Source organism: Aestuariivita boseongensis, from assembly GCF_001262635.1.
GTDB lineage: Bacteria > Pseudomonadota > Alphaproteobacteria > Rhodobacterales > Rhodobacteraceae > Aestuariivita > Aestuariivita boseongensis.
Map to the genome: position 1 here is coordinate 1 of NZ_JXYH01000001.1, position 115343 is coordinate 115343.

Sequence of the window (115343 nt, forward strand, 5' to 3'; positions counted from 1 at the left end):
GAAATTGGCCGCATCCAGCGCCATGACCGTGTCGGCACCCGATTGGATGCGCGACAGATGCAGGGCCGTCGCGGGCAATTGGCGCGCCATGTAATAACGCCCGGTTGCCAGTTTGGTTTCATAGAACGCGGCGTCCGATGTACCTGCGGCCAGCGCCTCTCTCGCGGCTTTGCCCATCTTCGCCCACATCAGGCCCAGGCAGACATGGCCGAACATATGCATGAAATCATACGAGCCCGCCAGCGCGTGGTTGGGGTTCTTCATGCCGCTTTGCATGAAGAACATGCCCGCCGCCTGCAGATCCTTGGATGCTGCTTTCAGCGGCTCGAGGAACTCCTTGTCATAGGCATCATCCTGACCGGCATTGTCCTTGATGAAGTTTTTCACCAATTCGAAGAAGGCCATCACATGCTTGCCGCCATCCTGAGCCAGTTTCCGGCCCACAAGGTCCAGCGCCTGCACACCATTGGCCCCTTCATAGATCATGGCAATCCGGGCATCGCGGGTGAATTGGGACATGCCCCATTCCTCGATATAGCCGTGGCCACCATAGACCTGCTGCGCCTTGACGGTGTTTTCATAACCCACATCGGTCAGGAAACCCTTGATGATCGGGGTCAGCAGCGAAACCAGCCCGTCTGCATCCGCATCACCCTTGCGGTGTGCCGCGTCGATCATCGTGGCACCCCACAGGATGAACGCACGTGCGCCTTCGGCAAAGGATTTCTGATCCATCAGCGACCGGCGGATATCGGGATGCACGATCAGCGGATCGGCCGGGCCATCGGGGTTCTTGTCGCCGGTAACGTCACGGCCTTGGAGGCGGTCCTTGGCGTATTCCAGCGCGTTCTGATAGGCGACCTCGGCCTGGGACAGACCTTGCATGCCAACGCCCAGACGCGCTTCGTTCATCATGGTGAACATGGCGCGCATGCCTTTGTGCTCTTCCCCGATCAGGTAACCGGTGGCTTCGTCGTAGTTCATGACGCAGGTGGAGTTGCCGTGGATGCCCATCTTTTCTTCGATATTGCCCACCGACACGCCGTTGCGCGCGCCAAGGGAGCCATCTTCGTTTACCAGGAATTTCGGCACGATGAACAGGGACACGCCCTTGATGCCTTCGGGGCCGCCGACGATCTTGGCCAGCACCAGGTGAATGATGTTGTCGGCCATGTCGTGTTCACCGGCAGAGATGAAGATCTTCTGGCCGGAAATCTTGTAGGTGCCGTCGCCCTGCGGTTCGGCCTTGGTGCGCATCAAGCCCAGGTCGGTGCCGCAATGGGGTTCGGTCAGGTTCATGGTGCCTGTCCATTCGCAGCTGACCATTTTCGGCAGATAGGTTTCTTTCTGCTCCTGTGTGCCATGGGCCAGAATGGCCGAGGCCGCGCCGTGCGTCAGACCCTGATACATGGTAAACGCCATGTTCGAGGACGAGAACATTTCGCCCACGGCCGAACCCATCACGACAGGCATGTTCTGGCCGCCGAATTCCTCGGGCATGTCCAGGCCGGTCCAGCCACCTTCTTTGACCTGTTCGAACGCTTCCTTGAAGCCCTTCGGCGTATAGACCACGCCGTTTTCCAGCCGGCAGCCTTCCTTGTCGCCAACCGCATTCAGCGGGGCGAGAACTTCGGAAGTCAGTTTACCTGCCTCTTCCAGAATGGCCGAGGTGAAATCGGCTTCCAGCTCGTCATAGCCGGGAATGTCGGATTCGCTGACTTTCAGAACGTCATGCAGAACAAATTGCAGGTCTTTGGTCGGTGGGGTGTAACTTGGCATGTCTCTCTCCCTGGAACTCAGTATCAGGATTGCAGTACCGCGCAGTTATTCGGCGGCTTTTTTCGGTTGTTTGAGCGAGGCGATCATTCTTTCCCCCCACTTCAGCTGTTCTTTTAGATCGTCGATGGCCTCATTCAGCTCATCGCGCTGCGAAACCATGTCGGCCAGACGGTTGCGGGCCACGTCATAGGTGCGGCTCAGCTGGGTCAGTTGCTGGTCGCCCATGTGGTACAGGTCCAGCAGCTGGCGAATCTCTTCCAGCGAGAAGCCAAAGCGCTTGCCGCGCAGGATCAGCTTCAGGCGTGCGCGGTCCCGTTTGGTGAACAAACGCTTCTGACCTTCGCGGATGGGAAACAGAAGCTCCTTGGCTTCATAGAACCGCAGCGTGCGCGGCGTCACCTCATAGGCGTCGCACATCTCGCGGATTGTCATCACATCTTCACTCATCGTTTCAACTCCGTCATCTCGGGAATGACGCCTAGGTGCTGCTGTTCGTGACACTTTACAACATGCACATGACGTTGACGTAAGTTAGACGTCACGTCACTTGCGGGTTGACGTAACTTCCGCCAACGTCACCCTGCGTCACGCGACATTTTCTTGTCCGGCTAAAAGGTGTTTGGCCTGACCAAGGGTAAGGAATTCCCGACCTGCCGACCTGCCGCTGCGACACCCATGGTGCGTGATGCCCCGTGGTTTCAGGCCTGCAACCCGGCCCGTTGCATGGATATCGGCCCTGTTTATAGTCATCCTGACACCAGATACGGCGCGGATGAAGGATATGACCCGGACCACCCCATCGCTTGCCGATATGCGCAGGCAGTGTCGCAAGACCCTGCCCGGAATTGCCTGGGCCGCGGAAAGCTGGACGTCTTTGGGCTGGCTGGGCACCCGGCGCTTGACCCGCGCCCTGCGGCGGGAGATGCCGCCCGGCCACCGGCTGGCCGGTCTTGACCCGCAAGCCATCGCCGCCGAGCTGTCGCAGGATAGTGTGCTTTACGCCCTCAGTGACGGGCGCGTCGCGCTGGTGCATCTGACCTGGGCCAGGCCAACGGACAACCCCAACTGGCCATCGACCAGTCTTTATCCGTCGCTTGACGATTTCCTTGGCGGTCTTGCGGTGGAATATGCCGGAGAGGCCGCCTTCGCCCGCACCTTCGAGATTGGCGGGGACCTGGGCGATGTCTATTGCGCGGAATGCCAGTCAAACTGGAGCGACGGCAAAACAGGTGAGGGCTGCGTAACCTGTGGGGACTGGCCGTTGGCGCGGCCTTGCCCGGTTTGTTCCGGGGCCTGCGGGGAAGTCTGGGATCGCGCGATTCAGGACAGCCAGGACAGCGGCGAGGCCCATTGGATCGGGACGTGCCGCCGGCAGACCTGAGCCGCGTTGGCGTTACGCTTCAGGCCGGTTTTTCCAACCCTGCGGCGGTCTGGTCGCGCAGCTCAACAAGGGAATCTATTGCCTCCTGCAGCTGGCGCTTTTGTTCTTCAAGCTCTCTCACCTGGCGACTGGCCATTTCCACGAAAAGCCGCATCTGCGGTTCGGTGCCTTCGTTTTCGTAAATCAGCAGCCACTGCCTGATGTCTTCCAGTTGAAAACCGAATTTACGGCCGCGCAGGATCAGCACCATCCGGGCCTGTTCGCGCGGCCCGTAAAAGCGCGACCTGCCTTCACGGTCAGGCTGCAAAAGCTCGATATATTCATAGTAACGCAAGGTGCGCGGCGTCACGTCGAACTTCGCGCACATTTCCTTGAACGTCAGACGGTTGTCAGACATGCCACCTCTCCTCGCGTCAATCGTAGGCTGCAGCGCGGAGGAGTTCAACAGGCGGGCTTGCTCTTTGGTTGCGGTCGGGAACATAAAGGTCAGGAAAGACCCGTCCGAGGATATTCGCCCATGGTTGATAAAGCCAAATTCGCCCGCCAGTTCATCGAGGCGATCCCTCATTCGCGTGCTTTGGGCATGCGGCTGACGGATATCGGCAACGGATCTGCGGAAATCACGATGGAGTATGACGAACGCTTCGTGGGCGACCCAAAAACGGGGGTGATCCACGGCGGCGCGGTTTCGGCGTTGATGGATACCTGTTGCGGTGCCGCGGTGATGAGCCATCCCGACGCACCGGCAGGTACCGCCACGATTGATCTGCGCATTGATTACATGCGCGCGGCAACACCGGGGCAGGCGATCACCACACGTGCCACCTGTTATCATATCACCCGCTCGGTCGCGTTTGTCCGGGCCACCGCAACCGATGAGAACAGCGACACGCCGGTGGCGACGGCCTCGGGCGCGTTCACGGTAGAGGGGCGATAAGATGACCCGTCCGCAACCTGAACCGGTTCAAGTGGTCAAACAGCGCCGCGATGCGGCGCTGAAGGCGTTGGTCGATGCCGTGCCTTACATCAATTACCTTGGGGTGCAGTTTGACCGTCGTGGCGATGAACTGACGGCGGTTCTGCCTTTTGACGAAAAGCTGATCGGCAATCCGCTGTTGCCCGCGATCCATGGCGGCGTGACGGCAGCCTTCCTGGAAATCACCTCTGTCATCACGCTGAGCTGGGCCTATCTTTGGGAAGATATCGAAAGCGGAGCCATCGACCCCGACGCAATGGCGGCGGGCAACCTGCCGCGCCTGCCCAAGACGATTGATTTCACCGTGGATTATCTGCGTTCGGGCCTGCCGCGTGATGCGTATGCGCGCGCGGTCGTGTCCCGGTCGGGGCGGCGTTATGCGTCTGTGCATGTGGAGGCCTGGCAGGATCACGTTTCCAAACGGTTTGCGCAGGCCACAGGGCATTTCCTGATGCCGCGGGACAAAGCCTGAGATGACCGCCGCTGCCCCGGCGCGCGGGCCTCTGACTCATGGCCGGGTTCTAAAAATCGCCATTCCCATCGTGATCTCGAATGCGACTGTGCCCATTCTAGGTGCCGTCGATACCGGCGTCGTGGGCCAGTTGGGAGAGGCCGCGCCCATCGGTGCGGTGGGGCTGGGCGCGATCATCCTGACCTCGATCTATTGGATGTTCGGTTTTCTGCGCATGGGCACGGTTGGCATGACCTCGCAGGCGCTGGGTGCCAGCGATGAGGGGGAGGTCGCGGCGCTTCTGACCCGTGTGCTGATGGCTGGGCTGGGCTTTGGTGCGCTGCTGATCCTGCTGCAACTGCCGATCTTCGCGCTGGCGCTGTGGATCGCGCCGGGCAGTGCCGAAGTGGAAAGCCTTGCGCGTGATTACATGGTGATCCGTATCTGGTCGGCCCCGGCGGCCATTGCGATCTATGGCATCACCGGCTGGCTGATCGCGCAGGAGCGCACGCGGGCGGTGTTGTTCATTCAGGTCTGGATGAACGGGCTGAACATCCTGTTGGATCTGTGGTTCGTGCTGGGCCTTGACTGGGGGGTCGAAGGCGTTGCGATCGCCACATTCCTGGCCGAATGGTCCGGCGCGGCGCTGGGCCTGTGGCTCTGCCGGGAGGCGTTCGATCACCCCCGCTGGCGCGATTGGGCGCGGGTGTTCGATGTGGTGCGGCTGAAGAACATGGTGTCGGTCAACACTGATATTCTGATCCGGTCGCTGATGCTGCAGATCATCTTCACGTCCTTCCTGTTTCTGGGGGCGGATTTCGGCGATGTCACGCTGGCGGCGAACCAGGTCCTGCTGCAATTTCTGTATATCACGGCCTATGCTCTGGATGGGTTCGCCTTTGCCGCCGAAGCGCTTGTCGGCCAGGCGCTGGGCGCGCGCAACGCCAAGGCGTTGCGCCGGGGGGCGGTTCTGACCACGGGCTGGGGCGTCGTGATCGTCCTGGGGCTGATGGTGGCCTTTGCCTTTGGCGGCGGCTGGCTGATCGACACGATGGCCAAAGCGCCCGAGGTGCAGGCCGAGGCGCGGGTCTACCTGATCTGGATGGTGATTGCGCCCATTCTGGGCGTCTGGTCATGGATGTTCGATGGCATTTTCATAGGAGCCACGCAGACCCGCGACATGCGCAACATGATGGCGATCAGTTTCGTGATCTATTGGGCGGCGGTGCTGACGCTGATCCCGGCCTTTGGCAATCACGGGCTGTGGATGGCGCTGATCATTTCCTTCGTCGCACGCGGCATCACGCTGGGCCTGCGCTATCCCCGGATCGAGGCGCGGGCGCGGGGCGAAGTTTAGCGTTCCGGCGTGACACTCAGGCCAGTTTCAGCACGTTTTCCGGCGGTCGGCCCAGAATGGCCTGATCGCCTGAGATGGCCACGGGGCGTTCGATCAGTTTGGGATGCGCGGCCATGGCCTTCAGAAGCGTGCCGTTGTCGTCGGTTTTCGACAGGCCCGCCGCTTTGAATTCCGGCTCTTGCGGGCGCATCATCTTGATCACGGGCGGATGGCCAAGGGCGGCGTGCAGGGCCTGAAGTTCGGCCAGAGACGGCGCGTCTTCAAGGTATTTGCGCACCGTGACCTTCACGCCCCTGTCTTCCAGAAGGGCCAGCGCCTGGCGCGATTTCGAACAGCGCGGGTTGTGCCAAAGGGTGATCATAGCCAATCCTTTCGTCCTGTGCCCACGGCCTCGACCACAGTGGCAAATCCGTCGCGGGCGAGCAATGCGTCAAGGCCGCGCGCGATCTGCCCGACCAGTGACAGTCCGCCATAGACCAGCGCGGTGTAAAGCTGCACGGCAGAGGCGCCGGCTCGGATCTTGGCATAGGCCTGTTCGGCCGATCCGACACCGCCCACGCCGATCAGCGGGATATCGGTGAGCGTCGAAAGATGCGCCAGCACGCGGGTGGATTTCTCGAACAGAGGCTGGCCGGAAAGGCCGCCCATCTCGCCCTTGAAGGGGCTTTTCAGGCCCTCGCGATCCAGGGTGGTGTTTGTCGCGATGATGGCATCGACGCCGGTGTCGCCCGCAACGGCGGCAATGTCGGCCAGTTCCTCGGGCGTGAGGTCGGGGGCGATCTTCAGAAAGACCGGGATCGGGGTGGAGAGCCTGTCGCGCGTGTCGATGACGCCCGCCAGCAGGGCCGCCAGCGCGTCGCGGCCCTGCAGATCGCGCAGTTTCTCGGTGTTGGGGGAGGAGACATTGACCGTCGCGAAATCAACCAGCGGTCCGCAGCGGGCCAGCACCTGTGCAAAATCCCCTGCGCGGTCGGCACTGTCCTTGTTGGCACCCAGGTTCAACCCGATGACCGCGTTGCGCGGGCGTCTGGCCAGGCGGGCGGCGATCACCTCCATCCCGTCATTGTTGAAGCCAAAGCGATTGATGGCGGCGCGGTCTTCGCTCAGACGAAAGAGGCGCGGGCGCGGATTTCCGGGTTGGGGCCGGGGGGTGGCGGCACCCACTTCGATAAAGCCGAACCCGCCTTGGGAAAGCGGATGCAGCGCCTGGGCGTTCTTGTCATATCCGGCAGCCAGCCCGATGGGGTTGGGCAGGTCCAGACCCGCAACCCGTGTTGCCAGACGCAGGGAGGTGATGGGGCCGGGGGCAGGGGCCAGGCCGCTTTGCAGGGCGCGGATCGACATGGCATGGGCCGCTTCCGGGTCCATGTTGTGCAGAAGCGCCAGACCCGCCTTTTCCAGAAGCGCTTTCATCCGAAGCTGGCCCCGTTATCCGATGGCGCGCAGCGGATCAGCCGCGAGGTCAGAACGCCCGCCTGCCTGTGTACCACGGCCTTCCGGTAATCGGGATCCGTGACCATCTGCAGGAACGCATGGGCCGTGGGATACCGGGCGATGAAGACGGCATCCCAGGCTTCGTCCTGCGGTCCGATCAGCATGGTCTGGAACCCGCCACGCCACAGGATCGACCCGCCGACCTTCTTCAGGATGGGTGCGGTGTCCTTGCCGTAATTGGCATAGGCCTGCGCGCCGGTCAGGTCCTGATCCGCAAGCGCATGCCCATCGGGGTATTCGGCCCGGTCGCGGAATCGCACAAGGTTCAGCATCTCGATCGGGTGGTCGCGGTCGAGGGATTTGAACGCTTCGAACTGCGCGCGGGTGGGGTCGATATGGCTGGTCATGCCATCTCCTCGGGGAACCGATGCTGGCCGTTTTCAAGGGGCAGCGGTTTGGCCCAAAGCACCTCGTCCATGCGCATGGGGCGGTAGAGATGGGGGAACAGCGCCCCGCCGCGCGAGGGCTCCCAGATCAGTTTCTCGCCCAGGTCATCGGCCTCAAGCGCCAGAAGCATCAGCCCGTCTTCGCCCGCGAAATGCTTGGCGGCGGTTTCCGCCGCTTGTTCGGCGGTGGAGAAGTGGATGAACCCGTCGTTCAGATCGACCGGCGCGCCCAGCGTTTCGCCTGCGGCCTGAAACGCGGTCCATTCATCGGCACGGAAAATTTTGTAGATCAGCATGGCAGCGTGATGCCTTGGCCCATGCGCGGGGTCAAGCCGGGTCTTGCGCCGGGCCTTTGGTCGGGTGAATTCCGGACGGAAATGTCCGGGCAGCCCGGTTGACGCGCGGACACCTGACGGGAAGCTTTGACAGGGGGCTGACAAAGGCGCAGCATGAAGGCCTAGCTTTGGAGACCCCCATGTTCAAATCCCTTATGATCTCCGCCTCGGCCCTGATGCTGAGCGCGGCGGCGGCGCAGGCCGATTTTACCCTGACCATCCTGCATACCAATGATTTCCACGCCCGGTTCGAGCCGATCAACCGCTTCGACAGCGGCTGCAAGCCCGAAGACAACACCGAAGGCAAATGCTTTGGCGGATCTGCCCGTCTGATTACCGCGATCCGCGACGCGCGGACGCGCTCGAACAATTCGATCCTTGTGGATGGGGGCGATCAGTTTCAGGGGTCGCTGTTTTACACCTATTACAAGGGTCAGGTCGCGGCCGAGATGATGAACCTGATGGGCTATGACGCGATGACCGTGGGCAACCATGAATTCGACGACGGCCCCGAGGTGCTGCGTGGTTTCATGGATGCGGTGCAGTTTCCGGTGCTGATGTCGAATGCGGACGTCACCCGCGAAGAGCTTCTGGCGGACACGCTGAAGAAATCCGCCGTGATCGAACGGGGCGGGGAACGCATCGGGCTGATCGGCCTGACGCCTGAAGATACGGATGAGCTGGCCTCTCCCGGGCCCAATATCACCTTCACCGACCCGGTCGCGGCTGTTCAGGCAGAGGTCGACAAGCTGACCGCCGAGGGCGTGAACAAGATCATCGTGCTGAGCCATTCGGGTTATGGCGTGGATCAACGGGTGGCGGCGGAAACCACCGGGGTGGATGTGATCGTGGGCGGGCATTCCAACACGCTTTTGTCCAACACCCGCGACGACGCGCGCGGGCCCTATCCGACCATGGTGAATGGCGTGGCGATCGTGCAGGCCTATGCCTATGGCAAGTTCCTGGGCGAGTTGAACGTGACCTTTGATGACGCGGGCAACGTTGTGGAAGCGGTGGGTGAGCCGCTGATCATGGATGCTGCCGTCAACGAGGATGAGGCCGTTGTCGCCCGTCTGGGCGAACTGGCGCAGCCGCTGGACGAGATCCGCAATCAGGTCGTGGCGCAGACCGATGTGCCCATCGGTGGCGACCGGGACGTGTGCCGGTCGCAGGAATGTTCGATGGGGACGCTGATTGCCGATGCCATGCTTGAACGGGTGAGGGATCAGGGCATTCAGATCGCCTTTCAGAACGGCGGGGGCATTCGCGCCTCAATCGACGCCGGAGAGATCACCAAGGGCGAGGTGCTGACCGTGCTGCCATTCCAGAACACGTTGTCGACCTTTCAGGTCAGCGGCGCGGTGATCCTTGAAGCGCTGGAAAACGGTGTTAGCCAGGTGGAAGAGGGCGCGGGCCGCTTCCCGCAGGTGGCAGGCATGCGCTTCACCTGGGATCCGGCAGCGGCCCCCGGCAGCCGGATCGTGTCGGTCGAAGTGGCGGAAGGCGATGGGTTCGTGCCGCTTGACGCGGGCAAGACCTATGGCGTTGTGACCAACAATTACGTGCGCAATGGCGGGGACGGGTATGCGATGTTCTCGGGCGATGACAAGAACGCCTATGACTATGGCCCCGATCTTGCGGATGTGACGGCAGAGTATCTTGCGGCGAATGCGCCCTATCAGCCCTATACCGACGGGCGCATTACGCGGAAGTGATCAGCGGCTCAGATCGGGCCAGAGGGCAGGGTCCAGCCTTTCGAGGAAGGGGCGCATGTCTTCGGCCTGATCGGCCCATCCGCCGATGGATCCGGTATGCACCGGCTGGCGCACCTGGTTGGCGCTGGCGGTGCGCACCGCCTGGGCACTGCGTTCCGGTGCGGCCATTTCAGGCAGCCAGTCCACTCCGCAAAGCTGGGCAAGCCTGCGGCTTTCCCCGTCGACGTCGCGCACCAGCGCCTCGTAGGACACGTCATGCACCCGGTCGGGCGCGAGCGCCTTCCAGTGGGCCATGTAACGGGCATAGATATTCGCCTCTTCCGCCATGGCGGCCATGTCGAAGACATAGTTCAGGGCTGCATTCGGGAACCAGTTGCGCCACATCGACCACGCCACGTCGCGCGGATCGCGGAGTGTGCTGAGCACTACGGCATCAGGAAAGGCCGACAGGATGAAGCCGATATACTGGTAATTGGCCGGCATCTTGTCGATGATCGCGGCATAGGGACCGTCCTTCCCCGGCAGGCTGGTGCGATAGTCTTCGGCAAGGGCTTTGGCATCGGCTTCGGTAAAGGTCTTACCGGTTGTGAAGGGATGCACCAGCCGGCCCATGATGGCCTGTTCACCCGCCGTGGCGATATCGGGATGGGCGGCCAGCATTACCTCGATCAGCGTGGTGCCTGACCGGGGCTGGCCCAGAACGAATATCGGGCGTGGTCCGTCTGTCCTGTCCGCCTGGGGCAGGGGACGATCAAGCGGGAATTGCGCCAGGATCGTGTCCTGGCGCGCCTGGGACGCTTGCAGGTCATGGGGGCGCTGGGCGCGGGCTGCCTCATTGGCCTGACGATAGCTTTCGGTGGCGTCCTGGCCAGTCTTCTCAAGGCAATGCGCCAGCGCGAAAGACATTTGAGCGGCGTCCAGACTATTCTTGCGCACCTTTTTCAAGGCGGCCTCGATCTGCGGGATCAGCGCCTGGGCACCATCGCGCGTTTCCATGCGCGACAGGCTGCGCAGAAAATCCGCGTTCAGCGGATCCAGCTCAAGCGCCATGCGCATGGCATCAGCGGCTTCTGCCCTGCGGCCGTTCTCGTTCAGTTGAATGGCATAGCGCTGCAGCGCCAGAATATGGCGGGGATGGATCGACAGGGCCTTTTCTAGAGCGGCCAGCGCCGCGTCCGGTTGCATCCGCATCGAAAGTTGTAATGCGATATTGGACAGGGTGTCCGGGCTGTTTGGATTCAGATCAAGCGAGGCGCGGTAATCGTCGAATGCGCCATCCTCATCACCGGCGCGTTCACGGATCACCGCCCTGAGATTGTGGCCGCGCGCCGCCTTGACCCTGAGATCTTGTGACGGTGTGCCTGCTGCCTCCAGAGCCGCGCGATCGGCGGCGATGACCTTGTCGGCGGCCTCTTGTGCCTTTGTCATGTGGTCGCGCTGCATCTCCAGCAGGGCGATCTGGTAGTGGAGTTCGCCGTCCTCGGGCCGGCGTTCCAGAAGTTGGGCCGCCAGCGCATCGGCCTGTTTGAACTGGCCCGCCTGGATATAGGCCCGCAGCAGGTTGTCCTGGCAATCGGCATTGCCGGGCGCGCGTTTCACCGCTTTGACGAAAAACGGGATCGCCTCTTTCGGTTTGCCGGACTGGCTGAGCGCGATGCCTGCGAAATTAGCAAAGCCTGCCTCTTTCGGATAGCGTCGCAGCCCGTCCTTGCAGGCTTTGAGTGCGGATTTGAACTGGCCCGCCTGAAGAAGCGCGCGGATCTGCGCAAGATCGGTCTGAGAGGTCATGTGCCCGTTCCTAAGCCGTGACGCCGCCTTGTGGAAGATGCATTCTGCGCTTAGTCAGGTGGCCATGTGCGGACGATTTGCGATCACCCTGCCGAATGACGCCATGGCGCAGCTGTTTCAGGCGCAACCGGCCAATGATTTACCCGTCGTTCCGAATTTCAACGTTTGCCCCACAAACCCGGTGCATGTGATCACGGCGTCCGACGGGGCGCGGCGCTTGCAGGCGATGCGCTGGGGGTTTCTGCCGCATTGGTACAAGACCCCCACCGATGGGCCGCTTCTGATCAATGCACGGTCCGAGACGATCGCAGAAAAGCCCGCGTTTCGCAGCGCGGCCCGCGAACGGCGGTGCCTTGTCGTGGCGACGGGCTTTTTCGAATGGACAAAGACGGAGGAGGGCGCGCGCCTGCCCTGGTATATTACACGTGCGGATGAGGCGCCGATTGCCTTTGCCGGTGTCTGGCAGATCTGGGGCAAGGAGGATGCGCGCCAGACCACCTGCGCCATCGTCACGACGCCCGCCAATCAGCACATGGCGCAGATCCACCACCGGATGCCGCTGATCCTTGACCCCAAGGACTGGCCGCTTTGGCTGGGTGAGGCGGGCAAGGGCGCGGCCTTGCTGATGAAACCGGGGCCTGAGGGGCGGCTGTCATATCACCGTGTGGACCCTGCCGTGAATTCCAACAGGGCGTCCGGGCCACAGCTGATCGAACCGATCGAGCCTTAGGAGCCCAGCGTCTTCAAAGGTGCGCGGCTGAGTGCGTTGCCGGCCATGGTCACTTTTTCCATCAGGGCCATGAAGGTCTCTTTTTCCTCATCAGATAGCCCGGCCAGGATATCGGGCTGCAGCGCCACAACCAGGGGCCGGGCCTGGGCCAGCAGCAATTGTCCGGCATCCGTCAGCTCAAGCGATTTCGCGCGTCGGTCCTTGGGCGAGGTGGTGCGCCGCATCAGGCCGCGATCTTCCAGCTTGTCGATCACCTTGCCCAGAGTGGCGCGGTCATAGGCGACAAGCCCTGCAACCGTCGCCTGATCTGTGCCGGGATGTTTTTCTACTGCCGACAGGGCCGCGAACTGCACCGGTGTCAGGTTCAATCCGGCGCGCGTCATCTGTTCGGAAAACAAAGCGACCGATATCTGGTTCAAGCGCCGGATCTGATGCCCGGGCATGCTGTGAATGTCCATTCGCGCCTCTGGATACGTATCAGCTGATGCGAGTGTTCAGAATTCGCCGCGATTTGGCAAGTATGCTTATTAACGCGGTTTCTATTATTGCACTTTCCGCCAATCAGGCGGCGGTTCCTGCGGCGATGCCCGTCAGAATGCGCCCGTAGTTTTCGACCCCCTGCGCCCCGGTCACGCCATAGCGTCCGGCAAAGATCATGGCGGGTACGCCCTGAACGCCCTTGCTTGTCCAGAAAGCTTGTTTGCCGCGCACCTCATCCGCGTAGGTGGCGTTTTCCAGCACCACGCGCGCGGTGTCCGCATCCAGGCCAACGCTCGCGGCAATTGCGCACAAGGTGTCGATATCGGACACGTTTCTGCGGTCGGTGAAATGCGCCTTCAGCAGCGCAAGTTTCAGATCATGTGCCTTGCCCTGATGTTCGGCCCAGTCGATCAGCTGGTGCGCCCGGAACGTGTTCCACATGAACATGTCGTCGCTGAAGCGAAACTCAAAGCCCAGATCCTGCCCCAGTTGAGTAATCTGCGCGCGCGTCTGCGCAGACTGCTGGGCCGTGATCCCGTATTTGGCTGACAGGTGATTGAACAGGTTCTCGCCTTCCTCGGCCATGTGGGGGTTCAACTCGAACGGATGCCAGTGAATGTCGAGCGTGATGCTCTGTTCCCGAGCGGCTTTCGCCAATTGCAGATAGCCGATGGCGCACCATGGACAGACCACATCCGACACGATGTCGACCCGGATCGGGGCAGGGGAGGGGGCTGTCATGGCTAGTCCTTTCGCGCGGGGTTCGTGGGTCAGCATGTACGTGCGCCATGGCCGATTGCAACCAACGCGGTGCTTCACATTGGCGGGAGGGCGCTTGCGTAAACGCGCTCCGGCCCTCTATGTGGCGGGCGACCCGGAAGAACAGGAGCCTTTATGGAACTGAACGCCAATTTCGATGAACGTGTCCTTGTGCATTCGGCCCAGCTGGACTGGATCCCGTCCCCGATGCCGGGGGTGGATCGCAGGATGCTGGACCGGATCGGCGATGAAGTGGCGCGGGCGACGTCGATTGTGCGTTATGCTCCGAATTCATCCTTTTCGGCGCATACCCATACCGGTGGGGAGGAATTCATCGTGCTGGAAGGCGTCTTTCAGGACGAACACGGTGATTATCCGGCGGGAACCTATGTGCGTAACCCGCCCACCAGCGCGCATACGCCGGGATCAAAAGACGGCTGCGTGATCTTTGTGAAGCTGTGGCAGTTCGATCCAAACGACCGCCATCAGATGCGCGTAGATATGTTCGAGGCTGTGTCGAACGGCTCAGCCGTGCTTTACGAGGATGCGCGGGAACGCGTCAGCGTGCACCGGCTGGATGCGGGAGAGGTGCTGAAGGATGACCTGAAGGGCGGTGGGGAGCTTCTGGTGCTGTCAGGTGCGGTGACCGAAGCAGGCGATGAGCTGGTCACAGGCAGTTGGCTGCGCCTGCCCGATGGTGCGGCGCTGGAGGCGACGGCGGGGCCTGAAGGCGCGATGGTCTGGATGAAAACGGGCCATTTGCCGTTTGCGCAGGCGCCCGCGCTCTGATCCGCTCATCCCTGTCCGGCGGGGTCAGAGTTTGATCCAGGCGGTTTTCAGGTCGACGAATTTCTCGATCGCGTGCAGCGATTTGTCATGGCCGTTGCCCGATTGCTTGACCCCGCCCAGCGGCACCGTGATGTCCGATCCGCCATAGGTGTTCACATGTACCACACCCGTGCGCATGGCCCGGATCAGCCTGTGCGCACGGCTCAGATCTGACGTCCAGATGCCGCCGGCCAGCCCATAATCCGTGCTGTTGGCAAGCTGCATCGCCTGATCTTCGTCATCGAAGGCGGTAACGGCCAGAACCGGGCCAAACACCTCTTTCTGCGCGATGGTGTGCGTTTCGGCCACGCCGGTGATGATCGTGGGCTCCATGAAATACCCGCCTGTGTCGCCATGCAGACGCGCGCCGCCCTGAAAAAGTGTGCCGCCCTCGGCTTGCGCGGTTTCCACGAAGGCAAGGTTCTGCTTCAGCTGCCCCTCGTTGTTGACCGCGCCCGCATTCGTGGTGACATCCAGCGGATCGCCGACCTTCATGGCTGCTGCCGCCTTGGCAAGTTCGGCGACAAACTCATCATGGACCGACCGTTCGACCAGCAGGCGCGAGCCGGCGACGCAGACCTGGCCGGAATTGCGGAAGATGCCTGCGGCACTGACCTTGGCGGCCTCTGCCAGATCGGGCGCGTCGGCAAAGACCACATTGGCCGATTTTCCGCCCAGTTCCAGATAGCACCGCTTGAGGTTCGACCGCGCGGATGCCTCGAGCAGCTTGCGTCCCGTCGCCCCGGACCCGGTGAAGGTGATGACATCGACATCCATCGAATGCGACAACGTCTCGCCCACGACTTGCCCGGTGCCGGTGACGATGTTCAGAACCCCCGGCGGCAGGCCCGCCTGCAATGCCAGCTCGCCCAGCCGCAGCAGCGAGAGCGACGCCATTTCCGAGGGTTTTAGAACGACGGAATTCCCGGCCGCAAGCGCGGGGCCCAGTTTCCACGCACCGATCATCAGCGGGAAATTCCACGGGATCACGGCGGCCACCACGCCCACCGGTTCGTGATGCACAAGGCCCAACAGGTCAGGCGTGGTCGGGGCGATCTGGCCGTAGAGCTTGTCAATCGCCTCGGCATAATAGCGGATCGTGCCTGCGGCCGATCCGGGTTCGGCATTCAGGGCCATGCCGATTTCCGTGCCGTTGTCGCGCACGCCCAGCACCGCGAGTTCCAACGCTTCGGCTTCGATCAGATCTGCCCATTTCAGCATGATCTGCTTGCGCATGGCGGGTGCCATTTTGCGCCACCGCCCGTCCTCGAAGGCTGCGCGTGCCGACTGAATGGCGCGGTCGGTGTCCGATTTGCTTGCTGCGGCGATGGATGTCAGGACCTCTCCGTTCAAGGGCGAAATCACGTCCATCACCGCGCCCGCCTCGGCCTCTGTGAAGGACCCATCAATCAGAAGGCCTTGCGAGGGGATCTTGATATTGCGCAGGCTGTCGATTCTGGTTTGATCAAGCATGAGGTCACCTGTCTCGGAAGAGGATCGGTTCAATATGTGAACCATCGTTTCAAAAATGTTGATTGATAAACCCTTTCCTGTCAAGAAAAGCCTGAGTGAAGGAGGATCCGAAGCCCATGACCGATAAAACCATCCTGATCGTCGGAACCTACGACACCAAGAACGATGAGCTGGATTACATGGCAGACCGCGTGACCGCTTTGGGTGGTGGTGTGATGACCATGGATATTTCGGTTTTGGGCGATCCGGCGCAGCCGACCGATATCTCGAAACATCAGGTGGCCGAGGCGGCGGGCAGTTCCATTCAGGCAGCCATAGACAGTCAGGATGAAAACACCGCCATGCAGATCATGGCGCGCGGGGCCAGCCGACTGGCGGAAGAAATGCACGCGGCAGGCAAGTTTGACGGTGTGGTTATTCTGGGCGGGACCATGGGCACGGATGCAGCGCTGGATATCTGTCAGGCGCTGCCATTGGGCGTGCCGAAATATGTGGTGTCGACCGTGTCCTTCTCGCCCCTGATCGAACCGTCGCGGTTGTCGGCGGATATTCAGATGATCCTGTGGGCCGGGGGGCTTTATGGGTTGAACTCGGTCTGCAAATCTTCGCTCAGCCAAGCGGCGGGCGCGGTTCTGGGGGCTGCCCGTTCGGTCGAGCCGCCCAAGGGCGACAAACCCATGGTCGGGATGACGTCACTGGGGTCGTCCTGTCTGAAATACATGAAGCTTCTGAAGCCTGCGCTGGAGAAGCGTGGGTTTGAAGTGGCGATTTTCCACGCCACGGGCATGGGTGGCATGGCCTATGAAAGCATCGCCGCCGAGGGTGGTTTTGCCTGCGTCATGGATTTCGCGCTGCCCGAACTGGGTAACCTGATGGCGGGATCGGCGGTGAATGCCGGGGCGGACCGAATGCTGAATGCAGGCCGCGCCGGGATCCCTCAGATCGTGGCGCCGGGCTGTCTGGACCTGATCGACTTCGCTGGTTGGCAGGAGATCCCCGCGCAATATCAGGATCGGCCCTTCCACGCGCACAACCGTCTAATCAAGTCATCCGGCCTGAATGGCGCGGAGCGGCGCGAGACGGCGCGTGAGATCGCCAAACGGCTGAAAGCGTCCGACACGATCGCCCATGTGATCCTGCCCAATCAGGGGATCGAGGAATGGGACAAACCCGGCGACGCGGCCCATGACCCGGAGGCCTTTGCCGAATTCTGCGACGAGATGCGCAGGGTGATGACCGATCCGATCCGGTTTTCGGAAATCGACGCTCACATCAACGATCAGGCTTTCGTTGACAAGGCGTTGGAGATTTTCGATGCATGGGTGGCCGACGGCACCATCCGAACCTGAAGCCCTCGCAACGGTGATTCCCTGTTGCCGAAACTGCGGCGACAGCGCAGATTTGTGCCCTTTTTAACGCATAACAGGCCCGGAAACCGTGCTTTGGGGTATTTTACGCACCGTCACAGCCTAAAGGTGCATCTGATATTCGACAAAACAACCGAATGCCTCTAAGGCACGCTCAGTCAACCTTTTGGGAGGGAAGAGATGACTGTGGCAGACAGGCCCTGGACGGCCTTTTACGGGCCTGATGTGCGCCCGGATATTCCTTCGGCGTCCTATCGGACAATCGGTGATCTGATCCGGTCTGTGGCGGATACGCATGGCAAGGCCCCGGCCTTTACCGCCTGTATGCCCAACGGCATGAATGGCACGCTGAGCTTTACCCAGGTTGACGAAATGTCGGACGCCTTCGCCGTTTATCTGCGCGAAGTTGCCGGGCTTAACCAAGGCGACCGCGTTGCGCTTCAGATGCCCAACTGCCTGAGCTTTCCTGTGGCGGCTTTCGGTATCCTGAAAGCGGGCTGCGTTCTGGTGAACGTCAACCCGATGTACACCGCCGAAGAAATGGCCAAGCAGTTTACGGACGCGGAACCCCATGCGCTGGTTATCGTCGATCTGTTCGCTGACAAGATCCCGGAAGCCACGCGCGGCCATCCCATTCCCAACATCGTTGTGACTCGGGTGGCGGAGTTCCTGCCCGCGATGCCGCGCGGCATTATCGGATTGGTGCAGAAATACTGGGACCGCAGCCTGCCCGAAATCGAGGTGGCCCATATCCGTCTGCCCGATGCGCTGGATGCAGGCCGGGCCCACCAGCAGGCCGAAAAGATCGAGGTGGACGCCTATCACCAGCAGGTCGCACCCGATGATATCGCCTGCCTGCAATACACCGGCGGCACCACAGGCGTGGCCAAGGGCGCGATGCTGACCCATGCCAACCTGATCATGAACATGGAACAGACCATGGAGATGATCACCGGTCTGGAGAAGGGCAAGGAAATCGCCCTGACCGCGCTGCCGATGTATCACATCTTTGCCTTCACGGTGAACTTGCTGGGGTTTTACTGGCTGGGCTCGCGCAATGTGCTGATCCCCAGCCCGCGGCCTCTCTCGAACCTCAAACGCGCGTTCGAGAACTACAAGATCACCTGGATGAGTGGTGTGAACACGCTGTTCAACGGTCTGACCAACGAAATCTGGTTTACCGACAGCCCGCCGAAGCATCTGAAATTCGCCTCGGCCGGTGGGATGGCGCTGCAAGCCTCGGTAGCGAAAAAATGGGAGGAGATTACCGGCAAGCCTGTAATCCAGGGGTATGGTCTGACCGAAACCTCCCCCGCGCTGACGTTCGAGCCGCTGGGCAAGACCCGCGAAGGCACGATTGGCGTGCCGCTGCCCAGCACGATGGTCACTTTGCTGGACGATGACGGCAACCCGGTGCCGCAGGGCGAACGGGGCGAGATTGCCGCCAAGGGCCCGCAGGTGATGAAAGGCTATTGGAACAAGCCAGATGAGACCGCCAAGGTCATGCATGATGGCTGGTTCCTGACCGGCGATATCGGCGTGATGGATGAAGACGGATACTTCCGTATCGTCGACCGCAAGAAGGATATGGTCGTTGTATCGGGCTTCAACGTCTATCCCAACGAGATCGAGGATGTGCTGGCTGCCCATCCCGGCGTGTTGGAATGCGCCGTGATCGGAGTGCCTGATGCGTCGACTGGTGAGGCGGTGAAGGCCTTTATCGTCAAGCGCGACGCCACGCTGACCGACGCGGATATCCGCGCGCATTGCAAGGCGCATCTGACGGCCTACAAGGTGCCGAAACGGGTCGAGTTCCGCGAGGAACTGCCCAAATCCAACGTCGGAAAAATCCTTAGAAAAGACCTGCGCGCGGAAGAGATGGCGCAGATCGCAGCGGAGTAAGCGCCATGGTCGGAGCATTTGAACAGGCGCTGCTGGCGCTAATGATTTTCGTGATCATGCTGGGTATGGGCGCCTCGCTGACCCCGCGCGATTTCTATCTGGCGCTGAAGCGGCCCTATGGCTTGGCCATCGGTGTCATTTCTCAATACGGGTTCATGCCGTTCATCGGCTTTCTGCTGATCACCGTCCTGCCGTTGCCCTCGGCCATTGCCATTGGTGTGCTGATCATGGCCTGCATGCCCGGGGGCACGACGTCGAACATCTTTACCTATTTCTCCAAGGGGAACCTGGCGCTGTCGGTTCTGATGACGGTGACGTCTACGGTGTTCGGGGTGATCCTGATCCCGATCATCCTGGTGATTTACGCCAATGCGCTTGATCTGGAGATCCCGCGCGAAAACATCATCGCAACGCTGGTTCTTTTGCTGGTGCCGGTGGCGATCGGAATGGCGATGCGCAAGATCAATGCCAATGTAGGCGCTGTGACCGAATTCCTTGGCTCGGCACTGGCGCTCTTCTTCATCCTGTTCCTTCTGATCAGCTGGGTGCCGCGCAACTGGCAATTCCTCGTGACCACCACCCCTGCCACCTATATCGCGGCGATCGGGCTTGGCCTGTTCGGGATCACGATCGGGTATTTCTTTGCCCGTGCGCTGAAGCTGCATCCGCGCAATGCGCGCACCGTGGCGATGGAGACGGGTATTCAGAACGGACCGCTGGCCATCGCGATCATCGCCTTCACCTTCACCGGGTCGGAGGCGCAAAGCTATATGGCGGTGCCGGCGCTCTATTCGCTGTTCATCGTGATCGTGTCGACGCTGGTGACGCTGGTGTTCCGCCGCGCCAACACGGCGGCAGAACAGAAGCTGCCCGACAGCCTGCTTTGAGGGAAAGCCGTCCGTTTCGGGCGGCTTGACCAATTTGATGCGTTGGACCTGCCGGCAAAACTGGTGAAGGACATGTGGTGATGCCATAGGATGACCCGCAGCGGATAGCGGTTGCAATCTGTCCCGTGTTAAGAAAAAACCCGTCCAAAGCTGCGCGGCAGGCCCGCCAAAGCACAGTCACGGAAGGTTCCATGGAAAAGCCCTGCATCATTTGTGTCGCAATCACCGGATCGGTGCCCCGCAAGGAAGACAATCCTGCTGTGCCGATCTCGATCTCGGAGCAGGTGGAGAGCACGCACGCGGCTTTCGAGGCTGGGGCGAGCATCGCCCATTGTCACGTGCGGATGGAGGACCAGACGCCCACGTCCGACCCCGAGCGGTTCGCCCGGCTGAAAGAAGGCATCGAGGCGTATTGCCCCGGCATGATCGTGCAACTGTCAACGGGCGGTCGGTCCGGTGCGGGCAAGGAGCGCGGGGGCATGTTGCCGCTGGCGCCGGATATGGCCTCGCTGACGGTGGGGTCGAACAATTTCCCGACACGGGTTTACGAGAACCCGCCGGATCTGGTGGATTGGCTTGCCGCCGAAATGAAGACCTATGACGTCAAGCCCGAGATCGAGGCGTTTGACCTGTCGCATATCTTCCAGGCCGTGAAGATGGCGAAGGACGGACGGCTTGCCAGCCCGCTTTATGTGCAGTTCGTGATGAACGTCAAAAACGCGATGCCGGCCGACAAGCCGTCGTTCGATTTCTTTGTCGAGACGCTGAAGCGGCTGGCGCCGGATGCCGAATGGTGCGCGGCGGGTATCGGACCGGCGCAGATCGAGGTCAATGAATGGTGCATTGCTGCCGGCGGGCACTGCCGGACAGGGCTTGAAGACAACATCCGTCTGGACCGCAACACGCTGGCCCCGTCCAATGCGGCACTGGTCCAGCGGACGGTCGACCTGTGCCAGCAGTATGCGCGCCCCATCGCCACCCCCGCCCAGGCGCGAGAGATCCTGGGCCTGCGCCCCGTCGCATGACGGATGGCACGCACGCCTGATTTTTGTTGAGGCCCTTGGCGCAGTCGCGGTAGGGCTGGGGCATGACGCGTGTTCTTATCACCGGCACGGCCGGTTTCATCGGATATCATCTGGCCAAGCTGTTGCTGAGCGAGGGGATGACCGTTCACGGCTATGACGCCCTGACCGATTACTACGACGTCATGCTCAAGCGCCGTCGCCATCAGATGCTGATGCAGACGCCCGGATTTTCCGCGACGGAAGACTGGCTGGAGGACGCCGAGCGCGTCCAATCGGTCGCGCGTGACTTTCGCCCCGATGTGATCGTCCATCTGGCAGGGCAAGCGGGGGTCCGGTATTCGCTGGAAAACCCGCGTGCCTATCTGGACAGCAACCTTGTCGGGACTTTCAATGTGATGGAAGCCGCGCGCGAGCTGGGGGTGGATCATCTGTTGATGGCCTCGACCTCGTCTGTCTATGGCGCGAACGAAGAGATGCCGTTTCGCGAAATCCACAAAGCCGACACGCCGCTGACTTTCTATGCGGCGACAAAGAAGGCGACGGAAAGCATGGCGCATTCCTATGCCCATCTGTGGAACCTGCCCACGACCATGTTCCGGTTCTTCACGGTTTACGGCCCCTGGGGGCGGCCGGACATGGCGCATTTCAAATTCTGCAAGGGCATTCTGGATGGCACGCCCATCGACATCTACAACAACGGCGAGATGTGGCGCGACTTCACCTATGTGGACGATTTGGTGCGCGCGATCCGGTTGCTGATGGATGCGGTGCCCGAACGCCCCGAAAGCGCGGCAGATATTGCCGAAGGTGACAGCCTGTCGCCGGTTGCGCCCTATCGCATCGTTAATATCGGCAATTCCGAGAAGGTCCGTCTTCTGGATTTCGTCGATGCGATCGAGGCGGCCATCGGCATTCCCGCCAAGCGCAACTTCATGGGGATGCAGAAGGGGGATGTGTCCGCGACCTGGGCGGATGCAAGCCTGTTGCACGATCTGACCGGGTATCGCCCCCAGACCGACTTCCGCGAAGGCGTAGCGGCCTTCGTTGCTTGGTATCGTGAGTATTACAACGTGTGAGAATGCGTGGGCATTATGGCAAAGGCTGCGCTCCATCTGAGGTTTGCCAGGCAAAACGCAGAGTTGCTTGCAACAGCAGAGCAACTGGCGCAGGCGCTGTCACTGACATTCGAGTTGCGCGACAGTAGTTATTGGGGTGGAGAGTATTATCTGGCCCGCGACGCGACGCCATTTGCCCGAACCCTGCGCTTGCATCGCAATACGGATATCGTCGACGGCACTGCAATCTTTAAAGACTGCGATTCTTCTGATGTGATCCTGCACGCGGACGACGTCGCGTTTGAACAAGGCTTAAGCGACGCGTTGCGCGCCGCAGGTCTTCACGCAGTGTATCGCAGTCCACGGTGAGCGTCGCACCCGTGAAACTGCGATTTTTGTACGCCAATTGCCTGAAGGAAATGGATTTTTCTTCAGGCAGCCCATCCGGGATCGCCAGAAAAACCCTGCGGCGCCGGTGTGATCGTTTCAACCATCTGTGGTCCCGCCTCAACGGATTTCGCAAAATCGCCGAGGTTTGCTAACGTTTTCGCACCGGCCTCCACACCGGTAGGCCGGTTTGATGTGGAGAGAACTGATTTGCGAGCTTGGGTAAGACGGCTGCGCGCCGCCGTGTTGATTTGGTTTGTGTCCGTCGGTCTTGGATTTGCGCAGCAGATTTCGATCCCCGCCCAGGTTGTCAATGTCGGGCAGGATTTTCCCATCCAGTATGACATTCCCGAAACGCAGCCTCAGCGCAGCTACAAGCTGGCCATTATTCCCGAAGGTGCACGGACCATTCCAAACGGGTATTCGCTCTATAGCCCGGGACCGGGTGTCTGGCGGGCGCGCGCTCCGCTGGAGCCGGGTGACTATCGGGCTGTGATCGCGCTGCAAGATGGCGACACGCCCTTTCAGACCATCCCGTTCAAGGTTGTTTTCCAGCCAATACCTGGTGCGATCCGGGTCAGCCGTACCGAAGTGCTGAGCGGCGAGAGCGTGTCAGTCAACGTCTCTGTCCCGAAAAATCGTCACTACCCGGATCTGTGGGTGGGCCTGTTCGAATTGGGCCGCAACATGGAAGAGGGCGGCGCAAGCGTGGGCGACGAACGCCGCAAGTATAACCGTGTGGGTACCGATGGACGCGTGGGCGATCTGGTGATGCCGCGGCCAGCCGGTGAATATGAACTGCGCCTGTTTGATCGCAGCGACGGGCCCTATGTGCTGGACCGGGTGCGCATCACCGTCAAACTGCCGCCGCAACCCGGCGTGATCTCACTGAACAAAGACACGTTCGAGGTTGGGGAAACCGTGCGCGTCACGGTGTCTTCCGAGGCGTCGCTGAACTTCTCGCCCTGGGTTGGGGTGTTTTGGCCCGGCGATGCTGAACAGAAACGGCCTGAGGTCATGCGCGAATGGGACTGGCTGGATAAAGAGGCGCGGACATGGGAATTTCGCGCGCCTCAATGGGAAGGCACCTATGAGGTGCGACTTTTCGAGGAGAACCGTTTCGACCACCGGTATGAGACGGACCGGATCGTTTTTACTGTGGTCGCGTCGCCGCAGCCCAACGCGATCCGGTTGGAAAAGAGGACCTTTGCGCCCGGTGAAGACGTCCGTGTGCCAGTACGGTATGACACCAGTCGCGGACAGTACTCATCCTGGGTGGGGCTGTTTTCCATTCCAAGGGATCAGGGGGAGGGCAACGCGCCCCAAACCGTACACCGCATCGACTGGGATTGGGTCAAGAACGGAGAGGCCGCAACCCTGCGCGCGCCTGTGTGGCCGGGGGAGTATGAAATTCGTCTCTATGATCGGGACGGGCGGCGATACCTTCTTGACCGGCAGACGATCAAGGTTGTCGTGGAACCGGTGCCCGAGGCGCTGGAGCTGTCATCGCGATCCCTTGATCTGGGCCAGCCCTTTACCGTCACCGCGCGGTTGCCAGAGGGGCGCGCCTATCCTTCGCCAGTGGTGCGGGTGTTCCGGAAGGATACCGATACCGCGGAGGGCGGCGCAGGCATCACGCCGGAAGTCGTGCAGTGGAACTGGGTGCGTGGGGCGGATCCTGTCGGCTTCAACGGGATAACCCGGCACGGCACATATATTGTGCGGCTTTATGATCGCGGGGATTACGGTTTCCTTCTGGACGAAGAGGAGTTCGAGGTCGCACCGCGCATGCCGGAAAATGCGGTGAGCACGAACAAGACTGTTTATCGCACCGGTGAAAAGATCGCCATCACGGTGGCCTTGCCGGCCAACCGGGTAACCAGCAATACGATGGTCGGTCTTTTCGTCGAGCCTGAAAACCGCGAAGGACATGCATCTGCGCAAAGGCACCGGATTGACTATGCTTGGATCAGGCCGGATCAGACCCGATACGAACTGGCAGCGCCGTCCATCGTGGGCTCCTATCATGTGCTGGTGCTGGATCGCGATAATTATGGCTATGAACTGGGCCGGGTGGCGGTTCAGGTGATCTCGGACGGGGTGGATGTGATGCGCATTTCCAAGCGCAGCTTTGCCCCGGGTGAAGTGATCCGCATTCAGACCCGCATTCCACCGGATCGGCGGCTTTATTCGCCGCAGGTGCGCCTGATGCGATCCAGTTTTCAGATGGAAGGTGGCGTGATCGGTGTTGAGGTGCCCGTACGCTCGCGCGCGGTTTCCGCAAGTGAGGGGGAAACGTTCGAGCTGACCGCCCCGAATGCTCCGGGGAAATATGAGCTACGCTATTATGATCGGAACGCGCCGTGGTTCATTCTGGATATCGAGGAGTTCATGGTTCAGGGCGATCCGGGGGCGTCGGCGCCTAGGGAATATGTCCGGCTGACGCCCATGCCGGGAGAGGGGCGCGTCACCCCCGCCGCCCTGCCACGTCCGGCCACACCGGGGCCCGTGAACGCGGGCGAAGGCGGCGATACCCCGACATCGGGCGACGAGGCAGAGGCCCCGAATGCGCCTTCCGAGGGCGCGGATGACACGGGCGCGACGCCCAGCGAAAATGCAGATGCCGAAGGCGACACATCCGGTGCGCCCGCAGCAGAAGACGCCGCAACGCCGCCGCGCCTGATTGTGGAGGCGCTGACACCGGCCGGCATGCAGCCGGTGACCGAAATCCGCCCCGGCGACAGTTTCCGCGTCCGTGTCGAATATGCGAAGGCACCGGACAGCGCTCCGCCATCGGTGTCGGTTTCAGCCGCGGGCGGTGCCGCGATGGAGCTTGCCCTGCGGCCTTCCGATCAGGCCGGGAGATTTGTGACAGATGTGGCCCGCATCCCGCTTGCGACAGGAGAGTGACATGACCTTCAGCTTTTCTCGCATCGTCGCGACTGCTGCCGTACTTGTCTTGTTTGGCGCTGCCAGCCTTTCGGCCCAGCCCGCGCCCACCGACAATCGCGAACAGGTGTTGGACCGTGTGCGCGAGGCGATCAACAAGGATCAGCGCAACCTGCGCTTCAATCTTGAACGCGAACAGATCAAGCGCGCGCAGGCGCCGTCGGGGTTCACCAATTTCTTTCTTGGGGACAGCAGCCAGGATCTGTGGCGCTTCAACAAGGAAATGCAGATGTATTCCGGCAATACGGCGCGGGCTGAAAGCGCCTATCGCCAGTCGCTCACGGCCGAGATCATCGCCGACACCAAGGGCATGAGCCAGCGCGAGGTCGAGGCTTATCTGAGCGCGCGGGCTAATGACACCTTCCTTGCCAAGCAGCGCACGCTGACCAACGCGGATGCCAACCTGTTGCGCCGTCTGCAGACCGCACGGTCGGACGAGGATCGGATCAAAGCGCGGGCGGCCATCGAAGCCAATCTGCGCATGCGTCAGCTGGAAGAAGAGGTTTATCAGGCGGCGCTGCGGCGCCATAACGGGGTCGATGATGCGGTTCGCATGCAGCAGCTTTTGCGGGATCTTTCGCGGCGCAATACGACGTTGCGGTCCACCGATATCGCAGACCCCGAGGAACGCGCCCGTGAACAGGCCCGGCGGCAATTGCAGACCGAAATGGAAATCGCAGAGTATCGCCGTCTGGCGCGCAGCGGGATTTTGCGGAATCCGCAGACCGGGCGTCCGGAATATGGTGAGGCCCGACTTGCGATGGCCCGCGATGCGGAAAATGTTCTGGCTCAAACCCTGGAAGAGCGCGCGCTGAAACCCAACCGCTATGACATCCTGTCGTGGATGCTTTCCCCGGATGAGCGCCAGATCCGTGCCAACACGCTGAAGAAGGAAATCGCAAGCGCGCCGGAATACATGGCGCTGGACATGTTGTCTGGATCGGATTTCGGCAATCAGGGCATGCGGTTTCTGGCTCTGTCGCAGGCGCTGAAGAAACAACAGCAAGGCGTGGCTGATTGGCGGGCGGACTTCGTGAAAGGGACCGATACCGGCATCGGGGCCATCGACAACATGGCCAGTGTCCTGCGCACGGGTGCGGCGGACTATTCGCGCATCTGGGACAATGCCGGGCGGATGTCACTGTCTCAGGTGGATGCGCGGATCGGGCGATATAACGAGCATGTCGACAAGCTGTCGGCAGCCCTGGCCGAGGCCGGGCAGTTGCAGATGCGCGCGCGCAAGGATGGGGTGGCTGTGGACCTGTCGCAGCTGAGCCCTCGGGCGCGGCGCATTCTGACCGATACGAAATTCCTGGTGGGCAAACCCGGATCCGAGCGGTTCACCATCAACGAACAAAGCCGCACGATGTCGGGTCTGAAAGACGGGCTGGATCTTCCGGGCGATCACCCGCTGAACCAGATCAACGGCGTGAACATGCTTGAGATGGCGGCGACCACGGCCATTCCGGCGGCGGCTTCGGCGCGGGTGTCGAAACTGTTGCAAGGCCTGAACGTGTCCAAAGCCGGTGTGGCGGCAGCGGCCTTTGGAACGGATCTGGCAACAGGCATGGCTTTGACCGGGCTGACCGATTACGCCAAGACGGGCAAGGTCGACCCGGCCCGGATCGCCATTGAATCGACACTGCTGCAGACGACTTTGGGCGGAACGGGGCGGCTGACCAACGCGGTCGGACGCGAATTCGCTGAACAGATCGCCAGGAACCCCAAAACGCGGCAGGCGGCCGAGTTTGCTTTGCGCAACACGCTTGGTCTGGGCTCGGAGGCGGCGCTGCAAAGCTATTACCAGTCGGCGCTGCAGGGTTCGGACATGTCATACGAGGCATTTCTGGCCAATCTGATGAACGGTGCCTTGTCGCGCGGCATTGCACGCACGACGGAAACAGGGCTTGCCAAGCCGCTGAAGGATTTCATGACTACCCTGCCGCCGGATGTGCAGACGCGCAGCCTGAAGGCTCATCAGGTGACGGAGCGGGCCAAGAACCGGGCAGAGGCACGGCTGCGCGATGTGCTGGGCACCGATATCCAGCGGGTGCAGACCGAAGCAGGCTGGGATTTCAAGCTGAGCGACCGGGCCATGGGGGAGCAACTGGCCGCGCGTATGGACCGGGCGCTGTCTTCGGGAGAGATCTCCTGGGCCGAACTGAAGATGCTTTATGCCGACAATCCCGGTATGAAACCCATCCTGCAGGCTGTTGTGGGTGAGCGGGCGGCTTACTTCGAAAGCATCGTGGATGTGGCGCAGCAACGGGCGCGCGACGAACTGGACGTGGAATTCGACCGCCGGATTGCGCAGGCGCGGGAAACCCATGCCGAAGGAAGCCCCGAACTGACCCGCGCCTTGCAACGCCTGCGTCAGGAGAAGGTCGAAGAAGAAAGGCTGATCGCCACCACGCCCAAGGCGCCCGGGTCAAGCAACCTGACCAGCGATGTGGACCGCTCCATCGCGTCGGAGCGGGTTCGCCGGCACCTGAAAGACCTTTATCGGGGCGACCGCGAAGGGCAGTATCGCACGCCTGCGACCTCGGCCAAATCTTACGATGTGAATGAGTATATCGACGTCTTCCCGGTGATCGACAAGATCCAACCCCGCGCCCCGGAATTGGCAGGCATTGATGTCACCGAAGGCGATTTCAGCGGGCTGAAACATGGGCAAGCAATTGAAGCGCAGGGCATGGCCACCGCCATGTTGCACATGAATGACGCCCAGCGGGCGCAGTTTTCTGAAAACGTACTGAATGACGCGGGCGACAAGGCGCTTGCGCAGCGACAGCTGGAGGCCGCGCAGAAGTCGCTGTCCAGCGCGGATGCAGAGCTGCGCGCCGAGATGGACCGCATCGCCGCCCAAAACCCGAACTTGCAGGCCGATCCCAAGGATCTGGCGCTTCGCGCGAGGGACAACCTTTATGGCAAGAAGACAGAGGCGATCAGAAAAACCTCGAATGAATTGCTGCATGTGGAAAACGAAATCCAAGCGCTGCGCGACCAGAATGTGCCGGACAGCGATCCCAGGATGCAGAAGCTGAAGGCCGAACGGAATGGGCTGCAGGCCCAGATGCACCGCGACTGGGGCATTGCCCTGCGCGAGGGGATCGAGACCTATGCCAGCTTCACCGGGCTGGATGCGATTGTGAAGGATGGGCAGATCGAGGGCAATTCGATCCGCGATCTGATCAATGATCAGGCCGTTGTGCGGGATGCGAACAACAAGATCACCGGCAAGACCGACCGCCCTTACGTGCGCGTCAAGCCCGGTGAAAAGCGAACCGACCTGCCGGAGGGTGCCGTGCAGAAAGAACTGTCAGACGCACAAGTCGACAGTTTCATGCGCGATCAGATCATGATGATGACGCATCACGTCAACGATTTGCACAAGGGGAATGAGGATACGGTCGGCGCGGCCTCGGCCCTTGGGAAATATGGGGAACGTGCGGTGCTGGCGTTGAAGTTTCAGGGCAAGGATCTGAACACGCCGCCCTATAAATCCTTCAATGAATGGTCCGAAGAACTGGTGGCGAACCGCAAGGATCCCGAAGCGCTGAAGAAGGTCCTGCGCGAGATTTCCGAGGCCACGGGCGGGGCAGGAGACGCGGATCACGGTCTGCGCGAATACATAAAGCTTGCCGGTCAGGCGCTGCCCGGCGCGCAAGGCATCTGGGATGCGCGCAAAATGGGGCTGACGCCCTCGGCCACGCAGCAACGTCCCGACATCCGGCCTGGCGTGCGCGAGTTGCGCAGTACCCTCGCCAATCGCCGCCGTATGATGGAGGAGGAAGAGGACGTCTTGCGCAAGTTCGGCCCGACGACCGCGGCAGAGTTGAACGCGCACAAGCAGGACGTCCTAAAGGCGGAACTTGCGGGCCTTGAGGCGACCAAGGCGCGGCGGGCTGCTTTGGGCAAGGACTTCCTGCCTGAAGACTGGGACAAGGCCGAAGCGTTGCAGGGCAAGGCCGATGAGTTGCGGCGGCGGATGGAGTTTCAAAAAACATTGAAGAACACTCCGGATGCTCTGGGTGACCCGGAGTTGTCGAAGGAACTGACATCTGTTCTGGGCCAGCTGGATAGTTTACGCGCTCGCAAGACGGCTGCAGGGAGCACCGGAGCGGAACCCTCGGAAGATGAGATGCGCCTTGAAGCCCGTATTGCTGCGATCAAGGACGAGTTGGGCGTCCGTGAGGAGGCGGCAGAACGGTTTCAGACCCTGCAGAAGGAGCGGGATGATCGAACGGCGTCGGCAGCTCCGTTGCCCGAAGCGCTGCAGGGTGAGGTTCCCACGCTCCCTGCGCCCACGGTGCCCACGTCCGGGGCGGCGACACTGACCGTGCGGTTGGGAGATCAATCGCTGACCATTCCGGTGCGCGTTGCGAACACCGAATAGGCGGAATGTGAAGGGAGTGACGGAAGCGCGCCTGGACGACAGGCTTCCTTGCGCGCCCATCTTTTGAGCATCTGCCAAAAAAAGAGTCAAAGACTTGGGCAGCGGGGCAGGTCCAGGGGCGGATTATCGCAAAAATCTGGATCGCGGATCGGCGCAGCTTACAAATCGGGATGCCCGCCTCGGGTTTAGAACGTCCCGCAAAGGATCATCCTGGCAGATAGCTTCCCTTGCGAGACGACAACACAATTGCTGTAGGTCTCAAATACGCCTTTTGAGCCGGCTTTCAAAGTGCGTCTGCTGCATTTTTGGAAGGACAGCGCAGATTTGGGATAGATCTCTCATGGCTAAACTTTTTCCCCTAACTTCCCTCGTGACAGCTGGCCTGCTGGCTTCGACCAGTGCTTTCGCCTGTGATGAGCCTGTGAAGGTCGGTGTGCTTCATTCGTTGTCGGGTACGATGGCGATTTCCGAAACCACGCTGAAAGACACGATGCTGCTGCTGATCGAAGAACAGAACGCCAAGGGCGGTGTTCTGGGCTGCGAAATTGAAGCGGTTGTTGTGGACCCAGCTTCGGATTGGCCGCTTTTTGCTGAAAAAGCGCGTGAGCTGCTGACTGTGCACGAAGTTGACGTGATCTTCGGCAACTGGACGTCGGTGTCGCGTAAATCCGTGCTGCCCGTGATCGAAGAGCTGAACGGCCTTCTGTTCTACCCGGTGCAGTATGAAGGTGAAGAAAGCTCGAAAAACGTGTTCTACACCGGTGCCGCGCCCAACCAGCAGGCGATCCCGGCGACGGATTACTTCCTGGAAGAACTTGGCGTTGAGAAATTCGCGCTTCTGGGCACTGACTATGTCTATCCGCGGACCACGAACAACATTCTGGAAAGCTACCTGAAGTCGAAAGGCATTGCCGAAGAAGACATCTTCGTGAACTACACGCCCTTCGGCCATTCCGACTGGGCCACCATCGTGGCGGACGTTGTGGCGCTGGGCGCGGATGGCAAGCAGGTCGGCGTGATCTCGACCATCAACGGTGACGCAAATATCGGCTTCTACAAGGAGTTGGCGGCTGCCGGCATTTCGGCCGATGACATTCCCGTCGTTGCCTTCTCGGTCGGGGAAGAAGAGCTTTCGGGCCTCGATACCTCGAACCTAGTGGGTCACCTGGCTGCGTGGAACTATTTCCAGTCGGCAGAATCCGAGGCCAACACCGAATGGGTCGCCAAGTGGAAAGCCAAGATGGGTGAAGACCGTGTGACCAATGACCCGATGGAAGCCCATTACATCGGCTTCAACATGTGGGTGAACGCGGTCACCGAAGCAGGCACCACCGATGTGGATGCGGTGCGTACGGCCATGTATGGTCAGGAATTCCCGAACCTGACAGGTGGCACGGCTGTGATGCTGCCAAACCACCATCTGGCCAAGCCCGTGCTGATCGGTGAGATTACCGCTGATGGTCAGTTCGACATCATCAGCCAGACCGAAGAAGTGCCGGGCGACGCCTGGACCGACTATCTGCCGGAATCGGCGGTTCTGAAGTCCGATTGGCAGACTCTGGGCTGCGGTATGTACAACACCGAGACCGAGACCTGCGTTCAGCTGACCTCGAACTACTGATCACATTCTTGGCGCGCGCTTGCCGGTGCGCGCCATCCCAAATACCGGATCGGCCATTACCCACATGTTGCGCCTGTTATTACTGGCGGTTGCGTTTTGCCTGACGCTGCCCGGCATATCGCACGCCCAATCCCTTCAGGATCTGTTGCAAACCCATTCCGAAGAGGTGCTCAAGCCCGGGCGTCGGTCGGTGGGTGTTGTACTGGATGATCTGGTTGCCAGCGGCCTGCCTCAGGTGGTGCCTTTTCTGGAAGCCTGGCGCGACCGCGAAGTCGTGCAGCGGGGCAGCGATGGGCTGTTTTTCCGCGTAGAGGGCGACACACTATACGATCTGGATAGCGGAGAGGCCGTCGGACCCGCAGAAAGTGCCGGTCTGACGGACTCTCGCCCCAATGGCGGCGTGCGCCGTGCGATTGGTGACGCGCTGGTTCAGTTTCAACTGTCTGACCCGGACATCATGAAACGGCAGGCTGCCGTCGATGCCATTGCGCGCAGCATGGATGTCAGCCAGCTTGCCCCCCTGGAAAACTCCATAGAAGGGGAGCGGGACGCTGCGCTGAAAGCCACGAAAGAACGCCTTGCGCGCATGCTGACGGCGCTTTTCGCTGAAACGGTTGATGACCGGATTGCGGCGATTGAAGGGTTGGCCGGGGATCTGTCCGTCGATGTGCGGGCTGTTCTGAATACCGTTCTTTCCACCAGCACGGGCGTTGCGCCTGCTTTGCCAGAGGATGCGAATATCGCCCGCCTACTGGAACCTGGTCAGGACCTCAGCGAGGCTGATGCCTATGCCCAACTGGTTGCCGCGGACCTTGCGCCGCCCTTGGTGAGCGCATCCCAGATCCGGGAGGCGCTTGTGGCCAATATCGCTGATGGTGCTGTTGCAGGTTTTCCCGTTCACCAGCTGGGAAGCGACGACAGCCGTCGCGCCGCCTATCAGGTGCTGGCAAAGGCGGGGCAGGTTCCACCGCTGGTTACCCAGGCCGAGCAAGCCGCAGCGCTGGATTCGCATGTCTTCTTCGAAGCCTATGACGAACCAAGCGCAGCCATAACCGATGCCGCGCGCGCGACCTTGGACAAGATCGAAACGCAAGTGGCGCTGTCGCAATTCGCCGACTTGGCGCTGGACGGGCTGTCGCTGGCGTCGATCTATTTTCTTGCCGCTATCGGGCTGGCCATCACCTTTGGCGTGATGGGCGTGATCAACATGGCCCATGGCGAGTTCATCATGATGGGCGCCTATACCGGTTTTGTCGTCCAGCTGTTCGTGCCGGATTACACCCTGTCGATCCTGATTGCCTTGCCGCTGGCCTTTGCAGTCACCTTTGGTGCCGGTGTCGCGATGGAGCGGCTGGTGATCCGCCACCTCTATCACCGCCCGCTTGAGACGCTTCTTGCCACCTTCGGGATCTCTATCGCGCTGCAGCAGCTGGCCAAGAACATCTTCGGCACGCAGGCGCGGCCTTTGACTTCACCCGATTGGCTGGATGGGGCGCTGGTTTTCAACGATGTGATTGCGATCAGCTATATCCGGATCGCGATTTTCGTCATGGCGCTGATCTTCCTTGCGCTGATTGTCTATGTGCTCAAACGCACGCGGCTGGGGCTTGAGGTGCGCGCGGTCACGCAAAACCCGGGCATGGCGGCGTCCATGGGGATCAACCCCGACCGGATCAACATGCTGACCTTCGGCCTTGGATCGGGCATTGCGGGGATCGCGGGTGTGGCGATCGGGCTTTACGCCAAGGTGACCTCGGAAATGGGTGCCGATTACATCGTGCAAAGCTTCATGACCGTGGTCGTGGGCGGCGTCGGCAATGTCTGGGGCACATTGGCGGGTGCGTCGCTCATCGGGTTCCTGCAGAAGGGGATCGAGTGGCTGAACCCGTCGAATACGCTGGCGGCGCAGACCTACATGATCCTTTTCATCATCCTGTTCATTCAATTCCGACCCAAGGGCATAGTCGCCCTCAAAGGTCGGGCAGCGGCGGATTGATCCATGAGACGTTCCTTCATTGGTGAGAACCCGTCGGTCCTGTGGTTCCTTCTGGCCTTGTCGCTGTTCACCCTTGGCGTCACCGTCTTGTCCGAGGTCACGGGTGTCGCGCTGATCTCGACCAGCTTCGTGAAAACGCTGGGCAAGACGCTGTGCCTGTGCCTGATCGCTGTCGCAATGGATGTGGTCTGGGGCTATTGCGGGATCCTGAGCCTTGGGCATTTCGCCTTTTTCGGGCTGGGCGGATACGCCATCGGTATGTGGCTGATGTATGCCCGGACCGAAGCGATCGTGCTGGAGTCGCTGGCCGGTCAGCCCCTGCCGCCCACACCGCAAGAGGTGTCGGATGCCATCGGAAACCAGATCTTCGGCGTCGTAGGCAGTTCGGAGTTTCCGCTGATCTGGGCCTTTGCCGACAATCTCTATCTGCAATTGCTGATGGTGGTTCTGATCCCGGGCCTTCTGGCATTGGTCTTTGGCTGGCTGGCGTTCCGGTCGCGGGTGACGGGTGTTTACCTGTCGATCCTGACCCAGGCGATGACGCTGGCGCTGTCGCTTTATCTGTTCCAGAACGATAGCGGGTTGCGTGGCAATAACGGGCTGTCGGGTTTGCAAAACATCCCCGGGTATGAAGATACCTCGCAGGCCGTCATCTCGATTGTGTTCTTCTGGGCGTCCGCCTTTGCGCTGGGTGCGGGATATCTGTTTTTTGCCTGGGTGGTGTCGGGCAAGATGGGCAGCGTGATCAAAGGCATCCGCGATAACGAGGCGCGGGTGCGCTTCCTGGGCTATCACGTGGAAAGCTACAAGCTTTTCGTCTTTACGATCACCGCTGTTGTCTCGGCCATCGCGGGCGCGCTGTATTACCCGCAAGCCGGCATCATCAACCCCGGAGAGATTGCGCCCATCGCGTCGATCTATCTTGCCGTCTGGGTGGCCATCGGCGGACGCGGGCGGCTTTACGGCGCGGTGATTGGAGCGGCCTTCGTTTCGCTTCTGTCCAGTTGGTTTACGGGGGGCGGCGCGCCGCCGCTGAACCTGGGTTTCTATACCATCCAATGGACGGATTGGTGGCTGGTGCTGCTGGGCCTGTCCTTCGTAGCGGTCACACTGTTCTTTCCGAAAGGCATTGGCGGGCTCTTTGATTACCTTGTGAGGAAACCGGAATGAGCACGCTTCTGGAAGTCTCGGGCGTGTCGGTCAGCTTTGACGGGTTCCGCGCGATCAACAACCTGTCGATCCAGTTTGCCGAGGCCGAATTGCGCGCGATCATCGGACCCAATGGCGCGGGCAAGACCACTTTCATGGATATCGTGACCGGCAAAACCAAGCCCGACGAGGGGCGCGTCACATGGGGGGAGCGGAACGTCTCGCTTCTGGGGATGTCGGAAAGTCAGATCGCCAATGAAGGCATCGGGCGGAAATTCCAGAAACCCACCGTGTTCGAGGATCAAACCGTGCGGCAGAACCTGGCCATGGCGCTGAAAAACCCGCGCGGGCCGTTTGCCGTGCTGACGCACAAGAAAACCAAACGCAATGCCGAACGGATCGAGGCGACTGCAGATCAGATCGGACTTCTGGACAGCCTGATGCGCGTGGCGGGCAACCTGAGTCACGGGCAGAAGCAATGGCTGGAAATCGGGATGCTTCTGGCGCAGGAGCCCCGGCTTCTGTTAGTCGATGAACCGGCCGCAGGCATGACATCGGAAGAGCGCGAGAAAACCACTGACATTCTGCGCGAAGCAGCGCAGACCCGTGCGGTGGTGGTGGTTGAACATGACATGGAATTCGTCCGCAGGTTGGATTGCAAGGTGACGGTGCTGCACGAAGGGTCGGTTCTGGCGGAAGGCAGCCTGGACCATGTGACCGCCAATCAGAGGGTGATCGACGTGTATCTGGGGCGCGGCCATGCTTGAGACACGCGACCTTTCGTTGAAATACGGGCAAAGCCAGATCCTTTATGACGTGTCGATCACCGCGTTTGTGGGCGAGATCACGACGGTGATGGGCAATAACGGAGTGGGCAAGACAAGCCTGTTAAAGGCGATTGCCGGTCGGCATCCGATGTCTGGCGGCGCGGTGCTGGTCGATGGCCAAGACCTAAAGCGCGCCACGGCCTTTTCTGCCGCGCGTGCTGGTATCGCCTATGTCCCGCAGGGGCGCGAGATCTTCCCGATGATGAGCGTTCTTGAGAACCTTGAAACCGGGTTTGCCTGCTTGCCGAAATCCGAACACCATATCCCGGACGAGGTGTACCAGCTGTTTCCAGTTCTGAAAGATATGCAGGGCCGCCGCGGCGGTGATCTGTCGGGCGGTCAGCAGCAGCAACTGGCGATCGCGCGCGCGCTGATCACCCGGCCCAAAGTCTTGCTTCTGGATGAGCCGACCGAAGGCATTCAGCCCAATGTCATTCAGCAGATCGGTGACGCTCTTGAGACGCTGCGCGGCCAAGGCAAAATGGCCATTGTCATGGTTGAACAGAACGCGGATTTCGCTTTCCGGCTCGCCGACCGCATCTTCGTAATGGAGCGGGGGCGCGTCAAACGTGGGGTCACCAAGGCGGAGTATTCCAAGGAAGATCTGCTTGAGGATCTGTCGCTTTAATCCAACCGATTGGTTTGCACGCGGGCACAGCCAGTCAGCGCGGCGTAATCATCGTCGATCAGAAAAACCGGTGCACTCAGATCGCCGGAAAGCGAAAACGGTTTAGCGTAACTTTCAATGAATTCGTTGCGCCCTTCGGACGTGAGAATGGCGCGCGCCACACCGCCGTTAAAATACAGGCCGGCAGTCGGCATGAAGGCCAGAACCAGTTCCCGCGCCAGATGCCCCACCAAAGAGGCATAAAGCGCTTCAGTGCCCCCGGCATCCAGAAATGAACGGTAGCCGCGCCCGGAAAAGCATTCTTCAACTGAACGGAATTGCTCAACCAACGGGCTTTCGTCAAGCAGTTGCTGCGGCAAAGAGACATGACCGAATTCGGCCTGAAGACACTGCACCGTGTCGCCCGTGTGCAGGACGGGGCAGACATTGAAGCCGGTGCCGATGCCCACCACCAAAGACTGTCTCTGTGGACCGCCAACGCCTGCAGGTCGGTGGATTGGCACAAGTTGCTTCGGACCCAAGCCGGGCAGGGCATGTCCCAGCGCCGTCAGGTCGTTGATCAAGACTGCGGACGCAATACCCAGATCGCGGCTGAGCGTTGAAATGTCGAAATGCCAGTCGCGATTTGTGAGCTTTGCGTGTGTCTCCCAGACAGGGCCTGCAACGGCGACGACCAGTTCTGCGACCTCGGGTGAGCCAACCTGAAACAGGTAGTGGCGGGCGAGGTCGACAAAACCGTCAAAATCGTCATTGCGGAAACTTTTTTCTGTTTCGGGAACGATCTCTTGCTGGCGGGCCAGTGCAATTCGCGCGTTTGTTCCCCCGATATCTGCAACCAGCCGCATATGCTCAGTTCAGCCTTTGACCGCTCTCTGGCGCGAAATAGGACGCTTTTGAGATATCGAAGGCCAATGACAGGTGCTGTCTGGCGCGGGCCGATGTTTCCGCATGAAGCCGCGCAGTGACTTCCTTGCCGCCCAGGGACGTGACCACGAACGTGTCCGCGCCAGCCGGTTCAACCATGTCGACAAGGCATTCCGCCTCTTGCACGCCTGATCCGCTTCGAAAACCCGCTTCGGCAATATCCTCGGGACGCAGGCCCAGAATGATCTGATCGGGCAGTTCTGGCGCTGTTTGATCCATCAGAACCAGCGGCGGACCGGAATTGCGCGCGATTTCAAGACGCGTCGCGGCGCCTTCCCTTGTGGCACGCGCAGGGATCAGGTTCATCGCCGGAGAGCCCATGAAATCCGCCACAAAAAGATTTGTGGGGCGATTGTAGATTTCAGCGGGCGTTCCGATCTGCTGGATGATGCCGGCCTTCATCACTACGATCTTGGTCGCAAGCGTCATGGCTTCGATCTGATCATGGGTGACGTAAACCATGCTTGCATTCAGCGATTGATGAAGGCGCTTGATCTCGGTCCGCATTTCCACGCGCAGCTTGGCATCCAGGTTCGAGAGCGGCTCGTCAAACAGAAACAGCTTCGGGTCGCGCACCAGCGCGCGCCCCATGGCCACGCGCTGCCGTTGACCGCCCGACAGCTGGCCGGGCTTGCGGTTGAGAAGTTGTTCGATCTGCAGCTGGGCGGCAACCTCGCCGAGTTTGCGCGCCTGAGTGGCTTTGTCGACACCGCGCACCTTCATGCCGAAGGTGATGTTCTTGGCGACGCTCATCGTGGGGTACAGCGCGTAGGACTGGAACACCATCGCGATATCGCGGTCCTTGGGGCTGACATGTGTCATGTCGCGACCGTCAATGCTCAGGCTGCCGCCGCTGATTGTTTCCAGCCCGGCGATGCAGTTCAGCAGCGTGGATTTTCCGCAGCCGGACGGGCCGACCAGAACCAGGAAATCGCCCGGTTCGATCGCGATGTTGATGTCCTTGAGGACTTCGGTCGCGCCGTAGTTCTTGTAAAGGTTTCGGATATCTAGGATCGGAGCCATGACTTACCCCTTGACCGAGCCCGCAGTCAGACCGCGGACGAAATATTTGCCGGCGACGACATAGACGATAAGCGTGGGCAAAGCCGCGATGATCGCCGCGGCCATGTCCACGTTGTATTCTTTCACGCCGGTGGTGGAATTGACGATGTTGTTCAGTGCGACTGTCACCGGTTGTGTCCCGGCTTCGCTGAAAGACACGCCAAAAAGGAAGTCGTTCCAGATCTGCGTGAACTGCCAGATGACAGTGACAACGATGATCGGAAGGGAAAGCGGCAGGAAGATCGACCAGAATATCCGGAAAAAACCGGCGCCGTCGACCTTTGCCGCTTTGACCAGATCGGCGGGAATGGTGACATAATAGTTTCGGAAAAACAGGGTCGTGAACCCGATGCCATAGATCACATGAACAAAGATCAGTCCGGGAATTGAACCTGCAAGACCCATCATTCCCAAAAGCCGCGCCATGGGCAAAAGCACCACCTGAAACGGGATGAAGCAACCAAACAGCATCAGTGAAAAGATCAGGTTGGCACCACGGAACCGCCACTGTGCGATGACATAGCCATTCATCGCTCCCAGCATGGTCGACAGGGCCACTGCCGGAATGGCAATCAGAACCGAGTTCCAGAAATACGGCCGTAGGCCTTCGCATTGAATACCCGTGCAGGCCGAAGACCACGCGGTGGCCCACGGGCTGAAGGTCACGTCGCGGGGCAGAGCGATCAGGGACCCCGCGCGAATTTCCTCCAGGCTTTTCAGCGACGTTGTCAGCATCACGAAAAGCGGCAGCAGGTAATAGAGCGCAAACAGCCCCAGGATTGCGTACAGCATCCAGCGCAGCAAGCGCCGGTTCCATCCAGCCCGGGGAGGAGATGAAGACGCAAGATCAGTCATTCTTCGCCCTCAGTTCCGAGTAAAGATATGGGACAACCACGGCGAATACGACCATCATCATGACCATCGCGGATGCGGCCGCCTGTCCCAGGTCCCCGCGCGAAAAGGCCATTGCGTACATATATGTGGCGGGCAGGTCGGTGGCGTATCCGGGCCCTCCGCCTGTCAGCGCAATGACCAGGTCGAAGCTTTTGATCGCCAGATGCGCCAGCACAATGAAAGCAGACAGAAAGATTGGCGCCATCGACGGGATTACAATGGCCGAATAGATGCGCCATGTCGGGATGCCATCGACCTGGGCCGCCTTGATGATTTCCCCGTCTACAGATCTGAGGCCTGCAAGAAACAGCGCCATCACAAAGCCCGAGCTTTGCCAGATTATGGCAATCACGACCGTGTAGATGGCCATATCCGGGTTCACCAGCCAGTCAAAGGTGAAGTCTTCAAACCCCCACCCGCGCACCGTGGCTTCCAGGCCGAGGCCTGGGTTCAAAATCCATTTCCACGCGGTGCCTGTGACGATCATCGACAGCGCCATCGGATAAAGATAGATCGTGCGGATTGCGCCTTCGGTTCTGATCTGCTGATCCAGCAGAATTGCCAGCAGCAGACCCAGCACCATCGCGATGATGATGAACAGAAGCCCGAACACCACAAGGTTGTTCATTGCCGTGTCCCAGCGGGGGGAGGCAAACAGCTTGCTATATTGTACCAGCCCTTCGATTTCATATCGCGGCATCAGACGCGAGCGCGTCAGCGACACCCAACCTGTCCATGCGATGAAGCCATAGACAAAGACCAGCACAGCGATGAATGACGGCGCCAGCACAAGTTTGGGCAATTGTTTCTCCAGCCATTCCGGCATGGTCCGCCCCTTCAGATCAGAAACGCCTGCCCCGCGCAGCGAGGGCGGGGCAGGCTATGCAGATCAATAGCTGTTGGCGACCGCGTCAGCGAGCATCTGCACCGCGTCGGCCGAAGACATGTCCGAGTTGAAATGTGCCGTCACCACATCGGTAATCGCACCCGACTGTGCCCCGCGCAGGGCCATGCCATGTGCATAGGACGGCAGGAGCGATCCGCCTTCCGAACTGCTGGTCATCTCTTTGGCTGACAGATGCGCGCACTGGTCGAACTCGTCCAGCGCGACATCTACCCGTGCAGGGATCGAGCCTTTGTTCAGGTTGAAAACCTTCTGAAAGCTCGGACCCACGATCAGCTTTGCCAGAAGCTGCTGGCCGGCCTGTTTGTCGTCGCCGTCCACGGCGAACATTGCAAAGCTGTCTACATTGTAAAGGAACCCATCACCTGGCGTCGAAGCGCACAGGAAATCCTGACCGGGCGTTTTTCCTGCGGCCAGGAATTCACCCTTCGCCCAGTCCCCCATGATCTGGAAGGCCGCTTCGCCGTTCATGACCATGGCTGTGGCAAGGTTCCAGTCGCGACCCGAGAAATTCGGATCAACAAAACCCCGCAGCGTGCGCATCTGGTCAAAAACCTGAACCATCGTATCAGACGTCAGCGCCGCCGGATCCAGATCCACCAGCGCTTGCTGATAGAAATCGGGCCCGCCAAGTCCCAGGACCACGGTTTCAAAGACGGTGGCGTCCTGCCAGGCTTGTCCGCCATGGGCCAAAGGGATCACGCCAGCTGCCTGCAGCTTCTGCGCGGCCGCGTTGAATTCGTCCCAGGTGGTGGGCATGTCGATGTCATTGTCGGCCAGGACCTGCGCATTGGCCCAGATCCAGTCAACCCGGTGCACATTCACCGGAGCGGCACACCAGATGTCTTCACATTTCATATGGCCAGCAATCGAGGCGGGCAGGACATCGGCCCAGCCTTCGGCCTCGGCCACAGCCGAGATGTCGGCCAGCACGCCTTCCTCATACCATTCCTGGATCGCGGGGCCTTTCAGTTGAACGGCCGTCGGCGCATTCCCTGACAGGACGCGGGCGCGCAATGCGGTCATCGCTGCATCACCGCCGCCTCCGGCGACAGGCATATCTGTCCACGTGCCGCCATTGTCAGCGAATTCCTGTTGCAGAACGGCGACGGATTTGGCTTCGCCACCCGATGTCCACCAATGCAGGACTTCGGCTTCTGGTCCGGCGTAAGCTGCGCTTGACGACAATAGTGCAGCGGTCGAGACCGCAGCCAAGATGGTGCGTTTCATGATTTTGCTTCCTCCCTAGTGGCCACCTGGCTGATGGCTCTGACTGTGACTATGAAACTCAAAGGGGCAGGTCGCAATGGTGCACACCGCTCAGAGTTGCATTTTTTCGCCGCTTGGCAAGCTGATGCCGGTCAGTCTGCCATGCCGATTGCGTCCAACGCGTCCGTGCCGACATAATGGCAGGCGGCTGAGTGAGTGGTGCCGATACTTTGGGGTAGCGGTTCGCGCTGGCTGCAGTCGGGTTTGGCGATGGGGCAGCGGCTGGCAAAGCGACAGCCTGGCGGCAGATTGTTGGGATCGGGCGGATCGCCGGGGATCAGCACGCGGTTCCGGCTGGGCTGGCCGGGATGATCGACGCGGGGCACTGCCGACAGCAGCGCCCGCGTATACGGGTGCTGGGGGTTGTTGAACAGGCTCAGCCGATCCGCCTGTTCAACGATCTTGCCCATATACATGACTGCGATGCTGTCGCACATGTGCTGCACCACCCCCAGATCGTGGGAAATGAATAAGTAGGTCAGCCCGAACTGCGCCTGCAGCCGTCTGAGCAGGTTCAGGATTTGCGCCTGCACCGCCACGTCCAGCGCTGAGACGGCTTCGTCGCAGATGATCAGTTCCGGCTGGGTGGCCAGAGCTCGCGCAATCCCGATGCGTTGGCGCTGACCGCCCGAGAACTGATGCGGGAACAACCGTTGCTGTTCCGGGCGCAGGCCTACGGCTTCGAACAGATCATCAACGATCTTTTTCTTTTCCGCCTCGGATTTGTCCGACAAACTGTCGAGCGGTTCGCGCACGATATCAGCCACACGTTTGCGGGGGTTCAGGCTGCTATAGGGATCCTGAAAGATGAACTGCACGCGCCGCCGCATGCGCCGCAGGTCTTCCCCTTCCTTCGACAGGATGTCGTCCTCGCCCAGACGCGCAACGCCCTGATGTGCCGGGACAAGCCGCGCGACGGCCAACGCCGCGGTTGTCTTGCCCGACCCGCTTTCGCCCACGATGCCCAAGGTCTGGCCCTTGGGCACCTGAAAGGACACGTCGTCAACGGCGTAAAGATAGCTTTTCTTGCCCCAGCCGCCGCGTTTGATTTCAAACCGGACCGACAGGTTTTCGACTGAAAGAAGGGGGGTGTCCGTCATCTCACATCGCCTCCGCATGCCAGCAATCGGCGATCTGACCGCCCTCGAAGCTTTTTTCGGGCGGGCGCGCGCTGCGGCATTGGTCGGTGACATGGGCGCAGCGCGAGGCGAACAGGCATTCGTCGCGCCCGAAATCCCTGAGCGACGGGACGATACCGGGAACTTCGAACAGCTCGGGCCGGTCTTCGGTCAGCACATCGTGAAGATGCGGCACGCACGAGATAAGCCCCTGCGTGTAAGGGTGGCGCGCATGGTTGATGATCTGCGCCACCGGGCCAAGTTCGGCTTTGCGGCCTGCATACATGACGATCATGCGTTCGGCCATTTCGGCAACCGCACCCATGTCATGGGTGATCAGGATGATTGACGTGCCGGTTTGCGCGCGCAGATCGCGCAACAGATCGAAGATCTGCGCCTGCACCGTCACATCAAGCGCGGTTGTGGGCTCATCCGCGATCAGGATCTTAGGCTTGCAGGCCAGCGCCATGGCAATCATCGCGCGCTGACGCTGGCCACCGGACATCTGAAACGGATAATCCCCCGCGCGCCCTTTCGGATTGGGGATGCGCACCGCGTCGATCAATTCCACCGCGTGATCCCACGCCGCCTGCCGCGACAGACCCTGATGGGCGCGCAGCACCTCGGCGATCTGTTCGCCAATCGTGAAGACAGGGTTCAGCGACGTCATCGGCTCCTGAAAGATCATCGAGATATCGTTGCCGCGAATTTCGCGCAGCCGGGCCGGGCTGGCCTTGGTCAGGTCCTCGCCGTCAAAGCGGATGGCGCCGCTTGCAATGCGGCCGATCCTTTCGGGCAAAAGCCCCATCAGCGCCAGCGCCGTCATGGATTTGCCGCAGCCGCTTTCGCCCACGAAACTCAGCGTTTCGCCCGCGTCCAGATGAAAGGACAGATCGTCGATGACAGGGGCGGTGCCGTCGCGCGTCGACAGTTCGATCCGCAGATTTTCAACTTCAAGAAGCGCCATCACCGTTGCCTCAGCTTGGGGTTCAGGGCGTCGTTCAGACCATCCCCCACAAGGGAGATCGCCAGAACGGTGATAAAGATCGCAAGGCCGGGCAGGGTGACCGTATAGCTTGCGTCCAGAATGTATTGCCGGTTCGACCCGATGATCTGGCCCCAGCTGACCACATTGGGATCGGTCAGGCCAAGAAAAGACAGCCCCGCCTCGAACAGGATCGCACTGCCGACCATCAGCGCGGATTGCACGATGATCGGGGGCAGGGCGTTGGGCAGGATGACGCCAAACATCAGCTTGGCATTGGGCACGCCCGAGGCGCGCGAGGCCATGACGAATTCCAACTCGCGAATGCGCAGGAATTCGGCGCGCGTAATCCGGGCAACGGCAGTCCAGCTGACAACACCGATGGCGAAGGTGATCATCGGAAGCGACGCGCCGAACAGGGCAACCAGCACCATGGAGAACAGAAGCGTCGGCAGCACCTGGAAGAATTCGGTGATGCGCATCAGCACTTCTTCGACCCAGCCGCGATAGAACCCGGCCAGGGCCCCCACGGTCACGCCGATGAAGATCGACACAAGTGCAGCTGCCAGACCGATCAGCAAGGACACGCGCGCGCCGTTGATGATCATGGCCAGCAGATCCCGGCCCAGATAATCCGTACCCAGAAGAAAGCCGTTGTCACCGGGGGGCGAGAACGGGGCCCAGACCATCTCGAACGGGTCGGTTGGATAAAGCCACGGACCCAAAACAGCGGTGAAGCAGATCAGGACCAGCACGACCAAAGCGGCGACGGCTGCATGATTGCGCAGGAACATGCCCCAGGCTTCGCGCAGGGGGCTTTCGGCGCGCGGGGTTTGTTTGTCAGGCGTGATATCGGTCATTTCCGCCCTCCGACGCGTGGATCCACAAGCCTGAGTGCGAGATCGGTCAACAGGTTGCCCACAATGACCACAAGGGCCGAGAAGAACAAAATGCCCAGGATCGTTGGCGTATCGCGCGCGATGATCGACTGGAACGCAAGCGTGCCAAGGCCTGGCCAGCTGAACACGGCCTCGACCAGGACAGCGCCTGAAATGACGGCCGAAAATTGCAAACCCGCCAAGGTAATCACCGGAGACACGGCGTTTTTCAGCGCATGCTTATACACCACCTCACGCGGGCTGAGCCCCTTGGCCTTTGCGGTGCGCACATAATCCGATCCCAGAACCTCCATCATCGAGGCGCGGGCAAGGCGCGAGTAAAGCGCGAGGAAGACCGATGCCAGCGTGATCATCGGCAGGACCAGATGGCGTGCGATATCCGCAGCCTCCACCCAGAAATTGCCGTCGACCGTGACATCGCGCATGCCGGCCACCGGAAAGATCGGGATTTGCAGGGAAAAGGCGATCAGAAGAAGGATGCCGGTCCAGAAGACAGGCGCGGAATATCCGAAAAGCGCCGTGAAAGTCACAAGATAGCTGGCGATGCCATTGGGTTTCTGGGCCGAGATGACGCCCAGCACCACCCCAACGATCAGCGCCAGGATCTGTGCGGAAAACACAAGAAGCAGCGTGGCCGGCAGGCGTTCGAGGATCAGCTTCGTGACAGGTTCGTTGTAGAAGAACGAAAACCCCAGATCGGCCTGCAGGACCCCGCCGACATAGCGGCCCAGTTGGACAAGGAAGGGCTGATCCAGCCCGTAGTCCGCCCGGATCTGATCCAGAAGCTCCTGGTCCGCGCCGCCCATGGATTGGCTGATCGTATCCGCCACATCGCCCGGTGCCAGATGCATCAGAGAGAAGTTCAGTACCAGCACCGCCGTCAACAGGACGACGGCATAGCCCGCTCTGACCAGAAATGTCCGCAGCACGTTCACTGGCGGTCCCCTTGCCCCAAGATGTGCCTGCGGCGATCCATGTGTACCGCCGCAGGCATTGGTTCGTCAGATCACTCTTTCAGATAGGTCATGTCGATCGGCGTCGACGTGCCCCAGATGCCCAATGGCGGGTTGCCCACCTTGTCGGAATAGACCGTGTGATAGGGCAGGGTATTGGTGTGATAGACGGGCAATTCGGTTGCGATGATCTCCTGGAACTCTGCATAAAGCTCTTTGCGCTTCTCCGGATCGCTTTCCACCGCGGCCATCGCCATCAGCTCGTCCACGCGGGCATTGGAGTATCCTTGCGTGTTCGACCAGACGCCCTTGCCGATATTTGTGCTGTCATAGGTGCGGTGCACGCCGATCACCGGGTCGCCCCAGTTGAAAACGGTATCCCAGCTCATATCGAAATCCATCTCGCCCATGCGCTTGGCCCAGGTCGGGAAATCGGCGCTGGCGCGCACTTCGACCTCGATGCCCACCTTCTTGAGCGCGGCTTTGACATATTCCACCTGCGGTTTCACGCCGGGCCAGCCAAAGTCGATAGTCAGATCAAACCGCTTGCCGTCCTGCATGGGGAAGCCTGCCTCGTCCAGCAGGGCATTGGCCTTGTCCAGATCCAGGTCATAGGTCGGCACATTGGCGTTATAAAACGGGCTGTCGGGGTGGATACCCGTCCGGCTGTCGGCTGCTGTGCCCTGCATCAGCGCATTTTGGATGAAGTTCTTGTCCACCGCATAGGCAATCGCCTGGCGCACGCGCACATCGGCCAGGGGGCCTTTCTGAGTATTCATCGCCAGCCAGTCCAGCGGACCGATTGCGCCATAGCCTTCGGGGGTTACGGTCAGCCCATCCACACCCTTCAGCCTGTTGATGATCCGCGGCAGCGATTCAAAGGCGCCCATGTGCAATTCGCCATTCTCATAAGCGATGGCGCGGGCAGCCGGGTCGGTGATGATGCGCATCACGATCCGGTCCAGATAGGGGCGGCCGTCGATGAAGAAATCATCGAAGCGTTCCAGGATCACATGTTCGCCGGACTTGTATTCCACCAGCTTGAAGGGCCCCGAGCCCACGGTCCCTTCGTTGTTGCGGGGGTGGGTCTTGACCTCTTCAATCGGCACATCGCCATAAATATGCTTGGGCAGGATCGACATCAGCTGGCCCGACATCGCCAGCATCAGTGCGGGGTGCGGTTTGCTCAGCTTAAGGATCGCGGTGTGTTCGTCGGGGGTTTCGACGGATTCCACCGGAGCGAACATCGACTTGAACGGGTGGTTCGCCTTGATCACTTCGACCGAGAATGCCACATCTTCGGACGTAATCGGCGTGCCATCATGGAACTTGGCGTTCTGCACAAGGTTCAGCGTGACGCTCAGCCCGTCCTCACTGACTTCCCATGTTTCAGCCAGATAGGGCTGGGGCGTCCAATCCTCGTCATAGCGCAGGGGCGACGCGAAAAGCTGCGCGCCCGGGAAACCTGTCACGATGCCCGATTGCACGGCCGAATTGAGGTTCCGCACATTCGAGCCCAATACGGTCACAAGCGTGCCGCCGCGCACCGGCTCTTCCGCGGCGGCCTGGCCGACGGCCAGAACCCCGGCAAGAGCAGCCGAAGCGACCAGCCCTTTCATAAGGTGTTTCATCATACTCTCCCTGAGTCTTTGGTTTTTTATTAGGGAAAGCGTAGCGGAGGGTGTTTCCAACAGAAAACAGAATAAATATGCCCTATTGGCCTATTTTCTGGTGGTTTGCCTGCTCGTCCGCCCAGACGGTCAGACTGTCGAAAACCCCACGTTTCTGCAGGCTTTGGCAGCTGTCTATGAACGCCTGCACGATCTTGGGCGGGCGCGTATTGGCCAATGTAGCGATCCCGAAGCTTTGGCCATGCTCAAGCCCGGAAATGGGCACAGCCCGGTAACGTAGCTTGTCCTCTACATAATCTGGCGGCCGGATGTTCAAAATCGTGTATCCAAACCCGCCCGCGACGAGGGCGCGCGCGATCTCGGCGGAACGGGTGGTGTGCGCTATGCTTGGCCTGTGTCCGCGCCTTTCGAAAAGTCCGGTGAAGTAATCGCGCGTGCGTGGCAGATCCAGAAGAACCATGGGGCGTTCGGCCAGTTCTGCAAAAGACACGGACGGCTGCTGCGACAGCGGGTCATCAAGATTGATCAGCGCATAGGGCGGCGCCTGGAAAAGGGGCAGAAACTGGTGGTTGGACTGCAATCCATCTGTATAGGTGAACACAAGATCCACTTTGCCTTCGTCCAGAAAGTCGACGATGGATTTCAGGTTCCCCTCCATGACCTGAACGGACATGCCGGGAAAGTTCTCGGTAATGTTCTGCAGGATCGGGGGCAGAAACGCGGGTGCGGCCGTCGCATAGCACGCGATGCGCACAAGGCCTGACGTATCGCCGCCGAGGGTCTTAAGGTCGGCTTCGAAATGGCGGGTTTGCTGCAGGAAATTCCGGATCAGCACAAGCGCCTGTTCGCCCGCTGGTGTGGATTGGATGCCCTTGGCGGGAGTACGAAGGAATAGGTCATAGTCCAGCGAGGTTTCCAGCGCATCAATGGCCGCTGTAATGGACGACTGGGAGATCGACAGCTCTTTGGCGGCGTGGGCAATGGACCCAAGGCGCCCGGCCGCTTCCACGTAACGCAGCTGTTTCAGTGTGAAGTTCACGGTGGCTTCCCCTAAAAAACGATGGTTATTGGTCAATTAAATCCATTTTTCTGGTGAATAAAAGCCCTCTACCGTCCTCGTTACTGCAAGCCGAAGGAGGGCCGCGCGATGTCTCAGACAGTGATCTATTCCGCCCGCAAGATCATCACGATGAACCGCTCGCGCCCTCACGCCAGCCATGTTGCCGTGCGGGACGGACGTGTGCTGGGAGCCGGAACGCTTGATGAGCTGTCCACCTGGGGTGAGCATACGCTCGATGATCGCTTTGCCGACAAGATCCTCATGCCCGGGTTCGTTGAAGGGCATGCCCACACCATGGAAGGGTCGCTGTGGTCCAAGGTTTATTGCGGCTGGTTTGACCGCACCGATCCGGACGGAAAAACCTGGGATGGCGTTAAATCGGTCGATGCGCTGGTTGAGCGGCTGAAAGAGGCTGCCGACAAGCTGGGTGATTCTGAAACGCCGCTTTCCGGCTGGCAGCTTGATCCGATTTACATGAACAACCAGCGGGTGACGCGGCAGGATCTTGACCGCGTCTCGACGACCCGGCCCATCGGCATCCTGCACGCGTCAGGCCACATCATGAACGTCAACACCAAGGCGCTGGAACTGGCCGGGTTGATGAAAACGGGCATCAACAACGCCGCGATCCCTTTGGGTGATGACGGGTATCCGATGGGCGAGTTGAAGGGCCCTGAAGTGATGACGCCCGTTGGTCCTCATGTGGATTTCGAACGCAACATGCTGGATGCCGATGAAGGCGGCCTGCGGCGGTTTGCCAAGCTGTGCGTGCGCACCGGGACGACGACGATCACGGACCTTGCCTCGCGGCTCGACCCCGATACGGTCGACATGATGTTGCGGGTGACCGGAGAGGCGGATTACCCCGCGCGTATTGTGCCCTTGCGCTTCTTCATGGGGCTGTCGCCTGAAGACCTGATCGCCGAAGTGCTGCGCCTGCGGGATCTGTCCACCGACCTGTTGCGATTGGGGCGGATCAAGGTTGTTGCCGATGGCTCAATCCAGGGGTTTTCGGCGCGGTTGCGCTGGCCGGGCTATCACAACGGCGCGCCAAATGGCTTGTGGTATGTCGCGCCCGAACAGCTGTCAGAGATCTTCCATCGCGCATTGGAGGCGGGTGTGCAGGTCCATACCCACACCAATGGGGATCAGGCGACCCAACTTGTGTTGGAGAAGCTGGCGCCCGCGTTGCAGGCCCATCCGCATCCCGATCACCGCTTTACCCTGCAGCATTGCCAGCTGGCGGATGCCGCGCAGTTCCGGCAGGCCGCAAAGCTGGGCATGTGCGTGAACCTGTTCGCCAATCATCATTATTATTGGGGCGACGAACACTATACACTCACGGTTGGCCCTGACCGCGCAACGCGGATGAATGCCTGCCGCACGGCGCTGGATGCGGGTGTGCCCATGGCGATCCATTCCGATGCGCCGGTCACGCCGCTGGGTCCTTTGTTTACCGCTTGGGCTGCGGTAAACAGGCTGACAGCCTCGGGCCGGGTGCAGGGCGAGGAAGAGCGGATCACGGTGGAAGAGGCGCTTTGGGCCATCACAATGGGTGCGGCCTATACCCTGCATCTGGAGGGGGAGGTCGGGTCGATCGAAACCGGCAAGAAAGCCGATTTCGCGGTCCTGGAAGAAGATCCAACCGCCTGCAGCCCCGGTGATCTGAAGGACATTCCCGTCTGGGGCACGGTGCAGGGCGGCCGGATCTTCGCGGCGTCGGATCTGTAATGGGCGCGCTGCCGGTCACTATCGTCTCGGGCTATCTTGGCGCGGGCAAAACCACGCTGGTGAACCAGATGCTGCGCCAGGCTGATGGCGCGAAGATCGCTGTTCTGGTCAACGAATTCGGCGAATTGCCCATCGACGAAGACCTGATCGAGGCGCGCGATGACGAGCTGATCTCGATTGCCGGCGGCTGTATCTGTTGTTCCTTTGGCAGCGATCTGGCGGCGGCGCTCAAGCAGATGGCCGAATATCAGCCGCGCCCGGATCATATCGTGATTGAAGCATCGGGCGTCGCAATGCCCGGGGCCATCGCGCAGACGGTCGACTTGATACCCGAATTGCGGGTGGAGGGGATCTGCGTACTGGCTGACAGTCTGAACATCCGAAAGATGTCCGGGGATGAATATATCGGCGACACGATCGAACGGCAGCTGAGCGACGCTGATCTGATCCTTCTCAGCAAGGCTGATCTTGTGGATCAGGCGGATCTGGAAGTCCTTCAGGACTGGCTGGCGGAACACTGGCCCTGCGCACGCGTTGTTACCGCCGTGCAAGGTCAGGTGCCGAATGCCGTGCTTCTGGGGCGGTTCGCCGGTGGGGAGACGCGTTCGGCCGGACAGTTTGCCGATGACAAGTATCAAAGCCTTGCGGTCAGGCTGGAAACGCCGGTGGATGCCCGGAAACTGGCGCAGCGTCTGGCGGAACCGTCGCTGGGTCTGGTGCGCGCCAAGGGCTTTGTTCGGGATATCTCGGGACGGCCCGCGCTGATCCAACTGGCCGGACAGCGGACCGAGGTGACGTTCCCCGAAAAGCCGGGGGCGGCCGGGCTTGTCTGCATCGGGTTGAAAGGCAGGATCGATCCCCGGGCCTTGCAGGAATTGGGGCTGGGCATCTCCTGATACACGGCCGCTCTGGCCGTGTGTTCACATCTGGCGCTTGAGGCCGATAGCCGCCTTTGTCAGCGCTTCAAGCGCCGTGTCAAACACATCTGCTTTGTCGAAATGTGCGGCCGCCTCGGTCATGCCCAGGGCCGCTTCGCAGCCATTGATCCAGCCGCAGCCGACGGCCAGGCCCGCTGTACCGGTTTCAAATTCATTCTTCGCGAAGGAAAAGCCGTCCTGACTTGCCTGGTCGATCCTGGCACGGATGGAAGTCATGTCCATGTCTGTCTCAGGTGTCAGCTTTTGTGGCGCGAGCCGTGCCAGCAAGGTATCGCGCCTGTCGGGGTCGCATTGCGCCAGCAGCATCCGGCCCATGGCTGTCGGCAAAAGGGGCAGGGTGCTGCCCACGGAAAACCCGAAGGACAGCCGCGCGGTCGAGACTGCCGACCTTGCGATGTAAACAGCGCGCGTGTCGTCCCGCACGGCCAGCGCCACATCTCCCGCCAGTGTTTCGGCCAGTTGGTTGAGGACGGGTTGAATGAATTTCCCAATGTGGTGAGAGGCCAGATACCCTCCCGCCAGCGCCACGATCTTCGGGGCCAACCGGAAGCTGCGGTTGGTTCGGATCAGATATCCCTCGGCCTCCAGCGTCAGGCATAGCCGCCGGGCTGTGGCGCGATCATACCCGGTGAGCCGCGAGATATCGGCCATCGTCAGGTCGGCACTGCCGTCCTGAAAACACTCAAGCACATGCAGACCTTTGGCGAAAGTGCTGGCTCCGGTCGTGTCGTGCATGTTGACGGATATGCCTTCAGTTTCTATCGTCGAATATAGGTTCAAGTGTTCAAATAACGCACTTTTATTCAGGATGGAAGGCAGATCCGTGAAAGACCCCACAGCCGCCTGGACGGTCATCGCCCGTGTTTCCGATCTGGATGCGAAACGGCCACTGCTGCCGATCACCCTTGCCAGCGGGCGCTATGTCCTGTTTCGTGATGAGGAAGGGGAGCTGGGCCTTATCGGCCGGCATTGCCCGCATCGCGGAGCAGACCTGTGTTTCGGGCGGCTTGAGGATAACGGCCTGCGATGCCCGTTTCACGGCTGGCATTTCGACCGGACGGGTCAATGCGTCGAACAACCCGCCGAACCGGAAGGATCGAAGATGTATACGCAGATCAAGGTTCCGATGATCCCGGTCAAAATCGTGGATGGAAACATTTTGGCAAACATACCCGAGGGAGAGTTGTCCCAATGATCAGTCAGGAACTGAACGACCAGATTACGCGCGTAGGTCCGGGATCCGAGGCGGGGCGCGTCCTGCGCCATTATTGGCAGCCTGCGCTGTTGCGCGAAGAGCTGGCGCATGGCGACAAGGTTCCGGTGAACCTGCTGGGCGAAAGGCTTGCGTTGATACGGGATGCATCAGGCATTTATGTGCTGGCCACGCGGAAGGCATCTGCAGATGAAAAGCCCACGCATTATCCAAATGCCAGGGATATTGTCATCGACCCGGACGGACCCGCTTACCCGGTCACGGAACGCAACGGTGTGATCTTTGCCTATATGGGCCCGGGCGATCCGCCGGAATTTCCCAATTTCGACTGTTTCCGCGCACCCGAAAGCCATGTCTTCGCCTTCAAAGGGCTGTGGCAATGTAATTGGTTGCAGGCGCTTGAGATCGGGATTGACCCGGCCCACGCCTCGTTCCTGCATCGGTTTCTGGAGGACGAGGACCCGAAGGAAAGCTATGGCAAACAGTTCCGCGACAGTGCCGCCGACACCAATATTCCGATGACCAAGATCCTGCGGGATTATCCACGTCCCGACATTTCGGTCGATGAGACGGAGTACGGTCTGAAGATCACCGCCCTGCGGCGCATGGAAAACGATCTGATCCATGTGCGCGTGACCAACCAGATCTTCCCCGAGGCGATCTGTATTCCAATGTCGCGCGAGATGATCATCACGCAGTGGCACGTGCCGATTGATGACGAGAATTGCTATTGGTTCACGATGTTCACCAGCTTCCGCGATCCGGTGAACAAGGATCTGATGCGTGAACAAAGGCTCAAGGAACATGCCCTGCCGGATTATGCACCGTTGAAGAACAAGGCGAATAACTATCACTATGACCCGGATGAACAGGCGCGGCTGACCTATACGGGGATGGGGCTGGATATCAACGTGCACGACCAATGGGCTGTCGAAGGGATGGGCCCCATTCAGGACCGGACGCAAGAACATCTGGGCCGGTCGGATGTGGCGATCATCCGATATCGCCGGATGTTGCGTCAGGCGATTGCAGCCGTGGCAGATGGCCGGTTTGAAGATCTCCCGATGCAGCGGGGGGAAAGCGTGGCGCAGATCAGTGGCCCGCTTTCCAATGACTCGATCGCGGATACATCGGATTGGCAGATGGCAAGCCACGCAGCGGATATGGCGCGCCGGTCCGCCTGCCCCTGGGACGCACGGGTCTGATGAACCTGTCGGGATTAAGCATGGCCGGGAATTCAGCCAAAGCGGCAAGCGCGTCAGACGTGTTGGAAAAGATCACAGCGGCGGGGATCGAAACGGTGCGGGTCGTGTTCCCGGACCAACACGGTATTCTGCGGGGTAAGACGCTGGTCGCCCGGGCTATGCAATCGGCCTTCGACAAGGGTGTCGGAATGCCCTCGACCCTCCTTCTGAAAGACACGTCCCACCGGACGGTGTTTCCAATCTGGTCTGGAGACACCGCGCCTGATTTTGATGGGCTGCCACTGGCCGGGGCCAGCGATATCCTGGCAACGCCCGATCCCGCCACGTTCCGGCGTTTGCCTCACGCTCCGCATTCCGCAGTCATCCTGTGCGACGTCACGGATCGGGATGGCACAGCGATTTCGCTGTCGTCGCGGGAGGTTTTGAGGCGGGCCGAAGCGCAGCTGACGCAGGCGGGATTTGCCGCGATGTTTGGCCTTGAAGTGGAGTTCCAGGTCTTTCAGATCGACGACCCGGCGCTGAGCCATGCGCAAGCCACAATGCCGCCAGCACCGGTGCGGACAAAGAACACCACGCAAGGCTATCAGTTTCTGACCGAAACCCGCTATGGCGAGGCCGAAGACCTGCTGGACGACATTCGGCGCATGGCCGAAGAGATGCGCCTTGCGCCCCGCACGGTCGAGATCGAGATGGGGCCAAGCCAGTTCGAATTCACTTTCGACCCCTCGGGTCCGATGGAGCAGGCCGACCGCTACATCCTGTTTCGCACCATGGTGAAAGAGCTGTGCCAGACGCGCGGTTTGCATGCCAGTTTCATGGCAAAGCCGCGGCTTGAAAACGCGGCGGCCAATGGATGGCATATCCACCAGTCGCTTACGGATTTGGCCAGTGGGACTAACGCTTTCACGCCAGACACGCCGGGTGCCCTTACGCCGGTGGCAGATGGCTGGATCGCCGGTCTGCTGGCAAATGCGGCGGCCAGCTGTGTGATGACCACGCCCACGATCAATGGCTACAAGCGATACGCGCCGCACCAGCTGGCTCCCAACCGAATTCAGTGGGGTACCGATAATCGCGGGGCGATGATCCGTGCGCTGCTTTTCCCCGGCGATGGGGCCAGCCGGGTTGAAAACCGTGTGGCCGACAGTTCTGCCAACCCCTATTTCGCGCTGGCTGCGCAGATGCTGTCGGGGCTTGATGGCCTTAACCGTTCATTGAAAGCGCCTGCGCCAACTTCTGATCCCTATGACACGGGGGCCAAGGCCCTGCCGCGCAGCCTGATCGAGGCGGTCGATGCCTTCGAAAGCAGTGCCTTTTACCGCTCGGCATTGGGAGACGACTTCGTTGATTACCTTGCCCATATCAAACGGGCGGAATGGGAACGCTATGTGATGACAGTCTCGGAATGGGAGCAGGCGGAGTATTTTAACCTGTTCTGATGGGCGACAGTGGCGGCATCACCTGGGTCGAGGGCACTCCGTTTCAGGACACCATCGACGGATACTTCCCCCTGCGGACATCTCTGGCGCAGATGCTGGAGCGGCAAGGCTTTCACGCGGCGGTCGTGACGATTGATTTTGCGCCAATCATCCACGTGTCGGGTCTGCCTGCGGACGCACCGGTGCCGCTGAACATCCGCTCAGGGCAGGCCGGGCTTATTCATCGACTGTCGGTTTGCGTAACGGCGCAGGGTCTGAGCGGGTTTGGATATTGGCGCTGGCTGACCCAGGCAAATGGACCACCCGTCGATCTGGGGCCGGACATCCGACTTGCTGAACCTGCCTTCCTGTCCGGGATTGGCTTTGGCAAGGGAGATGTGCCGGCTGGCCTGCTTGGCGGCCTCCACGCCGCAGCTGACGAACGGATCGGTGCGGGCGTGCTGTCGCCTGACGAGTTGCGGGTGATGGACCGGATTTGGGGGCCTTTCCCGGTTGAGGTCGGGCGCATCGTCGACGCGACGGACCGCTGTTATCATGGTGATCTGTTTGAGGGTGAGGCCATTCCGACCGGATTTTTTGTTCTTCAGCGTGCAGCGCGATGAAACGAAAAGAGCCTTCCCGAAGCTATATCGGGAAGGCTCCGCTTCTGTGATTGCTCTGGGGCCTAGTTCGTGGCGCGGCTCAATGGATAGTCCACATTCAACGCCAGCGGCGGGATTTGTGGGCGTTGCTGGCCTTCGGTCAGTTCCGGCACGCGGCTTGAGGTGAATAGCACCATTTCCTGCAGGGAATTGAAACCGTCGCGATTGCCCACGCGGCTGTCGGCCATGCCTCTGAGCCCCTCCAGCAGCGCGGCGGTGAACGCTCCGTGTCCGCCGCCAAAGCTTTCATCCTCGAAACTCAGTTCCGAGCCGGAGGAAGACGCAAAGACAACCGCGCCTGTTCCCTTGGTCAGCTGCTGCACCGCATCTTCAGCCACAACACGGCCATCTGCTGCGCCGGAATGGCAGATATCCAGCAGCAAGAGCGCATTCTGGTTCAGTGGCCGGTTCTCCAGATAGTCGCGGAAACGGTCGACGCCCATGCCGGTATAGGGCTTTGTCAGATCGCCCTCGTGCGTCATGAAGTAAAGCTCCTGTTCCTCATCCACGACGCCATGTCCGGCCAGGAACAGCACGATCACATCGTCCGGCCCTGACTGGTCCAGAAACTCGTTCATCTGGATCCGCACATTGCGTTCGGTCGCGTCGGCATTGGTCAGAATGCGCGTTTCTACGCGGTCAAACAGCCGACCTTGCTGTTCCTCCATCAGCCGCGCCAATTCCTGCGCGTCGCGGTGGGCGAAGTTCAGGTTCTGGCTGGAACGCTCGTAATCCGACACGCCCACCCCGAAGAACCACAAGGTCTGGCCCGAGGCCGTGCGTTCCGGCTCCGGCACGCCGTCACGGATAACCTCGATCCGCTGGGTTTGAAGCCGCGCATCGCGCCAGACGAGGCTGGCCTCGATCACGTTCACGCCCGGGTTCAGGTCAAAACGCCGGGTCAGCCCCACGGTTTCATTGCCATCGAAAACGGCTTCTTCCTCGAACCCGCGCGATTTCAGCACGCGGCGACCGTTCAGCGTATACTCGATCTCGGGGTCAGCCAGATCGGCGTTGTCCTTGTCGACCTCAAGCTCAAGGACAAAGGTTTCGTCCTTGGTGTTGGAGCGTTCAGGCGACAGAAGCCGCACGGTATAGGGCGCTTCGAACACGTCTGCCTCTACATCCGGGCCGGTATCGGGCGCAGCTTCGCCGCGTGCGATCGCCTCCAGAAGGTTCCGGATCAGGCCGGGCCGTTCGTATTGTTCGGCCAGCGCACTGAAGGGCAGATAGTTGTCGCCCAAAGACCAGTAAACGCCACTGGTGCCGCCCAGCGACGCGGTATAGCGGCCGTCGGGCGTGAACGCGATCCATTCCCCGTCCGCACGTGGTGCGATGGTGAGGGCCTGCTTCATCTGGTTGAGGTCAATGAAGATCAGCTCGTTGCCGGTTGTCTGGCCGACAGCGATGTTGCGTCCTTCATGTGCTTTCAGACTGCGCAGGTTATAGGGGAAGGTCACCTCGCGACCATCCAGCGCAACATGATCCAAGAACCAGGCGATGTTTCGGCCATCGTCCAGCGCGACTTCGTAATGCGGCAGCGGTGTTTCGCGCCGCGTGCTTCGGCCCGTATTGGGATCGTGCACGTACCAGCGACCTTTGCCGCGGAACCACAATTCCTCGCCCTCCCATTTCATCTGAAAGAAGCGATCCTCGGCCTGGAAGTTGGTCAGTTCACGATTGGTCTGCGGATCGTAGATCGTGACGATCCGGCCATCTGTAAGGCCTTGTTTGAACCCGGACATCCAGGATGAGGTCACCGCGACCAACCCGCTGTCGGATATCCTGACATAGACACGCGGGTCGTAAATCTCCGAGAAATTCACAGGTTCGGACACGATGTCGAATTGCGTTTGCATGATGGTGCGCAGGCTGGATTTTTCGATCACATAGATCCCGGCCTGTGGGGACGAGAACGGGCCGTCGCCATGAGGAATGGTTCCGACAACCAGATGTGTGTCGTTTTCACTCATGGAGTAGGGCTCGCCCTCAACCCGCCCGACGATTTCACTTCGGAAGGTCTGCGTGTCGAACCGGTGCATGGCGCCAGATTCATCAAAGGAAAACAGCACGGTTCCATCTGAATTCAGCGGCGCCCAGGCGAATTCCATCGCACCTTTGATCCGGTGGACCTGCCGGCCTGTCTTCAGACTCCAGACGCTGGTGCCTTCGGAATCAAGCGACACGACCATGTCAGAGCCTTCGACCATCGTCAGACCCTGTCCCTTCAGCGCCTGACCCTGCTTGCGCCGGTCGATCTGCAGCGTGTCGGTCTTGTAATAGACGATCTCGTCATCCAGCGTTGCCACATAATGGCTGCCATCCGGCGTAAAGTCGCCCTGCATGACCACGTTGGGATCGCCGCCAGACGCCGTGGCAACAACGCGGCCTGAAGGCACCTCGACAAGAGCTAGACGGGTGTTGTTGGTGAAGGCGTCGTTGATCATCACCATGTTTTCGGTCGGGTGGGCCACAAGGTTGAACGTCATGGCCGGCATGCGCTGGCGCATGACTTCCTGCCAATCGGAGGTGCGCCATGCGATCAGCTCATAGCTGTTGTTCATGGCAACCATGTATGCGCCGTCCTGGGTGCTGACCATCGAATGCACCCAACCTGCATCACGCAGGTTCAACACCGGGCGAAGCGTTTTGGCATCGAAGACGACCGCAGTCGACGTGCGCGGCACCTTGGTTACGATATGCTCACCCGTGCCCGACCAGGCCATGGCTTCGGACCCGCGGATCGTGCCCATCTTGGCCACCCGCATCTCGCGCGTGGCAAGGGTATAGACACGCAGGAACCCGTTTCGATCGGTATAGGCGACCTCGTCGGAAAAGGGCGACCACGAGATTTCGTCAATGGATTCCGAGTTGGGCAACTGGCTGTGGGTCAGACCGGTGCGCATGTCATAGATGAACATGTTGTGGTCGGTGGAGCCGGTTGTGTTCAAAAAGCCCGATTTCACCGCAACATAGCGGCCATTAGGCGAGATTTCCCGCGAGCTTCCGCCGATCGGCAGCTGGTGCACGCGCACCATCTTTTCCACATCCCAGACCTGTGCAGGCGTGTTGCCCGTGATCGCGAAACGGCCATCTGATGTCAGGTCCAGCGACCGGGCGTCCAGCCAGCCCGTGGTCACGATGCGCGGCGCGGCGATGTTGCCATAAGGGCGGATTTCGACGCGGCGGTTGGTTTGCTTGCCGCTGTCTGTCTGGTTGGTGGCCAGGGGAATGCGCGGACCGTACCCCACTGTCTGGATGCGTTCGGGGGTGATGCCGGCGTTTTGCACGAAATAGCTCTCGACAGCGCTCGCCCGCGCCTGGCTCAGCGGTATATTGATCGCGTCGGATCCGGTGCTGTCGGTGTGCCCTTCAATCAGGAACACATATTTCTCGGCCCCTTGTGCCTTGAGCGCCTGGGCCGCGCGGTCAAGTACGCCATAGCCTTCGGGACGGATATCAGCCTTGCCGGTGGCGAATTCCACTGTCACGCGAAGACTGTCGCCAAAACGTTCTTCCCAGGTTTTGAGGAAGGGGTTCTCGGCGTAGTAGCGCTCGCGCTGGTTTGCCAGGCGGAGCGCATTCGCGATGCGGTTCTCGCGCACCGCGATCCATGTTTCGGAAAAGCCGCCCGCCTTGTAGACCCGTTCCATCAGGCGATTTGCGGTGGCGAAGTCACGCGCGTGGATACGGTTGTCGATATAGCCACCCAGCAGGCTGTTATAGGGCGCGCCAGAGGTCTCGGTCAGATACCGTTCGTAAATCGGGATCGCACGGTCATAAAGCGCCGCCTCTTTCACGAAGCTGTTGAACTGGTTGACCGCATCATCAAGCTGCGCGGCGGTCGGCGCGGCAGCGATGGCGCGCAGGCCGAATTCCTCGGCGCGTTGGGGGTCGAGGTCGAAGTTCGTATAGGCCCAGGTCAGCCCGATCAGTACGTAATAGTTATTGGGGAAATCGCGCAGACCCCGTTCCAGAACGCTCAGGCCGCGCGCGAAATCATCATTGCCGATCACACCAAACGCATCATGGGCCGCTTCGGGGCTTGGGTTCATGTCATATGCGCTGGCGAACATATCGAACGCATCCGAGCGCAGGTTGAAATCGTCCCACAGGATTTTGCCAATGTGCCGCAAGGCCGCGTCGCTTTGGTTGTCATAGGCCCAGGAGATACCCTGGCGGATCACATCGAAACGGTCCTGGCGGCTGGCGCGCTGGGCGGCCAGAAGGCGCAAGCGGTTGTCGATCCACTGCTGGAAGGCGTCGTATCGCCCGCCCTGGTTCAGGGCGCTTTGAAAGTACTGATCTGCCAATCTGCGATCCGATCCGCGGGCATCTATCCCGCGGGTATAATCATAAACCCAGCTTTCGGATGTGCCTTCCCGTTCGGCCCGCTCAAGATAAGCGCGCGCGCCATCGGGGTTTTTCTGACCGTTTTTCAGGTTGAAATACGCATATTGCACGAAAAACGCGTGCTGCGGCCATGCCCGTGCGCCCTGGACATAGTTCTCGAACGCTTCCGCGTAACGGTCTTGCCGTTCAAGCACGTAACCAAGGTTTGTATAGGCCAGACCGACCGAAGGATCGCGTTTGATGGCCTCCTTGTACAGGCGCTCCACCTCGTCCAACGGTGCGCCTGAGCCATCCGCGATCCATGCCCGCGCGGCATAGCCTGCGCCTGTCTCGGGATAGGTTTCTGCCACATAACGACGGATCTGAGCGCGCAATGCCGGGCTTTCCCGAGAGACCGACAATTCGATCAACTGCCCGGGGTCCTTTCCTTCGCAGTATCGGCATTCAAAGGCTTCAACAGCGGCGCTTGAGAAGAACGAGAGAATGAAAATGGCCGTCACAAGGGCAGAACGCAGCATGGGCGTCGATCCTTTCGAAGTCAGTATGTGGTCAGTGTAAAGAGAAGAGTGCGCGTTGCGGCATTGCCTGCCGTGTCACGCGTTTCGATTGTTACTGGATGCGGACCCGGTCCCTCGGGCAGTTCGATCTCTGCCCTGAAGGGCCCTCGCGAGGAATATTGGCTGGACAGCGCCCCGTCGATGCGCAGTCGGGCAATGTCGCTTTCGTCCTGCGCCATGCCTTCCAACGTGAACAGCCGGCTGGGCACAGCGATGGGCGCATCATCGCCGTCGAAGGCTTCGGGGGCGGGGTTGGTCAACACGATCAGGGGCGCGTCCTGGTCGCCCGCATCCTGGCTTGGGGCAACGTGGTCGATGGTCAGGATCAGGGGCACAACATCTGCATCGCCCGAGGCTGCTTCGAACCCGATGCCTGTACTGTCCAACGCGATCTCGTCATCGGGCACGATCCGGTCGCCCAGGGCCTGACGCAGGCGGGCCTGCACGTCGCCCGACCCGCGTGACATGCGATCTGCGATGCTGCGCGGGTCAAGTTCATTCTGCGCAAAAAGTAAAACATAGAAATCGGTCCCCACCGTGTCGTTCAGCCGGGTGAAATGCTGCTCGGTCGGGCCTGGCAGAAGCAGGGTTGCGTTCTGTTGCGCATAGGGCGCGACGTCGCGCCCGCGGGGGAAAAGCGCCACGTAATCCCCGGTGGCATCACCGCCGACCACATAGAGATATCCGGTTTCATCACTTGTCGCTTCGACCCGAAACCGGGTGCCCGAGGGAAGGGGACGCGTCAGCCGGTACCCGGCGCCATCCACCCGTGCGCCGATCTGATCGCCCGAGATGTGCAGCACGCGCACGGCACCACCCATATCGACAACGCGGGGCGGTGGTGGCGGATCAAGCGGCAAGACCTCGTAGCCTTCAAAGACAAAGGCGTTAAACATGTCGTAGGATATCCAGAAGAACCCGCGATTGCCCCATCCGGTGCTCCAGGAATTGACGACCTCGAACGCCCCGCCATCGCGGGTGTCATCATACCCGACAACGGTCATCGCATGTCCGCCCAGAAAGCCGTTGTCCAGCGCATATTTGAGATCATTCAGATAGGATAAATCCTGCGAACTGGGTCGCCAGGTGCCGCTGCCTTGATGTGCGAGGAAGCTGTCGCCCACCATCATGCCGATGACAACCGGATTGCCATTGGCCAGCGCTCGGCGTGCAGCGACATGTTTGTTCCGCCCAGACCGACCCCATAGACGGGTAAAGCCCTTGATGCGGAAATCCGACGCGCTGGCGCGTACTCTGTCCGAAGGCTGTGCCGAGCATGACGTGTCGGAATATGGAAACTCTGCCAACCGCGCGACACCCTGGTCGCGCATCAGATCGAGCGCTTGAGGAATGTAAGATCCGTTGCAACCGGGCAGGTTGATTTGATTGAAGACATAAGACGGCGACAGAACGATGTCGCGCAGGCTCTGCTGTCCTGCGCCGCTGGCCTTGGCCTTGAGCATGGTGCGCGCCGCATAAGCAGTGGCCCAACCCACGCAGCTGCCCTGATCGCCCTGATCGCCCACGGGCGGTACGAACTGCTTGAGTGACAGGGAGGGCGGCGCGCTCAGATAGTCCCCGCGCGCCAGAGGGGCTGCTTTCGGCACGCGCTCATACGCCTCAGGATCGAGGGTCGCGCCAAGTCTGTATTGCTGAGCCTGAACAGCGCCCGGAAAAACGACCAATGAACAAAGGAAACAGCATACGCCCAGAAACAGGAAGCGTGCCAAATTCGCACGCCGGGGATATTCGATCATTTGACTTTACACTTGCATTGCTGATCTGAAGCTTAACAAGTGACGCTTGAATTCAAAGCGATTTTTCGTGTTTTTTCAAATGGGGCATCCACCCAGCGCTGGCAGCGCATTGTGTGAACGGATGCGTTCTGGACTTCTGGTCGCGCGCGCAGATCGACACCTTGATAACGTCAACACCTGGCCGGCGCAGCGCCACTTGCCGACTCTGGCTTGGGCCGGCGACACCGAAAACGTTGTCACTCTGCCGGGGAGAAGCCCGTGATCAGTTGCCGCAAACCAATCGCCGCCCCTGCGAAGATCGCGAGAAACGCAATCGGCGCACTGTAGGCAAGAACCGAGAAGGCCGAGACGCCCTGACCGATGCTGCAGCCCACCGCCAAAATTGCGCCCGGGCCCATGATGGCGGCACCAACGATCTGGCGTTTCAACTCGCGCGGGTCTTCACAGGCCTCCCAGCGGAACTGGCCCTTGGAATAAGATCCCAAACAGGCCCCCAGAAGAACGCCAACCACGGATCCGACGCTGAAAGACAGCGTGTTGCCCGAGGCGGTCATTGCGTAATAGATCGTGTCGCCGATCGGAGCGGCAAAGCTGTGGGTTTCGATCGGTTCGGCCTCGAACCCGGTGACGGCCACCCAATAGGTGCCGACCCAGCCCGACACGATGGCCAGCCCGACAGCAGCCCCCCAGAAAATATGCGAGGGCGATCTTCGCATGGCGGAACTGCCAAGCGTTACAAGAATGATGGTGCTGCCGATGATCAGCCCGGTCAGCAAAGGATCGACGCCGAAGGACGATTGCATCATCTGGCTGATTCCCTGGGGAGAGGTCGCGCCTTCTTCAGCCGGGAAAAGCCATACGCGCAGATGGGCAAGCGGCCCGGACATCACGAAATAGGCGGACAGGCCCATGACCAGGACAATAACGAATGATCTCAGGTCGCCGCCGCCCAGTCGTGCCAGCGCCCCGTATCCGCAGTTTCCGCAGATCGCCATGCCATAGCCAAACATCAACCCGCCCACGATCGTGCCAACCGGGTTCCAGACCCGGTCAAGGTAAGCGGTTTGCGTCAGGTCGAAATGGCCCATGTAAAGGGCAATGTGGACGCCGATGATCGCCACGCCAATCGCGATGCCCCACATGCGCAGGCGCCGGTCGTCAGATCCGTAAAGAACGTCTTCGATTGCGCCAAGGGTACAAAAGCGCCCCATGCGTGCCGCGATACCAAGTACAAAACCGCCGATCAGACCAATCAGCGCGTCGGCATTCGCTTCACCAAGCAATTCGAGCATGTCCGGTGTCCTCCTCCCGGACTGGGGCGAGCGTCCGGTCAGTCTTCCCTGCAAAACAGGTCGTAGACTGTCTCCATGATTTTCTTGGGCCGCTCATCTGTCAAGCTATAGTAAATCGTCTTTCCCTCGCGGCGTGGTGTGACCAGGCCTTCCAGGCGCAACCTGGTCAATTGCTGCGAGACGGCGGATTGCCGGGCTGACAGAAGATCTTCCAATTCGGTGACCGATTTTTCACCCGTGGTCAGGTGGCACAGGATCATCAGGCGACCTTCATGGCTGATGCTCTTGAGGAAGTTACAGGCCCGTTCCGCATTCTTCATCATTCGGTCCATATCTTCGTCGCTCATATCAAGGTCAAAGACAGGCAGACGGGACGTTGCTGCTTCCTCAAGCTCGAAATCATGTGTCGGATCAAGTGTCATCGTACTTCAACTTCTTTCTGGCGCGACGATACTCGCGTCGTCCAGCATCATTTTCAGAAGGCCCCAAAAGAATTCTTCACCGGGATACCCCTCGATACGGCCGACTTCTGCACCGTTCTGAACCAGGATGAATGTCGGCGTGAAGCGGACCTTGCTGGTAAAGTCCACATCCGGAGTGTCAACCCGCAGGTCATACCGTTTGAGCGGGGCCGCCCGGCCCTCGTCGGTTTTCGCATAGATATGAGAAATCTCGGAGTTCCATTTCGCGCACCAGTAACATCCGGGTTCTTCCGCCATCAGCAAATAGGTATCCGCCCAGGCTGCCACGGGCAGCCAGGTCATGATCAGCAGAAAAAACGTTTTGATCGAGCGCACAGTGAACCTCGATTGACGCGGTCTGGCTTCTTATCATAACTTAATATTTGAATACATTAAGGCAAGCCAGTGAGTACGAATTATGCTCGATGTGACATTTTTGGGTGCTTTTCTTGCTGGTTTGCTGTCTTTTCTGTCGCCCTGCGTGCTTCCGATCGTGCCATTTTACCTCAGTTACCTTGCTGGAGTGGGAATCAACCAGATCTCGGCGAAGGCTGAAATATCGCCCGCGATCCGCCTGCGGGCCTTTCTGGCGGCGGGCTGTTTTTCTCTGGGCGTGATTGTCGTTTTCATGGGGCTGGGCGCGACGGCAACGGCCTTCGGGCAAGTGGTGCGCGAATATTTCGATGTTCTGCGCTGGGTGGCTGCGGCCATCATCATTGCAATGGGGCTGCATTTTCTGGGCGTCATACGGATCGGGTTTCTGTATCGCCAGTTCCGCGCGGATGCGGGCGATACGTCCAATGTCGGATTGGTCGGCGCGTTTGTCATCGGTATGGCATTTGCCTTTGGCTGGACGCCATGCGTCGGTCCGGTTCTGGCAACGATCCTGTTCACCGCGGCAGGTCAGGAAACCGCTGGGCAGGGGGCCGTTTTACTTTTCGTTTACGGCTTGGGCATGACGCTTCCGTTTATCCTCGCGGCCTTGTTCATTGGGCCGTTCATGTCCTGGATGGCGCGGTTTCGCCGCCATCTTGGCACAGTCGAAAAAATCATGGGCGCTCTGCTCATCCTGTTCGGTGTGTTGATCGCCACCAATTCCGTCAATGTCATAGCGCAGTGGATGCTGGAGCACATGCCGTGGTTCAGCGCGATTGGCTAAGGAGGTGTATGCCATGTTCCGCGTATTTGTTTTTCTGATCTCGATCCTGTTCGCAAGCGCCGCCGCTGCCGTCGAAATGGGGGATGACGGGCTGCATAAGACGAGCTGGATGCGCGACACGTTCAAGGATCTGACCGAAGATCTTGCCGAGGCGAACGCCGAAGGCAAACGGCTGATGATCATCATCGAACAGCGCGGCTGCATCTATTGCAAAAAGATGCACGAGGAGGTGTTTCCGCTGCCTGAAATCGCGGATTACATCACCGAAAATTTCTTCGTCGTGCAGCTGAACATGTTCGGCGATGTCGAGGTGACTGATTTCGACGGCACCGCGCTGCCCGAAAAAGACATGGTCAGGCGCTGGGGGGCGTTGTTCACACCCAGCATCTATTTCTTTCCCGAAGAGGTGTCCGAGGACATGACTGCCGTTCAGGCCGCCGTGGCGCACATGCCCGGCGCGTTTGGCAAGGGGACGACGCTGAACATGCTCAGGTGGGTGGTCGAGAAGGGATATGAATCGGACGAGCCGTTTCAGAAATACCATGCACGTAAATTGGAAGAGCAGGGCAACTGATCTCAGCGCATGCTGCAGGTGCGAATGTTCCTTTCGCGAAATGCTGCAAGTGCGAACGTATTGAAAAATTCACTTAATTGAATTTGATGTTGCGTTCACGGATTTGTGTGCCCTAGTATACTGGAAAGCCTAAGGGAGGAATCATGCGCAGAGTAATTGCAGTGGTCGCAGGCATCGCCAGCTTCGGCACCGCCGTTTTGGCCGATACAGTCGCGCCGACAGAGGTGAAATTCGTTGATGGGGCAGTTGAAATGCCGCTGACCAATCAGGCAGGCAACCCCGAAGAGGGTGCGATCCTGATGAACAAAGGTTCGGGCAATTGCATTGCCTGTCACCAGGTGACAGCGCTGTCGCATCTGCCGTTCCATGGCGAAATCGGACCGACGCTGGATGGCGTGGCCGACCGCTGGAGCGAAGCAGATCTGCGGGGCATCGTGGCCGATGCCAAAGTGATGTTCGAAGGGTCGATGATGCCTTCGTTCTATCGCACGGAAGGCTTTATCCGGATCGGAGACGGCTATACCGGCAACGCCCTTGAGGGCGAGGTCGAGCCGCTTTTGACCGCGCAGCAGGTTGAGGACATCGTGGCCTTCCTGCTGACGCTCAAAGAAGAATAAACCCTGAATTTTCAGAGATTGGAGACAGAAATGGCACTGACACGGCGGAACATGATTGTTCTCAGCTCGGCCGCTCTGGCCGCCACCGGCCTGGGCGCAATGCCCGCGTTTGCCTCGCTGGCAGAAGACGAAATCGCAAAGCTGACAGGCGGGGCCGATGTCGGCTCTGGCGAACTGAGCCTGACCGCTCCGGAAATCGCCGAAAACGGTAACACGGTACCGATCGAAGTATCGGCACCCGGCGCCGTCATGGTGGCGCTTTTTGCGGACGGCAACCCGACACCGGCTGTCGCCACCATCAAGTTTGGCAAGCTGAACCCGACCCATGTGGCGTCCACACGGATCCGTCTGGCCAAGACGCAGAATGTGATCGCCGTCGCCCAGATGGAAGACGGGTCGTTCCAGCGCGCTCAGGCAGAAGTGAAAGTCACCATCGGCGGCTGCGGCGGCTGATTTCGAGAGACGAGGAGATAAGATATGGCATCTGGCGTAAAACCCCGCGTGAAAGTCCCGAAATCAGCAGCAGCTGGCGAGACGATCACGATCAAGACCCTGATCAGCCACAAGATGGAAAGCGGTCAGCGCAAGGACGACGATGGCAACCCCATCCCGCGTTCGATCATCAACCGCTTCACCTGTGACTTCAACGGCGAGAACGTGATCGACATCACGTTGGAGCCTGCAATTTCGACCAACCCGTATTTCCAGTTTGACTCTGTCGTTCCTGAATCGGGCGAGTTCACCTTCACTTGGTATGACGACGATGGTTCGGTCTACGAAGAAAAGAAGGCCATCGAGGTCAGCTAACCGGTTGTTCAGGGAGGACCGACAGTGAGCTATAACAAGAAACTAACGATTGGCCTTGCATGCGCGTCGGCACTTGGATTCGGTGTCGCCGCGTGGGCGGGTCCGGACGAGGACAATCTGGTCATCAATGGTGAGATCGAGATTGTCACCGAGGCCGCGGCGCCCGAGCATATGGAATATGTCGACACGATCTATTCCGGCTGGCGGTTCCGTTCGGATGAAACCCAGGCCGTGCAAGCCGACGACTTCGACAACCCGTCGATGATCTTCGTCGAAACTGCCATGGAAGTATGGGACACTGTGGAAGGGACTGAAGGCAAATCCTGTTCGTCCTGCCACAACGACGTGGAAAGCCTGCGTGGCGTCCGCGCGGTCTACCCGAAGTGGAATGAAAAGGCCGGCGAAGTCCGCACGCTTGAGCATCAGATCAATGATTGCCGTGAAAACCAGATGGGCGCCGAAAAGTGGAAATACACTGGCGGTGATATGGTCAACATGGTCAGCCTGATCTCAATGGTGTCGCGGGGCATGCCCATGAACGTGGCCATCGACGGCCCGGCGCAATCGACCTGGGAACAGGGCAAAGAGCTGTATTACACGCGCTTTGGCCAGTTGGAGTTGTCATGCGCCAATTGTCACGAAGACAATTACGGCAACATGATCCGCGCCGACCATCTGAGCCAGGGTCAGATCAACGGGTTCCCGACCTACCGGTTGAAGAACACCAAGCTGAACTCGGTTCATGCGCGCTTCAAAGGCTGTGTCCGCGATACCCGCGCCCACACCTTCAAGCCGGGCGGGCCCGAATTCACCGCGCTTGAGCTTTATGTCGCATCGCGCGGCAACGGTCTGAGCGTCGAGGGCCCGTCGGTCCGCAACTAATCCTTGGAATGGCCCCGCGCGTTGCGTGCTGGGGCCATTTCCCTGCCAATAACATTCATACATGCGAATGTGTATAAGGAGCTCCAGAATATGATTTCGCGGCGTGATTTTCTGCAAGTCGGCATGGCGGCCTCGGCAATTGTCGGGGCATCTGGTTTTGGCAACTGGGCGCGGCTGGCGGCGCAGCAGCGTCTGACACAGGACCAGTTGCTGGAGTTCGATACATTCGGAAATGTCTCCCTGATCCATGTCACGGATATCCACGCACAGCTGAAGCCGATCTATTTCCGCGAGCCCTCCATCAATCTGGGTGTAGGCGACAACAAAGGGGCGGTGCCCCATGTAACGGGGGCGGACTTCCGCAGGCTGTATGGTATTGAGGACGGCAGCCCCAGCCACTACGCGCTGAGCTCGGGCGATTTCGCGGCGCTGGCCGATATGTACGGCCGCGTTGGTGGGCTGGACCGCGTTGCCACCGTGATCAAGGCTATCCGCGCCGACCGCCCCGATGCGATCCTGCTGGATGGCGGGGACACCTGGCACGGGTCGTACACCTGCTATCAGACGCAGGGTCAGGATATGGTCAATGTGATGAACGCGCTTGCGCCCGACGCGATGACCTTCCACTGGGAATTCACTCTGGGCAGCGACCGTGTGGCCGAGCTTGTCGAAAGTCTGCCCTTTGCTGCTTTGGGTCAGAACATCTTCGATGCGGAATGGGATGAGCCGACCGAACTGTTCCCGCCCTACAAGATGTTCGAACGTGGCGGCACCAAGATTGCCGTCATCGGTCAGGCGTTCCCCTATATGCCCATCGCCAACCCGCGCTGGATGTTCCCGGAATACTCTTTCGGCATCCGCGACGAGAACATGCAGGAAATGGTCGACGAAGTGCGTGGACTGGGCGCGGAGTGCGTTGTCGTGCTCAGCCATAACGGCTTTGACGTCGACAAGAAGATGGCCACCGTCGTCAGCGGCATCGACGTGATCCTGTCGGGTCACACCCATGACGCGCTGCCCGAACCCGCGCTGGCAGGCGAGACGATCATCGTGCCTTCGGGGTCCAACGGGAAATTCGTCAGCCGCGTCGATCTGGATATCCGTGACGGGCGGATGATGGGCTTCAAACACAAGCTGATCCCGATCTTCTCGGACGTGATCGAACCGGATGCCGAGATGGCCGCCCTGATCGACGAACAGCGCGCGCCCTATGAGGCCGAGCTGTCCGAGGTGATCGGCAAGACCGACAGCCTGCTCTATCGCCGCGGCAATTTCAACGGGACTTGGGATGACCTGATCTGCGACGCGCTTCTGTCCGAACGCGAAGCGGAAATCGCGCTGAGCCCGGGTGTCCGCTGGGGGCCGTCGCTGGTGCCGGGTCAGGACATCACGCGCGAGGATATCTGGAACGTGACCTCGATGACCTATGGGGAAGCCTACCGGACCGAAATGACGGGCGAGTTCCTGAAAGTCGTGCTTGAGGATGTGGCCGACAACATCTTCAACCCCGATCCCTATTACCAGCAGGGCGGCGACATGGTCCGCACTGGCGGGCTGGGCTACCGCATTGATGTCAGCAAGCCCCAGGGCGAGCGGATCTCGAACATGACCCTTCTCAAAACCGGCGAGCCGATTGATCCGGCACGGTCCTATGTGGTGGCCGGTTGGGCTTCGGTCAATGAGGGTACGGAAGGGCCGCAGATCTGGGATGTGGTTGAATCCCACATTCGCAAAATGGGCACCGTGACGGTGCAGCCGAACAACAGCGTCGAAGTTACCGGCGTCTAAGATGGAGACTGAACACATGGATGATGCACTCAAAGCACCGTCGCGCAGGGCCTTCCTGAAAGGCACCGCCGCGGTTGCCGCCGGGTCTGTCGCGGGTGCGGCAGCGGCCGGCACTCCAGATCCGCTGATCACCGAGGTCCAGGATTGGGCCAGCGCCACTGGCGCGGGCGTGGATGAAACGCCCTATGGCCTGCCGATCCGGTTTGAAGCGGATGTGGTGCGGCGCAACGTCGAATGGCTGACAGCCTCGCCGATTTCGTCAATCAACTTCACGCCGATCCATGCGCTGGACGGTACGATCACCCCGCAAGGCTGCGCGTTCGAGCGTCACCACTCCGGCGCGATCGAGCTGGCCAAGGAAGACTACCGGCTGATGATCAATGGCTTGGTCGATACGCCGCTGGTTTTTACCTATGAGGATCTCGAACGATTCCCCCGCGAAAACCACGTGTATTTCTGCGAATGCGCGGCGAATACCGGCATGGAATGGGCCGGTGCGCAGCTGAACGGCGTACAGTTCACCCATGGTATGATCCACAACATGGAATATACCGGCGTGCCGCTGCGGGCGCTGCTGAACGAGGCCGGTCTGGATGCCGCGGGCGATCTGTCGGACAAATGGGTTTATGTCGAAGGCGCGGATGCATCGTCAAACGGCCGGTCCATCCCGATGGAAAAGGCGCTGGATGACGTTCTGGTGGCCTTCAAAGCCAATGGCGAAGCACTGCGGATGGAGCATGGTTATCCCGTCCGGCTCGTCGTGCCGGGCTGGGAAGGCAACATGTGGGTCAAGTGGCTGCGCCGCATTGAAGTGACCGACATGGCCGTGGAAAGCCGCGAGGAAACCTCGAAATACACGGACGTTCTGGAAGACGGCACTGCGCGGAAATGGACCTGGGTGATGGATGCGAAGTCCGTCATCACCTCGCCCAGCCCGCAATCGCCCATCACTCACGGACCAGGACCAATGGTTATTTCGGGGCTCGCCTGGTCGGGTCATGGCAAGATCACGCGCGTCGATGTCTCCAAGGATGGCGGCATCACCTGGGAGACAGCGCGCCTGGGCAAGCAGGGCGACACCAAGGCGCTGACCCGGTTCTATCTGGACACCGAATGGGATGGCAGTGACATGCTTCTGCAGGCGCGTGCCATGGATGAAACCGGCTATGTCCAACCCACCAAGGCGCAGCTGCGCGAACAGCGCGGCGAAAACTCGGTTTATCACAATAACTGCATTCAGACCTGGCACATCAAACCCAATGGGGAGGCGGAAAATGTCGAAGTTTCTTAACGCATCTATCGCGGCCCTTCTGATCGCAAGCCCGGCTTTGGCGGGCGACAAGCTGGGTCTGGGCCGCGAGGCTCTTCCCGAAGAGATCGCTGCCTGGGACGTCGATGTTCTGCCTGACGGGCGCGGTCTGCCCGAAGGACGCGGCGACGTGTTCACCGGGGAAGAGGTCTTTGCCGCGGCCTGCGCCTCCTGTCACGGGGATTTCGCGGAAGGCGTGGATAACTGGCCCGTTCTGGCCGGTGGGTTCGACACGCTTGATGACAAAGACCCGGTCAAGACAGTCGGATCTTATTGGCCTTACCTGTCCACGGTCTGGGATTACGTTCACCGCTCCATGCCCTTTGGGGCAGCGCAAACGCTGAGCGCCGACGAAACCTATGCGATCGTGGCGTATATTCTGTATTCGAACGATCTGGTGGATGACGATTTCGAACTCAGCCACGAAAACTTCGCCGAATTCACCATGTATAACGCCGATGGTTTCATCATCGACGACCGCGCCGAAACGGAATACGCGATTTGGAGCGGCGAACCTTGCATGACGAATTGCAAGGACAGTGCCGAAATCACCATGCGCGCCTCGGTTCTGGATGTGACGCCGGATGTGGAAGAGGACAGCGCCTCTGATGCCACAGCCGGATCTGAAACCCAAACCGCCGCCGTGGCCGAGACCGAAGCCGAAGAAACCAAGACCGAAGAGGTGGCGGTTGCTGCCCTGGATCCCGCTCTGGTCGCAGAAGGCGAGAAAGTCTTCAAGAAATGCTCGACCTGCCACCAGATCGGCGAGGGGGCCAAGAACCGTTCCGGCCCGATCCTGACCGGTGTGATGGGACGCAGCTTTGGCGGGGTTGACGGATACAGATACTCCAAGGTCTTCAAGGCCGCAGCCGAAGAAGGACGCGTCTGGGATGATGAATCCATGGCCGCATTCCTGACGAAGCCCAAAGCCTATCTGAAAGGCACGAAAATGAGCTTCCCGGGCCTGAAAAAGGACAGCGAAGTCGCTGCGATCATCGCCTATCTGAAAAGCTTTGATGGCTGACCGCGCTGCGCATAACAGACGGACCGTGGCCTTGGCCGCGGTCTTCTGGATGTGCGCCGCGCCCTCATTTGCGCAATCCGGTGATATCGAGGCCGGGCGAGACGTGTTTCAGCGCTGCAGCGGTTGTCACCAGGTGGGCCAGGGTGCCAGGAATGGCATCGGTCCGCATCTGAATGGCCTTTTCGGGCGGGCCGCGGCAGGTCTGGAAGACTTCCGGTATTCCAAAAGCTTCCAGCGCGCAGGTGCTGGCGGGTTGGAATGGCATGCGGAAACGCTCGACGTCTTTCTGGAAAACCCACGCGCCATGACCAGTGGCACACGGATGAGCTTTCCGGGCGTGAAAGACGAAACGGACCGCGCGAACCTGATCGCCTATCTCAGGACCTTTTCCGACAATCCCGCAAACATTCCTGAAGCGGATCCAACCGCGCGCGCCCGTGATCACGATCTTGATCCGGCGATCCTCGCTCTGGTGGGTGATCCGGAATATGGCGAGTATTTAAGCGGGGAATGTACCACCTGCCATCAGGCTGCGGGCGGGGATGATGGGATACCGTCGATCGTCCTGTGGCCCGAAGAAGATTTTGTCGTCGCTCTTCATGCCTATAAGAATAAACAACGCGCTCATCCTGTCATGCAGATGATCGCCGGACGGCTGAGCGATGAGGAGATCGCAGCCCTGGCCGCTTATTTTGGCAATTTGGAAGAGTAACCAGTTCGGGAGGAGACCGAAATGACAGTGAACAGACGAACATTCATGGGCACCAGCGCTGCGGCTGCGGCCGCTCTGGCGGCCCCGATGGTCAAGGCAGCCGGCCATGGTCGCCCAAAGGTGATCGTTGTCGGCGGCGGCGCAGGCGGCGCCACGGCGGCGCGTTACATCGCCAAGGACAGCAAGGGCGAGATTGACGTAACGCTGATCGAACCCACGCGCACCTATTACACCTGCTTTTTCTCGAACCTGTATCTGGGTGGCTTCAAAACCATTGACGATATCGGTCACGGCTATGGCACTCTTGCCGCAGGCGGTGTGAATGTGGTGCATGACTGGGCCATCGGCGTGGATCGGGATGCGAAAACCGTCTCTCTGGCCGGTGGTGCGTCGCTTCCCTATGACAAACTGATCCTCAGCCCCGGCATCGACTTTGTCGACGGGTCAGTCCCCGGCTGGGATCTGAGCGCGCAAAACGCCATGCCGCATGCCTATAAGGCCGGTTCGCAATCAGAACTTCTGAAGGCGCAACTGATGGCCATGCCCGAAGGCGGGACCTTTGCGATGGTGGCGCCGCCCAACCCGTATCGGTGCCCGCCGGGGCCTTATGAACGCGTTTCGATGGTCGCGCATTTCCTTAAGCAGAACAATCCGACGGCCAAGATCCTGATCGCTGATCCCAAAGCGAAGTTTTCTAAACAAGGGCTGTTCGAGGAGGGATGGCAAAACCACTATGCGGGAATGATCACCTGGATCGGACCTGATTTTGGCGGCGAAAACGTATCCGTTGATCCAGCTGCCATGACGCTGAACATCGATGGTGAGGTCAACAAGGTCGATGTCTGCAACGTGATTCCGGCGATGAAGGCGGGCCGCATCGCCGAGCTTGCCGGCGTAACCGATGGCAATTGGGCCCCTGTGAATGCGGCCGACATGTCGACCAAGGCAGATCCTGACATCTATGTGCTGGGCGATGCCTCGCAACAGGGCGATATGCCGAAATCGGGCTTCTCGGCCAACAGTCAGGCCAAGGTCTGCGCCAATGCGGTGCGCGGGGCGTTGACCGGATCGAAGGTGTTCCCGGCCAAGTTCTCCAACACCTGCTGGTCGCTGATCGCGCCGAATGACGGTGTGAAGGTTGGTGCGACCTATGAGGCAACGCCTGAGAAAATCGCCAAGGTGGACGGCTTCATCTCTCAGACCGGCGAGAGCGCGGAAGTCCGCAAGGCCACCTATGAAGAATCCGAAGGATGGTACACGGGCATCACCACGGACATGCTGGGTTAACACAGAAGATCCCGGTCTTTGAGCTTGCTCAAGGACCGGGGCCTTTGGATCTGGCAGGCTGAGCGCAGGAGAGAGAGGAGACCTAAAATGAAGAAACTTGTTCTTGCCTTCGCGCTTGCGGCAGCAGCGCCCGCTTGGGCGGGCGATGCCATCACAACCCCGTTCGAGGGCAGCTTTGAAGACGCAACTTTTGCTGTGGAAAGCGCCATTGTCGGACGCGGGCTGGTAATCGACTATGTCAGCCATGTGGGCGACATGCTGAACCGCACCGGCGCGGATGTGGGCAGCGATGTGGAGATCTTCAAAGCGGCAGACGTTTTCCTGTTCTGCTCGGCCGTCTTGTCCCGCGAAGTGATGGAAGATGATCCGATGAACATCGCGCACTGCCCCTATGGCATCTTCGTGGCCGACACGGCTGACGGCGTGATCGTTGGCTATCGCGATTATCCCGATGGGGCGATGGCCAAGGTCGAAGACCTTCTTGCAGAAATCGTAACCGAGGCAACTTCAGACTAATGAATTACCAAGACTTCTTCCGGACCGAGCTGGATCGCCTGCGCGACGAAGGCAATTACAGAAGCTTCGCCGAGCTGGAGCGCCATTGCGGCGCTTTCCCGCACGCGACCTGCCATAACGGGCCGGGGGAGGTCACCATCTGGTGTTCCAATGATTACCTTGGCATGGGGCAAAACCCAAAGGTTCTCAATGCGATGCAGGAGGCGCTGACGCGCTGCGGGGCTGGGGCCGGGGGCACGCGGAATATCTCGGGCAATACCTGGGACCACGCGATGCTTGAGGCTGAACTGGCCGACCTGCATGGCAAGGAAGCGGCGCTGCTGTTCACATCGGGCTATGTGTCGAACTGGGCCGCGTTAGGCACGCTGGCTTCGCGTATTCCCGATTGCGTGGTGTTGTCCGACGCGCTTAATCACGCTTCGATGATCGAGGGGATCCGCCACAGCAGGGCGCGCAAGATCATCTGGAAACACAATGACTTGGCCGATCTTGAGGCAAAACTGGCTGCTTTGCCTGCGGATCAGCCAAAGCTGATCGCCTTTGAAAGCGTCTATTCCATGGATGGCGACATCGCCCCGATTCGCGAGATCTGCGACCTGGCGGATAAATACGGCGCGATGACCTATCTTGATGAGGTCCATGCCGTGGGGCTTTACGGTCCGCGCGGTGGCGGCATCGCCGATCGCGAAGGGCTGATGGATCGCCTGACAGTGATCCAGGGGACATTGGGCAAGGCGTTCGGCGTGGTTGGCGGCTATATCGCTGCTTCGGCCGAGTTGTGCGATTTCATCCGCTCTTTCGCGTCAGGCTTCATTTTCACGACGGCGCTTCCGCCTACGGTCGCGGCCGGGGCTGCTGCGTCGATCCGGCATCTGAAGACCAGTGCGGCCGAACGCGCGTTGCATCAGAAGCGGGTGGCTCAGGTGCGCGAACGGCTCGATGCCATCGGCCTGCCGCATATCGACAATCCCAGTCACATCATCCCGGTGATGGTGGGTGATCCGGTGAAGTGCAAATACATCTCGGACCTGCTGCTGAACGAACACGGGATTTACATCCAGCCGATCAACTATCCCACGGTTCCGAAGGGGACCGAGCGGCTGCGGATCACCCCATCGCCGGTGCATACTGAGGCAGATATCGACCGGCTGATCGACGCGCTTGAAGACCTGTGGGTTCAGTGCGAACTCGCCCGCCGCCCGATGGCCGCGCAATGATCGGTTAACTGGCGGCCCGGTGCCTGAACGCGCCTGACGTAAGGGCCACCTGGCTCGCCATTGCGCCGATCCACATGCAAAAGACCGCGACCCAGGCGGTCAGCGCGAAGATTGACCCGCCGCTCATCCCCGCGCCGACGGCACAGCCGCCGGCCAGCATGCTGCCGAATCCCATCAGGAGACCGCCTGCCAGATAACGCTCCATCGGCGTGTCGGGTTCAAAACGTTGAATGCGCGCCTCACCCTTCCAGATGGCGCTGAGCATGGCCCCGATAAAGACACCCGGCACCAGACCAAGTCCAAAACTCAGCGGGGCGTTGGGTTCATTCACAAGGGTCATCAGCGTGTCGGTGGACGGGCCGGTGAACGTGACGGATTGAACAGCGATCACCTCGAAGGACTGACTGGCGATGGCATAGGTCAGCGCCCATCCTGCAAAAATGGCCAGACCGACGACGGCCGCAGCCGCCACTTCTGATGGTCGCAGTTTTTGCCTGATCCCAAAGGCAACCGATACCAGAAACGCGAGGATACACGCGGCAACGATCCACAGGAAGAAGTCCCCTTCCGGCAGGACAAGCGCCCGCGCCGTGCCGCCTGGCACAGTCCAAAGCGCTGCGATTTTCTCGCGCAGGGGAGAAAGGACCCCGCTCAGCGACGCCTGCGCCGTAAGGGTCAGTACCAGCCCCGTCACGATCGCACGCAGATTGCCCGAGGCGGAAAGAACCAGCAGCCGGCTTGCACATCCCCGCGCAAGGATCATTCCCACGCCAAACATCAGACCGCCCAGGATAGCCCCTGACATGCTGCCGGTTGCCGACAGCTGCCGCGCGGCGCTGACGTCAAGCAGACCCAGGAAAATGGCCAGTTGCACCGACGCAAGCGCTGCCGTGAACGCCACCAGCCATATGGCCAGCTTTGGCCCCAGACGTCCCTCCGCCACTTCGGCCGTGGCCGCGCGCAAACAAAACCGTGAATGATAGGCCGCCGCCCCGAAGACAAGGCCAACAAGACCCCCGGCCGCCAGCAAAAGCAGACCTTCGCCATAAAGATCAATCAGGGGTTCAAGCATCCATACCGGCCTTCCTGAAACGTGGCCCGGTTATGAAATGATGCGGCATCCGTGTCCTTGACATACCTCAACATGCCAGCGCTTGGGGCGGGTTATTCGAACTCCATCTGTTCATAGACGCGCCCGGCATTCTTGGTCGCGAGTTCATCAAACGTGTCCAGATGCGCATAGGGGGATTGGTCGACGTAATAGGCATCGGCCAGATCGCCGCCATTATCCAGATGCTCCTGGATCTTGCCGCGCAGATAGACAAGGTAATCACGCGTATACCGACGCACTTGCGCCATGTTGGTCGGGTGCCCGTGGCCGGGAATGACATAGGTGGCATTCAGAGCTTCGAACTCGGTGTCCCAGGTCTCAATCCAGTCGGCGGTCATCGTGTCACCGAAGATCGGCAGCATGCGCTCGTGAAAGGCCATGTCGCCCGCGATCACAAGGCTTTCCTCGGGCAACCAGACCGAGATATCGCCGGGGCTATGTGCCGGGCCCAGATGGAGCACCTCGATACGAAACGTGCCCATCTCGATGATATATTCGTCTTCGAACGTCTCGGTCGGCAGGGTCAGGGCAGTCCCTTCGGCCTTGTCGCGGTTATAGCGTTGCATGCCTTCCAGAATCTGCGGGCCGTATTCCTCGAATTCGTGCGCCGCGTCCACATGCGCCAGGATCGGAACGCCCTGTTCCGCCCAATATGAATTGCCCAGCATCGCATGACCCTGACCGTTTTCATTGATCACCAGCCGCACGGGCTGATCCGTGATGGCCTTGATCTCGTCATGGAGAGCCTTGGCCAGGATATGCGCCGCACCCCCGTTGATCACGATGACCCCATCGCCGGTCACGATGAAGCTGAGGTTGTTGTTGTGCCCGGAGTTTTCATAGGTCGGTGGTGCCGTCGCACCGATCGCCGACCAGACGCCAGGGATCACCTCGACCGGTTTGGAGTAAAGCGCCGAGCCGGGATATTGGTCGGGAATATCCTCATCCGCCCAGATGGCAGTGGCCCAGACAGCCAGACAAAGGCTTAGAAGAATACGCATCAGCCTTACTCCTGCACAAAAAGATAGGCGCCCTCATGGCGCTCCACCCGACCAATGCCGCCATTGGGAAGGTGAAAGCCGATCAGGTGCAGATTATCCGCCATGATACGATCGAACAGCTGCGTGCGGGTGGCTGCCGCCATATCAAGGTCCTGATCCGATCCGCTGAGCCATTCAGGCTTGCGGAAGGCGACATGATGGTTGCCGATGGCATCCCCCGCGATCAGCGCGGCCTGCGATCCGTTGCGTATCTCAAAGCTCATGTGGCCAGGTGTGTGGCCCGCGGTTTCAACTGCCACGATGCCCGGCAGAACTTCGTCCCCGTCATCGATGAACTCGATCTGATCCTCGATCATTTCCATCCGGCGTTTCGCACCCACCGCAAAGGCTGCGCGGGCTTCGCCGATTGTGTCGACGGTGCTGTCATCCCACCAGTAATCCCATTCGCGCCGGCCCATCATATAGGTGGCATCGGAAAAGACCGGCTCGTCGAACTCGTCCAGAAGGCCCCAGATGTGATCGGGATGGGCGTGCGTGAAAAGAACATGCGTGATGTCCGAAGCGGACAATCCAAGCGCATCCAGACTGTCTTGCACGCTGCCCGCCGTGGGCATGAAATCCGGCCCAGAACCCACGTCGAAAAGCACGGTGTTCGTGCCATCGCGGTAAAGCGCAAGATTACATTCGGGCGTCAGCCGATCCATCGACACGTCATAGGGCGAGAGCACCTCAGCAAGCTCATCCTTCGGCATCGGATCGAAGATGAAACTGCCGGGAAGGACAAGTGAACCATCACTTACAGTGGTGAGGGTCGCCCCCCCAAGATCAAGCTCTGCCAGAACCTTGGACGGGATCAGCCCCGTCAGAGGCAATGCAGCAGCGGTCGACAAAAATCTCCGGCGTGACAGCACAGCGCTTCTCCCCCCAACGCATGATATTCATATATGCGAATTTGAACGAAATATGGGCGTGATACAAGGCCAAGTTTCGGGGCGCGATGCCAGGTGGCCCGCTTGACGGTCTCAGCTCAGGCAGCGGCTAGTTGAGCTTTCAGGGTCTGGTCCGCTTCATATTGGCTCAGGAATATTTGGCCTGACAGGTGTTCCAGGAAATCGGTGCGCTTCAGGCGATCCATGACAGGGCCTTTCACCTCGCTCAAGTGAAGCAAGATGCCAGCGTCGCGCAGGCGCAGGTTGATCTGCTCAAGACTTTCCAGGGCAGACGCATCGATGGAATTCACCGCGGGGCACATCAGGACCACATGGCGGATCGTGTTGTCCTGCGCCACGGCATCATTGATGGTGTCTTCCAGAAACCGAGCGTTGGGAAAGTACAGGCTTTCGTCGACGCGGATGGACAGTACCCCCGGCGTTGTTTCAACCTTGTGACGATTGATGTTGCGGTAATGCTCGGATCCCGGAACACGCCCGACAATCGCGACATGGGGGCGCGACGTCCGGCCCAGAAAAAGCGCCAGCGAAGAGATCACACCGATGGCGATCCCGATCTCGACCCCGAACAGAAGTGTGCCGATGATCGTGCCCAGCATGGCCGCGAAATCCGACCGCGAATAAACCCAGGTGCGCCGGATTGCATCTAGATCGACCAGCGACAGAACGGCAACGATGATCGTGGCGGCCAGAGTGGCTTTGGGCAGGTTGAACAGAAGCGGGGTGAGGAAAAGCGTGGCCAGTGCAATGCCAATGGCCGTCAGGGCACCTGCGCCGGGCGTGCGCGCCCCGGCATCGAAATTCACGACCGACCGCGAAAACCCGCCCGTCACGGGAAACCCGCCCGAGAAGGACGACCCCACATTCGCAGCCCCCAGCGCGATCAGTTCCTGATCCGGGTCGATCCGCTCGCGGCGTTTCGCGGCCAGAGTTTGTGCCACGGAGATGGTTTCGACATAGCCGATCACACCGATCATCAGCGCAGGCAGCAGAAGGCTTTTCCAGAGTTCCACATCTACAGTGGGCAGCGCAGGGGTGGGCAGCCCCTTGGGCACATCCCCCACGATGGCGATGCCCTGCGCTTGCAACCCAAGCCCCCAGACCGCCAGTGTGGTGGCAATGACCGCAAGCACGGGTGCTGCTTTGGACAGGCTGCTGGCCAGCTTTGGCGCGACGCCCAGCTTGCGCAGCAGCGGTGTCAGAAAACGGCGTGACCAGACAAGAAACGCTATCGCCGCCCCGCCGATCACCATGGTGGGAATATTCGCCCCGGACAGGCCTGCCACAAGGCTTTCCACCTGTTCGATCAGGTTGTGACCATGCACATCAATTCCAAGGATGTGTTTCAGCTGACCGAACGCGATGATCAGCGCACTGGCCGTGATGAAACCGGAAATCACGGGGTGGCTGAGAAAATTCGCCAGAAACCCCAACCGTGCGACGCCCATCACGATCAACATGAGGCCCGATAGGAACGCCAGTGCAATGGCGGCCCCCAGATACTCCGGCGTGCCTTGAGCGGTCAGTTCCCCCACCGCGGACGCGGTCATCAGGGACGCCACCGCCACGGGGCCCACGGCGAGGGTCATCGATGTCCCGAAGATCGTGTAAAGCACCAGGGGCGCGATCGATGCGTAAAGCCCCACCTCGGGCGGCAAGCCCGCAAGAAGCGCATAGGCCAGAGATTGCGGGATCAGCATGATCGTCACGATGATCGCCGCGATCACGTCCGACGAAAACGCCTCCCGGTCGTAACTCGGGACCCAGCGGAGGATTGGCAGGTATCGGGACAGCATCTCAGGTCTCTTTGCGAAAGGGGGCAGGGGCGGTGTGCCGCCTCTGCCGGTCGTGTCAGGTGTTGGCCGAAGACGTCTCGACCAGGTTCCAGGCATTGGTAGACCGCGCGCCCGAGCGGCAATAGGCAAACACCTTCTTGCCCGGTTGCGTCACAATGCGCTTGAGGAAGGATGCCTGGCGCGCGAACGGCTCACCGGGGGCGATGGGCTGGTAGTGGAAGGCCAGTCCAAGGTTTGTCGCGATCTTTTGCATTTCGGCCGATGCGGCCTCACCAGGGTGTTCTTCGTCAGGTCGGTTGCAGATCACATCGGTGAACCCGTCCTGTTTGAGCGCGGCCAGATCGGTTTCCGCAATCTGTGATCCGACATACAGGTTTTCAGCAAGCTGTGTGCGTTCCATGTGTCACCTCACACCGCTGACAGGCGCAGCCGTTTGGCAGGCACTGCAAGAACCATACCGGCGATCATTGCACCGGCAAAAACCAGACCTTCCCAGCCGCCGAATGAGAGGGACGCAAAGGCCGGGCCAGGGCAGAGGCCAGCAAGGCCCCATCCTGCCCCAAAGATCAAAGACCCTATGGCCAGATCCGATGTGATGCGCTGATCGGGTTTGGAGGGAAAGCTGCCACCGGACAGGGGCGCGCCGCGGCTTGCGGCCACGCGCCAGGCGATGGCCATGGGAATGATCGCGCCGCCTAGTACAAAGGCGAGGGTAGGATCCCAATCCCCAAGGAAGTCAAGCCAGCCCTGAACGCGGGTGGTATCGACCATGCCGGAAATCAGCAGGCCAAGGCCGAACAGGCTTCCGCTGGCAAGTGCAATCAGGTTTCGCATCAGATCACTCCCAAAATGTGTTTGAAGGCATAGACGCTGATCGCGCCGGCCATGAGGTAAAGGCCCGTTGCGGCAATCCCCCGCAACGAAAGCCGCGAGATCCCGCAAACCCCGTGACCGCTGGTGCAACCATTGGCCAACCGGGCGCCAAAACCCACCAGAAGACCCGCCGCGATCAGAACCGCGGGGTTCGAGGTGATATGAGTCTCACCCGTCTGGCCAAGGGCCAGCAGCGCCAGCCAGGGCGCGCCGATCAGCCCGGCAATGAACAGGCCGCGTTCGCGCCATTCGCTGCGGGCCGAACCATCGGCAAGACCGCCGATGATCCCACTTGCGCCCATGATACGCCCGTTGCCCAACAGGTACAGCGCCGCACCCGATCCGATGATAAGGCCGCCAATCAGGCCATAGATAAAGCTTTGTTCGATCATGGTCTTACAGCCTGTTCACGGGGACTTTGAAATAGACGTTGCCGTCATCTTCGGCCGGGGGCATCTGGCCTGCGCGCATGTTCACCTGCAGCGAAGGCAGGATCAGACGTGGCATCGCCAGTTCGGCATCGCGCTTGGTGCGCATCTCGACAAAGCTGTCCTTGTCGCGGCCCTGGCCCACATGTTTGTTAGCGGCTTTTTCCTCGCCGATGGTGGTTTCCCAGGCGTATTCATCGCGGCCCGGCGCCTTGTAATCATGGCCCACGAAGACGCGGGTTTCATCCGGCAGCTCGAAAAGCTTCTGGATCGAGGCATAAAGCATCTCGGCCGACCCGCCAGGGAAATCGGCGCGTGCCGTGCCGAAATCCGGCATGAAAAGCGTGTCGCCCACAAAGGCGGCGTCACCGATCACATAGGTCAGGCAGGCAGGCGTATGGCCGGGCGTATGCAGAACCGAGCCTTCAAGATTGCCGACCTTGAACGTGTCCCCTTCGACAAACAGCTTGTCGAACTGGCTGCCGTCGCGCTGGAACTCTGTTCCTGCGTTGAACACCTTGCCGAAGGTTTCCTGAACCACGGTGATTTTCTCACCAATACCGATCTTGCCGCCCAGCTTCTCTTGCAAATAGGGCGCAGCGCTCAGGTGATCGGCGTGCACATGGGTTTCCAGCACCCAATCCACGGTCAAATCGTTTTCGCGTACGAAGTCAATGATCTGATCGGCCGAGGCAAAACTGGTCCGCCCGGAGGCATAGTCGAAATCCAGGACGGAATCGATGATGGCGCAGTGCTGGGTTTCGGGGTCAACAACGACGAAAGAGGCCGTGAAGGTCGCTTCGTCGAAGAACGGGTGAACTTGGGGTTTCATGGCTGTCCTCCAATTGCATGCTTCCTAAATATTAAGAAAACATAATATGTCAATTGATGCACCGAAAAATATATTAAAAAAGTTGAATATCTTTGGGTTGACGCCATATAAGACGCGGAAACCAGTGGAAAGCGCCCTTATGGACACTCAGACCGCACTCACGAAAGAAAGCCTCGCCGCGTTCGGAGATCACGCGTCCGATGCGCCCGCGCAGGCTGCGCGCTTTCTCAAGACATTGGCGCATCGCGACCGGCTGAAAGTGCTTTGCGGGCTTCTGGATGGGGAATTGTCCGTGGCCCAGATCGAAGCGCAGGTGGGCGCAAGCCAGTCGGCTATTTCGCAACATCTGGGGCGTCTGCGTGATGAAGGGATCGTGAAATCCCGCCGCAACGGGCGGCAGGTGCTGTATTCCATTGCCGATCCGACAGCGCTTGGTCTGATCGAGCTTCTGTACAATCGGTACTGCGCGGAAGACTGACGGCAGCGGGCCTCTCAGGCGGGCAAGCGATCCGTCTTGCGTTCCCAGAACTCGACCAGTTGTTCCGCGATATCTACCTTCCGGTGGGCATAGATGGCGACATCAATGGGCTCCTGACCGAACTGGTTGGTCAGCGAAATCAGCTCACCGCTTTCGATCTCCCGGTGGACCATGCTGAAAGGCAACCATCCCACGCCAAGACCTTTCAGGATCATCTCTTTCGCGCCGCTGGAAAAAGCGGTCTGGCAGATTGGGTTCGCGCACAGGCCCGCGGTGCCGAAGTGCCGGCGCGAACGTTCCAGAACCTCTCCAAAATAGCTGTTCTCGGGATAGACGATGGCAGGCGTATCCAGCGGGATGGCCCGATTATCCCTGACGGAATACCGCAGATTCCCGCCCACGACGGGGACCAGATAATCATGGCCCCATAACCCGCGCCGCACACCTGCCCCGAACGGCATCGGTTCGACGCTTTGGGCTTCGTAACACAACAGCATGCTGGTATCGCCGCGCAGAAACAGCGTCACGCAATCGCTCAGGTTGGCCGCGCGAATCCGAAAGCGGATGCCCTGAAAAGCGGCGCGCGCGCGGATCGCCATATCGGGGAAGGTGGAAAACACCGCCGCATGGGTGGCCGCGATGGCCACTTCAGAGGCGGTCGCATCGTGATGCACGATTTTTGTGCGCAATTCTTTCAGCCGGGCGACAAGGGCGCGGATCTCTCCCTCGTTCGTTGCCAGGGCCGAACTGATCTCGATCCGGTTGGCCTTGCGGTCCAGAACCTCGATGCCCAGCCATTCTTCAAAACTGCGGATTCGCCTTGAAAACGCAGGTTGTGTGATGTTTCTGCGCGCGGCGGCGCGGGTCATGTTCCGCTCTTCCAGCAGGGTGAGAACGTCGTCGAACCATTGCATGTCCATCTCAAATCTCCGCTTAGCCAAAGAAATTGTATGGGCAGGCTAAATAATATGCACTGTTTTTCTGTTTCATGCTTTGAAAAGCTTTTGCTGTACGCAGAAGAGGGGGACAGGCTCTGTGGTCGAGACAAATCAAATCGTCGATCGTGACACGATGGCGCAACCGGAATTGACGCTGAGCTTGTGCAAGGATCTGTCCGTCGCGCTGGCAAAGTTCCCAAGGGTCGCCTTGGGGCATTTGCCGACACCGCTGGAGCCCATGGACAGGCTTAGCGAAGAATTGGGCGGGCCGCGCCTGTGGGTCAAACGGGACGATTGCACCGGTCTGTCCTCGGGCGGGAACAAGACGCGCAAACTGGAATTCCTGATGGCTGACGCGGTTCAGTCAGGTGCGGATACGATCATCACCCAGGGCGCGACGCAATCCAATCACGCCCGCCAGACCGCAGCAGCGGCGGCGAAGCTGGGCATGGAATGCCACATCCTTCTTGAGGATCGCACCGGTTCCAACGATCCGAATTACATCATGAACGGAAACGTGCTGCTGGATCGTCTGCATGGCGCCAGCGTCTCCAAACGCCCGGGCGGCGCCGACATGAATGCCGAGATGGTGGCCCTTGCCGAAGACCTGCAGCAAAATGGCAAGACGCCGTATATCATTCCCGGTGGTGGTTCGAACCCGATCGGTGCGCTGGGCTATGTGAACTGCGCACGCGAAGTGACCGAACAGGCCGCCGCTGCGGGGCTGAAGATCGACGCACTGGTCCACGCAACCGGCAGTTCCGGCACGCAGGCCGGTCTGGTCACGGGTCTTGCCGCCATCCAAAGCGATATTCACCTGCTGGGTATCGGCGTTCGCGCGCCAAAGGACAAGCAGGAGGGCATGGTGCACGATCTGGCTGTGCGCACGGCCGAGTACATGGGCACCGGCGTTCAGATCGACCGCGATTTGGTGCGTGCAAATTGTGACTATGTCGGCCCGGGATACGGCCTGCCGACCGAAGGCATGATCGCCGCTCTGAAACTTCTTGCCCGGACCGAGGGGCTGCTGTTCGATCCGGTCTATTCCGGCAAGGGCCTCGACGGTCTGATTGACCAGGTCCGCAAGGGATATTTCGACGGGATGGAGAATGTCGTGTTTCTTCATACCGGCGGCAGTGCGGCATTGTTCGGATATCCCGACACGTTCGATCTTCACGGATACACAAGCTGAAACAAAAAAATATCACCAACAAGGAGACCACTCACATGTCAGTCAAGAATACCTTCCTAAGCGCGGCCCTTGTCGGCCTGATCAGCGCGCCGGCCTTCGCAGAAGAGGTCAAGATCGGCGTGCCGTCATGGACCGGCGCGCAGGCCATCGCCCATGTCCTGGGCGAAATCGTGACCTCGCGCATTGGCGGCACTGTTGAATATGTGCCCGGTAACAATGCCACGATCTTCCAGGCGATGGATCAGGGCAAAGGCGATATCGACGTACACCCCGATGTGTGGCTGCCCAACCAGGAAAGCTTTACCAAGAAATACGTGGACGAGGCGGGCACTGTGACACTGTCTTCGAACCCCTACGAGGGCAACCAGGGCTTCTGCGTATCCAAGGATTTCGCCGCGAAGATGAGCATCACCGACATCGCCGATCTGGGCCGCCCGGATGTGGCTGCCGCCATGGACAGCGACGGCAACGGCAAGGGTGAAATGTGGATCGGTGCGCCCGGCTGGGCCTCGGCAAACGTCAACGAAGTGAAGGTGCGCGATTACGGCCTGCTGGACTTCATCGAGCCGATCCGCGCCGAAGAGGCGGTAAAAACCGCGCGCATCAAGGACAGCATCGCGAAGGGCGAGGGCTATGCCTTCTATTGCTACAAGCCGCACGCGGTGTGGTTCATGTTCGACGTCGAAATGCTGACCGAACCCACATATGACCCCGCGAAATATGTGATGGTTCAGCCTTCGGACGATCCGGATTGGTACAACAAGTCGATGGTCGCTACCAAGGATGCGCTGAAAGAAGTGCAGATCGCCTGGTCGAACTCGCTTGTCGACCGCTCGCCGGCAATCGCTGAATTCTTTCAGAACTTCTCTCTGACGGCCGATGACGTCAGCGCGCTTGCGTTCGAAATCAGCGCGAATGGCAAGGACCCTGCCGACGTGGCCAAAGCCTGGGTCGAGGCGAACTCGGATCGCGTCGACAAGATGCTGGGCCTCTAAGACACTTCGGAAGACCCCGGACCTGATCCGGGGTCTTTCCTGACACATGCGCCAACGCCCTGGTCCGCACCGGGACAGCGCAGCAAACACTGACCAGCCGGGGGCAGTCAGGCTATGGATGCCGATAAAGTCATAGAAATCTCGAACGTGTGGAAGATCTTCGGTGGCAGACCCGAAGCCGCGCTCAAAGCGATCCGTGAACGCGGACTGACCAAGGCCGAAGTCCTGAGCGAATTCAACGCCGTGGTGGGCGTCGCGGATGTATCGCTTTCCGTCAATCGGGGCGAGATCTTCTGCATCATGGGCCTGTCGGGGTCGGGCAAATCCACGCTTGTGCGCCATTTCAATCGCCTGCTGGAACCCACCTCGGGCAAGATCGAGATCGAAGGCACCGATGTGATGGCACTGGGCCCGAAAGAGCTGCAGCGCTTCCGGAATCAGAAAATCGGCATGGTGTTCCAGAATTTCGCGCTGATGCCGCACCGGTCGGTGCTGGACAATGTGGCGATGCCGCTTGAAATCCGGCAGGTGGCCAAGAACGAACGCATGCGCCAGGCTGCAGCGATCCTTGATATCGTTGAACTGGGGGCATGGGGGGCGAAATTCGCCCATGAACTGTCGGGCGGCATGCAGCAGCGCGTGGGTCTGGCCCGTGCGCTGGCTGCGAACCCGGATGTCCTGCTGATGGACGAGCCGTTCTCGGCGCTCGATCCGCTGATCCGGCGGCAATTGCAGGACGAATTCATCCGCCTGTCGAAAATCCTGAAAAAGACCACCGTGTTCATCACTCATGACCTGGACGAGGCCGTCCGGATCGGTGACCGCATCGCCATCATGCGCGACGGCAAGATGGTGCAGGTGGGCACCGCCGAAGATATCGTGATGCATCCCGCCGATGATTACGTCGCCGATTTCGTCGCCGGTATTTCGCGGCTGAAAGTGGTGCATGCCCACGCGGTGATGCAACCGATCGAGGCGCATATCGCCGCCCATGGATCGATCCCGTCGGATGCGCCGCGCGTCAACGAAAGCGAAACGCTCAGCAACCTGATCAATATGGCGATCGAGGATGACAGCGCGATCCTGGTGGAAGACAACGGCGCCGATGTGGGCGTGATTACCCGCGCCGATCTGTTGCGCACGGTCATAGAAGGGACAGAAGTGTCATGAAGGACGACACCACAAACCCGCTTGAGGATACGACCTCTGCCGCCGCGCAGGCATATGCGGAGGAAAGGCGCGACAATATCCGCACCTTCGTGCGCACTTCGCCCGATTATTACATCCGAAATTTCGACAAGATCGGAGCGTCGGCCCGCTTCACACCCACCTTCAACATGTTTGCCGGTCTTTTCGGGCCCATCTGGTTCGGCGCACGGGGCTTGTGGACTTGGGCGCTGCCGTTCCTGATCCTCGAAGCGCTGGCTTTCGTGCAGATCGCGCGTGGCCTCTTCGGTGATCTCGGGGCCGAGGCGATGGAGCGCATCGCCTCCATCGAAGGAACCCTGGAATTGCGCCGCCAGCAACTGGCCGCAGCGATCGAAAACAACTCTGACCGGGTGGACGCCTTCCGCCGCACGGTCGAGTCGCTTGAGGCCAATATCGAAGGATTCCGCGCCGAAGCCGAAGCCGCCGCTGCCGAAGGGCCCACCATCGCGCTGACCGGCCTGCTGATCCTGCTGGCGGTCAAGCTGGTGCAGGCGGTCACCGCCAATACAGCGCTGGAATCGCGGTTTTCGGACTGGCTCAGCGATCCAGATGTCCGTTCAGGCATGCCGGTCGGCATGATCGTCTTTTCTGCGGTGTTCATGGGCCTGATCGTGGCCGCCGCTGTCGTACATTACAGTTTCCCGGGTCGGTTTTCACTGCTCACGGAATTTCCAACCGACCCGGATATACGCCTGACCTCGATTGACGGGGTCGAGGCGTTCTTCAACTGGGCGGTGCTGAATGGTGAGGCTCTCTTTGATGGCATCACCTACGGCATTCGCCTGGTTCTGGATGCGTTGGAGACGATATTCGTCAGCACGCCGTGGATCGTGATTGCCGCGTTGATCATCCTGCTGACATGGCTGACGGCCGGTGTGCGCATGGCAATCTATTCCGGCGCGTTCCTGGCTTACATGGGCCTGCTGGGATTCTGGGAAAAAGCCATGACAACGCTGGCGCTTCTGGGCACGGCGGCCTGCTTGTCGATCCTGATCGGCATTCCGCTGGGCATGTTCGCCGCCCGCCGCCCACGCTTTTATGCGTTTATCCAGCCGATCATGGATTTCATGCAGACCATGCCGGCCTTCGTCTTCATGATCCCCGTGATCGCCTTTTTCGGCACCGGCAAACCCGCCGCTGTCGTCACCACGATGATCTTCGGCGGCACGCCGGTCGTGCGTCTGACGGTGCTGGGTCTGCGCGGTGTGCCGGAATCGGTACGTGAGGCCGCGATCAGCTTCGGGGCAAACAAATGGTATTTGCTGACCAAGGTCGATCTGCCGCTGGCCAGCCCCTCCATCCGTGCGGGGATCAACCAGACCATCATGCTGTCACTGGCCATGGTTGTTGTGGCTTCGCTGATCGGCGCGAAGGGCCTGGGCGAAGACGTGCTTGAGGCGCTGCAATACGCCAATGTGGGGCAGGGGATCCTTGCAGGCTTCTCGATCCTTTTCTGCGCCATGATCCTGGACCGTATCGTGCAGGGCCAGCGGAAGTGAGCGTACTGGTCCTGGTCCATGGTTTCATGGGCGGTGCCGCACAGTGGGACGGTTATTTCGATCAGCTGGCCCGGCAGATGGACATTCATGCCGTCGATCTGCCGGGCTTTGGCGCCAACGCGCATCTTGATCCGATCCCAAGCATTGGCGGTTATGCCGATTGGGTGGTGGATCAGCTTCGCCAGACGGGCATTCAGCGATATGACCTGCTTGGCCATTCCATGGGCGGGATGATCGCACAGGAAATCGCCCTGCGCGACGTGGATCGCATTGACCGGCTTGTGCTTTATGCGACGGGGTCCATCGGTGTTCTGCCCGGCCGGTTCGAAACGATCGAGGAAAGCAAAAGACGCGCCGAGGCGGACGGCGCCACCGCCACCGCCCGCCGCATCGCCGCAACCTGGTTTCTGGATTATGAGGCGGCGGAGGGGTTTGAGCCCTGCGCGCGTGTCGCCGAACAAAGCCGCTTGCCTGCCATCCACGCAGGCCTTGATGCCATGCAGGCCTGGTCGGGCCGCGAAAACCTGGGCCGCATCACGCCGCAGACGCTGGTGTTGTGGGGAGACCAGGACCGGACCTATCCCTGGGCGCAGATCCACACCCTGTGGACCGAAATTCCGCACACGAATCTTGCTGTCATTCCCGGCTGCGCCCATGCCGTGCATGCCGAAAAGACCCAGCTTTTTTCTGAGGTTCTTTCAGACTTCCTGTCTCGGTGATCCTGCGCATGAAAGCTTTTGAAGCCGAAGTTGCACTTGACCGCCAAAACCCTTTGAAATATCCCCAGCACTCGCTGAGCGGGTATGGTGAAATGGTATCATAAGAGCCTTCCAAGCTTAAGGTGCGGGTTCGATTCCCGCTACCCGCTCCAAAAATCCACCACCTACACATTTCCGACAAAGATTTTTGGTCAGTTCCGACAAATTACTGACAAAGAAACAGATTCCGGATTTTGAATATAAGCCTTCCAAGCTTAAGGTGCGGGTTCGGTTCCCGCTACCCGCTCCAAACCTCCAGAAGCCCGACAAGACACGCCTTTTGACCAAGCGCGGCATCTGTGCGCTTGACCATCTGGCGCATGGCGGTCAAGAAACGTTACCCGAATTGCTGGTTTCCGGCTTGCGCCAGAAACACCCCGAAGAAAAAGAGCCCGTATGGCCCGAATGGACACAGCCGCGCCGCCTGCGAATACCGCGGAAGAAGAGCGCGAAAAATCAAAGAACATGCGAGCGCTGTCCGCGCTGTGGCCGTTCATGGCGCCCTACAAGCTGTTGATGGCTGCGGCAGGCGCGGCGCTGGTGCTGACGGCCATGGTGTCTTTGGCGCTGCCCATGGCGGTGCGCCGCGTCGTCGACAATTTCGAGGCGGAAGAAAGCGCGATCCTTGATCTATATTTTGCGGCTGCGCTGGGCATCGCGGCGCTTCTGGCGGTTGGCACGGGGCTCAGATACGCGCTGGTCACCCGACTGGGTGAACGTGTCGTGGCCGATATCCGAAAGGCTGTCTTCGACCGCGTGATCGGGATGAGCCCGGCCTTTTACGAACGCATCATGACCGGCGAGGTGCTCAGCCGGATCACCACGGACACCACGCTGATCCAGTCTGTTCTGGGCTCGTCCGTGTCGATTGCGCTGCGCAACATTCTGATCTTTTTCGGCGGGCTGGTGTTGATGATGCTGACATCGCCGAAACTGACTGGTCTTGCGCTGCTGCTGGTGCCGGCCGTGATCGTGCCGATCCTTGTTCTGGGCCGCCGCCTGCGCGTGCTCAGCCGCGAAAACCAGGATTGGATCGCCGCCTCCTCCGGCAATGCGTCCGAGGCGCTGGGCGCGGTGCAAACCGTACAGGCCTTCACCCACGAAGCCGAAAACCGCGCCGCCTTTGGCGATGTGACCGAACGCAGCTTTGATGCCGCCCGCCGCCGGATCTGGACGCGTGCGCTGATGACCGTGATCGTGATCTTTATGGTCTTCACCGGCATTGTCGGCATCCTTTGGATGGGGGCCAATGCGGTGCGGTCGGGCGATATGACTGTGGGGACGCTGGTTCAGTTCCTGATCTATTCGATCATGGTAGCTGGCGGCGTTGCGGCCCTGTCCGAGATCTGGGGCGAATTGCAGCGCGCCGCAGGTGCCACCGAACGGCTGGTGGAGCTTCTGGAAAGTGTCGACAGCGTTTCGGATCCGGCAGCGCCCGTGGCCCTTCCTGCGCCGGTGCGGGGCCAGATCACCTTTGAGAACGTCACTTTCCGCTATCCCTCCCGGCCAAAGGTGGCGGCGCTTGATGACGTATCGCTGGATATCGCGCCGGGGGAAACTGTGGCCTTCGTCGGTCCGTCCGGGGCAGGCAAGACAACGATCATTCAGCTGATCCTGCGCTTTTATGACCCCATCGCAGGCCGCATTCTGATGGATGGCGTCGATCTGGCCGACATGGCGCGCGATCAGTTCCGCAGGCATATCGCGCTGGTGCCCCAGGATCCTGTGATCTTTGCCACCACGGCCCGTGAAAATATCCGTTTTGGCCGGCCTGAAGCCACTGATGCCGAAGTCGAGGCCGCCGCCAAAGCCGCCGCCGCGCATGAGTTCATCGCAGCCCTGCCCGATGGCTATGACAGCTATGTCGGCGAACGCGGCGTGATGCTGTCAGGCGGACAGAAGCAGCGCATCGCCATCGCCCGCGCGATCCTGCGTGACGCGCCCGTGCTGCTGCTGGACGAGGCGACCAGTGCGCTGGATGCGGAAAGCGAACGTGCCGTACAGCAGGCCGTCGATGAACTCAGCGAGGGGCGCACAACCCTGATCGTCGCCCATCGTCTGGCCACGGTGAAAAAGGCCGACCGTATCGTGGTGCTGGATCAGGGCCGCGTTGTGGCCACGGGCAGCCATGATGCGCTGGTGGCGGAAGGCGGGCTTTATGCGCGGCTTGCGCGGCTGCAATTCACTGACGGTATCGCGGCCGAATAATCCGCTCCCTCAACCTGCGAAATACGCGCTTTGCGCAACGTCACTTGGCGAAATGACCCAGCGTGCCATGCGCGCAATGCTTGCGCGAAACAAAATTTCCGCTCATCCTCTGTGCCAAGAATTCACACGCCCGATCAACGGGTTTCAAGGGAGGGAACACGCCATGGCCTATCGGGGCATGCCGGACAAAATTGCGTTTGAAGCCGAATCCACCTGGGAGGCGCGCGATGTCCCCACAACGCTTTATCAGCAGATCACCAGAACGGCGGAGCAATTCCCCAGAAACAACGCGATCAGCTTCCAGTTGTTCTCGGGTGCCGATGACCACGCCGAAACCCTGACCTGGAGCCAATTAAAAGATCAGGTAACACAGGCCGCCAACATGTTCCGGTCGCTGGGCGTGGGTGAAAACGATGTCGTGGCTTACGTCCTGCCCAATTGTAACGAGACGGTTGTGACCCTTCTTGGGGGCGCCGTGGCCGGGATCGCGAACCCGATCAACCCGCTGCTGGAGCCTGAGCAGATTGGATCGATCCTGCGGGAAACCAACGCCAAGGTCGTCGTGACCCTGCGTCCGTTCCCCAAGACGGATGTGGCCCAGAAAGTGGCCGAAGCCGTGCGCCATGCGCCCAATGTCCAGACCGTTCTTGAGGTCGATCTGGTCCGTTACCTGACCGGCGCAAAGAAGCTGATCGTGCCGCTGGTGCGTCCCAAGCTGGGCGGCGATAAACACGCCGATTACAAAAGCTTCCACAAGGAAATGGCGCGCCAGCCCAAAACGCTGAGTTTTGCAGACGCCAAGGACGACCGCGTGGCCTGCTATTTCCACACCGGCGGCACGACGGGCATGCCGAAAGTGGCTCAGCATACCTATGGCGGCATGGTCTATAACGGCTGGCTGGGTGGCCAGCTTCTGGCCACGTCTGAAGACAACCTGATGTGCCCTCTGCCGCTCTTTCATGTGATGGCGTGCCAGGTGATCCTGATGGCGGCCGTCTTCTCGGGTGCGCACGTGATTTTCCCGACGCCGCAGGGTTATCGCGGGGAAGGGGTGTTCGACAATTTCTGGAAGCTGTGCGAGCGCTGGAAGGTCACATTCATCGTTTCGGTCCCCACGGCGATCGCCGCCAAGATGCAACGCCCGGTGGATGCGGATATCTCGACGGTGAAAAAGGCGTTTTCCGGCTCGGCCCCGCTGCCGCTTGAGCTGTTCCGCCGGTTCGAAGAAACCGCAGGGCTTGAGATCATCGAAGGTTACGGGATGACAGAGGCCACCTGCCTTGTCTCGGGCAACCCGATGGACGGGGTCAAGAAAGTGGGGTCGGTCGGGATCCCGTTCCCCTATACCGATGTGAAGATCTATACCGCCACCAACCAGGGCCCGATGGAAGTGGGCGTGGATGAGGTGGGCGAGATTTGTGTCGCCAACCCGGGGGTTTACGTCGGCAAGACCTATACCGAGACCGATAAGAACAAAGACCTGTTTTACGGAGATTACCTGCGCACGGGCGATCTGGGACGACTGGATGAGGATGGCTATCTCTGGATCACGGGCCGGGCCAAGGACCTGATCATTCGCGGCGGCCACAACATCGACCCCGCCGAGATTGAAGAGGCGTTGCTGGGCCACCCGGCTGTGGCTTTCGCCGGGGCCATCGGCCAGCCCGATCCTCATGCGGGCGAAATCCCCTGCGCCTTCGTGGAACTGGTCGAAGGCGCGAGCGTCACGGCAGAGGAACTTCTGACCTATGCCAAGACCCATGTGCATGAACGCGCGGCCCATCCCAAGCATCTGGAAATCCTGCCGGAATTGCCGAAAACGGCGGTGGGCAAGGTGTTCAAGCCCGATCTGCGGAAATCGGCGATCACACGCATCTATAACGAGGCGCTGGAGGCTGCGCATCTTCAGGCCCGCGTCGTCAACGTGATCGACGACAAGAAGCGCGGATTGGTGGCTCAGCTGAAGCGCAATGGCGCGGATGAGGAGGACGTGGCCAAGACCTTGGGTGATTTCACCCGACCCTGGGAGTGGGCGGCGTAAGCACCATGGACTACGACAGTTACCTCGATGAGGAGGTCCGCGCCTTCATCGCGCAGACCAATGCGCATTACCCGCCCGATGCGGTGACCATGACCGTTGAAGATCAAAGGCGCGTCTATGACGATCTGTGTCGCGCCTTCGATCGCGGATATCCCGATGGGGTGCAGGCCAGCGACACGCAGGCGCATGGCGTGCCGGTGCGCATTTATGAGGCTGGCGAACCGACGGTCACGGTTGTCTATTTCCACGGCGGCGGGTTCGTTGTGGGTGGGCTGGAGAGCCATGACAGCATCTGCGCCGAGATCTGTGCAGGCACAGGTTATCGTGTGGTTTCAGTGGATTACCGGCTTGCGCCGGAACATCTGCACCCGGCCGCCTTTGAGGACAGTCTGGCCACCACGCAGTGGGTTCTGGACCAGTTCGAAGGCCGCGTGGTGCTGGTGGGCGACAGTGCGGGCGGCAACCTGGCGGCCTGCGTGGCGCACAAGCTGCGCGGTCAGACCGATCGGATTTCGGGCCAGCTTCTGATCTATCCTGCGCTGGCGCCGGGGCGCGATCATGGGTCTTATGCCACCCACGCCTTCGCGCCGGGGCTGGCGAAGGCCGACATTGATTTCTACCAGGGCATTCGAACTGGTGGGCCGGATGCCAGCGACGATCCGACCTACATGCCTATGGCCGATACCGACTTTTCGGGCCTGCCGCCGACGGTGATCATCAGCGCTGAATGCGACCCGCTGGCTGACGATGGGGGGATCTATCGCGACGCGCTGCAGGCGGCAGGGACCAAGGCGCATTGGATCAATGAAAAAGGACTGATCCACGGATATCTCAGGGCGCGGGTGATGTCGGAAAAAGCGCGGGAGAGCTTCGACCGGATCACCGCCGACATCCAGTGTCTGGGGCAGGGCGTCTGGCCCTATGAGTGATCCGGCGCTGTCTTGGGGGAGGTTTCCCCCAGGATGCTCAGGTCAGAAAAGGCTTTGCTTGCATTGTCTTAGGGATTGGCACACCCAATCGTGACAAGATCGTGGGTGCCAGTTGCAGCTGGTCGATCACGGTGTCTTCGGACGGCCCTTCTGCATCGCCGAAGTAATAGAGCGCCGCGTCCTGCTGGAGCGTTCCGCGCCCGCCGTGATGGCCGCGGTCGTCTTGGCCGTGATCGGCCGTCACGATCACCTCATAGCCCATCTGCCGCCAGCGCGGGATGAAGGGGGCCAGCATCTCGTCCATGACGGCGCAGGCATGGTCCATCTCGTGGCTTTCGTGGAAAAACCGGTGACCCATGCTGTCGAGTGTGCAGGTGTGCAGCATCCCGTAATTCAATCCGAACCGCAGGCAGAGATTGGTCAGCGTGCCAAAGAGATCCACGTCTGACGGCGTCATCTGATTGGCGTGGCCATAGCCCGTCATGGAGTGGAAGCGGCCGTGATTGATCGTCTCGCTTTCGGGTTCGTCATATTCGATATCGCGAACAAAATCAAAGGGATGGCGATTGAAGAACTCCGACCAGAAGCTATGCGCGACCGCCCCCGTGACCCCGCCCGCCTTGCGCGTTTCCGAAAAGACATCCGGATGCGAGAGGCGGAAGACATTGCCATTGCCGGTGCAGCCATGCTCCTGGGGAGAGACGCCAGTATGGATCGACGCATAGCATGAGGCCGAGATCGAGGGCAGCACGGCGCGGTGGGTCCAGACGCGCGCCTCTCCGCTGTCGACCCAACCTTCGAGATTGCCGAACAGCCGCCGCCAGTTGCGATATGGGACGCCGTCGAGAATGATGAGGAGAAGCTTGTTATCCATGGTCCGGCCTTTGATCTGGTGACGCCCTTTGTGCCCAGAGGACCGGGCGGAGGCAACGACAAAAGCGCGCGCGGAGTACCATGCGGCCGAAGCAGTCGGGTGCCCCGGTTTGTTCGGAAAGCCCTGTGTAACGTGCGTTCCTAGCCTATTTACCGGGCGTATGACACCTGTGGGATAGCTCTGTAGTTAACGTAACATGTGCTGAAGTTGGGTGGTAAACGCTTAAGAACGGGGTAAGGGACGCTGGGTTTCTTTGGCCGGTATTCCTTGATGGGACGCCTGTGTTGGTCCTAAACTGATCGGACAGCTTACTAGATTTTCACAAACGAACTTGCCGCACATACCTTTTTCAACCGGATGGCAGGCGTCGGATCAGGCTTTTGTTTTCAAAACACAGGAGATTAAAGTGAAGCATATTGTACCAATGTTGATTGCCTTTCTGCTGGCTGCACCGATGAACGCGGCAGAACTTGATAAACGGTATGAAGAAATGGGCACTCTGAGCATCACACTTGGCGGTGATACCCGGACCCTCGTGATCCCATATGATACCGAACGCGATCGCGCATATGCCGAGCAAAAGGTCATTATGGGAAGCTTCCTGACCATCAACGTGCTTGGTCGAAGCGTCGGAGAAGACGGCATGCCCGGCTCGCCTATGGTTCAGGTAACCCTTCAGCGCCGTTCCGGTGACATGCAACTCTTGTCCGTCGAGATGTTCGATGAGCAGGGCTATGCAGCTCCTCTCTCGATTGGCCCCGATGGCGGTAACGGAGCGCTGACGTCGTTTGAAATGACAGAAGACAACAAGGTGACTGCCACAATCGAGGGAGAGTTGCTGCGTCTTGCCGATTACACGAGTGTGCCCAAGATCGCCGACGGCGCCACGCCGCAGCCCACCACGATTTCCTTTTCTGTAACCCTGCCGTCTTTGGAAGACTAGGTTGCGGTTGGCACCCGAACCCTGCCTTCGCCGCGCGTCCCCGGTGCCGAAGAAGAGATCGGAGCTTAGATCGCTCTAGTTGCCTGCGCTTTCCATCTTGCGGTTCGCCAACACGTCTTCCAGCCAGCCCAGTTTCATCTCGGGGACGGAGCTAAGCAAGAGGTCGGTGTAATCGTCGAAGGGTGGGGTCAGCACCTCGGTCTTGCCGCCGTAGCGCTGCACGCGGCCCTGGTACATCACCGCGATGCTGTCGGCGATGGCGCGCACTGTGGCCAGATCGTGGGTGATGAAGAGATAGGCGACATCTTCGATCTTTTGTAGCTCAAGCAGCAACTTTAGGATACCGTCGGCCACCAGCGGATCAAGCGCCGAGGTGACCTCGTCACAGATGATCAGCTTGGGCTTGGCGGCCAGCGCGCGGGCGATGCAGACACGCTGTTTCTGCCCGCCCGAGAGTTCCGCCGGATAGCGGTCCTGGAAACCTTTCCCCAGTTCGATTTCGTCCAACAGTTCCTGAATGCGTTTCTGTTTCGCCTCGCCCTTGAGGCCAAAATAGAATTCCAAGGGTCGTCCGATGATGGTGCCCACGGTCTGGCGCGGGTTCATGGCGGTGTCGGCCATCTGGTAGATCATCTGCAATTCCCGCAGGTCGTCTATGGGGCGGGAGGACAGGTCTGGTGTCAGCTCGCGCCCGTCGAAGATGATCTTGCCGTCGCGCGGGGGCAGAAGGCCTGTAATCACCCGCGCGAGGGTGGACTTGCCCGACCCGGATTCGCCCACAACGGCAAGGGTCTGGCCGGGGTAAAGCTCGACATTCACATCGTGCAGCACGTCGAATTGCGTCCCCTTGTAGCGTGCGGTGATATGTTCGCATTTCAGAACAGGCTCGCCCGCAGGGGATTTTTCGGGATGTTCGATGGAGCGGACGGAGACTAGCGCTTTAGTATAGTCTTCCCTGGGGTGGTTTATGATCTGATCTGTAGCGCCGTATTCGACCATGTCGCCCATCTTAAGCACCATGATGTCATCGCTCACCTGCGCCACGACGGCCAGGTCATGCGTGATATAAAGGGCTGCCACGCCAGTGTCGCGAATGGCGTCCTTGATCGCGGCCAGAACGTCGATCTGAGTGGTCACATCAAGCGCCGTGGTCGGTTCGTCAAAGACAACCAAATCGGGTTCGGGGCATAGGGCGAGCGCGGTCATGCAGCGCTGCAACTGACCGCCAGAGACCTGGTGGGGATAACGTCTTCCGATGTTTTCGGGATCGGGCAGGCCCAGTTTGCGGAACAGTTCGACAGCCCGCGCTTCGGCGTCTTTCTTTGAAAACTTGCCTTGAAGGATGGCCGCTTCGGTCACCTGTTCCATGATCTGTTTGGCGGGGTTGAAGCTGGCTGCGGCAGATTGTGAGACATAGGTCACCTCGCCCCCGCGCAGTTTCCGGATATCCTTAAGGCTGGATTTAAGGATGTCACGACCGTTCACCCAGACCTCGCCGCCGGTGATTTTCACACCGCCCCGGCCATAGGCCATCGACGCCAGGCCGATGGTGGATTTGCCGGCACCGGATTCGCCGATCAGCCCCAGCACCTTGCCCGGCATCAGATCAAAATCGACGCCGTGAACAATCTCGATATCGCGGGGCTTTTCGCCGGGCGGATAGACCGTTGCGCCGATCTTCAGGCCGCGGACTTTGAGCAGAGGTTCCGTCATCAGCCACGCCCTCCTTTCAGCGAAGTGGTGCGGTTCAGAATCCAGTCGGCCACTAGGTTCACGCTGATCGCCAGCGTGGCGATGGCGATGGCCGGATAAAGCGCGGCGCCGATCCCATAGACGATGCCGTCCTTGTTTTCCTTCACGATCCCGCCCCAGTCGGCCAGCGGTGGTTGTACGCCCAGGCCCAGGAAGGACAGGGTCGAGATGAAAAGCACCATGAAGATGAACCGCAGGCCCATTTCGGCGACCAGCGGGCTGAGCGCGTTTGGCAGGATTTCACGAAAAATTATCCAGCCGCGTTTCTCGCCGCGCAGCTTGGCGGCTTCGACATAGTCCATGACGTTGATATCGACTGCGACAGCGCGACTTAGGCGGAACACGCGGGTGGAATCGAGAAGCCCCATGACCAAGATCAGCGTGGTCACCGTAACCGGTAGCACTGCCAGCACGACCAGCGCCAGGATTAGCGACGGGATCGACATCAGCAGATCCACCAGACGCGACAGGACCTGGTCTGCCCAGCCACCCAGAACCGCCGCCAAAAAGCCCAACACCGATCCGGTAACAAAGCTGAGGATGGTGGCCGCGGTCGCAATGAAGATCGTCGTGCGGCCACCATAAATCATCCGGGTGAGGAGATCGCGGCCAATATTGTCGGTGCCCAGCAGGTGATTGGCCGAAGACGGCTCCCAGACATCGCCCACGACTTCGGCCATGCCATAAGGCGCCAGAAACGGCGCGAAGATCGCGGCGATGAAGTATAGAGCCGTGAAGAAGAGGCCAATCATCGCGGAAACGGGTATGTTGGTGAACATGGCGCGACTGCTCCTTTACTTGGGATGCCGGAGGCGCGGATTTGCGAGGATCGAAACGAGATCGGCGATCAGGTTCAGAGAGATATAGATGCCTGCGAAGATGACGCCGCAGGCCAGCACCACGGGCACATCGCGCTTGACCACCGCATCAACCAGGTATTGGCCCATGCCGGGATAGACGAACACCACCTCGACCACGACGACGCCAACCACCAGGTAAGCCAGGTTCAGCATCACCACGGTGACAATCGGCGCGATTGCGTTCGGAAAGGCGTGTTTGCGGATCACGTTGAACGTGCTGAGCCCTTTGAGCTCGGCTGTTTCGATATAGGCCGATTGCATCACGTTCAGAATGGCCGCCCGCGTCATGCGCATCATATGCGCCAGCACGACCATCGTCAGCACGATAACGGGAAGGGCGATAGCATGCAGTTTCTGGCCCAGCGACATGGAATCGCTAATCAGGGCAAGCGGAGCGAACCACCCCAACTGCACGGCGATGAAATAGACCAGCACATAGCCGATCAGAAATTCCGGTATGGAAATCGTGGCCAATGTCGCGCCCGAGATGACCTTGTCAGGCCAGCGGTTTTGGTAACGCACCGCCAGAAGGCCCAGGAAAATTGCCAGCGGGACCGAGAAGACGGCCGCCCAAAAGGCCAGGAACAGCGTATTGCCAAGCCTATTGGAAATGCTTGTCGCGATATCAAGCCGGTTGGTGATCGAGGTGCCCAGATCGCCCTGAACGATACCGCCCAGCCATTGAAAATATCGGGTGATGGCAGGCTGATCGAGGCCCATCTCGCGGCGCAGGTTGGCCAGCGCCTCTTCCGTGGCGCCCTGGCCCAGCACCGCTTGTGCCGCGTCGCCCGGAAGGGCTTCGGTCAGGCCGAAGATCATGGCTGACGCGGCGAAAAGGAGGAGGATGCCCAGCGCAATGCGCTGGAGCACCAGTTTCAGGATCGGATGCATCTTACGACGCCAGCCACACCTTCGAGGAATAGGTGCCCGACATCATATCGCCGGTCGGATCATCGATCCAGCCTTGCACCGCGGTGTTCACGCCGTTCACGAAATCGTTGAACATCGGCGCGATCAGGCCGCCTTCGTTGTGCATCATCTGGCCCATGTCGGCATAGATGGCCTTGCGTTTGGCCGGGTCGAGTTCAGCCCGTGCGGCAAGAAGCATCTTGTCGAAATCCTCGCGCTTCCAGCGCGTGTCATTCCAATCCGCGGTGGACAGATAGGCCGTGGAATACATCTGGTCCTGCGTGGCCCGGCCACCCCAGTAGGAGGCGCAGAAGGGCTGATTGTTCCAGACCTCCGACCAGTAGCCGTCACCTGGCTCGCGCTTGAGCTCCAGCGGAATACCGGCGGCTTGTGCCGTCTGCTGGAAAAGCTGCGCTGCTTCGACCGCGCCAGGGAAGGCCACATCCGACACGCGCAGGATGATTGGCGATCCGTCATGGCCCGACTTGGCGTAATGCTCGGCAGCTTTTTCCGGATCGTAGGCGCGCTGCTCAATCTCGGTATAAAGCGGATAGGCCGCGTTGATCGGCGTGTCATTCCCGACCGAGCCGAAGCCGCGGAGGATCTTGTCGACCATCTCTTCGCGGTCGATGGCGTATTTCAGCGCCAGCCGCAGCTCGTTCTTGTCGAAGGGTTCGGTGTCCACATGCATGATGAAGACATAATGGCCTGGTCCCGATGCGTTGCGCACGGTCAGGTTGGGCGCACGGTTCAGCAGTGCCGCCACTTTGGGATCGACACGGTTGGCCACATGTACCTGACCCGATTGCAGCGCCGCCATGCGGGCGGTTGCATCGTTGATGACGATTACTTCTGAGGTTTCGACATGGCCGCGATTGGAATCCCAATAATTCGGGTTGCGGCGGAACAGGTGGCGCACGCCGGGTTCGTCAAGCTCCGTGATATAGGGGCCACTGCCGATACCGGCCGCAGGGTTGTCAAAGCCGCCATCGGGCTGAATCATCAGGTGATAATCGGCAAAGTAGTAGGGCAGGTCAGCATTGGGGCCGTCCAGTGTCACTTCAAACACATTGCCATCGACGCGCATCGACTCGATCGCGCGCAACAGGCCCAGAGCGCCAGATTGGGACTCTTCGTTGCTGTGGCGTTCGATGGTGCGCATCACGTCTTCGGCGGTCAGCGTCTTGCCATTGTGGAATTCGATGCCCGAGCGGATCTTGAAGCGCCATGTCTTGGCGTCTGCTGACGCTTCGACTTCTTCGGCGACGCGGTTCTCGATGGAGCCGTCGGGCGCCACTTCAACCAGGGTTTCGCCGAAATGATACAGGTTTGCATAAGGCACCTGGCTGGCGGCCAGAGCCGGATCAAGCGAGTTGGTGCTTTCCCCGCCGATCGAGCCAAGTTTCAGATCGCCGCCCTTGGTGGGACCCGCGGCCTGAACCGCATCGGCAAACATGGTCGAGGCAACTGCGGCGCTGACGCCCAGGGCGGCGGCCTTGCCCATGAATTCACGGCGGCTCATTTTGCCTGCCGTGACACGACCGGCATAATAGTCGAGTTGATCTTTCATTGATTTCTCCCGTTGGTGTTCCCCCGCGTTCTTGCGCGGTTTGTTGATTGATGAGTCAAGGTTTGCGCATTTGAACCGGTGTCGCAAGGATTAATGATGGTCTGGACGGACGGTCCGGTCACATTTGGTCGCGCGGAATCTGGTCGGTCATGCTGCGTTCATAGATCAGCACGTCGTTTTCATAGGCCTTGAGTGTGGCACTCAGATGAAAGGTGGTGGCGTCTGATCGCATCTCGCAGCATGTCTCGGTGCGCAGCTGGATGCCGTCGCGTTCCAGTTCATCGGTCCAATGGCACGCACCCCTGGCCGACAAGGGGTCGTCGGGGTGGATCGTCCAGCATTCGCGCGCGACATGCCCGTTGATCAGCCCGTGATCATTGTCCTGAACCTTGCCGAAATCATCCTCGATGACGAGAGAGACGACGCCCGTGGTGTGATCCGTTTCGGTCCGGCGGATGTGATGAGCCTCGCGCAGCTGGGTCGTCCGCCAGGGCGCCTCTGCATCGGGTGGGGGAAAGCTGCGTTCGGGCTGATGCGCGGTCTCGCGTAGCGGCAAATCCACATGGCCTGCAGTTAGTGTCATGCGCGTCTTCAACGGCGAGGGCCATATAAGCGGCCAATAGGCATTCGAGATCGCAAGGCGCAGCCTGTGCCCCCGGGGTACGCGATAGGCGATATGGTCAAGGCGCAGTGTGATCACGGTGTCCCGATCCACCTCCATCGGCTGAGGGTCGGCTGCACTTTCACGGTGGCTCAGGTTCAAGACTCCATAGGTGATCCGGGTCGACGCGCCATCCGGATGCACGTGGTTCAGCCGCACGGCAATCTGGCCCTGCGGCTGGTCCGAGCGCAGGCGCAAAGTGACCTCTGGCGCGCCTGCGATATCAGTATCTTGCTCCAGCGGGGCAGTGTCAAAGCAGACCGATTTGCTGTCATCATTGCGCTGATCGCCGGGCAGTTCCGGCCCCAGCCAGATCGCGCAATACTCTCCGCCATCCGCGCCGGTATCCTGGGGCGAGGCGACAAGCCGGGTGAACGCTCCGGCCGTTCCAAGCCCATCCGGCCCAAGATCCAGCCTTTGGGTCAATTCTGCCGGGGCATCCTGATTGATCCAGCGACCAGGGCGGTCTGTATACCACGTGGCGGGCCGCGCGCCGTCCATCAGATAGGTGGAGTAATCGGGATCGTTCTCAACACCGGTGTCGATATCCTTCAGCCAGCGGTCCCACCATCTGAGCGCTTCCTGCAGGAACCCGATGCGCGGCTCCGGCACGGCGAAATGCGGGTATTTGTGCACCCATGGCCCCACGATGCCCTTTGCGCCGGGGATGTTCTCGACGATCTGCGGGACGGCGTTCTTATAGGCATCGCCCCAGCCGCCGATAGCCAGAACGCGCGCCTTGATGGCCCCGAAATCTTCGCAGACCGACCCGTGCCGCCAATAGGCGTCGCGCCTTTGGTGGCGCAGCCAAAGCGCGGGCAGGAAGGGCTCGGCCTCCAGCCGCTCTAGCCACATCTCGCGCCAATTTTCCCTTAAGGCCGGATCGGGCGCGCGCGACGAATAGGACCACATCGTGGCTCCCCAGCCCATGTTTTCGTTCAGCAGGCAGCCGCCCTTGAAATGAATGTCATCGGCAAAGCGGTCCACTGTGGAACAGAGCGTAATGACGGCTTTCAGAGGTTCCGGCCCAAGCGCTGCGATCTGCAACCCGTTGAACCCGCCCCAGCTGATCCCCATGATCCCCACACGCCCCGAACACCAGGGCTGTGCAACGAGCCAGTTGATCACCTCCACCCCGTCAGCCAGCTCTTGCGGGGAATATTCATCCTCCATCAGCCCTTCGCTGTCGCCATTGCCGCGAATGTCCACGCGGATGCAGGCATAGCCGCGCTTGGCGAAATAGGGATGGGTCAGCGCATCGCGTGCGCAGGTCCCGTCGCGTTTGCGATAGGGCAGGTATTCAAGGATCGCAGGGACCGGATCGTCATGGGCGTCAACCGGACGCCAGACCCGGGCAGAGAGGCGGGTGCCGTCAGAAAGCGTGATCCCCAGATCAGGCAGCTCTTCGATATCGCGCAGGGTGTTCTTCATGACCTGCACCCTCAGCGCCCGCGCTACGATGTGTCAAGCGACCTGCTGCTTCTTTCTGGCCCAAAATACCCAATCCCACAGGGATCAACTGCGCCACCGGTCCGAGATCACGCCTTCACGGCCACCAGAAGATCCATCACATTGGTGCCCGTGGGACCTGTGATCAACAACGCCTTTCGCGCCTCAAGAAAGGATCCACTGTCGGCCCTGGCCAACGCATCGGTTCCCTCGTCTGTCCAGGTCTCCCCGTCCACAACGCCGCCTGCGGCATCGGTGGGACCATCGGTGCCGTCGGTGCCGCCGACGACCACAGTGAGGTCGGGAACGCCCGCAATCTCGCGCGCCAGTTCCAGCGCCAGCGCCTGGTTGCGCCCGCCGTGGCCCGGCATCTCGGGAAGCTTCACCGTGGGCTCACCGCCCAGGATGAGCGCGCCCGGGGGCATTTCGCGCAGGCGCGCGCCGATGCGGGGGGCCAGCACGCTGACATCGTCGTAAAGGCATTCTTCATTGGCGATGACATGGCCTGCCGCATGCGCGGCGGTATCGCGGGCGATCCGGTTGCTGGCGACGATCCGGCAGTCATAGGAAAAGCCCGGTGCCTCGGGGGCTGCGCCGATACCCGATCCGATCACCGCGATATCGTCACGCGGCACGTCCGAGATGGCCAGAACCTGCACCATGGCACCGGGAAACCGGGACAAAAGCCCGCCGCCCTTGATCCGCGATACCTTGCGGCGCTGGGCGTTCATCGCCCCGATATCAAGCCCTGCGGCCAGAAGCCGGTTGTTGAGCGCGGCAAGGCTTTCCAGCGTTTCGCCCTCCACCGGGTCTTCGGCCAACGCCGATGCGCCACCGGATACCAGAAGAAGCAGGCGGGAGCCTTCCGTCATTGCCTCGACCGCGGCGCGCAGGGCCGCGCCGCCTTCCAGGGACCGTTCATCGGGGACCGGATGCGCCGCCTCGATCAGTTGGGCGTGATCGGGCAGGCCCTCCCCATGGCCGTCTTTGGTGACCACAAGGCAGGGCACATTGCCGTAATGATCCAGCGCCGCGCGCGCCATGGGCCCAGCAGCCTTGCCCACGGCAAGTATCCGGTCCGGGGCGTGGCCGGACAGCGCGCGCGCGGTGGCGTCATAGCCATCCACGGCGGCCACGGCAGCGTGCCAGAGGCGGAGGGCCTCGTCGCGCGGGCTCATAGCTCCATCCAGATGGTGACGGGGCCGTCATTGACAAGCGATACGGCCATATCCGCGCCGAACCGGCCGGTGTCCACAGGCACGCCCAGATCCCGCAGGCTTTGCGCGAAATGTTCGTAAAGCGCCTCTCCCTGCGCTGGCGCGGCGGCGGCGGAAAAACCGGGGCGGTTGCCGCGCGATGTGTCGGCGGCCAGCGTGAACTGGCTGACCACCAGCGCCGCGCCGCCGATATCCAGCAGCGACCGGTTCATCTTGCCCGCGTCATCCTTGAAAATCCGCAGTTTCGATATCTTGGCGGCCAGCTGGTCGGCCTGCGCCGCCTCGTCGCCCTGCATGGCGCAGACAAGGATCAGAACACCCGTGCCGATCTTGCCGATGATCTGTCCGTCCACGGTGACGGACGCTTCGCTGACACGTTGGATCAAAGCGCGCATGCGATCTCCTCTCTGGTTGGGCCCTGGGCGCCCGCTTTTTCGGTGCTGAGACTGGCGGCGGTCACGGCATAGTGCAGGGCGGCCGCGATGTCATCAGGGCTGCCGAGCAAGGGATGGCCCTGCTCAAGGGCAAAGGCCAGGAAGCCTGCGTTGAAGATGTCGCCTGCGCCGACCGTGTCGGTGACTTCTGCGGCGGGGGCCGGAACGTGCCGTGTCACATCGCCCCGATGCGCGGTCGCGCCCCCTGCGCCTTGCGTGTGCAGGATCAGCGCATGTGGGGCCGCTGTCCGCAGGTCGTCGCCCCACCAGGACAGATCTTCGTCCGAGGCCTTGACGACCTGCGCCCGTGCCATCAGGCGGGACAACCGCGCCCGGTAGGCGGCGGGATCGGTGATCAGGCCGGGTCTGATATTGAGGTCGAGGTAGAGCGCTGTGTCGGAAGGCAATTCTATCGCGAGGGCTTCGAAGGCTTGTGCTGCCGGGTCGTGGATCAGGCTGAAACCGCCCAGAAGAGCCGCGCGGGTGCCGCTCAGATCGGGCAGCACCCGGTCGGTGATCGTATCATGCGCGGTGCCCTGATGGTGGATGGCATAGCGCGCATTGCCCTCTGTCAATTCGATGATCGACACCGGGCAGGGCTGATCCACCCGCCGGGTATGGCGCAGATCGACGCCCGCCTGCACAGCGGTTTGCGCCAGTCTCGTTCCCAGCGCGTCATTGGAGAGTGCACCGAAGAACCCGGTGGACAGACCCAGACGGGCGGCGGCACAGGCGGCGTTGAGCGCGGCCCCACCGGGCACGGCGCGAAAGCTGTCGCCTTGGGGGATCATGTCGATCACCGCTTCGCCTGCGGCGACAAGCCGGGGTGCCTCTGTCATCCGCGCCAGTCGACGATATCTGCCACCTCGGCCCGGTCTGTGCGGAAGGCATTGGCCGGATCGTCCATATCCGCATAGCCGAAGGAGATCGCGCAGAGGATCAGACGATCTTCGCCAATTTCGAAGTGCCGGTGCACGAAAGGCGCATAAGAGGCAATCGCGGCCTGCGGGATCGTGGCGATGCCAAGGGCCTGCGCGGCAGTGGTGAAGGCGGTGACAAAGCCGCCGCAATCCATCGCCCCGTAAGGCCCCAATTCGGCAGGAGAGCTGACGATAGCCACATGCGGCGCGTCAAACAGGGCGAAGTTGCGCATCATCTGATCGGCGCGGCCCTGACGGTCGCCCCGGTCAATGCCGACCGCATTATAAAGCTGGAAGCCGCAGGTGCGGCGGCGGTCCTGATAGATGCCGGAGTATTTTTCGGGGAAGGGAATGTCGGGGCTGTTGCTGGCCTGGGCAATCTCGGCCTGCAGGGCGGTGCGGAAGGCGTCGGTTTCATTTCCGCTGGTGATCACCAATTGCCAGGGCTGGGCGTTGCACCAGCTGGGCGCGCGGCGGGCCAGCGCCACGATCCGTTCGATATCTGCGCGCGGCACCGGGTCGGGTTTGAAGGCGCGGCAGGAAAACCGCGCGGAAAAGACCGCATCCATGGTGTCATATGCTTGGCTCATCTGCCCCTCTCCGCCTTGTGGTCGCGGCAGAATGGCCGGGCGGTCTGGGGGTTGCAAGGGCCTCAGCCGTTCTGCGCCACCACATAGCCCACCGCCGCCGCGATCAGCAGGCCCAGCACGACGGCGATGGCGATCTTGATGGCCGACCAGGGGCGTTCGCCCTGCACCCGTCCGGTGCGGCCATTGACGACGAAGCGATAGGTCTGACCGCGGAATTTATAGGCCGCGAGCCACACGGGCAGCAGGACATGCTTGAAGCTGACATCGCGCAGATCAGTGTCGATGGCGTGGATCCGCTGCTGATCGCCGCCGATGTCAAACCGCACATCGCGTTCGATCACGCGGGCCATCTTGGCGCGCGCTTCCTCATAACCTTCGGGCAGGGTGACCACATAGCCTTCGGCGCGAAACCCGGCGAGGAATTCCGGACGATACGGTTCCAGCGCAGGCAGATCCCAGGGTTCCAGCGCGTCCGTGTATCGTTTGGGCAGGCTTTTGGAGGCGAGCACAAGCACATCATCGAAAAACCGCGCGACGCGGCCCGAGGCGGGCGTCCAGCGCACCTTGGCCACGCGGGTCTGGACGCGTTTGCCGTCGCGCATCACGGTGCGGGTTTCATAATAGACCGTGCCGCGTTCGCCGCGATAATCCGATGTCGTGTCGGCGTCGAAGGTCCAGTAGGGTACATAGACCCCGGTCATTTTGCGGCCCTTACGCGCGTAATCCTGCAGGCCATTTGGCGCGAACCAGAGGCGGCCCAGCCAGTCGGTCATCGCCTCGCGTGCCTGTCTTTCGGACAGGGCAAAGGGCAGCACGCCGCGCGGTTTGATATGGCGATGCACGCCGGTATCGGTGACCACGGGCGTGGCGCAGAAAGGGCATTCCTTGGCATGGACCTGCGGATCAAACTCCACCTGCGCCGCGCAGTTGGGGCAGAACAGGACACGTGTTTCTTCCATTTCAGCCTCGGGCAGGCGCTGTGCGATGGCGGCATCGAAATCCATCTCGCGCAGTTTCGCGCCGCGCCAGGGGCCCGAGGTGATATCCTGAGTATGCCCGCAATGATCGCAGGTGAGCGTGCCCTGGCTCGGATCAAATCGGTAATCGGCGCCGCATTGTTCGCAGGGAAAGCGGTGTTCCTGCTGGGAGGTGGTGTCAGTCGTCATAGCGCGTCATGCATGAAGCGGGGGGTGATTCGTTTGAGCGCGCCGTCCCCCAATGCGGTGTGCCGCCAGAGGTGGAACACCCCATGGAGCGAGGCCGCCCCCAGCAGATAGAAATAGAGCTGCTGCAACGTGATGGGCGAGGACCAGAGCGCCAGAAGCCGCGCCATCGTGATCAGAGCAACAGCAGCAAGCCCCGCATACATCGCACGGCTGAGCCAGGGGTGCGCGGCGCGCAGCGCGCCTTCCAGTTTGGGGCCGGGGCCATTCAGCAGCCCGCCGAAGACCGCCAGTGTGACCATGAGCAAGGCACAGGCCACAAACGCCCAGGCAAGCGCGGGGAGGGGTCCTGCGGCCACCAGCAGGATCAGAAGCAGCATATTGGCCCAATGCAGGGCGATGGTGAGCGTGCGGCGGGTCATCGAACGGGTCCGGTCGCGCTGTGCGATACGGTGGCCGGGGGCATCACGCGCCCGGCGGGGGGGGAGGCAGAACCGTAAAAAGCTGAGCCAGTTCGGCCACGTCTTCGGCATGCATCCAGCCGTCCTGACCGGCGGTCCAGACATAGGTTTCACGGCTCAGCGTGCCCTCAGCGGCCATGCGGCCCATGGCGGCCTTTGAATAGGGGCCCTTCGTCTTGCCGCCTTCGGCGATATGCCAGACATGTTCAACCGGCGGCGGGGGCGGCGGTGCGATGGCCGCGGGTTTGGGGGCCTCGGCCACGGGGCGCGCGCCCCAGGGGCCGGCCTGCGCCGCCTGATGGCCGATCTGCATGCCTAGCCCTGCGCCCAGACCGGCCTGGATCGCGCCTGCGCCGGCCCCGTCGCGGCCCAGGGCCTCGGCGGCCTGGAACTGCATATATTCGCCCAGATTGCCGATCACGCCCATCGAAGTGCGCTTGTCCAAGACATCCTCGACCGCCGGAGGGAGGGAGATGTTTTCGACGTAAAGCTCAGGCACGGCCAGCCCGTATTCCGCCAGCGTTCCGGCAATGTCCTTGGCCACAAGATGGCCCAGCTCACGCGTGTTGGCGGCCATGTCCAGTACCGGAATGCCCGCCCGCGCGATGGTGCGGGAAAACTCCTGCACGATGATGTTGCGGATCTGGAAGCTGATCTCGTCCATGGTGAATTCGCCGTCGGTGCCCACGATTTCCACCAGGAATTTCGCGGGATCCGCCACGCGCACGGAATAGGTGCCGAAGGCGCGCAGGCGGACGGGGCCGAATTCGGGGTCGCGGCAGATCACCGGGTTCTTGGTGCCCCATTTGAGGTTCTGGAACCGCGTCGTGTTGACGAAATAGATTTCCGATTTGAACGGTGAGCGGAAGCCGTGATCCCAATGGTTCAGCGTGGTCAGGATCGGCATGTTGTTGGTTTCAAGCATGTAAAGGCCCGGTGTGAACACATCGGCCAGTTGCCCTTCATGCACAAAGACAGCGGCCTGTCCTTCGCGGACGGTCAGCTTGGCGCCGTATTTGATCTCGTGGCCCTCGCGCTCAAACCGCCAGACCATGGTGTCGCGGGTGTCATCTGTCCAGTGGATGACATCGATGAATTCACCGGAAAGAAAATCGAAAATGCCCATGAATGGTCTCCTTCAGGGTCTTTGCGTTACAGCCGTTGGCCCAGTTTCTCGCGGGCGAGGATGCGCACCACGGGGCGGGCGCTTTCGGCATCAAGGCCGGGGCTGAGGCGGGGGTCATAAAGCATGGCCAGCAGTTTTTCGTCATGGCTGGTCAGAAGCGCGAATTCGTCGTCATCGTTGAAGATCGACGGGCGTGCGTCGGGGCTGTCATTGGCCAGCCCCAGGCCCTGGGCCAGTTCCTCATGCACGCAGCTGAGGCGGATCAGATCGGGATGTTCGGCGCGGATCACGGCCACGGCGCGGGTGTAGTTATAGGGGCTGTCGCTGCTGGAGAAAGCCACCACAAGGCAATGGATCGACCGGGGCAGGTTGGTGATCACCTCCAGCGTCCGGGAGGAGATATTGGGCGCGCGCCGGCGCAGGACCTGCACCATTTCGTCCTTGTCGTCTTCGCCCATGAAAAGGATGTGGAAATTACCCTCTGACGCATAGGAAATGGGATGCCGCGTCACCCTCGCCAACCGGCGGATGTAATTCTGGGTGGCGGCAAGGTCTTCATCCCGTCGGCTGAGGGGAACGGAATTGCCAAAGCTGACATCCATGCGCACCGGGCCGGTCCAGCGCCGGAGCTTGCCTGCGGATTTGTCCGCGGCGGCCGAGATGCCCGCACCCTGGGCGTATTCGTCGAAGAAGACGATTTGTTCGAAATTCCGCGTGAGCGTTTCGGCGCTGTAGGGCGTGTCCGGCCCGCCGCCATCAGTACGCAGCAGGCCCTGGGCCAGAAGATCGGCCTGCAGACTCGCGTAATAGCGGCTAAGCTGTTCGCTGCGCAGAGAGCGCGTGCCTTCGCCCGGCGCGGGTGCCGGGGCCGGGGCGGCGGCGGGCCTGGGCGCCGGGGGCGCGGCCACTTCGCAAGCGGCGAGCCCCACAAGCGCCCCAAGCGCCACAGCCCATCCCAGACGGGGATACGCGCGTCCGGTCATCTTAGCGCGGGGCCGAGGTGCCGACGGTGTCGCCTTTGCCGTCGCCGCGCGCTTTGGCGGCGGCCAGCGTGTCGCGCAGTTCGGCCTCCATCTTCTTCAGCTCTTCTTCGGCGGCGGCACGGCGGGCTTTGCCTTCATCGGCGATGGCAAGGCTTTCTTCGATCGTGCCGATCAGATCGGCATTGGCCTGTTTGACCGCTTCGATGTCGAAGACGCCGCGTTCCATTTCCTCGCGGATCATCTTGTTGCTTTCGCGCAGGTTTTTCGCGTTGGCGGTCAGCAATTCGTTGGTCAGGTCATTGGCCTCGCGTACGGCCGCGGCCGCTTCGGCAGAACGCTGGATCGTCACCGCCTGCGCCAGCTGGGTTTCCCAAAGCGGCACGGTGTTGACGAGGGTCGAGTTGATCTTGGTGACCAGCGACTTGTCGTTTTCCTGCACCAGCCGGATCGAGGGCAGCGATTGCATGGTCACCTGTCGTGTCAGTTTCAGGTCATGGACCCGGCGTTCCAGATCGTCACGCGCCGCGCGCAGGTCGCGCAGTTCCTGAGCGGTCATCACCTGTTCGTTTTCAGGCGCAGCATCGACTTCGGCGGACTTGGCGGGGATCACGTCATCGTCCAGAACGCGCAGCTTTTCTTCGCCTGCCGAGATGTAAAGCGCCAGCTCGTCATAGAAGCTCAGCGTCTTTTCATAAAGGATATCAAGGGATTTGATGTCTTTCAGAAGCGTATGCTCATGCCCCAGAAGATCGTCGGTGATCCGGTCGATCTGGTTTTGCACCTTTTCAAACCGCGCGGTGAAATCGGCGAAGGGGGCGGCGCGGCCCAGAAGCTTTTCCCACCAGGTGCGTTTGCGCCGCACATCCAGTTCCGAGACCGAAAAGCCCCGGATCGTGGTCACGATCGACCGCAGGCTGTCGCCCGCGGGGCCCACATCCTTGTTGCGCACATCGGCCAGCATGGCCTGGCTGATCTGTTGCAGTTCGGCCTGCGCGTTCGACCCGAAAGACACGATCGAATTGGTATTCGACATGTCAATCTCGCCCATGCGCTTCTGGATTTCGGCGCTGACGGGTGCGTCGGCCTGGGCATAGGGCACGATCTCGGTGCTGGGTTCCGGCAGGAGCACGGCAGAGACGGCTTCGACTTCGGCCAGGGCCTCTTGGGCTTTTTGACGAACTTTGTCAGACATGTGGGGTCCTCACTGTTTAAATTCTGGGGCGGGTGGGGTCACAGGTGAACCCCCTCGCGTTCAAGGCGTTCGCGCAGCACTTCGATTTCCACTGTCAGATCGCTGCGATCCTCCAGCAGCATCTTGCGCGTACGGGCAGAGAAGCTTTTTTCAAGATCATCAAGCAGTTGCGCGTAATCGGCGCGGGCTTTCGCGTCGCGGGTGCGGGCATAGATATCGGCGAATTTCGCGGTCGCGTCGCGCGCACCCAGAAGATAGACGCCCAGATACTTGCGCGCGCCGGTCAGGTCGCGGGGGTCTTCCTCGACCGTGCGGAACATCTCGCGGGCGGTGTCCTGAAAGCGTTCGACGCGCGCCTCCATCTGGCGGTCGCCGGCGCGTTTGATGGCATCGGTCATGGCGGCAAGATGGCGTTCGGCCTCGTCCACGACGCGGGCGACGCGGTCTTGCTGATGGGTGTCGATGCCGTCCATCCCCTTGTTTTTCAGGGGATCGAGGCCGAAGGCAGCGCTGTGAAGCGCGGCGGTCGCGATGCCGAAAATCAGCGGCGCCACAAGGCCGGGGTCGTTTTTGAAGGCAGCAAGCCCCACGCCGATGCCGGTGAGGACCGAGGCGAAGATCTTGCGCGGAAAAGCGGGTCTGCGGGCCACTTTGCGGGCGTTATAGGCCGCCTCGGCCCTGAGCCCGTCGCGGACCAGCCAGGCCGCCAGGATCAGGATTGCCGCGCCGCCCAGACCAAGGGCAAGGCCGATCGCGCCGTCATTCAGTGAAAAGGCGCCCAGCAGAATAGGCGGCAAGAACAACAGGTTGGCGCGTGCGCCCACGGGATCGACCTGCGCGCTTTGAAACGCGCCGCGGGGTGTGGGTTCGGACATGTCCTCGCCCGGGGTGGGGCTGTATTTGCCGCCAAAGCGCTTGGCCATGGGTTAAAGTCCCCCCAACCAACCGGTTGCTGTGCCGATCATCAGGATCAGCAGCGCGACATAGGCGGCTTTCTGAAGCCCGCTGGCGGACATTCTGGCTCCCTTAGCTTGGTCTTCTTTTACGGGAATCTATGCGAAGGGCCTTCGCCTTTCTAGGGGGAAGGCGCGCGCGAAAGTATCACCCGTGCGAATTTTCGCCTGTTGCGTCAGGATTTAGCGCGCGATTTGCGCGCGGGCGGCCGTTTGGCGCGCGTGGGGCGGGGCGCTTTGGGCTCTTCCGCTTCAAGGCCAAGCTGGTCGCGCACCACGCGGCGGCGTAGCTCTTCCACCGCGCCGGGGGCGAGTTTGCCCAGTTGGAAAGGGCCATAGCTGATGCGGATCAGGCGGTTTACAGTGAAGCCGATATCCTCCATCGCGCGGCGGATCTCGCGGTTTTTGCCTTCGCGTAACCCAATGGTTAACCATGCGTTCGCACCCTGCTGGCGATCCAGCGTGATCTGCATCGGTTGAAACCGGTCCGCGCCCACGGTGATGCCGGTGCGCAGCGGTTCGAAATCCTCGTCCTTTGGGCGGCCCTTGATGCGCACGCGGTAGCGGCGCAGCCAGCCGGTGGAGGGGAGTTCGAGTTTGCGTTTGATCTCCCCATCATTTGTCAGCAGCAACAGACCTTCGGAGTTCAGGTCAAGTCGTCCCACGCTCATCACGCGCGGCATGTCTTCGGGAAGATCGTCGAAAATGGTTTTCCGGCCCTTATCGTCGCGCGCGGTCGTCACAAGGCCCGGGGGTTTGTGATAGAGCCACAGGCGTGGCGGTTCGGGTTCGGCCAGGGGTTTGCCGTCGACGGTGATGCTGTCGCGGTCAGTGACGTTCAGCGCGGGGCTGTCGATGATCTTGCCGTTCACGCCCACGCGGCCAGCGGCGATCATGCGTTCGGCATCGCGGCGCGAGGCGACGCCCGCGCGGGCCAGAACCTTGGCGATCCGGTCGCCGGGAGGGGTGGGTTTGCTCATGGCAGACCGCTTATCGCAGATGCGTGGCTTGCGAAAGCGGAACTTGCGGGGCAATCTGGGGCATGGTGTTCAAATCCCATATGAATCAGGCACTTGACGAGGCGCGCGCGGCTGCGGCGCGCGATGAGGTGCCCGTGGGCGCGGTGCTTGTCGCGCCTTCAGGAGAGGTGGTCGCGGCTGCGGGGAACCGCACGCGCGAAGCACATGATCCCACCGCTCATGCCGAGATGCTGGTGATCCGCGAGGCTTGTGCGAAGGCGGGGTCCGAGAGGCTTACGGGATATGACCTCTATGTCACGCTTGAGCCTTGTGCGATGTGTGCCGCCGCCATTGCAGCCGCGCGCATCGGGCGGGTGTATTATGGCGCTGCCGATCCGAAATCGGGCGGCGTGGCGCATGGAGCACGGGTGTTTTCGCACCCCCAGGCGCATCATGTGCCGGAGGTTTACGACGGGATTTCAGCGGCGGAGGCAGAGGCGATTCTGAAGGCTTTCTTCGCCGCGAAACGCTGAAAACGGCTGTGCACAACCTGTGCACAGGGCGTGCACAGCCCATGCACCGGATTGTGCGCCGGTCAGGCCCCCCGCCAGTCCAGGCTGAAGACGGTGTGATCCCCGTCGAAGCCCTTGAGAGGGGTCTGGATCGGATCGGAAAAGGCAAAACCGCTGCCGCCCACCATGACCTGCGTGGCATCGCTGAGAAAGATCGCGCCCGGCGGGGCAAGCGCGCCGATGCGCGCGGCCTTGTTCACGACGCTGCCGAAGAAATCGTCCTTGGTCTGGATCACATCGCCGGTATGCATGCCGATGCGCAGGTGGAGATGCGGTTCCTCCTGCTGGCGCGCCATATCGGTCTGGATATGTTGCGCGGCTTCGAGCGCCGCGCAGGCGGTGGAGAAGGAGGACATGGTGCCATCGCCCAGCGATTTGACGAACTGGCCGCCCGCTTGTTCGACGCGCTGGCGGATCTGGGTGAAATGCGCCTCCATCCGTGCGGCCCAGGCGCGGTCACCCACCAGCCCGGCGAGGGTGGAGCTGTCGGCGATGTCGGTGAACATCACCGTCGCCATGCCTTCGCGCTGATCCAGGCGGAAGCCCTTGCGCGTCATCCCGCCCGGAGCAGGGACGGTTTGGGGAATCGTCCTCGCAAGCGCCCGCGCGCGCGAGGATGAACCTGCGTGGTGGGCGCGCTCATGCTCAGATCTCGATCGCTTGCATCACCTTAGGTTCCACTACGGTACCCTTCTTGAGGCCCGCTTTCAGCGCCTCGGCATCCTGTGCCAGCAAGGGGAACGTCTTGTAGTGGCAGGGGATCACGGTGTCGAAGTTGAAATAGGTGTTTGCCGCATAGGCGGCCTGGGCCATGTCCATGGTGAAATGGCCGCCTGCCGAGAGGATGCCCACATCGGGTTTGAAGTAGTCGCCCATCCACGCCATGTCGGCCATGATCGCGGTGTCGCCCGAGGCATAGACCGTCTTGCCTTCGCCCATGATCATGAAACCCACTTCGGAGCCGCCGCTGCGCAGGCCATCCGCGGTCTGGAAGGTCGAGGAGTGGGAGGCAGGTACCATCGCCACTTTCACATTGCCCAGATCGACGGTACCGCCCTTGTTGAAGCCGACGGTTTCGATTTCTTCGGCTTCGGCCCAATGGTTCATCAGATCGTATTGACCCACGGCCGGGATTTCCAGTTTCCGGGCCAGAGGCAGTACATCGACCACATGGTCGAAATGAGTGTGGGTCAGAAGGATGTGAGAGGCCCCGGCGAT

The 115343-nt window shown here is 60.6% G+C and carries 106 protein-coding genes and 1 tRNA gene (1 of these 107 running past the window's edge); 51 read left to right on the forward strand and 56 right to left on the reverse strand.

Annotated elements, in window-relative coordinates:
* Both TR61_RS00005 and TR61_RS00010 read right to left on the reverse strand, forming a co-directional pair.
* Positions 1–1779: acyl-CoA dehydrogenase C-terminal domain-containing protein (locus TR61_RS00005; protein ID WP_050927467.1), on the reverse strand; the 1779-nt coding region annotated here is incomplete at its 3' end.
* A 45-nt stretch (positions 1780–1824) separates the two neighbouring features.
* Complete coding sequence (locus TR61_RS00010) at positions 1825–2226, reverse strand: MerR family transcriptional regulator (RefSeq protein WP_050927468.1); 402 nt, start codon at positions 2224–2226, stop codon at positions 1825–1827.
* A 334-nt stretch (positions 2227–2560) separates the two neighbouring features.
* On the opposite strand from TR61_RS00010, the gene TR61_RS00015 reads away from it, so the two are divergent.
* On the forward strand, positions 2561–3160 hold the full coding sequence (locus TR61_RS00015; RefSeq protein WP_157440767.1) for a hypothetical protein: 600 nt from the start codon (positions 2561–2563) through the stop codon (positions 3158–3160).
* A gap of 19 nt (positions 3161–3179) precedes the next feature.
* Here the strand turns inward: TR61_RS00015 and TR61_RS00020 are convergent, their stop codons facing one another.
* On the reverse strand, positions 3180–3557 hold the full coding sequence (locus TR61_RS00020; protein WP_050927470.1) for a MerR family transcriptional regulator: 378 nt from the start codon (positions 3555–3557) through the stop codon (positions 3180–3182).
* 120 nt (positions 3558–3677) lie between these two features.
* Between TR61_RS00020 and TR61_RS00025 the strand changes: the two genes are divergently transcribed.
* From TR61_RS00025 to TR61_RS00035, 3 genes are read left to right on the forward strand one after another with little or no spacing between them, the layout of a single operon-like run.
* Complete coding sequence (locus tag TR61_RS00025) at positions 3678–4097, forward strand: PaaI family thioesterase (RefSeq protein ID WP_050927471.1); 420 nt, start codon at positions 3678–3680, stop codon at positions 4095–4097.
* Position 4098: 1 nt separating this feature from the next.
* Positions 4099–4608 (forward strand): PaaI family thioesterase, encoded by a 510-nt coding sequence (locus tag TR61_RS00030; protein ID WP_050927472.1) that lies wholly within the window; start codon positions 4099–4101, stop codon positions 4606–4608.
* A 1-nt stretch (position 4609) separates the two neighbouring features.
* Complete coding sequence (locus TR61_RS00035) at positions 4610–5944, forward strand: MATE family efflux transporter (protein WP_050927473.1); 1335 nt, start codon at positions 4610–4612, stop codon at positions 5942–5944.
* Between the two features lie 16 nt (positions 5945–5960).
* Here the strand turns inward: TR61_RS00035 and arsC are convergent, their stop codons facing one another.
* The 4 genes from arsC to TR61_RS00055 are packed head-to-tail and all read right to left on the reverse strand — an operon-like array spanning position 5961 to position 8120.
* Positions 5961–6305, reverse strand: a complete 345-nt coding sequence (arsC, locus tag TR61_RS00040) for an arsenate reductase (glutaredoxin) (protein ID WP_050927474.1) — start codon at positions 6303–6305, stop codon at positions 5961–5963.
* Entirely contained in the window at positions 6302–7357 is a 1056-nt protein-coding gene (locus tag TR61_RS00045) for a quinone-dependent dihydroorotate dehydrogenase (RefSeq protein ID WP_050927475.1), read from the reverse strand. The genes arsC and TR61_RS00045 overlap by 4 nt, the downstream gene beginning before the upstream one ends.
* The gene (locus TR61_RS00050; RefSeq protein ID WP_050927476.1) at positions 7354–7785 is read right to left on the reverse strand and encodes a DUF1330 domain-containing protein; all 432 of its coding nucleotides are present in this window, start codon (positions 7783–7785) and stop codon (positions 7354–7356) included. Before TR61_RS00050 ends, TR61_RS00045 begins: the two co-directional genes overlap by 4 nt.
* The gene (locus TR61_RS00055) at positions 7782–8120 is read right to left on the reverse strand and encodes a DUF952 domain-containing protein (protein WP_050927477.1); all 339 of its coding nucleotides are present in this window, start codon (positions 8118–8120) and stop codon (positions 7782–7784) included. The genes TR61_RS00050 and TR61_RS00055 overlap by 4 nt, the downstream gene beginning before the upstream one ends.
* A 179-nt stretch (positions 8121–8299) precedes the next feature.
* On the opposite strand from TR61_RS00055, the gene TR61_RS00060 reads away from it, so the two are divergent.
* Complete coding sequence (locus TR61_RS00060; protein WP_050927478.1) at positions 8300–9874, forward strand: bifunctional metallophosphatase/5'-nucleotidase; 1575 nt, start codon at positions 8300–8302, stop codon at positions 9872–9874.
* On the opposite strand, the gene TR61_RS00065 is transcribed toward TR61_RS00060, so the two are convergent.
* Positions 9875–11662, reverse strand: coding sequence for a tetratricopeptide repeat-containing sulfotransferase family protein (locus tag TR61_RS00065; RefSeq protein WP_050927479.1), 1788 nt, complete (start codon positions 11660–11662; stop codon positions 9875–9877).
* A 64-nt stretch (positions 11663–11726) separates the two neighbouring features.
* On the opposite strand from TR61_RS00065, the gene TR61_RS00070 reads away from it, so the two are divergent.
* The gene (locus TR61_RS00070) at positions 11727–12392 is read left to right on the forward strand and encodes an SOS response-associated peptidase (protein ID WP_050927480.1); all 666 of its coding nucleotides are present in this window, start codon (positions 11727–11729) and stop codon (positions 12390–12392) included.
* Here the strand turns inward: TR61_RS00070 and TR61_RS00075 are convergent.
* Together TR61_RS00075 and TR61_RS00080 are read right to left on the reverse strand one after the other, a co-directional pair.
* Complete coding sequence (locus tag TR61_RS00075) at positions 12389–12775, reverse strand: MarR family winged helix-turn-helix transcriptional regulator (RefSeq protein ID WP_245626775.1); 387 nt, start codon at positions 12773–12775, stop codon at positions 12389–12391. The two genes, TR61_RS00070 and TR61_RS00075, sit on opposite strands and share 4 nt — an antisense overlap.
* A 178-nt stretch (positions 12776–12953) precedes the next feature.
* Positions 12954–13613, reverse strand: a complete 660-nt coding sequence (locus TR61_RS00080; protein ID WP_050927482.1) for a DsbA family oxidoreductase — start codon at positions 13611–13613, stop codon at positions 12954–12956.
* 153 nt (positions 13614–13766) lie between these two features.
* Here TR61_RS00080 and TR61_RS00085 point away from each other — a divergent pair, with 153 nt between their 5' ends.
* Positions 13767–14420, forward strand: a complete 654-nt coding sequence (locus TR61_RS00085) for a cupin domain-containing protein (RefSeq protein ID WP_050927484.1) — start codon at positions 13767–13769, stop codon at positions 14418–14420.
* A gap of 24 nt (positions 14421–14444) precedes the next feature.
* On the opposite strand, the gene TR61_RS00090 is transcribed toward TR61_RS00085, so the two are convergent.
* Complete coding sequence (locus tag TR61_RS00090) at positions 14445–15932, reverse strand: aldehyde dehydrogenase (protein ID WP_050927486.1); 1488 nt, start codon at positions 15930–15932, stop codon at positions 14445–14447.
* Positions 15933–16048: 116 nt separating this feature from the next.
* Here TR61_RS00090 and TR61_RS00095 point away from each other — a divergent pair, with 116 nt between their 5' ends.
* The 13 genes from TR61_RS00095 to urtE all read left to right on the forward strand — a co-directional run bounded on the left by TR61_RS00095 (position 16049) and on the right by urtE (position 36121).
* Positions 16049–17281 (forward strand): Tm-1-like ATP-binding domain-containing protein, encoded by a 1233-nt coding sequence (locus TR61_RS00095; RefSeq protein ID WP_050927659.1) that lies wholly within the window; start codon positions 16049–16051, stop codon positions 17279–17281.
* Positions 17282–17479: 198 nt separating this feature from the next.
* A complete protein-coding gene (locus TR61_RS00100; protein ID WP_050927488.1) occupies positions 17480–19201 on the forward strand; it encodes an AMP-binding protein in 1722 nt (573 codons plus the stop codon).
* 5 nt (positions 19202–19206) lie between these two features.
* Positions 19207–20088 (forward strand): bile acid:sodium symporter family protein, encoded by an 882-nt coding sequence (locus tag TR61_RS00105; protein ID WP_050927490.1) that lies wholly within the window; start codon positions 19207–19209, stop codon positions 20086–20088.
* Positions 20089–20279: 191 nt separating this feature from the next.
* Entirely contained in the window at positions 20280–21113 is an 834-nt protein-coding gene (locus tag TR61_RS00110; protein WP_050927492.1) for a 3-oxoadipate:acetyl-CoA acetyltransferase, read from the forward strand.
* A 62-nt stretch (positions 21114–21175) separates the two neighbouring features.
* Positions 21176–22189: an NAD-dependent epimerase/dehydratase family protein gene (locus TR61_RS00115; protein ID WP_050927494.1), complete on the forward strand. Its 1014-nt coding sequence runs from the start codon at positions 21176–21178 to the stop codon at positions 22187–22189.
* A 15-nt stretch (positions 22190–22204) separates the two neighbouring features.
* Complete coding sequence (locus TR61_RS00120) at positions 22205–22537, forward strand: hypothetical protein (RefSeq protein ID WP_050927496.1); 333 nt, start codon at positions 22205–22207, stop codon at positions 22535–22537.
* A gap of 261 nt (positions 22538–22798) precedes the next feature.
* Positions 22799–25465 (forward strand): hypothetical protein, encoded by a 2667-nt coding sequence (locus tag TR61_RS00125; RefSeq protein WP_050927498.1) that lies wholly within the window; start codon positions 22799–22801, stop codon positions 25463–25465.
* Position 25466: 1 nt separating this feature from the next.
* On the forward strand, positions 25467–29900 hold the full coding sequence (locus tag TR61_RS00130; RefSeq protein ID WP_050927500.1) for a hypothetical protein: 4434 nt from the start codon (positions 25467–25469) through the stop codon (positions 29898–29900).
* Between the two features lie 340 nt (positions 29901–30240).
* Positions 30241–31521 (forward strand): urea ABC transporter substrate-binding protein, encoded by a 1281-nt coding sequence (gene urtA / locus TR61_RS00135; protein WP_050927502.1) that lies wholly within the window; start codon positions 30241–30243, stop codon positions 31519–31521.
* 64 nt (positions 31522–31585) lie between these two features.
* A complete protein-coding gene (gene urtB / locus TR61_RS00140) occupies positions 31586–33517 on the forward strand; it encodes an urea ABC transporter permease subunit UrtB (RefSeq protein WP_050927504.1) in 1932 nt (643 codons plus the stop codon).
* Positions 33518–33520: 3 nt separating this feature from the next.
* Positions 33521–34687 carry an urea ABC transporter permease subunit UrtC gene (gene urtC / locus TR61_RS00145; RefSeq protein WP_050927506.1) on the forward strand — a complete coding sequence of 389 codons (1167 nt, stop codon included), beginning with the start codon at positions 33521–33523 and terminating at the stop codon, positions 34685–34687.
* A complete protein-coding gene (gene urtD, locus TR61_RS00150; RefSeq protein WP_050927508.1) occupies positions 34684–35433 on the forward strand; it encodes an urea ABC transporter ATP-binding protein UrtD in 750 nt (249 codons plus the stop codon). Before urtC ends, urtD begins: the two co-directional genes overlap by 4 nt.
* Positions 35426–36121, forward strand: a complete 696-nt coding sequence (gene urtE / locus TR61_RS00155; RefSeq protein WP_050927510.1) for an urea ABC transporter ATP-binding subunit UrtE — start codon at positions 35426–35428, stop codon at positions 36119–36121. The genes urtD and urtE overlap by 8 nt, the downstream gene beginning before the upstream one ends.
* On the opposite strand, the gene TR61_RS00160 is transcribed toward urtE, so the two are convergent.
* The 11 genes from TR61_RS00160 to TR61_RS00210 form a co-directional block, all read right to left on the reverse strand.
* Complete coding sequence (locus TR61_RS00160) at positions 36118–36966, reverse strand: glucokinase (protein ID WP_050927511.1); 849 nt, start codon at positions 36964–36966, stop codon at positions 36118–36120. The genes urtE and TR61_RS00160 overlap by 4 nt on opposite strands.
* Before the next feature lie 4 nt (positions 36967–36970).
* Entirely contained in the window at positions 36971–38068 is a 1098-nt protein-coding gene (locus TR61_RS00165) for an ABC transporter ATP-binding protein (protein ID WP_050927513.1), read from the reverse strand.
* A gap of 3 nt (positions 38069–38071) precedes the next feature.
* Entirely contained in the window at positions 38072–38962 is an 891-nt protein-coding gene (locus TR61_RS00170; RefSeq protein WP_050927515.1) for a carbohydrate ABC transporter permease, read from the reverse strand.
* Positions 38955–39827 carry a carbohydrate ABC transporter permease gene (locus TR61_RS00175; protein ID WP_050927518.1) on the reverse strand — a complete coding sequence of 291 codons (873 nt, stop codon included), beginning with the start codon at positions 39825–39827 and terminating at the stop codon, positions 38955–38957. Before TR61_RS00175 ends, TR61_RS00170 begins: the two co-directional genes overlap by 8 nt.
* Positions 39828–39890: 63 nt before the next feature.
* A complete protein-coding gene (locus TR61_RS00180) occupies positions 39891–41135 on the reverse strand; it encodes an ABC transporter substrate-binding protein (RefSeq protein WP_050927520.1) in 1245 nt (414 codons plus the stop codon).
* A gap of 131 nt (positions 41136–41266) precedes the next feature.
* A complete protein-coding gene (locus TR61_RS00185; RefSeq protein WP_050927522.1) occupies positions 41267–42274 on the reverse strand; it encodes an ABC transporter ATP-binding protein in 1008 nt (335 codons plus the stop codon).
* Between the two features lies 1 nt (position 42275).
* On the reverse strand, positions 42276–43259 hold the full coding sequence (locus TR61_RS00190; protein ID WP_050927525.1) for an ABC transporter ATP-binding protein: 984 nt from the start codon (positions 43257–43259) through the stop codon (positions 42276–42278).
* A complete protein-coding gene (locus TR61_RS00195; RefSeq protein WP_050927526.1) occupies positions 43259–44137 on the reverse strand; it encodes an ABC transporter permease in 879 nt (292 codons plus the stop codon). Before TR61_RS00195 ends, TR61_RS00190 begins: the two co-directional genes overlap by 1 nt.
* The gene (locus tag TR61_RS00200) at positions 44134–45111 is read right to left on the reverse strand and encodes an ABC transporter permease (RefSeq protein WP_082181765.1); all 978 of its coding nucleotides are present in this window, start codon (positions 45109–45111) and stop codon (positions 44134–44136) included. The genes TR61_RS00195 and TR61_RS00200 overlap by 4 nt, the downstream gene beginning before the upstream one ends.
* A gap of 71 nt (positions 45112–45182) precedes the next feature.
* Positions 45183–46760 carry an ABC transporter substrate-binding protein gene (locus tag TR61_RS00205; RefSeq protein WP_050927661.1) on the reverse strand — a complete coding sequence of 526 codons (1578 nt, stop codon included), beginning with the start codon at positions 46758–46760 and terminating at the stop codon, positions 45183–45185.
* Between the two features lie 82 nt (positions 46761–46842).
* Complete coding sequence (locus tag TR61_RS00210; protein WP_172676909.1) at positions 46843–47799, reverse strand: LysR family transcriptional regulator; 957 nt, start codon at positions 47797–47799, stop codon at positions 46843–46845.
* 108 nt (positions 47800–47907) lie between these two features.
* Here TR61_RS00210 and TR61_RS00215 point away from each other — a divergent pair, with 108 nt between their 5' ends.
* Positions 47908–49551, forward strand: a complete 1644-nt coding sequence (locus TR61_RS00215) for an amidohydrolase (RefSeq protein WP_050927530.1) — start codon at positions 47908–47910, stop codon at positions 49549–49551.
* On the forward strand, positions 49551–50447 hold the full coding sequence (locus tag TR61_RS00220; protein WP_050927531.1) for a CobW family GTP-binding protein: 897 nt from the start codon (positions 49551–49553) through the stop codon (positions 50445–50447). The genes TR61_RS00215 and TR61_RS00220 overlap by 1 nt, the downstream gene beginning before the upstream one ends.
* A 24-nt stretch (positions 50448–50471) precedes the next feature.
* Here the strand turns inward: TR61_RS00220 and TR61_RS00225 are convergent, their stop codons facing one another.
* Complete coding sequence (locus TR61_RS00225) at positions 50472–51224, reverse strand: IclR family transcriptional regulator (RefSeq protein ID WP_050927532.1); 753 nt, start codon at positions 51222–51224, stop codon at positions 50472–50474.
* A gap of 88 nt (positions 51225–51312) precedes the next feature.
* Here TR61_RS00225 and TR61_RS00230 point away from each other — a divergent pair, with 88 nt between their 5' ends.
* Genes TR61_RS00230 through TR61_RS00245 form a run of 4 tightly spaced genes read left to right on the forward strand, consistent with a single transcriptional unit; the run spans position 51313 to position 54948 of the window.
* Positions 51313–51684: a Rieske 2Fe-2S domain-containing protein gene (locus tag TR61_RS00230; RefSeq protein ID WP_245626776.1), complete on the forward strand. Its 372-nt coding sequence runs from the start codon at positions 51313–51315 to the stop codon at positions 51682–51684.
* A complete protein-coding gene (locus TR61_RS00235) occupies positions 51681–52907 on the forward strand; it encodes an aromatic ring-hydroxylating oxygenase subunit alpha (RefSeq protein WP_050927534.1) in 1227 nt (408 codons plus the stop codon). Before TR61_RS00230 ends, TR61_RS00235 begins: the two co-directional genes overlap by 4 nt.
* Positions 52838–54346 carry a glutamine synthetase family protein gene (locus TR61_RS00240; protein ID WP_342669380.1) on the forward strand — a complete coding sequence of 503 codons (1509 nt, stop codon included), beginning with the start codon at positions 52838–52840 and terminating at the stop codon, positions 54344–54346. Before TR61_RS00235 ends, TR61_RS00240 begins: the two co-directional genes overlap by 70 nt.
* The gene (locus TR61_RS00245) at positions 54346–54948 is read left to right on the forward strand and encodes a hypothetical protein (RefSeq protein WP_050927535.1); all 603 of its coding nucleotides are present in this window, start codon (positions 54346–54348) and stop codon (positions 54946–54948) included. The genes TR61_RS00240 and TR61_RS00245 overlap by 1 nt, the downstream gene beginning before the upstream one ends.
* A gap of 62 nt (positions 54949–55010) precedes the next feature.
* Here TR61_RS00245 and TR61_RS00250 read toward each other — a convergent pair whose 3' ends face one another.
* From TR61_RS00250 to TR61_RS00270, 5 genes are all read right to left on the reverse strand, one after another.
* A complete protein-coding gene (locus tag TR61_RS00250) occupies positions 55011–59858 on the reverse strand; it encodes an OmpA family protein (RefSeq protein ID WP_050927536.1) in 4848 nt (1615 codons plus the stop codon).
* A 20-nt stretch (positions 59859–59878) separates the two neighbouring features.
* Positions 59879–61504 (reverse strand): C1 family peptidase, encoded by a 1626-nt coding sequence (locus tag TR61_RS00255; protein WP_050927663.1) that lies wholly within the window; start codon positions 61502–61504, stop codon positions 59879–59881.
* Positions 61505–61890: 386 nt separating this feature from the next.
* Positions 61891–62946: a YeeE/YedE family protein gene (locus tag TR61_RS00260; protein ID WP_050927537.1), complete on the reverse strand. Its 1056-nt coding sequence runs from the start codon at positions 62944–62946 to the stop codon at positions 61891–61893.
* A 38-nt stretch (positions 62947–62984) separates the two neighbouring features.
* The gene (locus TR61_RS00265) at positions 62985–63368 is read right to left on the reverse strand and encodes an ArsR/SmtB family transcription factor (protein ID WP_050927538.1); all 384 of its coding nucleotides are present in this window, start codon (positions 63366–63368) and stop codon (positions 62985–62987) included.
* Positions 63369–63374: 6 nt separating this feature from the next.
* A complete protein-coding gene (locus TR61_RS00270; RefSeq protein ID WP_050927664.1) occupies positions 63375–63710 on the reverse strand; it encodes a thioredoxin domain-containing protein in 336 nt (111 codons plus the stop codon).
* 115 nt (positions 63711–63825) lie between these two features.
* Here TR61_RS00270 and TR61_RS00275 point away from each other — a divergent pair, with 115 nt between their 5' ends.
* The 13 genes from TR61_RS00275 (at position 63826) to hemA (ending at position 75299) form a co-directional block, all read left to right on the forward strand.
* A complete protein-coding gene (locus TR61_RS00275; RefSeq protein ID WP_050927539.1) occupies positions 63826–64566 on the forward strand; it encodes a cytochrome c biogenesis CcdA family protein in 741 nt (246 codons plus the stop codon).
* A 13-nt stretch (positions 64567–64579) separates the two neighbouring features.
* Positions 64580–65140 carry a thioredoxin family protein gene (locus TR61_RS00280; RefSeq protein WP_050927540.1) on the forward strand — a complete coding sequence of 187 codons (561 nt, stop codon included), beginning with the start codon at positions 64580–64582 and terminating at the stop codon, positions 65138–65140.
* Between the two features lie 143 nt (positions 65141–65283).
* Positions 65284–65757: a sulfur oxidation c-type cytochrome SoxX gene (gene soxX, locus TR61_RS00285; protein ID WP_050927541.1), complete on the forward strand. Its 474-nt coding sequence runs from the start codon at positions 65284–65286 to the stop codon at positions 65755–65757.
* 30 nt (positions 65758–65787) lie between these two features.
* Positions 65788–66210, forward strand: a complete 423-nt coding sequence (gene soxY, locus TR61_RS00290; RefSeq protein WP_050927542.1) for a thiosulfate oxidation carrier protein SoxY — start codon at positions 65788–65790, stop codon at positions 66208–66210.
* A 24-nt stretch (positions 66211–66234) separates the two neighbouring features.
* A complete protein-coding gene (soxZ, locus tag TR61_RS00295; RefSeq protein WP_050927543.1) occupies positions 66235–66564 on the forward strand; it encodes a thiosulfate oxidation carrier complex protein SoxZ in 330 nt (109 codons plus the stop codon).
* 48 nt (positions 66565–66612) lie between these two features.
* Positions 66613–67446 (forward strand): sulfur oxidation c-type cytochrome SoxA, encoded by an 834-nt coding sequence (soxA, locus tag TR61_RS00300; RefSeq protein WP_245626786.1) that lies wholly within the window; start codon positions 66613–66615, stop codon positions 67444–67446.
* 90 nt (positions 67447–67536) lie between these two features.
* Positions 67537–69234, forward strand: a complete 1698-nt coding sequence (soxB, locus tag TR61_RS00305) for a thiosulfohydrolase SoxB (protein WP_050927545.1) — start codon at positions 67537–67539, stop codon at positions 69232–69234.
* Between the two features lie 16 nt (positions 69235–69250).
* The gene (gene soxC, locus TR61_RS00310) at positions 69251–70525 is read left to right on the forward strand and encodes a sulfite dehydrogenase (protein WP_157440769.1); all 1275 of its coding nucleotides are present in this window, start codon (positions 69251–69253) and stop codon (positions 70523–70525) included.
* The gene (locus tag TR61_RS00315) at positions 70509–71567 is read left to right on the forward strand and encodes a c-type cytochrome (protein WP_050927547.1); all 1059 of its coding nucleotides are present in this window, start codon (positions 70509–70511) and stop codon (positions 71565–71567) included. Before soxC ends, TR61_RS00315 begins: the two co-directional genes overlap by 17 nt.
* 49 nt (positions 71568–71616) lie before the next feature.
* Positions 71617–72279, forward strand: coding sequence for a c-type cytochrome (locus tag TR61_RS00320; protein ID WP_050927665.1), 663 nt, complete (start codon positions 71617–71619; stop codon positions 72277–72279).
* A 21-nt stretch (positions 72280–72300) separates the two neighbouring features.
* Entirely contained in the window at positions 72301–73566 is a 1266-nt protein-coding gene (locus TR61_RS00325) for an NAD(P)/FAD-dependent oxidoreductase (protein ID WP_050927548.1), read from the forward strand.
* An 87-nt stretch (positions 73567–73653) separates the two neighbouring features.
* On the forward strand, positions 73654–74082 hold the full coding sequence (locus TR61_RS00330; protein WP_050927549.1) for a hypothetical protein: 429 nt from the start codon (positions 73654–73656) through the stop codon (positions 74080–74082).
* Entirely contained in the window at positions 74082–75299 is a 1218-nt protein-coding gene (hemA, locus tag TR61_RS00335) for a 5-aminolevulinate synthase (RefSeq protein ID WP_050927550.1), read from the forward strand. The genes TR61_RS00330 and hemA overlap by 1 nt, the downstream gene beginning before the upstream one ends.
* Before the next feature lie 4 nt (positions 75300–75303).
* Here hemA and TR61_RS00340 read toward each other — a convergent pair whose 3' ends face one another.
* From TR61_RS00340 to TR61_RS00375, 8 genes are all read right to left on the reverse strand, one after another.
* Positions 75304–76371 (reverse strand): YeeE/YedE family protein, encoded by a 1068-nt coding sequence (locus tag TR61_RS00340; RefSeq protein ID WP_050927551.1) that lies wholly within the window; start codon positions 76369–76371, stop codon positions 75304–75306.
* Between the two features lie 92 nt (positions 76372–76463).
* Positions 76464–77411, reverse strand: a complete 948-nt coding sequence (locus TR61_RS00345) for an MBL fold metallo-hydrolase (RefSeq protein ID WP_050927552.1) — start codon at positions 77409–77411, stop codon at positions 76464–76466.
* 5 nt (positions 77412–77416) lie between these two features.
* Entirely contained in the window at positions 77417–78301 is an 885-nt protein-coding gene (locus TR61_RS00350; protein ID WP_050927553.1) for an MBL fold metallo-hydrolase, read from the reverse strand.
* 137 nt (positions 78302–78438) lie between these two features.
* Positions 78439–80157, reverse strand: coding sequence for a SulP family inorganic anion transporter (locus tag TR61_RS00355; RefSeq protein ID WP_050927554.1), 1719 nt, complete (start codon positions 80155–80157; stop codon positions 78439–78441).
* Positions 80158–80212: 55 nt separating this feature from the next.
* Positions 80213–80557 carry a protein tyrosine phosphatase family protein gene (locus tag TR61_RS00360; RefSeq protein WP_050927555.1) on the reverse strand — a complete coding sequence of 115 codons (345 nt, stop codon included), beginning with the start codon at positions 80555–80557 and terminating at the stop codon, positions 80213–80215.
* Between the two features lie 8 nt (positions 80558–80565).
* The gene (locus TR61_RS00365; RefSeq protein ID WP_050927556.1) at positions 80566–80991 is read right to left on the reverse strand and encodes a DUF6691 family protein; all 426 of its coding nucleotides are present in this window, start codon (positions 80989–80991) and stop codon (positions 80566–80568) included.
* Positions 80991–81419: a YeeE/YedE family protein gene (locus tag TR61_RS00370; protein WP_050927666.1), complete on the reverse strand. Its 429-nt coding sequence runs from the start codon at positions 81417–81419 to the stop codon at positions 80991–80993. Before TR61_RS00370 ends, TR61_RS00365 begins: the two co-directional genes overlap by 1 nt.
* Before the next feature lie 7 nt (positions 81420–81426).
* Positions 81427–82290 (reverse strand): MBL fold metallo-hydrolase, encoded by an 864-nt coding sequence (locus tag TR61_RS00375; RefSeq protein ID WP_050927557.1) that lies wholly within the window; start codon positions 82288–82290, stop codon positions 81427–81429.
* 139 nt (positions 82291–82429) lie between these two features.
* On the opposite strand from TR61_RS00375, the gene TR61_RS00380 reads away from it, so the two are divergent.
* Positions 82430–82768, forward strand: a complete 339-nt coding sequence (locus TR61_RS00380; protein ID WP_082181767.1) for an ArsR/SmtB family transcription factor — start codon at positions 82430–82432, stop codon at positions 82766–82768.
* A gap of 14 nt (positions 82769–82782) precedes the next feature.
* On the opposite strand, the gene TR61_RS00385 is transcribed toward TR61_RS00380, so the two are convergent.
* Positions 82783–83682 carry a LysR substrate-binding domain-containing protein gene (locus TR61_RS00385; protein ID WP_245626777.1) on the reverse strand — a complete coding sequence of 300 codons (900 nt, stop codon included), beginning with the start codon at positions 83680–83682 and terminating at the stop codon, positions 82783–82785.
* Positions 83683–83839: 157 nt separating this feature from the next.
* On the opposite strand from TR61_RS00385, the gene cuyA reads away from it, so the two are divergent.
* The 9 genes from cuyA (at position 83840) to TR61_RS00430 (ending at position 94537) form a co-directional block, all read left to right on the forward strand.
* The gene (gene cuyA / locus TR61_RS00390) at positions 83840–84898 is read left to right on the forward strand and encodes a D-cysteate sulfo-lyase (protein WP_050927668.1); all 1059 of its coding nucleotides are present in this window, start codon (positions 83840–83842) and stop codon (positions 84896–84898) included.
* A 35-nt stretch (positions 84899–84933) separates the two neighbouring features.
* Complete coding sequence (locus tag TR61_RS00395) at positions 84934–85893, forward strand: ABC transporter substrate-binding protein (RefSeq protein ID WP_050927559.1); 960 nt, start codon at positions 84934–84936, stop codon at positions 85891–85893.
* A gap of 114 nt (positions 85894–86007) precedes the next feature.
* Complete coding sequence (locus tag TR61_RS00400) at positions 86008–87063, forward strand: quaternary amine ABC transporter ATP-binding protein (protein ID WP_050927560.1); 1056 nt, start codon at positions 86008–86010, stop codon at positions 87061–87063.
* Entirely contained in the window at positions 87060–88601 is a 1542-nt protein-coding gene (locus TR61_RS00405) for an ABC transporter permease (RefSeq protein WP_050927561.1), read from the forward strand. Before TR61_RS00400 ends, TR61_RS00405 begins: the two co-directional genes overlap by 4 nt.
* Complete coding sequence (locus TR61_RS00410) at positions 88598–89320, forward strand: alpha/beta fold hydrolase (RefSeq protein ID WP_082181768.1); 723 nt, start codon at positions 88598–88600, stop codon at positions 89318–89320. Before TR61_RS00405 ends, TR61_RS00410 begins: the two co-directional genes overlap by 4 nt.
* A gap of 78 nt (positions 89321–89398) precedes the next feature.
* Positions 89399–89472 (forward strand) — tRNA-Gly (locus TR61_RS00415).
* Between the two features lie 283 nt (positions 89473–89755).
* A complete protein-coding gene (locus TR61_RS00420) occupies positions 89756–91567 on the forward strand; it encodes an ABC transporter transmembrane domain-containing protein (protein ID WP_050927562.1) in 1812 nt (603 codons plus the stop codon).
* 163 nt (positions 91568–91730) lie between these two features.
* Complete coding sequence (locus TR61_RS00425) at positions 91731–93608, forward strand: acyl-CoA synthetase (RefSeq protein WP_050927563.1); 1878 nt, start codon at positions 91731–91733, stop codon at positions 93606–93608.
* Positions 93609–93613: 5 nt separating this feature from the next.
* Positions 93614–94537, forward strand: a complete 924-nt coding sequence (locus tag TR61_RS00430; protein ID WP_050927670.1) for an alpha/beta hydrolase — start codon at positions 93614–93616, stop codon at positions 94535–94537.
* A gap of 37 nt (positions 94538–94574) precedes the next feature.
* Here the strand turns inward: TR61_RS00430 and TR61_RS00435 are convergent, their stop codons facing one another.
* A complete protein-coding gene (locus tag TR61_RS00435; protein WP_050927564.1) occupies positions 94575–95411 on the reverse strand; it encodes an alkaline phosphatase family protein in 837 nt (278 codons plus the stop codon).
* A gap of 406 nt (positions 95412–95817) precedes the next feature.
* Here TR61_RS00435 and TR61_RS00440 point away from each other — a divergent pair, with 406 nt between their 5' ends.
* A complete protein-coding gene (locus TR61_RS00440) occupies positions 95818–96354 on the forward strand; it encodes a hypothetical protein (protein WP_157440770.1) in 537 nt (178 codons plus the stop codon).
* A 75-nt stretch (positions 96355–96429) separates the two neighbouring features.
* Here the strand turns inward: TR61_RS00440 and TR61_RS00445 are convergent, their stop codons facing one another.
* The 16 genes from TR61_RS00445 to TR61_RS00520 all read right to left on the reverse strand — a co-directional run bounded on the left by TR61_RS00445 (position 96430) and on the right by TR61_RS00520 (position 113574).
* Entirely contained in the window at positions 96430–98067 is a 1638-nt protein-coding gene (locus tag TR61_RS00445; protein WP_050927566.1) for an ABC transporter ATP-binding protein, read from the reverse strand.
* The gene (locus TR61_RS00450) at positions 98067–98885 is read right to left on the reverse strand and encodes an ABC transporter permease (RefSeq protein ID WP_050927567.1); all 819 of its coding nucleotides are present in this window, start codon (positions 98883–98885) and stop codon (positions 98067–98069) included. Before TR61_RS00450 ends, TR61_RS00445 begins: the two co-directional genes overlap by 1 nt.
* 15 nt (positions 98886–98900) lie before the next feature.
* Positions 98901–99857 carry an ABC transporter permease gene (locus TR61_RS00455; protein WP_050927568.1) on the reverse strand — a complete coding sequence of 319 codons (957 nt, stop codon included), beginning with the start codon at positions 99855–99857 and terminating at the stop codon, positions 98901–98903.
* A gap of 1 nt (position 99858) precedes the next feature.
* Positions 99859–101445, reverse strand: a complete 1587-nt coding sequence (locus tag TR61_RS00460) for an ABC transporter substrate-binding protein (RefSeq protein WP_050927569.1) — start codon at positions 101443–101445, stop codon at positions 99859–99861.
* A gap of 118 nt (positions 101446–101563) precedes the next feature.
* Positions 101564–103537 (reverse strand): CocE/NonD family hydrolase, encoded by a 1974-nt coding sequence (locus TR61_RS00465; RefSeq protein WP_050927570.1) that lies wholly within the window; start codon positions 103535–103537, stop codon positions 101564–101566.
* A gap of 107 nt (positions 103538–103644) precedes the next feature.
* Complete coding sequence (locus TR61_RS00470; protein WP_050927571.1) at positions 103645–104733, reverse strand: glycerate kinase type-2 family protein; 1089 nt, start codon at positions 104731–104733, stop codon at positions 103645–103647.
* On the reverse strand, positions 104730–105167 hold the full coding sequence (gene dtd, locus TR61_RS00475; RefSeq protein ID WP_050927572.1) for a D-aminoacyl-tRNA deacylase: 438 nt from the start codon (positions 105165–105167) through the stop codon (positions 104730–104732). Before dtd ends, TR61_RS00470 begins: the two co-directional genes overlap by 4 nt.
* Positions 105155–106045, reverse strand: a complete 891-nt coding sequence (locus TR61_RS00480) for a PfkB family carbohydrate kinase (RefSeq protein WP_050927573.1) — start codon at positions 106043–106045, stop codon at positions 105155–105157. Before TR61_RS00480 ends, dtd begins: the two co-directional genes overlap by 13 nt.
* Positions 106042–106716, reverse strand: a complete 675-nt coding sequence (locus TR61_RS00485; RefSeq protein ID WP_050927574.1) for a nitroreductase — start codon at positions 106714–106716, stop codon at positions 106042–106044. The genes TR61_RS00480 and TR61_RS00485 overlap by 4 nt, the downstream gene beginning before the upstream one ends.
* 62 nt (positions 106717–106778) lie before the next feature.
* Entirely contained in the window at positions 106779–107882 is a 1104-nt protein-coding gene (locus TR61_RS00490) for a TFIIB-type zinc finger domain-containing protein (RefSeq protein ID WP_050927575.1), read from the reverse strand.
* On the reverse strand, positions 107879–108301 hold the full coding sequence (locus tag TR61_RS00495) for a hypothetical protein (RefSeq protein ID WP_050927576.1): 423 nt from the start codon (positions 108299–108301) through the stop codon (positions 107879–107881). The genes TR61_RS00490 and TR61_RS00495 overlap by 4 nt, the downstream gene beginning before the upstream one ends.
* Before the next feature lie 43 nt (positions 108302–108344).
* A complete protein-coding gene (locus TR61_RS00500) occupies positions 108345–109466 on the reverse strand; it encodes an SPFH domain-containing protein (RefSeq protein WP_050927577.1) in 1122 nt (373 codons plus the stop codon).
* Between the two features lie 26 nt (positions 109467–109492).
* Positions 109493–110449, reverse strand: coding sequence for a DUF2927 domain-containing protein (locus tag TR61_RS00505; RefSeq protein WP_050927578.1), 957 nt, complete (start codon positions 110447–110449; stop codon positions 109493–109495).
* A 1-nt stretch (position 110450) separates the two neighbouring features.
* Positions 110451–111641 (reverse strand): toxic anion resistance protein, encoded by a 1191-nt coding sequence (locus tag TR61_RS00510; protein ID WP_050927579.1) that lies wholly within the window; start codon positions 111639–111641, stop codon positions 110451–110453.
* Positions 111642–111679: 38 nt separating this feature from the next.
* Positions 111680–112564, reverse strand: a complete 885-nt coding sequence (locus TR61_RS00515; protein WP_050927580.1) for a 5-bromo-4-chloroindolyl phosphate hydrolysis family protein — start codon at positions 112562–112564, stop codon at positions 111680–111682.
* A gap of 206 nt (positions 112565–112770) precedes the next feature.
* Positions 112771–113574 carry a pseudouridine synthase gene (locus TR61_RS00520; protein WP_050927581.1) on the reverse strand — a complete coding sequence of 268 codons (804 nt, stop codon included), beginning with the start codon at positions 113572–113574 and terminating at the stop codon, positions 112771–112773.
* A gap of 62 nt (positions 113575–113636) precedes the next feature.
* On the opposite strand from TR61_RS00520, the gene TR61_RS00525 reads away from it, so the two are divergent.
* Positions 113637–114086 (forward strand): nucleoside deaminase, encoded by a 450-nt coding sequence (locus TR61_RS00525; protein WP_050927582.1) that lies wholly within the window; start codon positions 113637–113639, stop codon positions 114084–114086.
* A gap of 62 nt (positions 114087–114148) precedes the next feature.
* Here the strand turns inward: TR61_RS00525 and TR61_RS00530 are convergent, their stop codons facing one another.
* A complete protein-coding gene (locus TR61_RS00530; protein WP_050927583.1) occupies positions 114149–114682 on the reverse strand; it encodes an adenylate/guanylate cyclase domain-containing protein in 534 nt (177 codons plus the stop codon).
* Between the two features lie 88 nt (positions 114683–114770).
* Positions 114771–115343, reverse strand: partial view of a metal-dependent hydrolase gene (locus tag TR61_RS00535; protein WP_050927584.1) — the 3' portion only. Its footprint extends 120 nt past the window's final position; 573 of the gene's 693 nt are visible here — the last part of the coding sequence; its start codon lies off the right edge, out of view; its stop codon occupies positions 114771–114773.

What these genes read in the sequence shown, in the direction of transcription:
- TR61_RS00010 (WP_050927468.1), bottom strand. Translation starts at nt 2,226, where the DNA reads ATGAGTGAAGATGTGATGACAATCCGCGAGATGTGCGACGCCTATGAG.
- TR61_RS00015 (WP_157440767.1), top strand. Translation starts at nt 2,561, where the DNA reads ATGACCCGGACCACCCCATCGCTTGCCGATATGCGCAGGCAGTGTCGC.
- TR61_RS00020 (WP_050927470.1), bottom strand. Translation starts at nt 3,557, where the DNA reads ATGTCTGACAACCGTCTGACGTTCAAGGAAATGTGCGCGAAGTTCGAC.
- TR61_RS00025 (WP_050927471.1), top strand. Translation starts at nt 3,678, where the DNA reads ATGGTTGATAAAGCCAAATTCGCCCGCCAGTTCATCGAGGCGATCCCT.
- TR61_RS00030 (WP_050927472.1), top strand. Translation starts at nt 4,099, where the DNA reads ATGACCCGTCCGCAACCTGAACCGGTTCAAGTGGTCAAACAGCGCCGC.
- TR61_RS00035 (WP_050927473.1), top strand. Translation starts at nt 4,610, where the DNA reads ATGACCGCCGCTGCCCCGGCGCGCGGGCCTCTGACTCATGGCCGGGTT.
- arsC (WP_050927474.1), bottom strand. Translation starts at nt 6,305, where the DNA reads ATGATCACCCTTTGGCACAACCCGCGCTGTTCGAAATCGCGCCAGGCG.
- TR61_RS00045 (WP_050927475.1), bottom strand. Translation starts at nt 7,357, where the DNA reads ATGAAAGCGCTTCTGGAAAAGGCGGGTCTGGCGCTTCTGCACAACATG.
- TR61_RS00050 (WP_050927476.1), bottom strand. Translation starts at nt 7,785, where the DNA reads ATGACCAGCCATATCGACCCCACCCGCGCGCAGTTCGAAGCGTTCAAA.
- TR61_RS00055 (WP_050927477.1), bottom strand. Translation starts at nt 8,120, where the DNA reads ATGCTGATCTACAAAATTTTCCGTGCCGATGAATGGACCGCGTTTCAG.
- TR61_RS00060 (WP_050927478.1), top strand. Translation starts at nt 8,300, where the DNA reads ATGTTCAAATCCCTTATGATCTCCGCCTCGGCCCTGATGCTGAGCGCG.
- TR61_RS00065 (WP_050927479.1), bottom strand. Translation starts at nt 11,662, where the DNA reads ATGACCTCTCAGACCGATCTTGCGCAGATCCGCGCGCTTCTTCAGGCG.
- TR61_RS00070 (WP_050927480.1), top strand. Translation starts at nt 11,727, where the DNA reads ATGTGCGGACGATTTGCGATCACCCTGCCGAATGACGCCATGGCGCAG.
- TR61_RS00075 (WP_245626775.1), bottom strand. Translation starts at nt 12,775, where the DNA reads ATGACGCGCGCCGGATTGAACCTGACACCGGTGCAGTTCGCGGCCCTG.
- TR61_RS00080 (WP_050927482.1), bottom strand. Translation starts at nt 13,613, where the DNA reads ATGACAGCCCCCTCCCCTGCCCCGATCCGGGTCGACATCGTGTCGGAT.
- TR61_RS00085 (WP_050927484.1), top strand. Translation starts at nt 13,767, where the DNA reads ATGGAACTGAACGCCAATTTCGATGAACGTGTCCTTGTGCATTCGGCC.
- TR61_RS00090 (WP_050927486.1), bottom strand. Translation starts at nt 15,932, where the DNA reads ATGCTTGATCAAACCAGAATCGACAGCCTGCGCAATATCAAGATCCCC.
- TR61_RS00095 (WP_050927659.1), top strand. Translation starts at nt 16,049, where the DNA reads ATGACCGATAAAACCATCCTGATCGTCGGAACCTACGACACCAAGAAC.
- TR61_RS00100 (WP_050927488.1), top strand. Translation starts at nt 17,480, where the DNA reads ATGACTGTGGCAGACAGGCCCTGGACGGCCTTTTACGGGCCTGATGTG.
- TR61_RS00105 (WP_050927490.1), top strand. Translation starts at nt 19,207, where the DNA reads ATGGTCGGAGCATTTGAACAGGCGCTGCTGGCGCTAATGATTTTCGTG.
- TR61_RS00110 (WP_050927492.1), top strand. Translation starts at nt 20,280, where the DNA reads ATGGAAAAGCCCTGCATCATTTGTGTCGCAATCACCGGATCGGTGCCC.
- TR61_RS00115 (WP_050927494.1), top strand. Translation starts at nt 21,176, where the DNA reads ATGACGCGTGTTCTTATCACCGGCACGGCCGGTTTCATCGGATATCAT.
- TR61_RS00120 (WP_050927496.1), top strand. Translation starts at nt 22,205, where the DNA reads ATGGCAAAGGCTGCGCTCCATCTGAGGTTTGCCAGGCAAAACGCAGAG.
- TR61_RS00130 (WP_050927500.1), top strand. Translation starts at nt 25,467, where the DNA reads ATGACCTTCAGCTTTTCTCGCATCGTCGCGACTGCTGCCGTACTTGTC.
- urtA (WP_050927502.1), top strand. Translation starts at nt 30,241, where the DNA reads ATGGCTAAACTTTTTCCCCTAACTTCCCTCGTGACAGCTGGCCTGCTG.
- urtB (WP_050927504.1), top strand. Translation starts at nt 31,586, where the DNA reads ATGTTGCGCCTGTTATTACTGGCGGTTGCGTTTTGCCTGACGCTGCCC.
- urtC (WP_050927506.1), top strand. Translation starts at nt 33,521, where the DNA reads ATGAGACGTTCCTTCATTGGTGAGAACCCGTCGGTCCTGTGGTTCCTT.
- urtD (WP_050927508.1), top strand. Translation starts at nt 34,684, where the DNA reads ATGAGCACGCTTCTGGAAGTCTCGGGCGTGTCGGTCAGCTTTGACGGG.
- urtE (WP_050927510.1), top strand. Translation starts at nt 35,426, where the DNA reads ATGCTTGAGACACGCGACCTTTCGTTGAAATACGGGCAAAGCCAGATC.
- TR61_RS00160 (WP_050927511.1), bottom strand. Translation starts at nt 36,966, where the DNA reads ATGCGGCTGGTTGCAGATATCGGGGGAACAAACGCGCGAATTGCACTG.
- TR61_RS00165 (WP_050927513.1), bottom strand. Translation starts at nt 38,068, where the DNA reads ATGGCTCCGATCCTAGATATCCGAAACCTTTACAAGAACTACGGCGCG.
- TR61_RS00170 (WP_050927515.1), bottom strand. Translation starts at nt 38,962, where the DNA reads ATGACTGATCTTGCGTCTTCATCTCCTCCCCGGGCTGGATGGAACCGG.
- TR61_RS00175 (WP_050927518.1), bottom strand. Translation starts at nt 39,827, where the DNA reads ATGCCGGAATGGCTGGAGAAACAATTGCCCAAACTTGTGCTGGCGCCG.
- TR61_RS00180 (WP_050927520.1), bottom strand. Translation starts at nt 41,135, where the DNA reads ATGAAACGCACCATCTTGGCTGCGGTCTCGACCGCTGCACTATTGTCG.
- TR61_RS00185 (WP_050927522.1), bottom strand. Translation starts at nt 42,274, where the DNA reads ATGACGGACACCCCCCTTCTTTCAGTCGAAAACCTGTCGGTCCGGTTT.
- TR61_RS00190 (WP_050927525.1), bottom strand. Translation starts at nt 43,259, where the DNA reads ATGGCGCTTCTTGAAGTTGAAAATCTGCGGATCGAACTGTCGACGCGC.
- TR61_RS00195 (WP_050927526.1), bottom strand. Translation starts at nt 44,137, where the DNA reads ATGACCGATATCACGCCTGACAAACAAACCCCGCGCGCCGAAAGCCCC.
- TR61_RS00205 (WP_050927661.1), bottom strand. Translation starts at nt 46,760, where the DNA reads ATGAAACACCTTATGAAAGGGCTGGTCGCTTCGGCTGCTCTTGCCGGG.
- TR61_RS00215 (WP_050927530.1), top strand. Translation starts at nt 47,908, where the DNA reads ATGTCTCAGACAGTGATCTATTCCGCCCGCAAGATCATCACGATGAAC.
- TR61_RS00220 (WP_050927531.1), top strand. Translation starts at nt 49,551, where the DNA reads ATGGGCGCGCTGCCGGTCACTATCGTCTCGGGCTATCTTGGCGCGGGC.
- TR61_RS00225 (WP_050927532.1), bottom strand. Translation starts at nt 51,224, where the DNA reads ATGCACGACACGACCGGAGCCAGCACTTTCGCCAAAGGTCTGCATGTG.
- TR61_RS00235 (WP_050927534.1), top strand. Translation starts at nt 51,681, where the DNA reads ATGATCAGTCAGGAACTGAACGACCAGATTACGCGCGTAGGTCCGGGA.
- TR61_RS00245 (WP_050927535.1), top strand. Translation starts at nt 54,346, where the DNA reads ATGGGCGACAGTGGCGGCATCACCTGGGTCGAGGGCACTCCGTTTCAG.
- TR61_RS00250 (WP_050927536.1), bottom strand. Translation starts at nt 59,858, where the DNA reads ATGCTGCGTTCTGCCCTTGTGACGGCCATTTTCATTCTCTCGTTCTTC.
- TR61_RS00260 (WP_050927537.1), bottom strand. Translation starts at nt 62,946, where the DNA reads ATGCTCGAATTGCTTGGTGAAGCGAATGCCGACGCGCTGATTGGTCTG.
- TR61_RS00265 (WP_050927538.1), bottom strand. Translation starts at nt 63,368, where the DNA reads ATGACACTTGATCCGACACATGATTTCGAGCTTGAGGAAGCAGCAACG.
- TR61_RS00270 (WP_050927664.1), bottom strand. Translation starts at nt 63,710, where the DNA reads ATGACCTGGCTGCCCGTGGCAGCCTGGGCGGATACCTATTTGCTGATG.
- TR61_RS00275 (WP_050927539.1), top strand. Translation starts at nt 63,826, where the DNA reads ATGCTCGATGTGACATTTTTGGGTGCTTTTCTTGCTGGTTTGCTGTCT.
- TR61_RS00280 (WP_050927540.1), top strand. Translation starts at nt 64,580, where the DNA reads ATGTTCCGCGTATTTGTTTTTCTGATCTCGATCCTGTTCGCAAGCGCC.
- soxX (WP_050927541.1), top strand. Translation starts at nt 65,284, where the DNA reads ATGCGCAGAGTAATTGCAGTGGTCGCAGGCATCGCCAGCTTCGGCACC.
- soxY (WP_050927542.1), top strand. Translation starts at nt 65,788, where the DNA reads ATGGCACTGACACGGCGGAACATGATTGTTCTCAGCTCGGCCGCTCTG.
- soxZ (WP_050927543.1), top strand. Translation starts at nt 66,235, where the DNA reads ATGGCATCTGGCGTAAAACCCCGCGTGAAAGTCCCGAAATCAGCAGCA.
- soxB (WP_050927545.1), top strand. Translation starts at nt 67,537, where the DNA reads ATGATTTCGCGGCGTGATTTTCTGCAAGTCGGCATGGCGGCCTCGGCA.
- soxC (WP_157440769.1), top strand. Translation starts at nt 69,251, where the DNA reads ATGGATGATGCACTCAAAGCACCGTCGCGCAGGGCCTTCCTGAAAGGC.
- TR61_RS00315 (WP_050927547.1), top strand. Translation starts at nt 70,509, where the DNA reads ATGTCGAAGTTTCTTAACGCATCTATCGCGGCCCTTCTGATCGCAAGC.
- TR61_RS00320 (WP_050927665.1), top strand. Translation starts at nt 71,617, where the DNA reads ATGTGCGCCGCGCCCTCATTTGCGCAATCCGGTGATATCGAGGCCGGG.
- TR61_RS00325 (WP_050927548.1), top strand. Translation starts at nt 72,301, where the DNA reads ATGACAGTGAACAGACGAACATTCATGGGCACCAGCGCTGCGGCTGCG.
- TR61_RS00330 (WP_050927549.1), top strand. Translation starts at nt 73,654, where the DNA reads ATGAAGAAACTTGTTCTTGCCTTCGCGCTTGCGGCAGCAGCGCCCGCT.
- hemA (WP_050927550.1), top strand. Translation starts at nt 74,082, where the DNA reads ATGAATTACCAAGACTTCTTCCGGACCGAGCTGGATCGCCTGCGCGAC.
- TR61_RS00340 (WP_050927551.1), bottom strand. Translation starts at nt 76,371, where the DNA reads ATGCTTGAACCCCTGATTGATCTTTATGGCGAAGGTCTGCTTTTGCTG.
- TR61_RS00345 (WP_050927552.1), bottom strand. Translation starts at nt 77,411, where the DNA reads ATGCGTATTCTTCTAAGCCTTTGTCTGGCTGTCTGGGCCACTGCCATC.
- TR61_RS00355 (WP_050927554.1), bottom strand. Translation starts at nt 80,157, where the DNA reads ATGCTGTCCCGATACCTGCCAATCCTCCGCTGGGTCCCGAGTTACGAC.
- TR61_RS00360 (WP_050927555.1), bottom strand. Translation starts at nt 80,557, where the DNA reads ATGGAACGCACACAGCTTGCTGAAAACCTGTATGTCGGATCACAGATT.
- TR61_RS00365 (WP_050927556.1), bottom strand. Translation starts at nt 80,991, where the DNA reads ATGCGAAACCTGATTGCACTTGCCAGCGGAAGCCTGTTCGGCCTTGGC.
- TR61_RS00375 (WP_050927557.1), bottom strand. Translation starts at nt 82,290, where the DNA reads ATGAAACCCCAAGTTCACCCGTTCTTCGACGAAGCGACCTTCACGGCC.
- TR61_RS00380 (WP_082181767.1), top strand. Translation starts at nt 82,430, where the DNA reads ATGGACACTCAGACCGCACTCACGAAAGAAAGCCTCGCCGCGTTCGGA.
- TR61_RS00385 (WP_245626777.1), bottom strand. Translation starts at nt 83,682, where the DNA reads ATGCAATGGTTCGACGACGTTCTCACCCTGCTGGAAGAGCGGAACATG.
- cuyA (WP_050927668.1), top strand. Translation starts at nt 83,840, where the DNA reads ATGGCGCAACCGGAATTGACGCTGAGCTTGTGCAAGGATCTGTCCGTC.
- TR61_RS00395 (WP_050927559.1), top strand. Translation starts at nt 84,934, where the DNA reads ATGTCAGTCAAGAATACCTTCCTAAGCGCGGCCCTTGTCGGCCTGATC.
- TR61_RS00400 (WP_050927560.1), top strand. Translation starts at nt 86,008, where the DNA reads ATGGATGCCGATAAAGTCATAGAAATCTCGAACGTGTGGAAGATCTTC.
- TR61_RS00405 (WP_050927561.1), top strand. Translation starts at nt 87,060, where the DNA reads ATGAAGGACGACACCACAAACCCGCTTGAGGATACGACCTCTGCCGCC.
- TR61_RS00420 (WP_050927562.1), top strand. Translation starts at nt 89,756, where the DNA reads ATGGCCCGAATGGACACAGCCGCGCCGCCTGCGAATACCGCGGAAGAA.
- TR61_RS00425 (WP_050927563.1), top strand. Translation starts at nt 91,731, where the DNA reads ATGGCCTATCGGGGCATGCCGGACAAAATTGCGTTTGAAGCCGAATCC.
- TR61_RS00430 (WP_050927670.1), top strand. Translation starts at nt 93,614, where the DNA reads ATGGACTACGACAGTTACCTCGATGAGGAGGTCCGCGCCTTCATCGCG.
- TR61_RS00435 (WP_050927564.1), bottom strand. Translation starts at nt 95,411, where the DNA reads ATGGATAACAAGCTTCTCCTCATCATTCTCGACGGCGTCCCATATCGC.
- TR61_RS00445 (WP_050927566.1), bottom strand. Translation starts at nt 98,067, where the DNA reads ATGACGGAACCTCTGCTCAAAGTCCGCGGCCTGAAGATCGGCGCAACG.
- TR61_RS00450 (WP_050927567.1), bottom strand. Translation starts at nt 98,885, where the DNA reads ATGTTCACCAACATACCCGTTTCCGCGATGATTGGCCTCTTCTTCACG.
- TR61_RS00455 (WP_050927568.1), bottom strand. Translation starts at nt 99,857, where the DNA reads ATGCATCCGATCCTGAAACTGGTGCTCCAGCGCATTGCGCTGGGCATC.
- TR61_RS00460 (WP_050927569.1), bottom strand. Translation starts at nt 101,445, where the DNA reads ATGAAAGATCAACTCGACTATTATGCCGGTCGTGTCACGGCAGGCAAA.
- TR61_RS00465 (WP_050927570.1), bottom strand. Translation starts at nt 103,537, where the DNA reads ATGAAGAACACCCTGCGCGATATCGAAGAGCTGCCTGATCTGGGGATC.
- TR61_RS00470 (WP_050927571.1), bottom strand. Translation starts at nt 104,733, where the DNA reads ATGAGCCCGCGCGACGAGGCCCTCCGCCTCTGGCACGCTGCCGTGGCC.
- dtd (WP_050927572.1), bottom strand. Translation starts at nt 105,167, where the DNA reads ATGCGCGCTTTGATCCAACGTGTCAGCGAAGCGTCCGTCACCGTGGAC.
- TR61_RS00480 (WP_050927573.1), bottom strand. Translation starts at nt 106,045, where the DNA reads ATGACAGAGGCACCCCGGCTTGTCGCCGCAGGCGAAGCGGTGATCGAC.
- TR61_RS00485 (WP_050927574.1), bottom strand. Translation starts at nt 106,716, where the DNA reads ATGAGCCAAGCATATGACACCATGGATGCGGTCTTTTCCGCGCGGTTT.
- TR61_RS00490 (WP_050927575.1), bottom strand. Translation starts at nt 107,882, where the DNA reads ATGACGACTGACACCACCTCCCAGCAGGAACACCGCTTTCCCTGCGAA.
- TR61_RS00495 (WP_050927576.1), bottom strand. Translation starts at nt 108,301, where the DNA reads ATGACCCGCCGCACGCTCACCATCGCCCTGCATTGGGCCAATATGCTG.
- TR61_RS00500 (WP_050927577.1), bottom strand. Translation starts at nt 109,466, where the DNA reads ATGGGCATTTTCGATTTTCTTTCCGGTGAATTCATCGATGTCATCCAC.
- TR61_RS00505 (WP_050927578.1), bottom strand. Translation starts at nt 110,449, where the DNA reads ATGACCGGACGCGCGTATCCCCGTCTGGGATGGGCTGTGGCGCTTGGG.
- TR61_RS00510 (WP_050927579.1), bottom strand. Translation starts at nt 111,641, where the DNA reads ATGTCTGACAAAGTTCGTCAAAAAGCCCAAGAGGCCCTGGCCGAAGTC.
- TR61_RS00515 (WP_050927580.1), bottom strand. Translation starts at nt 112,564, where the DNA reads ATGGCCAAGCGCTTTGGCGGCAAATACAGCCCCACCCCGGGCGAGGAC.
- TR61_RS00520 (WP_050927581.1), bottom strand. Translation starts at nt 113,574, where the DNA reads ATGAGCAAACCCACCCCTCCCGGCGACCGGATCGCCAAGGTTCTGGCC.
- TR61_RS00525 (WP_050927582.1), top strand. Translation starts at nt 113,637, where the DNA reads ATGGTGTTCAAATCCCATATGAATCAGGCACTTGACGAGGCGCGCGCG.
- TR61_RS00530 (WP_050927583.1), bottom strand. Translation starts at nt 114,682, where the DNA reads ATGACGCGCAAGGGCTTCCGCCTGGATCAGCGCGAAGGCATGGCGACG.